Source organism: Streptomyces sp. NBC_01241, assembly GCF_041435435.1.
Taxonomy (GTDB): Bacteria; Actinomycetota; Actinomycetes; order Streptomycetales; family Streptomycetaceae; genus Streptomyces.
Genome location: NZ_CP108494.1, coordinates 7174650 through 7284530 on the forward strand (window position 1 = coordinate 7174650; position 109881 = coordinate 7284530).

113 protein-coding genes and 17 pseudogenes (2 of these 130 running past the window's edge) are annotated in these 109881 nt (G+C 68.6%); 65 read left to right on the forward strand and 65 right to left on the reverse strand.

From position 1 onward, the window contains the following. Positions 1–51: the final stretch of an IS110 family transposase gene (locus OG306_RS32405; protein ID WP_371665947.1), read on the forward strand. 1290 nt of this gene lie to the left of the window's left edge; the window shows 51 of its 1341 coding nt (coding positions 1291–1341); its start codon lies beyond the left edge, outside the window; the stop codon is at positions 49–51. A 90-nt stretch (positions 52–141) separates the two neighbouring features. Here OG306_RS32405 and OG306_RS32410 read toward each other — a convergent pair whose 3' ends face one another. Next, entirely contained in the window at positions 142–687 is a 546-nt protein-coding gene (locus tag OG306_RS32410; protein ID WP_266749748.1) for a transposase family protein, read from the reverse strand. 179 nt (positions 688–866) lie between these two features. Here OG306_RS32410 and OG306_RS32415 point away from each other — a divergent pair, with 179 nt between their 5' ends. From OG306_RS32415 to OG306_RS32430, 4 genes are all read left to right on the forward strand, one after another. Then, positions 867–1325 carry a hypothetical protein gene (locus OG306_RS32415; protein ID WP_323183984.1) on the forward strand — a complete coding sequence of 153 codons (459 nt, stop codon included), beginning with the start codon at positions 867–869 and terminating at the stop codon, positions 1323–1325. A gap of 49 nt (positions 1326–1374) precedes the next feature. Next, positions 1375–1677 (forward strand): transposase, encoded by a 303-nt coding sequence (locus tag OG306_RS32420; RefSeq protein ID WP_266749749.1) that lies wholly within the window; start codon positions 1375–1377, stop codon positions 1675–1677. A 582-nt stretch (positions 1678–2259) separates the two neighbouring features. After that, the gene (gene ltrA, locus OG306_RS32425; RefSeq protein ID WP_327259585.1) at positions 2260–3687 is read left to right on the forward strand and encodes a group II intron reverse transcriptase/maturase; all 1428 of its coding nucleotides are present in this window, start codon (positions 2260–2262) and stop codon (positions 3685–3687) included. 171 nt (positions 3688–3858) lie between these two features. Further along, entirely contained in the window at positions 3859–4758 is a 900-nt protein-coding gene (locus OG306_RS32430) for an IS3 family transposase (protein WP_266749754.1), read from the forward strand. Between the two features lie 152 nt (positions 4759–4910). Here the strand turns inward: OG306_RS32430 and map (OG306_RS32435) are convergent, their stop codons facing one another. Continuing rightward, the gene (map, locus tag OG306_RS32435) at positions 4911–5693 is read right to left on the reverse strand and encodes a type I methionyl aminopeptidase (protein ID WP_371665948.1); all 783 of its coding nucleotides are present in this window, start codon (positions 5691–5693) and stop codon (positions 4911–4913) included. 64 nt (positions 5694–5757) lie between these two features. Between map (OG306_RS32435) and OG306_RS32440 the strand changes: the two genes are divergently transcribed. Continuing rightward, entirely contained in the window at positions 5758–6063 is a 306-nt protein-coding gene (locus OG306_RS32440; RefSeq protein WP_266749758.1) for a helix-turn-helix domain-containing protein, read from the forward strand. Between the two features lie 8 nt (positions 6064–6071). Here the strand turns inward: OG306_RS32440 and OG306_RS32445 are convergent, their stop codons facing one another. Next, entirely contained in the window at positions 6072–6710 is a 639-nt protein-coding gene (locus OG306_RS32445; RefSeq protein WP_353962467.1) for a hypothetical protein, read from the reverse strand. Beyond that, a complete protein-coding gene (locus OG306_RS32450) occupies positions 6671–6928 on the reverse strand; it encodes an HAD family hydrolase (protein ID WP_353962451.1) in 258 nt (85 codons plus the stop codon). Before OG306_RS32450 ends, OG306_RS32445 begins: the two co-directional genes overlap by 40 nt. Before the next feature lie 1345 nt (positions 6929–8273). On the opposite strand from OG306_RS32450, the gene OG306_RS32455 reads away from it, so the two are divergent. From OG306_RS32455 to OG306_RS32475, 5 genes are all read left to right on the forward strand, one after another. Continuing rightward, positions 8274–8447: a CsbD family protein gene (locus tag OG306_RS32455; RefSeq protein WP_266749759.1), complete on the forward strand. Its 174-nt coding sequence runs from the start codon at positions 8274–8276 to the stop codon at positions 8445–8447. Between the two features lie 311 nt (positions 8448–8758). After that, positions 8759–9034 (forward strand): DUF5133 domain-containing protein, encoded by a 276-nt coding sequence (locus OG306_RS32460; protein WP_266749760.1) that lies wholly within the window; start codon positions 8759–8761, stop codon positions 9032–9034. Between the two features lie 79 nt (positions 9035–9113). Continuing rightward, positions 9114–10079: an LLM class F420-dependent oxidoreductase gene (locus OG306_RS32465; RefSeq protein WP_266749762.1), complete on the forward strand. Its 966-nt coding sequence runs from the start codon at positions 9114–9116 to the stop codon at positions 10077–10079. Positions 10080–10094: 15 nt separating this feature from the next. Then, positions 10095–10757 carry a HemK2/MTQ2 family protein methyltransferase gene (locus OG306_RS32470; RefSeq protein ID WP_266749764.1) on the forward strand — a complete coding sequence of 221 codons (663 nt, stop codon included), beginning with the start codon at positions 10095–10097 and terminating at the stop codon, positions 10755–10757. A gap of 58 nt (positions 10758–10815) precedes the next feature. Beyond that, positions 10816–11001: a CDGSH iron-sulfur domain-containing protein gene (locus OG306_RS32475; RefSeq protein ID WP_266749766.1), complete on the forward strand. Its 186-nt coding sequence runs from the start codon at positions 10816–10818 to the stop codon at positions 10999–11001. Here OG306_RS32475 and OG306_RS32480 read toward each other — a convergent pair. The 11 genes and pseudogenes from OG306_RS32480 to OG306_RS32530 all read right to left on the reverse strand — a co-directional run bounded on the left by OG306_RS32480 (position 10981) and on the right by OG306_RS32530 (position 17278). After that, complete coding sequence (locus OG306_RS32480; protein ID WP_371666289.1) at positions 10981–11979, reverse strand: iron-containing redox enzyme family protein; 999 nt, start codon at positions 11977–11979, stop codon at positions 10981–10983. The genes OG306_RS32475 and OG306_RS32480 overlap by 21 nt on opposite strands. Positions 11980–12418: 439 nt before the next feature. Then, complete coding sequence (locus OG306_RS32485; protein ID WP_266749769.1) at positions 12419–12592, reverse strand: CsbD family protein; 174 nt, start codon at positions 12590–12592, stop codon at positions 12419–12421. 16 nt (positions 12593–12608) lie between these two features. Further along, a complete protein-coding gene (locus OG306_RS32490; protein WP_266749771.1) occupies positions 12609–13016 on the reverse strand; it encodes a gas vesicle protein K in 408 nt (135 codons plus the stop codon). Further along, positions 13006–13254, reverse strand: a complete 249-nt coding sequence (locus OG306_RS32495; protein WP_266749772.1) for a gas vesicle protein — start codon at positions 13252–13254, stop codon at positions 13006–13008. The genes OG306_RS32490 and OG306_RS32495 overlap by 11 nt, the downstream gene beginning before the upstream one ends. Then, positions 13251–14065 (reverse strand): annotated as a pseudogene (locus OG306_RS32500) (GvpL/GvpF family gas vesicle protein). Before OG306_RS32500 ends, OG306_RS32495 begins: the two are co-directional and overlap by 4 nt. Next, positions 14062–14508 (reverse strand): gas vesicle protein, encoded by a 447-nt coding sequence (locus tag OG306_RS32505; RefSeq protein ID WP_266749773.1) that lies wholly within the window; start codon positions 14506–14508, stop codon positions 14062–14064. Before OG306_RS32505 ends, OG306_RS32500 begins: the two are co-directional and overlap by 4 nt. 82 nt (positions 14509–14590) lie before the next feature. Beyond that, positions 14591–14842, reverse strand: a complete 252-nt coding sequence (locus tag OG306_RS32510; protein ID WP_266749775.1) for a gas vesicle protein GvpG — start codon at positions 14840–14842, stop codon at positions 14591–14593. A gap of 9 nt (positions 14843–14851) precedes the next feature. Beyond that, the gene (locus tag OG306_RS32515; protein ID WP_371665949.1) at positions 14852–15565 is read right to left on the reverse strand and encodes a GvpL/GvpF family gas vesicle protein; all 714 of its coding nucleotides are present in this window, start codon (positions 15563–15565) and stop codon (positions 14852–14854) included. Positions 15566–15568: 3 nt separating this feature from the next. Further along, positions 15569–16033 (reverse strand): gas vesicle structural protein GvpA, encoded by a 465-nt coding sequence (locus OG306_RS32520; RefSeq protein WP_266749778.1) that lies wholly within the window; start codon positions 16031–16033, stop codon positions 15569–15571. Positions 16034–16120: 87 nt separating this feature from the next. Then, the gene (locus OG306_RS32525; protein ID WP_266749780.1) at positions 16121–16516 is read right to left on the reverse strand and encodes a gas vesicle protein; all 396 of its coding nucleotides are present in this window, start codon (positions 16514–16516) and stop codon (positions 16121–16123) included. Positions 16517–16888: 372 nt separating this feature from the next. Further along, positions 16889–17278 carry a VOC family protein gene (locus OG306_RS32530; protein ID WP_266749781.1) on the reverse strand — a complete coding sequence of 130 codons (390 nt, stop codon included), beginning with the start codon at positions 17276–17278 and terminating at the stop codon, positions 16889–16891. Positions 17279–17436: 158 nt separating this feature from the next. Here OG306_RS32530 and OG306_RS32535 point away from each other — a divergent pair. Both OG306_RS32535 and OG306_RS32540 read left to right on the forward strand, forming a co-directional pair. Continuing rightward, positions 17437–17645 (forward strand): annotated as a pseudogene (locus OG306_RS32535) (LysR family transcriptional regulator); the annotation flags it as partial. Positions 17646–17983: 338 nt separating this feature from the next. Then, complete coding sequence (locus OG306_RS32540) at positions 17984–18226, forward strand: hypothetical protein (protein WP_266749782.1); 243 nt, start codon at positions 17984–17986, stop codon at positions 18224–18226. Positions 18227–18302: 76 nt separating this feature from the next. Here OG306_RS32540 and OG306_RS32545 read toward each other — a convergent pair whose 3' ends face one another. The 3 genes and pseudogenes from OG306_RS32545 to OG306_RS32555 all read right to left on the reverse strand — a co-directional run bounded on the left by OG306_RS32545 (position 18303) and on the right by OG306_RS32555 (position 20422). Then, positions 18303–19337 (reverse strand): SRPBCC family protein, encoded by a 1035-nt coding sequence (locus OG306_RS32545; RefSeq protein WP_371665950.1) that lies wholly within the window; start codon positions 19335–19337, stop codon positions 18303–18305. A 6-nt stretch (positions 19338–19343) separates the two neighbouring features. After that, entirely contained in the window at positions 19344–20159 is an 816-nt protein-coding gene (locus tag OG306_RS32550) for a histone protein (RefSeq protein WP_371665951.1), read from the reverse strand. A gap of 7 nt (positions 20160–20166) precedes the next feature. After that, positions 20167–20422, reverse strand: a pseudogene (locus OG306_RS32555) (gas vesicle protein GvpG). A gap of 514 nt (positions 20423–20936) precedes the next feature. On the opposite strand from OG306_RS32555, the pseudogene OG306_RS40960 reads away from it, so the two are divergent. After that, positions 20937–21142: pseudogene (locus OG306_RS40960) on the forward strand (IS30 family transposase); the annotation flags it as partial. A 113-nt stretch (positions 21143–21255) separates the two neighbouring features. Here OG306_RS40960 and OG306_RS32560 read toward each other — a convergent pair. Together OG306_RS32560 and OG306_RS32565 are read right to left on the reverse strand one after the other, a co-directional pair. Beyond that, the gene (locus OG306_RS32560; protein ID WP_371665952.1) at positions 21256–21702 is read right to left on the reverse strand and encodes an SRPBCC family protein; all 447 of its coding nucleotides are present in this window, start codon (positions 21700–21702) and stop codon (positions 21256–21258) included. Positions 21703–21859: 157 nt separating this feature from the next. Then, on the reverse strand, positions 21860–22015 hold the full coding sequence (locus OG306_RS32565) for a DUF6131 family protein (protein WP_327349227.1): 156 nt from the start codon (positions 22013–22015) through the stop codon (positions 21860–21862). A gap of 191 nt (positions 22016–22206) precedes the next feature. On the opposite strand from OG306_RS32565, the pseudogene OG306_RS32570 reads away from it, so the two are divergent. Further along, a pseudogene (locus OG306_RS32570) lies at positions 22207–22338 on the forward strand (transposase); the annotation flags it as partial. Next, positions 22334–22508, forward strand: a pseudogene (locus OG306_RS32575) (IS256 family transposase); the annotation flags it as partial. The pseudogenes OG306_RS32570 and OG306_RS32575, both read left to right, overlap by 5 nt. Positions 22509–22958: 450 nt before the next feature. Here the strand turns inward: OG306_RS32575 and amaP are convergent. From amaP to OG306_RS32600, 5 genes are all read right to left on the reverse strand, one after another. Further along, the gene (gene amaP, locus OG306_RS32580; RefSeq protein ID WP_266749789.1) at positions 22959–23555 is read right to left on the reverse strand and encodes an alkaline shock response membrane anchor protein AmaP; all 597 of its coding nucleotides are present in this window, start codon (positions 23553–23555) and stop codon (positions 22959–22961) included. Between the two features lie 8 nt (positions 23556–23563). Then, a complete protein-coding gene (locus OG306_RS32585) occupies positions 23564–24247 on the reverse strand; it encodes a DUF6286 domain-containing protein (RefSeq protein WP_266904931.1) in 684 nt (227 codons plus the stop codon). Then, positions 24244–24444 (reverse strand): hypothetical protein, encoded by a 201-nt coding sequence (locus OG306_RS32590; protein WP_323183988.1) that lies wholly within the window; start codon positions 24442–24444, stop codon positions 24244–24246. Before OG306_RS32590 ends, OG306_RS32585 begins: the two co-directional genes overlap by 4 nt. Positions 24445–24686: 242 nt before the next feature. Further along, a complete protein-coding gene (locus OG306_RS32595; protein ID WP_327349226.1) occupies positions 24687–24914 on the reverse strand; it encodes a hypothetical protein in 228 nt (75 codons plus the stop codon). Positions 24915–24952: 38 nt separating this feature from the next. Then, positions 24953–25384 carry an Asp23/Gls24 family envelope stress response protein gene (locus OG306_RS32600; RefSeq protein ID WP_266749795.1) on the reverse strand — a complete coding sequence of 144 codons (432 nt, stop codon included), beginning with the start codon at positions 25382–25384 and terminating at the stop codon, positions 24953–24955. Between the two features lie 181 nt (positions 25385–25565). On the opposite strand from OG306_RS32600, the gene OG306_RS32605 reads away from it, so the two are divergent. Both OG306_RS32605 and OG306_RS40965 read left to right on the forward strand, forming a co-directional pair. Beyond that, the gene (locus OG306_RS32605; RefSeq protein WP_266749796.1) at positions 25566–26357 is read left to right on the forward strand and encodes a hypothetical protein; all 792 of its coding nucleotides are present in this window, start codon (positions 25566–25568) and stop codon (positions 26355–26357) included. Between the two features lie 60 nt (positions 26358–26417). Beyond that, positions 26418–26606, forward strand: a pseudogene (locus OG306_RS40965) (helix-turn-helix domain-containing protein); the annotation flags it as partial. A gap of 185 nt (positions 26607–26791) precedes the next feature. Here the strand turns inward: OG306_RS40965 and OG306_RS32610 are convergent. Continuing rightward, positions 26792–27022 (reverse strand): annotated as a pseudogene (locus tag OG306_RS32610) (DUF317 domain-containing protein); the annotation flags it as partial. A 148-nt stretch (positions 27023–27170) separates the two neighbouring features. Here OG306_RS32610 and OG306_RS32615 point away from each other — a divergent pair. Then, entirely contained in the window at positions 27171–27713 is a 543-nt protein-coding gene (locus OG306_RS32615; RefSeq protein ID WP_266749797.1) for a hypothetical protein, read from the forward strand. A gap of 33 nt (positions 27714–27746) precedes the next feature. Here OG306_RS32615 and OG306_RS32620 read toward each other — a convergent pair whose 3' ends face one another. From OG306_RS32620 to OG306_RS32635, 4 genes are all read right to left on the reverse strand, one after another. After that, a complete protein-coding gene (locus OG306_RS32620) occupies positions 27747–27920 on the reverse strand; it encodes a CsbD family protein (RefSeq protein ID WP_266749799.1) in 174 nt (57 codons plus the stop codon). A gap of 63 nt (positions 27921–27983) precedes the next feature. Continuing rightward, on the reverse strand, positions 27984–28466 hold the full coding sequence (locus OG306_RS32625; protein WP_266749801.1) for a hypothetical protein: 483 nt from the start codon (positions 28464–28466) through the stop codon (positions 27984–27986). A gap of 80 nt (positions 28467–28546) precedes the next feature. Then, positions 28547–29032, reverse strand: a complete 486-nt coding sequence (locus OG306_RS32630; RefSeq protein WP_371665953.1) for a hypothetical protein — start codon at positions 29030–29032, stop codon at positions 28547–28549. A gap of 184 nt (positions 29033–29216) precedes the next feature. Then, a complete protein-coding gene (locus OG306_RS32635) occupies positions 29217–29372 on the reverse strand; it encodes a DUF6131 family protein (protein ID WP_266749804.1) in 156 nt (51 codons plus the stop codon). 604 nt (positions 29373–29976) lie between these two features. Here OG306_RS32635 and OG306_RS32640 point away from each other — a divergent pair. Continuing rightward, the gene (locus OG306_RS32640) at positions 29977–30189 is read left to right on the forward strand and encodes a hypothetical protein (protein ID WP_266749806.1); all 213 of its coding nucleotides are present in this window, start codon (positions 29977–29979) and stop codon (positions 30187–30189) included. Positions 30190–30431: 242 nt separating this feature from the next. On the opposite strand, the gene OG306_RS32645 is transcribed toward OG306_RS32640, so the two are convergent. After that, positions 30432–30887 (reverse strand): hypothetical protein, encoded by a 456-nt coding sequence (locus OG306_RS32645; protein WP_266749807.1) that lies wholly within the window; start codon positions 30885–30887, stop codon positions 30432–30434. 2 nt (positions 30888–30889) lie between these two features. Between OG306_RS32645 and OG306_RS32650 the strand changes: the two genes are divergently transcribed. Continuing rightward, complete coding sequence (locus tag OG306_RS32650) at positions 30890–31099, forward strand: hypothetical protein (RefSeq protein ID WP_266749808.1); 210 nt, start codon at positions 30890–30892, stop codon at positions 31097–31099. A 598-nt stretch (positions 31100–31697) separates the two neighbouring features. Then, positions 31698–31853, forward strand: a complete 156-nt coding sequence (locus OG306_RS32655; RefSeq protein WP_266749810.1) for a DUF6131 family protein — start codon at positions 31698–31700, stop codon at positions 31851–31853. Positions 31854–32387: 534 nt separating this feature from the next. Here OG306_RS32655 and OG306_RS32660 read toward each other — a convergent pair. Together OG306_RS32660 and OG306_RS32665 are read right to left on the reverse strand one after the other, a co-directional pair. After that, positions 32388–33472: pseudogene (locus OG306_RS32660) on the reverse strand (integrase core domain-containing protein). A 181-nt stretch (positions 33473–33653) separates the two neighbouring features. Continuing rightward, positions 33654–33776 carry a hypothetical protein gene (locus OG306_RS32665; protein WP_266904929.1) on the reverse strand — a complete coding sequence of 41 codons (123 nt, stop codon included), beginning with the start codon at positions 33774–33776 and terminating at the stop codon, positions 33654–33656. A gap of 237 nt (positions 33777–34013) precedes the next feature. On the opposite strand from OG306_RS32665, the gene OG306_RS32670 reads away from it, so the two are divergent. The 4 genes from OG306_RS32670 to OG306_RS32685 are packed head-to-tail and all read left to right on the forward strand — an operon-like array spanning position 34014 to position 38008. After that, a complete protein-coding gene (locus OG306_RS32670) occupies positions 34014–35240 on the forward strand; it encodes a tyrosine-type recombinase/integrase (RefSeq protein ID WP_266749811.1) in 1227 nt (408 codons plus the stop codon). After that, positions 35219–36511 carry a 4-carboxymuconolactone decarboxylase gene (gene pcaC / locus OG306_RS32675; protein ID WP_266749812.1) on the forward strand — a complete coding sequence of 431 codons (1293 nt, stop codon included), beginning with the start codon at positions 35219–35221 and terminating at the stop codon, positions 36509–36511. The genes OG306_RS32670 and pcaC overlap by 22 nt, the downstream gene beginning before the upstream one ends. A gap of 12 nt (positions 36512–36523) precedes the next feature. Then, the gene (locus OG306_RS32680; RefSeq protein ID WP_266749813.1) at positions 36524–37180 is read left to right on the forward strand and encodes an MBL fold metallo-hydrolase; all 657 of its coding nucleotides are present in this window, start codon (positions 36524–36526) and stop codon (positions 37178–37180) included. A gap of 48 nt (positions 37181–37228) precedes the next feature. Further along, entirely contained in the window at positions 37229–38008 is a 780-nt protein-coding gene (locus OG306_RS32685) for an exodeoxyribonuclease III (RefSeq protein WP_266749815.1), read from the forward strand. Positions 38009–38127: 119 nt separating this feature from the next. On the opposite strand, the gene OG306_RS32690 is transcribed toward OG306_RS32685, so the two are convergent. Together OG306_RS32690 and OG306_RS32695 are read right to left on the reverse strand one after the other, a co-directional pair. Further along, positions 38128–39324, reverse strand: coding sequence for a Cmx/CmrA family chloramphenicol efflux MFS transporter (locus OG306_RS32690; protein ID WP_266749817.1), 1197 nt, complete (start codon positions 39322–39324; stop codon positions 38128–38130). A 575-nt stretch (positions 39325–39899) separates the two neighbouring features. Then, positions 39900–40556 carry a hypothetical protein gene (locus OG306_RS32695; protein WP_266904923.1) on the reverse strand — a complete coding sequence of 219 codons (657 nt, stop codon included), beginning with the start codon at positions 40554–40556 and terminating at the stop codon, positions 39900–39902. A 263-nt stretch (positions 40557–40819) separates the two neighbouring features. Here OG306_RS32695 and OG306_RS32700 point away from each other — a divergent pair, with 263 nt between their 5' ends. The 5 genes from OG306_RS32700 to OG306_RS32720 all read left to right on the forward strand — a co-directional run bounded on the left by OG306_RS32700 (position 40820) and on the right by OG306_RS32720 (position 43065). Next, entirely contained in the window at positions 40820–41146 is a 327-nt protein-coding gene (locus OG306_RS32700; RefSeq protein ID WP_266749821.1) for a hypothetical protein, read from the forward strand. Beyond that, positions 41146–41889, forward strand: a complete 744-nt coding sequence (locus OG306_RS32705) for a hypothetical protein (protein ID WP_266749822.1) — start codon at positions 41146–41148, stop codon at positions 41887–41889. Before OG306_RS32700 ends, OG306_RS32705 begins: the two co-directional genes overlap by 1 nt. Before the next feature lie 39 nt (positions 41890–41928). Next, positions 41929–42111 (forward strand): hypothetical protein, encoded by a 183-nt coding sequence (locus tag OG306_RS32710; protein WP_266749823.1) that lies wholly within the window; start codon positions 41929–41931, stop codon positions 42109–42111. Between the two features lie 134 nt (positions 42112–42245). Continuing rightward, on the forward strand, positions 42246–42908 hold the full coding sequence (locus OG306_RS32715; RefSeq protein ID WP_266749825.1) for a collagen-like protein: 663 nt from the start codon (positions 42246–42248) through the stop codon (positions 42906–42908). Beyond that, on the forward strand, positions 42901–43065 hold the full coding sequence (locus OG306_RS32720; protein ID WP_266749826.1) for a hypothetical protein: 165 nt from the start codon (positions 42901–42903) through the stop codon (positions 43063–43065). The genes OG306_RS32715 and OG306_RS32720 overlap by 8 nt, the downstream gene beginning before the upstream one ends. 72 nt (positions 43066–43137) lie before the next feature. Here OG306_RS32720 and OG306_RS32725 read toward each other — a convergent pair whose 3' ends face one another. Both OG306_RS32725 and OG306_RS32730 read right to left on the reverse strand, forming a co-directional pair. Further along, a complete protein-coding gene (locus tag OG306_RS32725; protein ID WP_266749827.1) occupies positions 43138–43737 on the reverse strand; it encodes a hypothetical protein in 600 nt (199 codons plus the stop codon). Positions 43738–43793: 56 nt separating this feature from the next. Then, a complete protein-coding gene (locus OG306_RS32730; RefSeq protein ID WP_266749829.1) occupies positions 43794–44039 on the reverse strand; it encodes a hypothetical protein in 246 nt (81 codons plus the stop codon). Positions 44040–44058: 19 nt separating this feature from the next. Between OG306_RS32730 and OG306_RS32735 the strand changes: the two genes are divergently transcribed. Next, positions 44059–44568 (forward strand): recombinase family protein, encoded by a 510-nt coding sequence (locus OG306_RS32735; protein ID WP_266749831.1) that lies wholly within the window; start codon positions 44059–44061, stop codon positions 44566–44568. A gap of 25 nt (positions 44569–44593) precedes the next feature. Here the strand turns inward: OG306_RS32735 and OG306_RS32740 are convergent, their stop codons facing one another. The 9 genes from OG306_RS32740 to OG306_RS32780 form a co-directional block, all read right to left on the reverse strand. Beyond that, the gene (locus tag OG306_RS32740) at positions 44594–44803 is read right to left on the reverse strand and encodes a hypothetical protein (RefSeq protein ID WP_266749832.1); all 210 of its coding nucleotides are present in this window, start codon (positions 44801–44803) and stop codon (positions 44594–44596) included. Positions 44804–44829: 26 nt separating this feature from the next. Next, the gene (locus OG306_RS32745; protein ID WP_266749834.1) at positions 44830–45186 is read right to left on the reverse strand and encodes a DUF6233 domain-containing protein; all 357 of its coding nucleotides are present in this window, start codon (positions 45184–45186) and stop codon (positions 44830–44832) included. A 460-nt stretch (positions 45187–45646) separates the two neighbouring features. After that, positions 45647–45823, reverse strand: coding sequence for a hypothetical protein (locus tag OG306_RS32750; protein ID WP_266749836.1), 177 nt, complete (start codon positions 45821–45823; stop codon positions 45647–45649). A gap of 455 nt (positions 45824–46278) precedes the next feature. Continuing rightward, positions 46279–46680: a hypothetical protein gene (locus tag OG306_RS32755; protein ID WP_266749840.1), complete on the reverse strand. Its 402-nt coding sequence runs from the start codon at positions 46678–46680 to the stop codon at positions 46279–46281. A gap of 196 nt (positions 46681–46876) precedes the next feature. Then, complete coding sequence (locus OG306_RS32760; protein WP_266904919.1) at positions 46877–47083, reverse strand: hypothetical protein; 207 nt, start codon at positions 47081–47083, stop codon at positions 46877–46879. 77 nt (positions 47084–47160) lie between these two features. After that, positions 47161–47334: a hypothetical protein gene (locus tag OG306_RS32765; protein WP_266749841.1), complete on the reverse strand. Its 174-nt coding sequence runs from the start codon at positions 47332–47334 to the stop codon at positions 47161–47163. A gap of 9 nt (positions 47335–47343) precedes the next feature. After that, on the reverse strand, positions 47344–47892 hold the full coding sequence (locus OG306_RS32770) for a flavoprotein (RefSeq protein ID WP_371665954.1): 549 nt from the start codon (positions 47890–47892) through the stop codon (positions 47344–47346). Beyond that, a complete protein-coding gene (locus OG306_RS32775; protein ID WP_266904917.1) occupies positions 47889–49100 on the reverse strand; it encodes a helix-turn-helix domain-containing protein in 1212 nt (403 codons plus the stop codon). Before OG306_RS32775 ends, OG306_RS32770 begins: the two co-directional genes overlap by 4 nt. Positions 49101–49636: 536 nt before the next feature. Further along, positions 49637–49870, reverse strand: coding sequence for a helix-turn-helix domain-containing protein (locus tag OG306_RS32780; protein ID WP_266749848.1), 234 nt, complete (start codon positions 49868–49870; stop codon positions 49637–49639). Positions 49871–50336: 466 nt separating this feature from the next. Between OG306_RS32780 and OG306_RS32785 the strand changes: the two genes are divergently transcribed. From OG306_RS32785 to OG306_RS32805, 5 genes are all read left to right on the forward strand, one after another. After that, on the forward strand, positions 50337–50777 hold the full coding sequence (locus OG306_RS32785; RefSeq protein WP_266749849.1) for a DUF6278 family protein: 441 nt from the start codon (positions 50337–50339) through the stop codon (positions 50775–50777). 123 nt (positions 50778–50900) lie between these two features. Then, complete coding sequence (locus tag OG306_RS32790) at positions 50901–51644, forward strand: amino acid ABC transporter ATP-binding protein (RefSeq protein WP_266749851.1); 744 nt, start codon at positions 50901–50903, stop codon at positions 51642–51644. A gap of 13 nt (positions 51645–51657) precedes the next feature. Beyond that, positions 51658–52569, forward strand: a complete 912-nt coding sequence (locus tag OG306_RS32795; protein WP_266749852.1) for a glutamate ABC transporter substrate-binding protein — start codon at positions 51658–51660, stop codon at positions 52567–52569. Positions 52570–52586: 17 nt separating this feature from the next. After that, positions 52587–53231 carry an amino acid ABC transporter permease gene (locus tag OG306_RS32800; RefSeq protein ID WP_266749854.1) on the forward strand — a complete coding sequence of 215 codons (645 nt, stop codon included), beginning with the start codon at positions 52587–52589 and terminating at the stop codon, positions 53229–53231. Then, complete coding sequence (locus OG306_RS32805) at positions 53228–54085, forward strand: amino acid ABC transporter permease (RefSeq protein ID WP_371665955.1); 858 nt, start codon at positions 53228–53230, stop codon at positions 54083–54085. The genes OG306_RS32800 and OG306_RS32805 overlap by 4 nt, the downstream gene beginning before the upstream one ends. 59 nt (positions 54086–54144) lie before the next feature. Here OG306_RS32805 and OG306_RS32810 read toward each other — a convergent pair. Both OG306_RS32810 and OG306_RS32815 read right to left on the reverse strand, forming a co-directional pair. Continuing rightward, a pseudogene (locus OG306_RS32810) lies at positions 54145–54389 on the reverse strand (acyl esterase); the annotation flags it as partial. A gap of 81 nt (positions 54390–54470) precedes the next feature. After that, positions 54471–55685 carry a L,D-transpeptidase gene (locus tag OG306_RS32815; protein ID WP_371665956.1) on the reverse strand — a complete coding sequence of 405 codons (1215 nt, stop codon included), beginning with the start codon at positions 55683–55685 and terminating at the stop codon, positions 54471–54473. 224 nt (positions 55686–55909) lie between these two features. Here OG306_RS32815 and OG306_RS32820 point away from each other — a divergent pair. From OG306_RS32820 to OG306_RS32830, 3 genes and pseudogenes are all read left to right on the forward strand, one after another. After that, a pseudogene (locus OG306_RS32820) lies at positions 55910–57069 on the forward strand (lipid II:glycine glycyltransferase FemX). Then, complete coding sequence (gene murJ, locus OG306_RS32825; RefSeq protein WP_327258560.1) at positions 57066–58730, forward strand: murein biosynthesis integral membrane protein MurJ; 1665 nt, start codon at positions 57066–57068, stop codon at positions 58728–58730. Before OG306_RS32820 ends, murJ begins: the two are co-directional and overlap by 4 nt. Before the next feature lie 66 nt (positions 58731–58796). After that, positions 58797–59515: pseudogene (locus OG306_RS32830) on the forward strand (response regulator transcription factor). Between the two features lie 42 nt (positions 59516–59557). On the opposite strand, the gene OG306_RS32835 reads toward OG306_RS32830, so the two are convergent. Then, positions 59558–60301 (reverse strand): hypothetical protein, encoded by a 744-nt coding sequence (locus OG306_RS32835; RefSeq protein WP_266749859.1) that lies wholly within the window; start codon positions 60299–60301, stop codon positions 59558–59560. 108 nt (positions 60302–60409) lie between these two features. Between OG306_RS32835 and ggt the strand changes: the two genes are divergently transcribed. Beyond that, positions 60410–62218 carry a gamma-glutamyltransferase gene (ggt, locus tag OG306_RS32840; protein ID WP_371665957.1) on the forward strand — a complete coding sequence of 603 codons (1809 nt, stop codon included), beginning with the start codon at positions 60410–60412 and terminating at the stop codon, positions 62216–62218. A gap of 36 nt (positions 62219–62254) precedes the next feature. Here ggt and map (OG306_RS32845) read toward each other — a convergent pair whose 3' ends face one another. Then, positions 62255–63022, reverse strand: a complete 768-nt coding sequence (gene map, locus OG306_RS32845; protein ID WP_266749862.1) for a type I methionyl aminopeptidase — start codon at positions 63020–63022, stop codon at positions 62255–62257. A gap of 41 nt (positions 63023–63063) precedes the next feature. Between map (OG306_RS32845) and OG306_RS32850 the strand changes: the two genes are divergently transcribed. Further along, positions 63064–63333: a helix-turn-helix domain-containing protein gene (locus tag OG306_RS32850; RefSeq protein ID WP_266749864.1), complete on the forward strand. Its 270-nt coding sequence runs from the start codon at positions 63064–63066 to the stop codon at positions 63331–63333. Between the two features lie 76 nt (positions 63334–63409). Here the strand turns inward: OG306_RS32850 and OG306_RS32855 are convergent, their stop codons facing one another. After that, the gene (locus OG306_RS32855) at positions 63410–64054 is read right to left on the reverse strand and encodes an NAD(P)-dependent oxidoreductase (RefSeq protein WP_371665958.1); all 645 of its coding nucleotides are present in this window, start codon (positions 64052–64054) and stop codon (positions 63410–63412) included. 93 nt (positions 64055–64147) lie between these two features. Between OG306_RS32855 and OG306_RS32860 the strand changes: the two genes are divergently transcribed. Next, entirely contained in the window at positions 64148–64543 is a 396-nt protein-coding gene (locus OG306_RS32860; protein ID WP_266749867.1) for a winged helix-turn-helix transcriptional regulator, read from the forward strand. A gap of 46 nt (positions 64544–64589) precedes the next feature. On the opposite strand, the pseudogene OG306_RS32865 reads toward OG306_RS32860, so the two are convergent. Then, a pseudogene (locus tag OG306_RS32865) lies at positions 64590–64886 on the reverse strand (Rieske 2Fe-2S domain-containing protein); the annotation flags it as partial. Between the two features lie 144 nt (positions 64887–65030). Continuing rightward, complete coding sequence (locus tag OG306_RS32870) at positions 65031–66299, reverse strand: aminotransferase class I/II-fold pyridoxal phosphate-dependent enzyme (RefSeq protein WP_266904909.1); 1269 nt, start codon at positions 66297–66299, stop codon at positions 65031–65033. 270 nt (positions 66300–66569) lie between these two features. Here OG306_RS32870 and OG306_RS32875 point away from each other — a divergent pair, with 270 nt between their 5' ends. The 4 genes and pseudogenes from OG306_RS32875 to hydA all read left to right on the forward strand — a co-directional run bounded on the left by OG306_RS32875 (position 66570) and on the right by hydA (position 71134). Further along, a complete protein-coding gene (locus OG306_RS32875) occupies positions 66570–67412 on the forward strand; it encodes a nitrilase-related carbon-nitrogen hydrolase (RefSeq protein WP_266749869.1) in 843 nt (280 codons plus the stop codon). Beyond that, entirely contained in the window at positions 67409–68692 is a 1284-nt protein-coding gene (locus OG306_RS32880; protein WP_266749871.1) for an aspartate aminotransferase family protein, read from the forward strand. Before OG306_RS32875 ends, OG306_RS32880 begins: the two co-directional genes overlap by 4 nt. Positions 68693–69082: 390 nt before the next feature. Then, positions 69083–69555, forward strand: a pseudogene (locus tag OG306_RS32885) (amidohydrolase family protein); the annotation flags it as partial. A gap of 187 nt (positions 69556–69742) precedes the next feature. Continuing rightward, positions 69743–71134, forward strand: a complete 1392-nt coding sequence (gene hydA / locus OG306_RS32890) for a dihydropyrimidinase (RefSeq protein WP_266904905.1) — start codon at positions 69743–69745, stop codon at positions 71132–71134. Positions 71135–71606: 472 nt separating this feature from the next. Here the strand turns inward: hydA and OG306_RS32895 are convergent, their stop codons facing one another. After that, positions 71607–72818, reverse strand: coding sequence for a Dyp-type peroxidase (locus tag OG306_RS32895; RefSeq protein WP_371665959.1), 1212 nt, complete (start codon positions 72816–72818; stop codon positions 71607–71609). A gap of 54 nt (positions 72819–72872) precedes the next feature. Between OG306_RS32895 and OG306_RS32900 the strand changes: the two genes are divergently transcribed. Beyond that, complete coding sequence (locus tag OG306_RS32900; RefSeq protein WP_266749874.1) at positions 72873–74213, forward strand: right-handed parallel beta-helix repeat-containing protein; 1341 nt, start codon at positions 72873–72875, stop codon at positions 74211–74213. Between the two features lie 107 nt (positions 74214–74320). On the opposite strand, the gene OG306_RS32905 is transcribed toward OG306_RS32900, so the two are convergent. Continuing rightward, entirely contained in the window at positions 74321–75151 is an 831-nt protein-coding gene (locus tag OG306_RS32905; protein WP_266749876.1) for a hypothetical protein, read from the reverse strand. A gap of 117 nt (positions 75152–75268) precedes the next feature. Next, entirely contained in the window at positions 75269–77950 is a 2682-nt protein-coding gene (locus tag OG306_RS32910) for an SdrD B-like domain-containing protein (protein WP_266749878.1), read from the reverse strand. 394 nt (positions 77951–78344) lie between these two features. On the opposite strand from OG306_RS32910, the gene OG306_RS32915 reads away from it, so the two are divergent. Together OG306_RS32915 and OG306_RS32920 are read left to right on the forward strand one after the other, a co-directional pair. After that, a complete protein-coding gene (locus OG306_RS32915; RefSeq protein WP_266904901.1) occupies positions 78345–78635 on the forward strand; it encodes a transposase in 291 nt (96 codons plus the stop codon). Positions 78636–78802: 167 nt separating this feature from the next. Then, entirely contained in the window at positions 78803–79684 is an 882-nt protein-coding gene (locus OG306_RS32920) for an endonuclease/exonuclease/phosphatase family protein (RefSeq protein WP_266749880.1), read from the forward strand. A 420-nt stretch (positions 79685–80104) separates the two neighbouring features. Here OG306_RS32920 and OG306_RS32925 read toward each other — a convergent pair whose 3' ends face one another. From OG306_RS32925 to OG306_RS32930, 3 genes and pseudogenes are all read right to left on the reverse strand, one after another. Further along, a complete protein-coding gene (locus OG306_RS32925) occupies positions 80105–80620 on the reverse strand; it encodes a hypothetical protein (protein ID WP_266749882.1) in 516 nt (171 codons plus the stop codon). An 18-nt stretch (positions 80621–80638) separates the two neighbouring features. Then, the gene (locus OG306_RS40970) at positions 80639–80851 is read right to left on the reverse strand and encodes a NucA/NucB deoxyribonuclease domain-containing protein (protein ID WP_432762253.1); all 213 of its coding nucleotides are present in this window, start codon (positions 80849–80851) and stop codon (positions 80639–80641) included. Further along, positions 80828–81187 (reverse strand): annotated as a pseudogene (locus OG306_RS32930) (ISAzo13-like element transposase-related protein); the annotation flags it as partial. The pseudogene OG306_RS32930 and the gene OG306_RS40970, both read right to left, overlap by 24 nt. 566 nt (positions 81188–81753) lie before the next feature. On the opposite strand from OG306_RS32930, the pseudogene OG306_RS32935 reads away from it, so the two are divergent. The 9 genes and pseudogenes from OG306_RS32935 to fxsT form a co-directional block, all read left to right on the forward strand. Continuing rightward, positions 81754–82125, forward strand: a pseudogene (locus tag OG306_RS32935) (amidohydrolase family protein); the annotation flags it as partial. 10 nt (positions 82126–82135) lie between these two features. After that, on the forward strand, positions 82136–83137 hold the full coding sequence (locus OG306_RS32940; protein ID WP_327258557.1) for a TIGR03842 family LLM class F420-dependent oxidoreductase: 1002 nt from the start codon (positions 82136–82138) through the stop codon (positions 83135–83137). Between the two features lie 103 nt (positions 83138–83240). Then, a pseudogene (locus OG306_RS40975) lies at positions 83241–83435 on the forward strand (nitrate reductase); the annotation flags it as partial. A 288-nt stretch (positions 83436–83723) separates the two neighbouring features. Next, the gene (locus tag OG306_RS32945) at positions 83724–85271 is read left to right on the forward strand and encodes an NCS1 family nucleobase:cation symporter-1 (protein ID WP_266749884.1); all 1548 of its coding nucleotides are present in this window, start codon (positions 83724–83726) and stop codon (positions 85269–85271) included. A 939-nt stretch (positions 85272–86210) separates the two neighbouring features. Then, a complete protein-coding gene (locus OG306_RS32950; protein ID WP_371665960.1) occupies positions 86211–86516 on the forward strand; it encodes a hypothetical protein in 306 nt (101 codons plus the stop codon). Between the two features lie 99 nt (positions 86517–86615). After that, positions 86616–87911, forward strand: coding sequence for an alpha/beta fold hydrolase (locus OG306_RS32955; protein ID WP_266904897.1), 1296 nt, complete (start codon positions 86616–86618; stop codon positions 87909–87911). Between the two features lie 68 nt (positions 87912–87979). After that, positions 87980–89581 (forward strand): effector-associated domain 2-containing protein, encoded by a 1602-nt coding sequence (locus OG306_RS32960; protein ID WP_266749889.1) that lies wholly within the window; start codon positions 87980–87982, stop codon positions 89579–89581. Continuing rightward, positions 89578–90621 (forward strand): AAA family ATPase, encoded by a 1044-nt coding sequence (locus tag OG306_RS32965; RefSeq protein ID WP_266749890.1) that lies wholly within the window; start codon positions 89578–89580, stop codon positions 90619–90621. Before OG306_RS32960 ends, OG306_RS32965 begins: the two co-directional genes overlap by 4 nt. 56 nt (positions 90622–90677) lie before the next feature. Further along, the gene (gene fxsT, locus OG306_RS32970) at positions 90678–95045 is read left to right on the forward strand and encodes an FxSxx-COOH system tetratricopeptide repeat protein (RefSeq protein WP_266749892.1); all 4368 of its coding nucleotides are present in this window, start codon (positions 90678–90680) and stop codon (positions 95043–95045) included. On the opposite strand, the gene OG306_RS32975 is transcribed toward fxsT, so the two are convergent. Both OG306_RS32975 and OG306_RS32980 read right to left on the reverse strand, forming a co-directional pair. Then, on the reverse strand, positions 95042–96931 hold the full coding sequence (locus OG306_RS32975; protein WP_266749893.1) for an HEXXH motif domain-containing protein: 1890 nt from the start codon (positions 96929–96931) through the stop codon (positions 95042–95044). The two genes, fxsT and OG306_RS32975, sit on opposite strands and share 4 nt — an antisense overlap. Positions 96932–97297: 366 nt before the next feature. Next, on the reverse strand, positions 97298–98365 hold the full coding sequence (locus OG306_RS32980; protein WP_266749895.1) for an effector-associated domain 2-containing protein: 1068 nt from the start codon (positions 98363–98365) through the stop codon (positions 97298–97300). Between the two features lie 313 nt (positions 98366–98678). On the opposite strand from OG306_RS32980, the gene OG306_RS32985 reads away from it, so the two are divergent. Beyond that, positions 98679–100082 (forward strand): NCS1 family nucleobase:cation symporter-1, encoded by a 1404-nt coding sequence (locus OG306_RS32985; RefSeq protein WP_266904893.1) that lies wholly within the window; start codon positions 98679–98681, stop codon positions 100080–100082. Here OG306_RS32985 and OG306_RS32990 read toward each other — a convergent pair. Next, positions 100045–100821, reverse strand: a complete 777-nt coding sequence (locus OG306_RS32990; protein ID WP_266904891.1) for a hypothetical protein — start codon at positions 100819–100821, stop codon at positions 100045–100047. The genes OG306_RS32985 and OG306_RS32990 overlap by 38 nt on opposite strands. A gap of 208 nt (positions 100822–101029) precedes the next feature. Here OG306_RS32990 and OG306_RS32995 point away from each other — a divergent pair, with 208 nt between their 5' ends. Both OG306_RS32995 and OG306_RS33000 read left to right on the forward strand, forming a co-directional pair. Then, entirely contained in the window at positions 101030–101383 is a 354-nt protein-coding gene (locus tag OG306_RS32995; protein WP_266907562.1) for a hypothetical protein, read from the forward strand. A gap of 173 nt (positions 101384–101556) precedes the next feature. Next, the gene (locus OG306_RS33000) at positions 101557–103032 is read left to right on the forward strand and encodes an amidase (RefSeq protein WP_266749899.1); all 1476 of its coding nucleotides are present in this window, start codon (positions 101557–101559) and stop codon (positions 103030–103032) included. Here OG306_RS33000 and OG306_RS33005 read toward each other — a convergent pair. Beyond that, the gene (locus tag OG306_RS33005; RefSeq protein ID WP_371665961.1) at positions 103010–103819 is read right to left on the reverse strand and encodes a class I SAM-dependent methyltransferase; all 810 of its coding nucleotides are present in this window, start codon (positions 103817–103819) and stop codon (positions 103010–103012) included. The two genes, OG306_RS33000 and OG306_RS33005, sit on opposite strands and share 23 nt — an antisense overlap. Further along, positions 103816–104799 (reverse strand): carboxymuconolactone decarboxylase family protein, encoded by a 984-nt coding sequence (locus tag OG306_RS33010; RefSeq protein ID WP_266749902.1) that lies wholly within the window; start codon positions 104797–104799, stop codon positions 103816–103818. The genes OG306_RS33005 and OG306_RS33010 overlap by 4 nt, the downstream gene beginning before the upstream one ends. 168 nt (positions 104800–104967) lie before the next feature. Here OG306_RS33010 and OG306_RS33015 point away from each other — a divergent pair, with 168 nt between their 5' ends. The 3 genes from OG306_RS33015 to OG306_RS33025 all read left to right on the forward strand — a co-directional run bounded on the left by OG306_RS33015 (position 104968) and on the right by OG306_RS33025 (position 109420). Then, positions 104968–106116 carry a sensor histidine kinase gene (locus tag OG306_RS33015; RefSeq protein ID WP_266749904.1) on the forward strand — a complete coding sequence of 383 codons (1149 nt, stop codon included), beginning with the start codon at positions 104968–104970 and terminating at the stop codon, positions 106114–106116. Beyond that, positions 106113–106802: a response regulator gene (locus OG306_RS33020; protein ID WP_266749905.1), complete on the forward strand. Its 690-nt coding sequence runs from the start codon at positions 106113–106115 to the stop codon at positions 106800–106802. The genes OG306_RS33015 and OG306_RS33020 overlap by 4 nt, the downstream gene beginning before the upstream one ends. Positions 106803–106909: 107 nt before the next feature. After that, positions 106910–109420, forward strand: coding sequence for a SpoIIE family protein phosphatase (locus OG306_RS33025; RefSeq protein WP_266752566.1), 2511 nt, complete (start codon positions 106910–106912; stop codon positions 109418–109420). A 42-nt stretch (positions 109421–109462) separates the two neighbouring features. Here the strand turns inward: OG306_RS33025 and OG306_RS33030 are convergent, their stop codons facing one another. Next, positions 109463–109881, reverse strand: partial view of a lipoate--protein ligase family protein gene (locus OG306_RS33030; RefSeq protein ID WP_266752568.1) — the end only. Its footprint extends 637 nt past the window's final position; the window shows 419 of its 1056 coding nt (coding positions 638–1056); its start codon lies beyond the right edge, outside the window — the gene reads right to left on this strand; it ends in the stop codon at positions 109463–109465.

Consider the following 109881-nt stretch of genomic DNA (forward strand, 5'->3'; position numbering starts at 1 on the left):
CAGCTCGCCGCCCTCGGCCACGACGTCACCCTCGCCCTGGCAACCGCCTGACCGAACCCGCCGAAGCCCCCGCAAGCAGCCCCTCGACGCCACCGACCAGGGGCTACCTCGCCGCACCCGTCTCACCGTGGAGTTTTCCGGTCAGGACAGTGGAGTAGGTCTGGCCGCGGCGGATCGCGAAGTCGTCCACGCCCAGCACGCGCGGCGTGCCGAACGCGGATCGGGCAGTGCCATAACCCTGCGTAATAAGGTCATTCTTCCCGCGCCGAAGCCCAGCTGGGCAGCCAGCCGGGCGCCGGCCCGCCCGGCCAGCGCGAGCCCCACTCGCTCCAGGGCGTGATTGAGCCGAATGGTGAACCGTGCGTACGGGGCGGCCAACCGGGAGAACGGCTCGGCGAACGTCCGACGCGGACAGTCCGCCACTCCGCAGATGAAACGCCGGACCGCCAACCGGATCACGAAGCCCTGGTCGACAAGCGGAAGATCCTTCAACTTGCGCTGATAACGGTCGTGCACTCGGTCCGAGAAGCGGCCGCAGTCCGGACACTCCGCCCCGGCCGCCCGGCCTCTCGCGACCACCTCGACCGTGCCGAACGCGGCAGTCACCGCCTCGACATCCACGTCGTCGATCCCGTCGAACACGAGCGAGTCCCAGAACGATGCATCGGTCTGCATGACCAGCACCATGACCGTCCGCAGCCGACCACGGCAGAGGCGACCAACCATTTGACGGAGCGTCATTTCCGCTGCCAGATGACAAGGCGTACGCGGTCTCACACGACCCCGCCCCTCACAATCGAACACCGAGGTGACGCTCCGCGACTGCTCCCGGCGCACAGCACGCAGAAGCCGGCCGTGAGCTACTTATGACCCGAGGCATCGACTCCGCCATGGCACGCTTCGCCGGAACACACGCCGCCTGGACCGCTGAGGAGGCCGGGATGGAAGACCTCCTGGTCAGCCTGGCCGACAAGATCTGGAAGAACAAACGGGTCACCGAACTCGAAGACCTTGTCGTCGCCAGGCTCGCGGTGGCGAGCGGAAGGACGGTCTGGGAGGAGTTCCTCGACCTGGACAGCGTGCTCGCGCGTATCGGTGACCAGGCTGATGAACGTCTCGCCTTCCAGATGTCCTACCCCACAGTCGGGAACGGCCGTCGACTGCCTAACCTCCCGGACACGCTCACGACATGGTTCGCCGAAAACGACGCGGTTTTCTGCGCGCGTGGGATCACCGCCGAACTGCGGCACTCCCCAGAAGACGGCCGACTCAAGAACAGCGCATCGCTGACTGTCGAGGCCCGGAACCGGGGCATCCAGATCTGAGTCTTCCCTCGTAGCGTAGAGACCGTGACTGCAGGGGAAGTTGGGAGTCATGGCGGAGAAGAGGCGGAAGTTCGACGCGGAGTTCCGTGAGGGGGCTGTGCGGATCGTGACCGAGACCGGGAAGCCGGTCGGGCAGGTCGCGAAGGATTTGGGGATCAACGAGACGACGCTGGCGAGCTGGGTCTCGCGGGCCCGCAGGGTCGGCGGGGCCGGGGCCGGCCAGGCGGTGGAGAGCGAGGAACTGGTCCGGTTGCGGCGGGAGAACGCCCAGCTGCGGAAGGACAACAAGGAGCTGGTCATGGAGCGTGATGTCCTCAAACGCTGCATGGGTGCGCCACGAAGTTCTGTGTGACCGAGTGGTGGTGCAAGACCACCACCGCCGGGCCGTCGCAGCGGTTCGGTAGAAGCTGGGGGCAGTCCGACCCGGGGGATGCCGGGAAGGGCGGGAAGCAGCCCCGACAACGACGGGACGCGCCGGTACTGCCAGACGGTGCGGGTCCGGCAAGCGAGGCCAGAAGGTGTACGTGAGGAACCTGCGGTTAAAGCTCCGTAAGCGTTGTACCGGCTCCAACCTGGTGGATCTGGGCCGGGATGCAGTACGCGGCTGCCCTACATGCGGGCCGCCGACTCCGGAGCCCGAGATGTCTTCGGGTCCGGGGGCCGTGCCGAAGGACTGCGGCGTAGGCACGGCGAGGCTGTCGGGGCAAAGCAGGGCACCCATCCTGGCCGATCGGCACACAGGGAACGTGGGAACCATCCTAGACCGCCCAGGCACCGTCCTTCCAGGCCGGGAGTGGGGGCAGGCCCGTCGCCGGCTGATGGTCTCGTGGTGGGGCGGAGGCCCCGTAGTAGTCCGAGCGCGCGAAAGGCGCGTACATGGCGAAGGGGGCCAGCAAGTCGGCAGTGCGGAAGCTGGAATGTCAGGAGGTCGTTGGTGAATACCGACGAGCTGGAGGACGTCGCGTATGTGGCCGAACGCCGGGTACTGAAGATCCAGGCCAAGCTGCACCGTTGGGCGGCGGAGGATCCTCTTCGCCGGTTTGATGACCTGTTCAACCTCGTCTGTGACCCGGCCTTCCTGCTTGCAGGGTGGATGCGGGTGCGGAGCAACAAGGGTGCGCGCACGGCTGGAGTGGACGGCGTGACCGCCCACTACGTTGAGGACGTGCGTGGGCTGGAGGGCTTCCTTACGGAGCTGCGGGCGGAGTTGAAGACCCGCACCTTCCGGCCCTTGCCGGTGCGGCAGCGTGGGATTCCCAAGGCTGGCGGCAAGGTCCGCTATCTGGGGATCAACACGATCCGTGACCGGGTGGTCCAGGCTTCCTTGAAACTGGTTCTGGAGCCGATCTTCGAGGCGGATTTCCTCCCGTGTTCCTACGGGTTCCGCCCCAAGCGCCGGGCTCATGACGCGATCGCCGAGAGTCACTACTTGGCCTCCCGCTCCTATGAGTGGGTGGTTGAGGGCGACATCGAGGCGTGTTTCGACAACATCGGGCATGCACCCGTCCTGCAACGGATGCGGGCCCGGGTCGGGGACAAGCGCGTGATGGATCTGGTGAAGGCGTTCCTCAAGGCCGGGATCCTCACCGAGGAGTCCGGCCTGAAGGAGTCCAGGGCCGGTGCACCGCAAGGCGGGATCTTGTCGCCCGTGATCTCCAACATCGCCCTGTCCGTGTTGGACGAGGCGATCGCGGCGGGACCGGGAGGACCAGGAGCCACCCGCAGCCGCAGGGCCCACCGGCGGGCAACGGGCAAGCCCAACTACCGGATCTGCCGGTACGCGGACGACTTTCTCGTGCTCGTCGCCGGGACCCGCGAGGATGCGATAGCCATCCGTGACTGGGTAGCTGAGGTCCTCTTCCCGATGGGCCTGCGCCTGTCACCGGAGAAGACGAAGATCACGCACATCGACGAGGGCCTGGACTTCCTCGGCTGGCGCCTCCAGCGCCACCGGAAGAAGGGCACCAACCGGCACTACGTCTACACCTACCCGTCCAAGAAGGCGCTCGCGTCGGTCAAGGACAAGGTGCGCAACGTATGCCGACAGGACACCAATCTGCCGCTGGAAGTCCTGCTGCACCGCCTCAACCGGGTGCTGCGGGGCTGGACGGCCTACTTCCGCTTCGGTGTCTCGCACGCCACCTTCCGATACCTGCGCCATTTCGTCTGGCAGCGGGTCATCAAATGGCTGCGAAGAAAGTTCCGCCGGAGCACCTGGAAGGACCTGCGCCGCCGCTACTGCGGTGGCCGCTGGTGGCCCGTCACGGACGAGGTGCGGCTGTTCGACCCCGCCAGGGTGAAGACCATCCGCTACCTCTACCGAGGGATGAAGATCCCCGCCCCGTGGCCCAGCACCGGCTGAAAAACACCGCCCAACCGGGGCTTGTGGAGCGCCCGTTGCTCGGGAACGGGCACGGCGGGTGCGGAGGGCGGCCCGGGGAAACGGGCTGGTCGCAAGGCCAGCACCGCGCCTCGGGCCGACCCTACTCATCTGGGTGAAGTAGCTGCGGCGGACCCGACGGCTGTCGTCGGGGTGATCAGCGACCAGAAGACCGAGTGCAACATTCCGTATCGCGTCTCGTGCCGTGCTCTGGGGGTGTCGGAGGCGTGGTTCTACAAGTGGCAATGGCGCCCTGACCGGCCGACGAAACGCGAGGTGAGACGGGCCGAGCTGGCGGAGAGGATCCGGTATTTCTTCGACCGGTCGGGCAGGACGTACGGCTCGCCGAGGATCACGCTGGATCTGTGGGAGGAGGGCTGGCAGGTGTCGCGGAACACCGTCGCCGACATCATGGCCGAGCTCGGCCTCCAGGGCCGCAGGCCGCCGCGTCGACGCAAGTCGCTGACGCGGCAGGGCAAACGGAAAGCCTCTCCTGACCTGGTGCGACGCGGGTTCGACGCCATCGCTCCGGACGTGCTGTGGTGGGGCGACATGACCGAGATCGACACCGGCGAGGGCAAGCTCTACCTTGCCTCCGTCCACGACGCGTTCTCCCGCCGGGCACTCGGTTACGCCATGGGTTCCCGGCACGACACCTCCCTGGTCAGCGCCGCACTGCAGATGGCGATCGCCACCCGGGGTGGCGAGGTGGACGGCGTGATCTTTCATTCGGACCGCGGCTCGGAATACACCAGTGCGGCGTTCCAGCAGCTCTGCGGCCGGCGGGGTGTCGTGCAGTCGATGGGGCGCGTGGGGTCGGCGCTGGACAACGCCGCCGCGGAGTCGTTCCACTCTGTGCTGAAGGTCGAGTACGTCCACCGGCACCGCTTCGACACCCGGGCCGAGGCCAGGATCAAGACCGCGACCTGGATCACCGACTTCTACAACACGAGGAGGCGCCACAGCGCCGCCGGCGGGCAGCCGCCCGTCACGTTCGAGAACACCATCCAAGAAGCACGCAACCACACCCACCATCAGGGCCAAGTTGCATAACAAGGTCTCTACGAAATCAGGGGATTGACACCGTCGGCACGCTCCGCTTCGACAAGGTGTTCTGCATGCTGGGCCTCCGGCCAGAGCAGTAACCCACGCGCGAGCAAGGAGCCCGTCCTCTGCGTGCCGTAGGGGCAGCGGGGTGGGCTCTCTTACGGCCGTGCCTGCGAGGGCAGGGTGAGGATTTCGACTCCGTCGTCGGTGATGGCGATGGTGCGCTCGCTGTGTGCGGTCCGGCAGCCCGTTGCGCTGCGCAGCGTCCAGCCGTCGGCGTCGGTGACGAGCGTGGCGGTGTCGGCCATGACCCAGGGCTCCAGGGCGAGCAGCAGGCCGGGGCGCAGCTTGTATCCGCGGCCGGGCCGTCCGGTGTTCGCGACGTGCGGGTCCTGGTGCATGGTCGAGCCGATGCCATGGCCTCCGAACTCGGTGTTGATCGGGTAGCCCGCCTCACTGAGGACCGTGCCGATGGCGTGGGAGAGGTCGCCGATGCGTGCCCCCGGCTTTGCGGCGGCGATGCCGGCGGCGAGCGCCCGTTCGGTCGTCTCGATCATCGCGACGCTCTCCGTGGGCCTGGCCTTGCCCACCAGGAAGCTGATCGCGGCGTCCGCGGCCACCCTGCCCCTGGCGACGGCCAGGTCGAGGGTCAGCAGGTCCCCGTCGGCCAGCGTGTAGTTGTGGGGCCGCCCGTGGAGCACGCCGTCGTTGACGGCCGTGCAGATGTAGTGACCGAACGGGCCGCGCCCGAAGGAAGGCGCGTAGTCGACGTAGCAGGACTGCGCTCCTGCCTCGGTGATCATCTCCTTGGCCCACTGGTCGATGTCCAGCAGGTTCGTCCCGACCGTGCTGCGCTGCTTCAGCGTGTGCAGGATGTCTCCGACCAGGGTGCCGGTGCCCCTCGCCCGCTCAAGCTGCGCGGAGTTCAGGATCTCAATCATGGGGGCCTCTCACGTACGTCCAATAACTATCCCGGTCTAACTGTACCGGTATTAGAATGGGGGCATGGTCAGGTTGCCGCTCACCCTCGCCGAGGTAGAACGCGGACAGCGCCTCGGCGCCGTGCTCCGCCGAGCCCGGGGCTGCCGCTCGATGCTCGACGTGGCACTCGCTTCGCACATTTCGCCGGAGACTCTTCGGAAGATCGAATCCGGCCGTGTGGCCACCCCCGCCTTCCCGACCATCGCAGCGATCGCCGACACCCTGGGCCTGTCTCTCGACGCGGTCTGGGCCGAGATCAGCCAGCCGGAGCGCACCATCGAGGATCAGTCGGTGCTGTCTGTCGCACGGCATGCATCGCTGGTTTCGTAGGGCCGCGCTCAGAGGGGCAGCGGGCGCGGCGGGCGCACCAAGTGGTGCAGTAAGTGCGGGGTCGTCGGGTGAAGGCGGGTACGGGCTGGGTGCACACGGCGGGCTCGAAGACCTGCGCCGCGACGTTCAGGAGGTGCTGTCGCTGCTGCGCACCACAGCGCCGGTAGCGGTCGGCGGCGCGGCGGGGGCGCCGGACCGTGTGGTGGCTGGTGTCGGCGACGGCGACGGCATCGCACCGGGATGGCTTGTAGCGCACGCCGCGCAGGGCCAGTGGAATCAGGCCCACGATGATCAGCGCGTTGAAGATGATCGCCGAGGTGGGCTGTGCAGGGCCATGATGTTGAGGTGCTGCAGGCCCGGTAGACCGAGGCGAACATGGCCGGGATGATCGCGAAGTATTTCGCGACATCGTTGGCGATGGAGAAGGTGGTCAGCGCGCCGCGGGTGATGAGCAGCTGCTTGCCGATCTCGACGATCTCGATCAGTTTGGTGGGGTTGGAGTCCAGGTCGACCATGTTCCCGGCCTCCTTGGCGGCCGAGGTTCCGGTGTTCATGGCCACGCCCACATCGGCCTGGGCCAGGGCGGGCGCGTCGCCGGTCATCGCGATCAGCTTGCCACCGACCTGCTCCCGCCTGATGAGGGCCATCTCATCCTCGGGCGTGGCCTCGGCGAGGAAGTCGTCGACCCCGCCTCCTGCGCGATGGCCCGGGCCATCAGGGGGTTGTCACCCGTGACCATGACGGTTTTGATGCCCATGAGGCGCAAGTCCTCGAACCGCTCTCTGATCCCGTGCTTGACCACGTCCTTCAGCTGGGCGACCTCCAGGACCCGGGCGGGCTCACCGGAGTGGTGGACCGCCACCACAAGCGGGGTACCGCCTGTGGAGGAGATCTCCTGCCTCCGGCCAGCTCACCGAGCACAGTGCGGAGTAGGCCGCAGCCGCCACTGTGTTGTTCCTCCGCCCATGCGCTGAGCAGGCATAAGAGGCTTCGGAGAGAACGCCGTCCGCACTCAGTACCGAGGCCAGACACGGCCGACACTCCGACGCCGTCTCCCGCCTTGAGCTTCGAGAGCAACCGGGGAGACGGACCGTTTCGCAGGACGGTACGGTCAGCACCAGTCAGGGAGACAGCATTCAGGTCGACCACGCGCTGCTATGGTCGCCGCTGTCCTGTACGACGCGGTGGTGCTGTTCGACGGAGGCGTTTCACCGACGATCCGGTCCGGAGGTTCGTCCGCGACGCGTGCGGCACCGCAAGCCCATCGTTGGTTGCCGGTGGAGGCATCGGCCGCCCTGGGCGATCTCCTGCACGCTGGGGTCACCGACCCGGATGCGGCGGGAGGCGAACCCGCCGCTCGGTACGGAGTGGTGACCGCGGCCAACGGCGACGACGCTTCCAGATGCGTTCGCCGTAGCGATTGCCGACGGCAGCTTGAGCGGACACAGTCAGCGCACCGGGCGAAATTCGGGGCACGGTGGAAGCATGGTGGGGGGAGGACGCGTTCGACGCCCGTGACGAAGACCGACGCATGCAGTCGTTGATGCGCAGCTCCTTCAAAGCGCGGCGCCCTGCTCTCGCTGCCGCACTGGGGCATCCCCGCCACCGTGCAGGACGAAGGGGCGAGCAGCCAGGAGCATCACCGGTGTTCTTGCCACAGTGCATCCCTCGGCCGCGCTGCGGGCGAGGGGCGCACCGTCGTGGCCAAGTGAGGGCCTCGTGTCCGATTTTCAGATGGCTGCCCAGTTCCTTTGCTGACGGTCTCTATCCCCGCGTGCGATGCCGACTACGGCGCCAGGACCCTGCCCCGTTGCCACGGACCGTTTTCGAGCGACCTCGCTCAACTTACGGTTGGTCCGCTGGGGTGGTGCGAAGCAGCGACGCGAGAAAGGACGAGAACAATGACCACAGAACCTTCCCCCGAGGGTCCCGGGCCAGTCCCCAGTCGGCCGGATCCGGTGCCACACGACCCGCAGCCGCCGTCCGAACCAGGTCCCGGCGAACCCGAGCCCCAGCCGGACGCGGAGCCGTCCCCGGCGCCGGGTCCCGGTTCCCGCCCGGTCTCCGAGCCGCCCGACTGACCGGAGAGTGTCGCTCCCGCGGCCCTTCTTTCCGGTTGCTCGTGAGCGCGACACCTCACCGATTGCGGCCTCAGAGTGATCGACGCAAGGTGGATACGTCAGCCCCCGACAGTGAAGGACGGAATCGTCATGGGTAAGGCAAAGGCGAAGGCCAAGCAGGTCAAGGGCAAGCTGAAGGAAACCGTCGGCGATGCCATGGACGACAAGGGCATGCAGGCAGAGGGCCGTGGCGAGCAAATGACGGGCAAGGCCCAGGAGACCGCGGCAAAGGCGGCTGAGCGGCTGAAGAAGTCCGGACAGTAGGACCTGCGTTGTGGGCCGCGAACCCGGGGCGACCGCATCCGGGTTTCACGGCCGCCGGGGCCCGGCCTGGTGTCGGCCGCGCGGCTGGCACCAGGCGTCAGGTTTCGTTGCTCGGTGAAAGTTCGCTGACGTTCGGCGAATGCGAGCGCCGGGTGATTGCAACGCCGGGTCGCCGAGGCTGATTGCCCCCGGTGTTCATCCTTCCTCCCGTTGAGGCAAGCGCCGCCGCATCGACTCGGGGTTACCTACTTGCGCGGAGTGGTGTTGTCGCCCTCACGCGCGTGCGCCGCCACTCAGCCTAAGGAGCCGCGATGTTGCTCCCGGACAAGTCCCTGGTCGATTCGCTGCTGCGGCGCTATCGCGCGTGGGAGGTCGTCGTCCTGGCAGAGCCGCACGATCTGGCTAGCCGCCGGCACCTTGAGGATGTCGCGTACACCTTGTGTGTGCTCATGGGGCAGCGCACCACCCGTGATGCGATTACAGAAGCCGAGTTCTACCTCGGGTGGGCCCGATCGGTGGTGCCGGCTGCCGATGTGATGACGCGGGACGGCGGAAAACAGTCTCGTGTTTTCTCGGGCCCGAGGTGAGCGGCCTCGTCAGATGACCCGTGTGCCCCGGAGCCGGACAGCTCGTGTTCGGAGCCGAAGGCTCGGCAAGGAGTGTTCCATGGTGCTGGTCGGATACACGATGATGACCGAGCAGGCCGGTCCGCGTGAGCTCGTCGAGCACGCGGTGGGCGCCGAACGCGCCGGCTTCGACTTCTCCGTCACTTCGGACCACTTCTTTCCGTGGCTGGACTCCCAGGGGCACGCCCCGTACGCATGGAGCGTGCTCGGCGCGGCCGCACAGGCCACGTCGAGGATCCCGTTGATGACGTACGTGACATGCCCGACCGTGCGATACCACCCTGCGGTGGTCGCTCAGAAGGCCGCGACGATGCAGCTGCTCTCCCAGGGGCGGTTCCGACTCGGTCTCGGCTCCGGCGAGAACCTCAACGAGCATGTGGTGGGCGCTGGCTGGCCCGCCGCCCACGTTCGTTTGGAGATGCTGGAAGAGGCCGTGGAAGTGATTCGAGCGCTCTTCGGTGGCCGTGATGTGAGCCATCACGGCACACATTTCGACGTGGAGAATGCCAAGCTCTGGGACCTGCCGGACGAGCTGCCTGAGATCGGGATCGCGGTGTCGGGGGAGCGATCGTGCGAGATCGCCGGCCGGCTCGGCGATCTCGTCATTGCCACCGAGCCCAAGAGCGACCTGCTGGGCGCTTTCGACCGGCACGGCGGTATGGGAAAGCCGCGGGTCGGCCAGCTGCCCGTCTGCTACGACACAGACCGCGATGCGGCGGTCGCACGGGCGCACGACCAGTTCCGCTGGTCGGTCGGCAGCTGGAAGGTCAACGCAGAACTGCCCGGGCCGGCCGGATTCGCCGGGGCCTCCCAGTTCGTACGCCCGGACGACATCGCGGATTCCATCCCGTGCGGTGACGACCTCGGCACCTTTGTCGAGGCAGTGCGTCCCTACGCCGAGGCGGGCTTCACGGAGGTCGCCCTGGTCCAGGTCGGAGGTGACCATCAGCGGCCCTTCCTCGACTGGGCGGAGAAGGCCCTGCTGCCCGCCCTTCACGATCTCTGAGAGCAGGTCGCGGCAGTGAAGTTTCTCCAGCCTCCGGGTGTCTACGCGCCACAGGAAGACACAGCCATGCTGATATCCGCTCTGCGGCGCGAACGTCTGTCACCCGGAGCGGAGGCACTCGACGTGGGTACCGGTACCGGCGCGGTGGCGATCGCCGCCGCCCGCCACGGCGCTGCCCACGTGATCGCCATCGACACGTCGGCCGCGGCGGTGCTCACAACACGACTGAACGCGCTGCTGTCCGGGCACACGCGGGCCATCCGGGCCAGCCGCGGCGACCTGACGGAGCCCGTGACCGGCCTGAGGTTCGACCTGGTGCTGGCGAACCCGCCGTACGTACCGTCCGCGAACATCCGCATGCCCCGTCACGGTACTGCTCGCGCCTGGGAGGCGGGGATCGACGGCCGGGCGGTGATCGACCGGCTCTGCGCGAAGGTCCCCGCTCTGCTGCGCCCGGGGGGCGTGCTGCTCGCGGTCCACTCCGCGCTGAGCGGCCCAGCGATCACCGTAGCGCGGCTGGCTGAAGCCGGACTGGACGTCACCGTGACCGACCGCCGGCTCGTTCCCTTCGGGCCTGTCCTGCGCGAACGGGCCGACTGGCTGGAGATGCAGGGCCTGATCGAGCCCGGCCAGGAGAAAGAGGAACTGGTGGTGATCCGTGCAGAACAGCCGTACTGAACCGGAGACCACACCTCGGGCAGCTGCACGGCGCGTCATGCAGGAGCCGGGCGGACCCATGCTCGTGGAAGGGCCCGTTGAAGTGGTCCAGGAGGACGGCACCCTTGCCCGCTCGGACCGTCCGGTTGTCGCACTGTGTACCTGCCGGCGGAGCCGCATCTTCCCTTGGTGCGACACGAGCCACCGCGGCCGGAAGAAGCCGAAGAAAGCCCCATCGCCGGTCTCAGAGCGGCACACGGAGTGATGACTCGCCGTGCCGCCAGGCGCCGAGCAACTGCTCCCCGAACCGGTCCTCCAACCATCCGGTGGCCGCGATACCGAAAGTGACGTCTGGTGCCAGATCCGGCTCCTCCTGGAGCAGACCGGCGACGACCTCATGCCGCATGAGTTGCTCATGCACGGCGTCGGCCTCCACATGCTCCGCATAGAAGTGGACCGCCGCAGACCCGGCACCGACTCGCTCCAACGCCTCAGCGAGGCGCCTGGACCCCGGTGATGAGGTGATCTCCACTGAGGCGAAGTGACCGACCAGCGCACCACGGTGTGAGCGGTGGAGTCCAAAGAGCGACATGAGGTTGACGGTCGCGAGCATCTGCCGCGAGCCAGCGTCGAGGTAGCGCCCGTACGAGGTGTCCAACTGGAGGTCCGCCATCAGATTGGCGAACAACTGCGCGTGGACCTGTTCCGCTCGTCCCGTACCGAATTCGTCGTACTCCACAGTGGCCATTCCTGCCTTGGCCCGGCCCGTCAGGCGCGGGAGCACCCACACGTGCGGATCGGCCTCCTTGAGGTGGTAAAGCGAGCGGTGGGCGGCGTACTCGCGCAGATGCCACAGCTCGCCCTCGTCCCGCAGGAAGTACGACACGCCATCGGCGTCCACCGGCTCCAGAACGAGTTCGTCCAGCGCGCTGCCGACATCCTTAGCCACCGGCACGTCAGCGCGCAGAACCGCCAAGAACTCCCGCTCCAGCTCGGCACGCACCCTGAGCAGTTCCGGATCCCACTCCCAGGCACCGTCCACACCGTCGAAGCCGCGGTAGTGCAACTCATAGCAGACGTACAGGGCGAGCTGGAGGTCGTCGCCGTACGGGTCGCCACCCGCCACCAGGGACGTGTCCGGCAGCCTGCGCCGACCCGGTTCCCGGCCGAGCGCCTCGATCAGGGCGGCAGACACCTCGCCCCGGGTTTCCGGGAGCTGCACGGTGCTTCCCTTCCTTGGTATTCGTCTCCATCGCCCTTGCGACGAGGCTCCCAGCTCCGCGTTCCGTCTCGTCCACATCGGAATCAGGCTCGCTCACAACCAGGATTTCCGTATCGAGTAGGGCGGAGAGCTTCGCCAGGGCTTTGGACTCGGAGTAGCCCACAACGAAGACTCTGGCGGTCGTGTGATTTCCCGTACCCGTCGGCGTTTGGAGGAACGGGCGGTCAGTTATTACGGAGACGTTCACCAGGCACATTTTAACGGCCCGTCGCATATCCGGTTCACCCGGACATGCATGAAGTGAGCGCACACAAACGCCCTGTTCAGCGCCTCGTACACCGAGCGCGCACTGCCCCGCCGCCAGTTGGGTCGATTTGCAGCGAGCCGGCACTGGGTGCTCTGGACGCCAGCCCCCCTTATTCGGAGTGCGGCGGCGGGGCCGTCACTGCATGTCCTTCTTTCAGTGCTTGAAGGTGTCCTTGCCCTTCTCCACTGCCTGCTTCACTTTGCCCTTCATCTTTTGGGCCCTCCCCTTTCCCTCCAGGCTTTCGTTGCCCACGACCTTCCCGGCCGTTTCCTTGGTTTTCCCCTCCGCTATTTTGCCGATGTTCTTGGACTTCTTTCCGATACCCATGTCGTGCTCCCTGGGATCATTCGGGTGGTGGCAGCAGCGTTCCGAGAGGTCCGAGATCCAAATTGAGATCTTGCATGGAAAGGTCGTATCGAGCGCAGAGTTCAATCATACGACTGTGCAGAATCATCAGAGTTGCTCCCAGACGCTCCTCCTGTTCCTCAGTGAGGTCTCCTGCGTCGACCCGCTGAAGGGCCTGGCGTTCCATGAGCTGTCGCAGCAGCTCGACGAGTGTGAGTACGAGTTTGATCAGGTCCCGTTCCACCGTGTCCGGGTCGGTAGTGATCCGGTGGGCCGGCCTTCGCACCTCCGCGCCGCCCCGGGGCAGGATGTCCTGCGGCACTGCGGGCAGCATGCGGAAGGCGCGGGCGGCGGCATCGGCGACCTCGGCGAGGCGGTTTCCGGACGGACGGTCCTCACCGGTCATGGTCGACTCCTACGGGTGCTGAAATGGCATGCCACGGGGAAGGATTCTGTTCGCTGATGGAGACGATCAGCGCGCGCAGCGATATGCGTACGAGGTCGATATCGGCGATGGAGAGCACGACGTCACCGGTGAGGACCACGCCTCCGCTGAGCAACCGGTCCAGCAGGTCGATCAGTGCGATCTGCCGTTGCGGCAGCGGCTCCTCCGGCGTGGCCTCCGGCCTGCTCGCCGCCCTCACGGCGTGGCCCTCTTCAGCGGTTCGGCTTCGGCAAGGGTGGCGAAGGAGTACGGGGCCCACGGCCCGGTGACTTCGACGCGTACCCCGGGTAGTCCTTCTGCGGCCTGCATGACATCGGCGCGGAAGTCTTCGGCCTGTTGCAGCGACACAAGGTAGGCGTCGTTGATGACGTTCTCTCCCGGCCCGCGGGCGAGTTCGCCTTGCTGCGGCCGGTGCTGGACGCGATCAACCGCATAAGCGCGGGCGGCGGCCTCGACCCGCTCGGCTGCCTGTTCGGCGCCCGATAGGCGTCTTCGCGGGCGTGTCGCTGTGCTCTTCGCTGGCTGAGGTAGGCCCGCCCGGGGCTCAGACCCGCATCTGTGGGTGGGTCTGCTGGCCTCTCGGTCTCAGCGGCCGCTTCGACATAGATCTTGACGCCCCACTCCACCTGCGCTGCCAGGTCCTTCAGTCTGCCGGCAAACGCCTCGTGGCGGGCCCGAAGCATGAGTCGCACCCGCTCGTCGTCGAGGTATACCGTCGCCAGACGAAGCGGCAGGACGGCGGTGCGGGCGGCCAACGCCTCAATCACACGGTGATGGGCGCGGGCGACGGACTCCAGCCAGTCCAAGTCCTCAAGATGCGCTCGCAGCGCGGCTTCCTGGAAGTCACGCTCGGATACCGGGCTCACGGCGACCACCACATCGTCGCTGTGTCCTACACGCACGAGATGCACCGGCGCCTCCGCCACTCCAGGGAGCCCGGGCAGAGCTTCCTCCAGCGATCCGTCGGCGTCCCGTGCTACGGCGTACGCATAGGCGATGGCCTCGGTCATGGCTTGTCCCGCTTCTCGCTGCGGGGGCTGGAACCTGCCCGTTCGGTGCGTGAAGTGCGGCGGCGAGCCGCAGCGCGGCTCTCCTCGTCCTCGGTCGGTGGCAGCTCACGGTCCTCGCGCAGCGCCGTGATTTCAGCCTGCAGCCGTTTGTTCTCCTCGGCGAGTGAGCGGTATCCGTCGTTCGCGCGTGACGACAGTGAGGGATCGTGCTCCCACCAGTCAATGCCCATTTCCTTCGCTTTGTCCACCGAAGCGACCAGAAGGCGCAGCTTGATGGTAAGCAACTCGATGTCCAGGAGGTTGATCTGGATATCGCCTGCGATGACGATGCCTTTGTCCAGGACGCGCTCCAGGATGTCGGCGAGATTGGCCGAGGAGCCCTGGCCGTACGGGGCGGACCTGGACGGGAGGTCGCCCAGCCTCCTGGCGACGGGTTCGGTCACGGCCGCTGCACCTCAATTCGCTGGTGTCCCCGAGCTTCGACGGGAGCGCGTGGCAATGCGCCCGTTCCACCGGCTGCCGCGATCAGGCACCGGTGCCCTGGACATGGGCCCTGATCTCGTCCAGCCGGTCCAGCAGTGCGTCCTCGCGCCGGTCGAAGGTTTCCTCGTCGATGTCTCCCGCCACGAGCGCTCGCTCGAGTGCGGCGAGTTCCCGTTCGACGGGTGCCGGGTCGTAGTACTCGTTCTCCGCGGCCTCGACGACGCGCTCCATGACCCAGGCCACGCCGCGCACCGGCGCCAGCGGAAGCGTCGCGAGTTGAGTCAGCAGTCCCATGAGGACTCCTTAGACGAAGCTGTAGGCGGGCAGCGGGCCGACCAGCCGCAGGTCGAAGTCCTCGCCCAGTTTCTTGGCGATGTCCTGTTCCGCGCCGAGGAAGGTCTTCTCGTTGTCCCGCTCCACAAGGAAGGACACATTCAGGAAGTCGTTCCCGGTCGGCTGCGACGAGCGTTCTTCCCGCGCGAGTCCGCGCAGCGCATCGAGGACTGCGACGGCGAGCCGATCCTGCCGCGCTTGCACTTCCTGGGAGACCAGCTCCCCGAGGGCGAGCGGCAGTTCCGGGCTGCTGCGGCTGCTTCTGATCTCCTCGTTGAGTTCGCGCGCCTCGTCGGACTCCTGAAGGATTTGGCGCAACAGCGCATCCTCGTCCTGGGTGGCCTTCAGGTGGTATTCCACGCAGCCCTCCAGCGCCCGCAAGCGTTCGCTGAAATTATCCGTACCGTCCTCCAGGACCGCTCGTACAGCGTCGTCGTCCACGGTGGTGAAGCCGAACTGCAGCGGCAAAACGGTGCCGTCGGCCATCAGCTGTTCCTGGACGGCCTGGTGCGCGCTGAGGTCTCGGCGTTTGGGACGCAGTTCCTCGGGCGCGTCGCTGACGACCGCGGACAGCATTTCGGTGCGCACCGTGCGGAGGGTCGCAGGCGGATCCCCCACCCCGTGGAGGCTGTCCAAGCGCTGAGGATGGGTGGCCAAGACAATGGAATGCACGTATACGGCCATGGTTCACTCCTCGCGGCGTCGGGCGGCAGGACGACGCCGCGGCCGCTCCCGCCTCTCCTCGGGCTCCTTGCGCCTCTTTTCTGACTGCTCGGCCTCCTCGTCGTCATGTCCTCCCGTCAGGGCATCGGTCAGCACGTCAGCGGCCCCACTCAGAGCACCCTTGGCTTTCCCATGCGCACCGCCCTCGGTCACCTCGCCGACCAGGTCGGTCAGCTGAGACGGAGCCTTGCGACCCTCCTCCAAGTCGAGGCGGTTGCAGGCCTCCGCGAAGCGCAGGTAGGTATCCACGCTCGCCACGACGATGCGGGCATCGATCTTGAGAATCTCGATGCCCACCAAGGACACACGTACAAAGACATCGATCACCAGGCCGCGGTCCAGAATCAGCTCGAGGATGTCGTAAAGGTTCCCCGACCTTCCCCCGCCAGCCCTGGAAATGGTTCCTCCGCCCTGCGGCACCATAGTCATGGTGCCTCCTTTCAGCAGCTCACACGCGGCTCCGGACGAGGCCGTTTCCGTTCGTCCGGCAAGCGGTGCAGCAGTGGTGTTCCGGCCCTAGCCACGCGGGTCGATCTGGCCTCGGGTGTAGCGGCGGGTGCGCTCGTACGCCAGCAGTTCGCCTTCCTCGTCCAGCGTCACCCGGTAACTCGCCATCACGCTGGTAGTACCGGGGATACGTTCCAGCTCCAAAACTTCCACGTCCGCCTGCCAGCCGCCCTCCGTCGGCTTCACCGCCGAGACGGACTCGGGTGCTCGCCCCAAAAGCTCCTGGAGCTGCTCAGCCGCATACCGCATGGCCCGCGGGGCCGAAACCCGACGGGCCGCACGCTTCGTTTCGCTCGTGCGGCTGCTGGCCCGTCCGGTGCTGGTATTCCTGGCGGTCTTCTTGACGGGCTTCTTGCTGGACGGACGCCGGACGCGCCCTGTCTCGTCCTCTTCGCCTACGGCCATGTTCCCGCTCCGGAATCGGAGACGACATGATGCCCGCGTCACCTTCACAAGACGCCGTTCCATGATATACGGCCTGGGCTGACCGCATCTCGGAGCTCGCACATTGCTTCAGCGCCGGGCACAGCCTCCTAACCGCGTGCCGTAGCCCCCCAGTGGCTGCATAGCACCATCACTGCCGCATAAGAAGCGCTGTGAGTGGTGGGGTGGTGGGCACTGTCGGCGTGCTTTGAACCGTGACCCCCTATCGGTCGATGAAAAGTGACCCCTTCCGTGATCAAGTGGCTGCCCGCGCCGGTGACCTCGCCGTCGAGCTCGAACGCCGCCTCTACCTCGTCACGATCGAGGGTGTCCGATGGGTTGCCGTGGGGATCCTCAGGCGTCCTGCAGGTACCAGCGCAGTTCCACGGTGTTGCCGTCCGGGTCCTGCACATAGAGGGAGGCCGCGGTGCCCTGGGCGCCGAAGCGCTCGCCAGGACCGTCCAGCACCGTGAAGACGTCGGAATCGATGACCTGCTGCCAGTCGAGCGGCTCGACCACCAGGCAGATGTGGTCGACGTTGGAGCCCTCCGGCCGCTCGTCGGGCGCCTCGACGAGGTCGATGATGGTGGTGGGGCTCACCCGCACGGACGGGAAGGAGACCTTGCCGGCCCGCCACTCCTCCACCCGCACCGGTTGCAGCCCCAGCGGGCCGGTGTAGAAGGCGAGCGAGCGCTCGATGTCGGCGACGTTCAGGACGAGGTGGTCGAAGGCAATCACGCGCATGGATGTCTCCGCAGGGTCGGGTCGGCCGGGGCACCGGTGGTGGTACGACGGGGCCGGCGGCTCCGGGCCTCGCCGGTCCGGGGCGGTGGCTGTTCGCTGACTGCCGTGGCCTGCCCTTGACTTCAGCATCGCCGAGCAGGCATCCATTGGTCCAACGCATGTTTGTCATCCGATCCATCGTGTTTCACGATGGATCAATGGAGATCTCCAGCAGATGCGCTACGTCCTCGCGGTAGCGGAGACCGCGAGGTTCACCCGCGCCGCCGAGCGGTGCCACGTCGTCCAGTCCGCGATCAGCCACCAAGTGGCCCGGCTGGAGAAGGAACTGAGTGCCCGGCTGTTCGAAGATACGAGGCAATCTGACCGTCGGATCGATTCGCACTGCTGCGCGGACATACGTACGTGACGTTGCTTGTGGACCTCGAAGCCCGGCGACCGATCGATGTACTGCCCGGCAGGGAATCCGCGCCAGAGCCCGCTGGCTCGCCGACCATCCTGAGGTGGAGGTCATCTGCCAGGGCCGTGGTTCCACCTAAGCCGAGGCCGCACGCGCGGCGGCACCGCAGACCGTCCAAGTCGCGGACGCCTGGCACCTGTGGAACAACCTCGGACAGTAGCTGTGGAGAAGACCGTGCCAGGACACTGCAAATGCGTTCGGTCCGCGTTCGCCGATACGGGCCCGCCTCTTCCGAAGAGGAGCCACCTTTGGCCCCGGACGGAACCAAGGACGTCAACGGCCGTCCGCGCCGCATCGTCGCCGGTATCCGCGAACGGCACCAGGCCGTGCACGAACTCCTCTCCCATGGATGCCCGTCGCGTGGAATCAGTGTCGACGATCTGCTGGTCAAGGTCACCTCCCGCCGGACGCTGCTGGACGACTTCAAGCCGTACATCTACAAGCGGTTCGCTGAGGGCTGCCACGACGCCGGCCAGCCAAATCTTCCGTGAAGTCCGCGACGGATTGGTGGTCTGCGGCCCCGAAACGGAGTAGACCCCCTGCCTGAAGTCGACGTCAGTCACGGCGTTACCTCTGTTGCCTTTGCTTCCTGGAGGGGGTTACGTCCTCTTCGTCTCCTTCTTCCCCTTCTTCTTCCTCGTCTTCGTCTTCGTCTTCGTCTTCGTCTTCGTCCTCGTCCTCGTCCTCGTAGTCTTCGTCCTCGTGCTCGTAGTCCTCGGGCCTCTTCTCGTAGTCCTCGTCCTCGGACTCCTCGCCTTGTGCGTCCTCCTGCTCGGCGGCCTCTTCTTCTTCCATGGCGTCTTCGTGGGACACGACGACTTCACCGTCCCGGATTTCACCGCGCCAGCCCTCGGGCTCTTCCTGGGCGAGGGAGACGTATCGCTGAAAGTGCTTGAAGTCGAGTCGCATTCGGCGTCCTTGGGCGCGCCACAGGTTGCCCGTCTTCTCGAAGAACCCGGACGGGTAGTACTCCACGACCAGGGCGATTCGAGTCAGGCTGGGTGCCAGCTCATGGAAGCTAACCGCACCACGGGTAGTTCCCTTGGCTCCCTCGGACGTCCAAACGATGCGGTCGTCGGGAATCTGTTCCTGGACAGTCGCTTTGAAGCTGCGCGAGGAAGGGCCGACTTTGACCTTCCAGTCACTGGACATCTCATCGCTCTTCGAGACGTCGCGAACGCCCTTCGCGAAGCTGCTGAACTGGTCGTACTGCGTCCAGTGGTCGTACGCGACACGCAGGGGCACTCCCACATCGAGCACCTCGATGATGTTCATGACCTTGCCGCCGCTCGACTTGCGTTTCCCCTTTCCGCCGCCGAACGCTTCCTTGACCTTCCCCACGACTTTGTCCTTGACGCCCTTGGTTTTCTCCCCGACGAATGCCTTCAGCGGGGAGTCGCCCTGGAGAATACGGGAGCCGATCGCGGGAAGCGATCCACTCTCGGCCACATCAGTGAGCTGCCCAGTGACATCGGTCAGTTTGTCGCCCGCTTTCTCGGCGAGTCTCTCCACCTGTGCACTGAGGAAGTTGGACGCCTCTTCGCGAAGCCGGTCCGCACCCGACATTTGTGCCGTGGGCTGGTCTGTTTCCGTCCTGGTCATGACTGGCTACCTCCGACGATCGGCGCGCTTGGACGCTGCTCGCTTCGACGACGCCGCCTTCCGGGCGGCAGACTTCTTGGCCGGAGCAGTTTTCTTCGCAGCCGTCTTCTTTGGCGGGGCCGTCTTCCGGGCGGCGGACTTCTTGGCCGGAGCAGTTTTCTTCGCAGCCGTCTTCTTTGGCGGGGCCGTCTTCCGGGCGGCGGACTTCTTGGCCGTCCGAGGCTTCTCTCCGTGGGCGGGAGCGGCCTTCTTGCGTGCCGCGCCCCCTCTGGGCTGGGCGCGACTGCGGCGCCGCTTCGGCTGCCTCTCTTCCTCCTCTTCCTCTTCCTCGTATTCCTCTTCCGGCTGTTCCTCCTCTTCCTCAGCCTGGCCCTCTTCGTACTCGGCCTCCGGCTCTTCCTCTTCCTCTTCCTCTTCCTCTTCCGGTTCCTCCTCTTCCTCGTACTCTGCGCCTCCCTCTTCCGGCTCGTACTCTTCCTTGTCCCCCTCTTCCTCTGCCTCATCCTGCTTCTCACCGAGCCGGGCCGTACGGTCGCTGAGGGCATCGGCCAGCGAACTCATGCCCCGGTCGGCGGCGGCAGCCACTGCCTTACGGCCCGCGTCGAAGACTTCCCCTTTCAGCTGCTCCTGCAGCTCGGCGAACTGGGGAATCTCTCCGAGTCTGCGCATCCCTTCGGCGGCAAGCTGTCGGGGTTCAAGGCCGAATCGTCTCCCTGCCAGATATGTCGCAATGGTCAGCGCCAGCCGGCCCTTCTTCGTCCGGCCCAGCACATAGCCGCCCACTACTGCGGCCGCGAGGGTCACCTTGGCTGTGTCATCCATGAGGGCGTCACCTTCGATCGTTCGGTGCGGGGCCGACGTGTGCAGCATGCAGCCGGTCCAGCAGCCTTTCCTCTTCCCGGTTCGAACTCCTCCGTGCTGCTATTTCTGTCTTCAAGTTCCCGGTTCAGTACAGCCGGCTGGGCACGGTGCACTCCTGGGGCGTGTAACTCGCGCTCGGCAGCATCGTTGAGTTTCTCCGCCACCCAGATCACACCGCGGACCGGTGCGTTGGGGAGCGTGAGCAGTCCCGTGATCAGTCCCATGTCAGACTCTGACCAGCCTGAACGTGAGTGCCTGCAGTGGCGACGAAGTTGCAACAGCGCAGCGGGCCCGCAAGACGCAGCTTGACGTGTGCGGTGCGCGCTTCCGAATCGCTCCGCCGCGCTTCGGGAGACATCGCTTTCGCCGCGCGGCTGTCGTCGAGGATTTCCCGCTGCGCGGCCGACGTTCTTCTGCCATGCATTCAAGTCTGGTCGGTATCGGGCGCTTCGCACCTTGAAGAGGTATGGGGCGCGCCTGCCGGGGTGGGCGGCTGCTGTGGTGATCGATGTTTTGGCGGTGTAGCGGACGACGGTGCACGAGCCCATCCTTTTCATGGCTGCGGGGTCCAGGTGCCGGTCGTACGGTCACGCTGCCGGCCGGGTGCACGAAGGGCTGTTCCACGGCTGTGGTCGCGGCGTGCGCGAGTCCATGCCGGGCAATGGCGAGACACTCCGTGTAACTGCGGCGCGGGACATTGCAGCCAGGAGCTCGTCGCCACTCGGCGGTCGAGTGCTCACCCGCTGTCTGATGCTCGTACATCTGCCGCGCGGCCACAGCGCCCTGGCCACCCGCAACGCCTCGCCGCGACCGTCCAATCCCTTCCGCCGCACCTGTGGCGTTCCCTGACCTGGGCCCAGGGCGTGGAGGTGGTGGCCGCCGGACTCAACAGCCGACCACGAAAGATGCCCGGCTGGGAAGCCCCAGCCGAGCATCTCGCTAAAGCTACTGGACTCAGTCAGCTGACCAGCAGTGTTGCGACGACCCCTCGAATCCGCCGGCCACCGGGCATCGGTGGGAAGACGAACTGTTGGGGCTGGTCCTCTCGTCCTGTCGCTCACCCCGTGTCCTGGGGCATTTCTTCGACGACTTCCGCAAGTCGCCGCAGCATGCTGCGGTGCCGGATCTGCGCAAAGGCGTCGAGAACTGTGTTGTGGAGACTCCCTCCCAGTCCGCGCAGCGGGTGCTCGTCGAGAATGACCAGGGTCTTGTCGCCCCACGGCCGGATGTCGAAGGCAATCCGTGCCGTACCCAACGTCCCTCCGTGCGCTTCGAGTTCCAGCGCGCGCGGCGCGTCGAGGCGACGGACCGTCGTGCGTCCGTGGTACTCCTTAGGCCCCACGCGCGCCGTGTATTTGATCGACGATCCGACTTCCGGCCAACGCCCTTCGCCCGGGGCGGAGTCGAAGGTCCCTACCACCCAGTCCGCGTAACGGCTCTCGTCCTCCAGAACCGCCCAGAGTACGGACGGTTCTCGGGCGATGAGCTGATGACGTACAGCCATGTGTGCTCCCATCCGGGACGCTGAATTTCCGACCCTGGTAGCGATCTGCGGGCCGCGGCATCAATATCTACATCGAGCATGCGGCACCCGAGCACACCGAGATCACGGCCGCCGCTGGACATCACATTGGCCGCACGGGGAGCCGGAACAAGCAGCCCTACCAGTAGTGCCGTCGACCGCCCACCGCATGCCCGACGGCACCCAGGATCCAAAGAACGATGCCGATCGCGACGAGCACGATACCGATGGTCCATAGGATCGATATGCTGGCCACCAGACCGATGACCAGCAGAATGACGCCGAGGACGATCATGGCGTCCTCCGTTCTCCCATGTCTTTTCAGTATGCGCCTCACACATACGCACGGCGATGCAGACCGTGCGAGGCGATCGTCCACCAGACCAGGGAAAAGGCCATGCCGCGAGGGCAAGCACATCCTGCGCTTCCGCCTGGCCGTCATCATCGCCGGTGCGCTCGGCACCATCGGCGCCGTGACGCAACCCATCAGCTTCCAACGGGACCCGCTCCAAGACGGTACTGACCGACGTCGGCCCAATGGAGATCACCGTGCCCAGGGACCGTGAAGGCGCGTTCGAGCCGAAGATCGTACGCCAGCGGCAGAAGCCTCTGCCGGGTGGTCAAGGCCCGCGGTCACTTCCTCAACGAAGGCCGCACTGAAGCGCGTCCACATGGAGATCATGTCCCTGGATCCCACCGGCAAGGGTCAAGCCCGCTGGACCATGCGTTGGAGAACTGCACTGAATGCCTTCGACATCACCTTCGACGGCCGTCTCTCAGTAGCCCGCCAGAAACCTCAACAACGTGAGCTACACCGCTCGTTTGGCTCTGGCTCACATCCGGTGGTGACGGAAAGTCACGGCGGCGACGAATAGGCCATCAATCATGAATCCGCAGGTCCGTGCACCACAGCGGTCGTTCTCCGGGGCCGACCGATCGGCCCGGCGTCTGTCCGTGAGAGTCCGGCGCGACAAGCTCAGCGCCCCCGATGCGCTGCCATCCGCTTCAAAGCATCGAGGTCAGAGCACCGGCCGCACTCTCTGCAAGGTAGAGATACCCAATACTCACGATCTGTCACCACCGGATGTGAGACAGAGCCGCTCGTTTGACAGACCCGCATGAGGGCCTTGTGCTGGTCGGTGGAGATGTCGCAATCCCTACCGAACCCAGAAGGTGCTCACTCGTTCAAGATCACCACGCCGTGCGATAACTGTCACCAACCTCCGTGTACAGGACACTTAGGTGACGCGGCGGGTGCGGTGGCGGACTTCCCGGAGTTGGACCTCCGACGGGAGGCGGTCCAGGCCTGCCGAGTCCCGTGCGTGTGCGAGCGTTTCCCGGCTCAGTTGCTCTAGAGCCCGCGCCGGTTCCGCGTGAGGCTTCAGCAACAGCCGTACTCGTGCGGCCGGAGCAGCAGGCCGACCCGTCAGCCGCACCTGAGCCCGCGAGATCCCGTCCAGGACTTGCGCCTCTTCCTCGATTGCGTCCTCCAGAGCGCGGCCGTTGAGTCGGGCCGCCGTGTCGTCTTCGCTCTCGATGAGGACCTGGCCCAGCCGGTGTCTGCGCAGTTGCGCCAGAAGCCACCACAGCAGCAGCGCGAGAAGCACGGCGAGCACCGCAATGACGGCCGGCCACCACCAGTCCTCTTCCCGCCACCGGGTGCGTCCCTCGGTGCCCAGCACCACATCGTCCGGCCCTCGGAAGGGCCACCAGCCCGGCACGTCGAACCCCCAGTGGCGCTGCAGATCCAGCCCACCCAGCAGCACGCCGCCACCCAGGGCGAACAGTGCAATGCCGAGCAGCGCCAGCAGCACCCGGTTCACTGCCTTGAGCATGGGACACCTCACCCCTTCTTCGGGCGCCGGACGCGCACGTCCAGCGTGGGCTGCTGGGCGAGACCCAAGTTCGTCACGGCTTCGCCCAACGCGGCGTTCAGGTCCGCGTGAACCTCGTTGAGATCGCGGAAATGTGCCTGTGCCCGGGCTTTGACCTTCCGACGGCCGACGTCGACCCGTGCCGATTGCACACCGGACACCCGTACGGCCCGGTCGCGCAGAAGCAGGGCGGCTGCGTGGCGGTCGAGCCCGGCGCGGACTTCCCCTGTTCTGGGGATTCTGGTGGGCTGCCGCATGGGTAGCAGTCTGCGCAGTCCCGGCGTCACCGCCAGCAGGAAAAGCCACAGGCCAAGGGCCATCGCTACGGCGGCTCCGACGGTCATCCAGATGTCATGCAGTGGTCGTGTGGCCAGTTCCTCGGCGAGACGCCGTCGCCAGCTCATCCCGGGCTGGTCTGCCCGCACCGAGACCACGTCGTACAGGAGCAGCCCAATGGCTGCGACGGACAGCAGCGCCACAATGGCTGCGGGGATCCGCCGTGCGGACCAGAAGCGGCGCGCCGACCGGCCCGATTTATGGACCGCTGCCGTCGCGCCCGTACCTGGGGGGTTGCCCGCGGACGAAGTTGGCTGTCCCGTACCGGAGGGAATGTCGCCATCGCCGGTCGGCTGCCGCCAGGTGTTCGCGCTCATCTCACTCTCTCCCGGTCTGTATGCCGCGAGTGCACCGAGTGCAGTCTCTCGACCGACACCGTGAGTCCGGACACGTCCATGCCGGCCCATGTCCTGAGCCGTTCGATGACCTCGCGGCGCACCGCAGCGCACTGAGTTCCGATGTCGGACGGATAGCCCAGCTCCATGGCGATGCGCATCCGTACTTCGCCAAGCATGGCCGGACGGCTATCGGCAGGATCGCTGTCCCGTCCTGTGTCGTTCCGCTCCGGTGCCCGCCGCACAGACGTCGTCACGTGTGGTGTGCGGCGGTCGGGCGGTACGTGGCTGGCCGACTCGGTGAACCGGCTCAGTGCCTCGCGGGCCACGTGGGAAGCGATCTTCGCAACGACTCGGTCGGAGACGGTGGTCGCACCCCGCTCCCCGCGAGGAAGGCCCGGACGACGATCGACGTCACTGGTCACTGCCGCCAGTCTCCCTGAGTCTGTGGCCGGTCATCGCGCATCCGCTGGTGGTCGTCACGGCGGCGGATGAAGTCACCCGGTTCGAGATCACCTTCCATCAAGCGCCCGGCGACAAGTCCGACGGCGCCCAGTACCAGCACGAGCAGGAAGGCCCAGAAGCCACCGAAGTATCCGGCGAAGCCCAGTGCCATTCCGGCAATCAAGCCGACCACAGCCTTGCTCATCACGCGCTCCTTCGCTCAAGCGGGCTGCTCCCCCTTGGCTACTGAACCCGCTGCCGCTGTTCCTCTTCGTCCTCCTCGTCGGGCAGCTTCACATCGCTGACCGCGATATCGACTTCCACGACTTCCAGGCCCGCCATCCGCTCCACTGCGGAGATCACGTTCTCGCGTACGTCACTGGCCACGTCCGTGATGGAGACGCCGTAGTCGACGACGATCTCCAGATCGATGGCCGCCTGCACCTCTCCCACCTCGACGCTGACCCCGCGCGTGACGGATTTGCCACTACCGGCGCCGGGCATCCGCTCCCGCATGGATCCCATCGAGCGGGCGAATCCACTGCCCAGGGCATGGACGCCGGGCACATCGCGTGCCGCCATTCCGGCGATCTTCTCTACCACCACGTCGGCGATGGTCGTCCGACCGCGAGAGCCGGGCGCACCGCCGTGCTTTCCGTCGGTGTTCTCAGTCATCGGGCTATTCCTCCCTGAAGGAGATCACCTAAGCACTCTTTGATCGGATTATATTCGTTTTAGTGGGTTTTATCAGAGGCGCGAACCGTGAGACGGGGTGGTCCAACGAGTGGTACGAAGTGCCCCTGTCCAGAGCCCCTGCGGAGTGGGGGCGCAGTGCGGGAGGGGGAGAACCGCGGCCATGGAAGAGGGTGAGAGGCCGGTGAAAACTGAGGCGTGGATGCAGGCAGTACGGCGCCAGCTCGGCCTGGGTCGGCTGCTCCCGCTCGGAGGGCCTGACGACGGGACGTGGATCACCGAGCAAGCGGCCGTCCGGGCCCTCGGGCGCACAGCCGCTGAGATTCCTGGCGTTTGGCTGGAGAGCCTGCGCATCGGACCGGTATCGCTCGGGCCCGTGTCCGAGCCGTCCGTCCGTCCGCCGGCCAGTGCGCTATCGCCTGGCCCGCTCAGGATCGAGGCCGCATTCACCGCATTCATGGGGCGGCCGCTGCCCCGGACCGCGGAGCAGTTGAGGGGCGCATTGCTCAACGTGGCCGCTGAACGGCTCGGCCTGTCCACCGTGGCAGTTGATCTGCGCGTCACGGACCTCTATGAAGGCATGGAGAGAGAAGTCAGGTCGCGGACCGCAGGGAACGCCACGGGGCCCCCGCCGGAGGCTGCAGCCGCGCGGAGCTCGCTCCCAACGACCGGAACAGGACCCATGCGGGGCCCCATTGGGGAGCTGGCCGACGTCGCGGCGGCTGTTCCGGGCGTGGCCCGCCTCACCGCCGTGCTGGGAAGCCGCCCGGTCAAAGTGGAGCGACATGACCATCCACCAGGCCGGCACATCGAGGTCCAGCTTGCGGTCGCCCCCGGGTACCATCCACTGGAAGTAGCCCGCGCCGTCCGGGCGGCGGTAGCGGACGCAGCCACCAGTGACACCTCGGGCCTGGTAACCGTCGCCGTCCTCATCGCAGAAACTGCGGCCTACTGAGGTTGGACTCGTGGTGTCGTAGGGGCTGATGGTTCTCGATCCGTGCGGTATCACCGTGACATACGAGATCCACAAGGGGGCGGGCTGACCGCTGAACGGCAGGAGTTCCGGGAGCGGTTACGGCTGGAGGCGGCCGAACGGTTCGGGCGGGGTGAGACGAACGCGGTGATCGCCACGGATCTACGGGGCAGCGTCCGGTCTGTTCAGCGATGGCGCTGGGTTTGGGTCGAGGCCGGCCCCCAGGCTCTGTGAGCAAGCGGTTGAAGAACGAGCGGTAGCGCTGGAGCGCAAGGCGCAGATCCTCGGTCGCCACCTCCTCACCGCGATGCCACTGGCCTTCGAGACCTTGCTTGTGCTCGGCGAAGGTCGTGGCCAGTGCCTGCATCGTCTCGGCGACCAGCTGGTCGGCCGCGTTGACGGCGTTCTTGGGGTCGTCGACGAATTCGCGACACCACGGCGAGGAACGGGTCGCGTGCCGGGTCCTGCGGATCCGGCGGAGCGAGGTATGCAGAGGGTCCCTGCTCGTATCCTTTGGCGAGCGCGGTCGTGAAGGCGGTGACGAACTCAGGCGTTGATGCGCCACAGACCGTCGTCCTCGCCCTCGGGTAGGAAGCCGAGCCGAGCCGTACCCGGAAGTCGGGGGCGGCCACGTAGACGTTGCCGATCATGTGGAATCAGAAATGTTAACGCTCAGGCTGTCGAGGAGGCGGAGGAGTTCTCGACATGCCCGTCTGGCCTAGGTGTATTGCCCTGTGAGGTGGTATGAGGTCAGGGACGAAAGCCACCGCGAAAGGTGACGAGGAGGTTGGTCCGATGCGCGAGAACGCGGAACAGCGCGGAGATGACGAGCGCCATGAGCGGCGTCCAGGGCTGCTGCGACGGTGGCGGGAAACTTTGGACGAGCACACCAACCCAACGCAGCGCTCCCTCCTTGCGACCTGGCTCTCCTTCGGGGCCACCTTCGGGGGCGCCCGCCTGATCACTCACGGCATCCGCAGCGGCCGACTGCCCTGGGGCAACGTCTCCACGTCGGGCGGGACCCACATGCACCATTACAACTTCGGTATCGCCACACTGGCCGGCGTCGGACTGGTCGCCGTACGGGGTGACGCACAATACGTCGGACATCCCGGCGTCGGGGCGGCCTACGGCGCCGGAACAGCGCTCATCGCCGACGAATTCGCCCTCCTCTTGGACCTGAAGGACGTCTACTGGGCCAAACAGGGCCGGATCAGCGTCGACATCTCGCTCAGTATCATCTCCGTCCTCGGCCTCTACCTCACCGCCGCCCCCTTCTGGCACGAACTGACCAAAGCCACCCGTCAGCATGCCCTGGAGCGCCACTCCTCGGCGTAGAGCCCCTGCGGGTCGGGTCGAGGGGCGCAATGGTCAGTGTTTGAAGGCGTCCTTGATCTTCGCCCCAGCCTGTTTGATGTTGCCTTTGACCTTGTCGCCGCGTCCTTCCGCTTGCAGACGCCGACTACCTGTTCCGCGGCCGGCAGCCTTTTTGGCGCCGCCTTTGACCGCTTCGGCTTTGTGCGCGATCTTCTTGGCGATACTCATGGTCGGCCGTCCTTTGTGAGTGATCTGCCAGTGCATCGGGAGGGTGGCCAGTCAGCGGTTTGGTCAGGTGCTGAGCAAGCGGTTGAAGAACGAGCGGTAGCGCTGGAGCGCAAGGCGCAGATCCTCGGTCGCCACCTCCTCACCGCGATGCCACTGGCCTTCGAGACCTCGCTTGTGCTCGGCGAAGGTCGTGGCCAGTGCCTGCATCGTCTCGGCGACCAGCTGGTCGGCCGCGTTGACGGCGTTCTTGGGGTCGTCGACGAATTCGCCCTGGATCTTCTGCCACCTGGCGCGGAATACCTCCTGCTCATTCCCGAGCAGGGGTTCGTTCTCCTTGGCCAGTTCTTCTTCGCGGCGTTCACTGACGGATGCCCGGCCGCCGCTTTCCTCCCGGCCCTCCCGGTCGGTGGTCGTGGCCTCCCCGGGGTACTCCGGTGGGGCGTCAGCCAAGCCCGGCGCCTCATCTCCGGGGTCCTGCCGGGCACCGGTCAGGTCCTCCGTGGACGGAACGCCCTCGTTCGGCTGGGGTGTGTCTTGGTTGCGCATCTCTTCACTTCCGTCCGTCACGTGTTGCGGCCGGGCGTCGACTGGGCCGACTCGTCATTCTCAAGTCACTGGCTGCGGGCTCACTCCTGGCTCTCGCGTGGCCGGTCGCCGTTGTGGAGCAGTTCGTCGAACAGCTCGCGGTAGTGCACCATCGCGCCGCGCAGCTCCTCCGTGGTCGCCTGATGGCGGCTGCTGCGGTCGTTGACCTCGTGGGCGGCGCGGTAGTGCTCCAGCGTGCGCCCGTGTTGGACCGACAGGTCCTTCAGCTGCTGCTCGTACCCCTTGGTCGGGTACCCGCGTTCGCTCATGAGCGTGGTTACGAGCCGGTCCGCCTGGTGGACCGCGTCGTCGGGCCGGTCGACGAACGTCTCCTGCACCCGGGTCCAGTCCTGGGTGTAGCGGTCGCGGACAGGTGCGGGTAGTGGCTTGATGTCCAGCGCGTCGTGGCGTTCCTCGCGCTCGCGCAGCTCACGCTCGCCCGCCCGGCGACCGTGCTTGGCTTCCACGGCCCGCTCGTACTCCGGGCCGAATTGCTCCCGCAGCTTCCGGCGGCGCATGGTAACCATCCACGCTGCCACCGTGCACAAGAGAAGCACCAGCACGACGGCAATGATGATCACGACAATAGGGGACATTGGGTCCTCCGCTCGTTAGCCGAGTGAGCCCCCGTGCAATGCGGCCGCCGCCCCTGCCCACGCCTCAAAGAGGGCGGTTCACCCGCCCACGCTGTACAGCGGGGCGCGGTTGCGTCTACCAGTAATGCCGTCGTCCGCCGACCGCGTGGCCCAGGTGTCCCAGCAGGAACAGGATGGCCCCGATCACGATCAGGATGATCCCGACAGTCCACAGGATGGTGATCTTGGCCAAGAACGCCACAATCAGCAGAACGACTCCGATGACGATCACGGTTTCCTCCGATCACGCATGAACCCCAGCGCTAATCGTCCTCTCTGCCTGCCTCACTGACAAATTGATCAGCAAGGTCAGCCAGGGCCCGCCGTACCGCAGGCCGGACGCGTGCTCACCTGCGCGGCCGCAGTTCCCCCGGCTCCACCACGACGCCCTGGCGCCACCGGGTCCCACGACGAGCGCGCCCTTCCCGGGGGAGTGGCACGGACGTGGACCGGAAGACTGCCCGCACCGGCGATGTCGACCCTACTGAATGCGAGGGTGACCCCGGCTGGACTGCTTGTGCAGGGTTGGAAGCTGCCGGACCCGACGACTACGCGTCCCGCCCTGGCGCCTGGTGAAAGGCGACGTCGGCCCAGGCGCCCAGAGCGGGGCGGGGCGGCATATCGAGTGTGACGGCGATGATGCGGCCTTGGGCCAACCGTGACAGCTGAGGGCGAGCGGTGCAGTGTCGACGCGCCCTGCTGTCGGCTGAACGAGCCACCTCTCACGAGCAGGCGCTGAGCCTGATCGCCGAGGACGCCGCCGTGGCCTGCCAGATGTGCCGCCCCGACACCGCCGTCGGCATGCTGTGGCTAGTGGACCGTCGCACGCTGGTTTCATGCGCTCCGCACCGATAGTCGTGCACCAGCCGTCCCCGTCCGGAGGCCGCCGGGTTACCGCTTACGGCCACGTCCTCGGCCTCGCCCACGATGATCACGACCTGATTGAGTTCCTCCGCCGTGCCGGTCTCCCGGACCCGGAGACTCTGATCGACGATTCCCAGATGGTGGAGTGGCGGGGCAGCCGTGCCCACCAATGGGACGCGGCCTGACCTTCGCCCCCTCAGAAACCGAGGAGTCTGCCGGTGTGCGCCTTCCAGCCTTTCGGTGGTCCAGCTCCCGGGCCGCTCGCTGAGCCTCGTCGATCAAATACGGTCGGGAGTGCTGCCTGACGGGTCGACACCTGAGGCTCTCCGATTGAGTGGCGCGGATGCGCATCATCCCGCGTCAGTAGTCGCCTGAGTCCATGTCCGTCCGCAACTGGTGCACCGTACGGCGGGGGCTGCCCCGGCACCTACGTGGAGGTCGAGGGGCCGTCGCAGATTGGGCAGAGCTCAGCGAGGCGTACCTGCCCGTCGCCGATGTCGAGGGCTCGCTCGATCGCGCGGGCGGACACTGCGACGACGTCGATCTGGCGCTGCTCCTCGTCGGTGAGGGGGCGGCATGGGCCACGGATTCCTTGGGCGGGGGCGAGGAGCCAGAGCGCGGAGAGCGGCGCGGTGCGCTGGCCGGTGTACCGCCAGCGACGCGGGTTTCTGGACTGGCGGAGCGCCAACTGGTTGCGGCGGGTGTCGTCGGCGGCCTTACGGCGGGCGCGCAGATCTGTCGGCCAGGAGCGGCGCGGCGGAGCGGGGGTGATCGGAGCGTGTTGGACGCCGGCCGCGGTCCGGTCGGCGAGGCCGCCGCACGCTCGCGCGGGGCAGGCGCCCCGCCAGCTGGACGCGCTGGTCCTCGCCGACCTGACCGGCACCAGTGAGAAAAGACCCCGACCTCGACGCCGAGACAGTGGACGGCGACGCCTCGGAAGAGGACGAAGACAGTGTGGAGTCGATGCTCTCCGGCATCAAGTCCCATCGGGGCAACGCCAGCCTCAACTCGCTGATGGACGAGCTGGGGGCAGGTCCTCGCCCGCCGGGCAACGCCGCCCGGCGTTGGCTGCCGTCGTCCGACCCGAGCTGCTGACCGGCGCCGGGGATCCCTACCCCGGCCTCACGCTGGAGCATCTGGGGAGCCCTCCTGCTCCCCAAGCCCCTGCAACAGCGTCCGAACCCGCCGCACGCCGACCACGGTCATCCGTGACGCGAAGAATACTCACAAGGGCGCTGCGGCCCGGGGAGATCGAGCACGCGGTACGCACGCAGAACGGCGATGACGTCAGCGAGGTCGCCGTGGGGCGCCTGGAGGCCGAGGGCCAACTGGTCAATCGTGCTCAAACCCTCGCAGCCGAGCGCCACCCCGTGCGGATGTCACGGCGATCGAGGAGCTCCTGGCCTCCCTCATCACCGGTCCTGGCAACGGCCCCTGAACCGGTAGGGCCAGCACCGCCGCGCATGCAGTCTTGCGGTTCCCGTTCGTGCCACTCCCGCGCGAAGGGCGCGCTCGACGTGGTACCTGGCGGGCCGGGGCGAGGCGGAGACAGGGGAACTGCGGCTGTCCATGTGAGCACCGTCCGGCCTGCGGTACGGCGTGCCCTTGCTTGACCCTGGTCAATTGTTGTAGCTGAGGCCGGTGGAGAGGACAATTGAGAAGAGGCAGGACTTATGCGTGATCGGAGGAAACCGTGATCGTCATCGGAGTCGTTCTGCTGCTTGTGGCGTTCTTGGCCGAGATCACCATTCTGTGGACGGTCGGGATCATTCTGATCGTGATCGGAGCGATCCTGTTCCTGCCGGGCCGCCTGGGCCATGCGGTCGGCGGACGACGGCATTACTGGTAGAAGCAGCAGTACCCCGCTGTGTACCGACCCTTTTGAGGCGAACGGCAGGAGCGCGAGTCGCGGGCAACAGCCTGCGGCTAGATGCAAGCAACTTGCTTGGTACGCCCAGTTTCGGACCTGTGCGCGGGGGCCGCCGCCATGCACGGGGCTCACTCGGCTCGCGAGCGGAGGACCCAATGTCCGCTATTGTCCTCATCGTTGCCGTCGTGATGGTGCTTCTCTTGCGCACGGTGGCAGCGTGGATGGTCACGATGCGCCGCCGGAAGCTGCGGGAGCGATTCGGCCCGGAGCAGCCCGGAGCACGAGCGGGTCGTGGAGGCCAAGGACGGCCGCCGGGCGGGCGAGCGTGAGCTGCGCGAGTGCGAGGCATGCCACGACGCGCTGGACATCAAGCCACTGCCCCGCAGCGGTCCGGGACCGCTACACCCAGGACTGGACCCGGGTGCAGGAGAAGTTCGTCGACCGGCCCGACGACGCGGCTTGCTCATACGACCGCTGACTGGCCTGTGGGGCTCGAAAAGTCGTCGCTGCAGGTCACGCGGCGTATCGATACTCGTTGATGATGCCGCCGAGGACCCTGGTGCGGAGCAGGCTTCGGTCGTCGAGGTCGTGCACGATTGCGGGCTGTTCGGTCGCGCTGGGCGGTAGCTGTTGCCGGGATTGGTGCGGCCGGTGTCCGTTGTAGTGGTCCTGGTAGTCAGTCAGGACCTTCCTGGCGTGGCTCTCGCCCCGGATCAGGACGTGGTCGAGGGCCTCGCGGCGGATGGTGCCGATCACGCGTTCGCAATGCGCGTTCATGCGCGGTGCCCGGGGCGCGCTGAGCAGCACCTCCGTGTCCTCGGCGGTGAAGACGGCATCGAAGGCGTCGGTGTACCTGGCTGTCGCGGTCGCGTAGCAGGAACCGGGGCCCGGCGCCCCGCTCGCCGAGGTCGGCAGCGATGTTCCGGGCCTGTTGTACCGCCCACTGCGCGGTGGGTGCGCGGTCACGCCGGTGATGTGCAGTCTCCGGGTGCCGTGCTCGATGAACGCCATCGCGTACAGGCGCTTGCCCCAGGCCGTGTCGATAGGGAAGAAGTCCGCGGCAAGGATCCCCTGAGCCCGCGCCGTGAGGAAGTCGCGCCAGGTGGGGCCGGAGCGGCGCGGGGCCGGGTCGATGCCTGCTGCGTGCAGGATCTCCCAGACCGTGGAGGCCGCGATGGGGTGCCGGGTCGGGCCAGTTCGCCCTGGATGCGGCGGTGGCCCCAGCGGGGATTTTCATCGGCCAGGCGCAGCACGAGACTCTTGAGTGCGGCCGTCGTCGGCGGCCGTCCGGTGCGGGAGCCGCGGGCGGAGTAGTCCCACTTCCTGGCGATCAGTTTGCGGTGCCAGGCCGGCAAAGTGCCGGGGGTGACGGGGAAGACGGCGGTCCAGCGGTCACGCGGTATCAGCGAGCTGAGGGCGGCGAGCCAGAATCGGTCGGCCGGCTCATAGCGCACCCTGCCCTTCACATGCCTGCGCAGGATGGCATTCTCGTGCCGCAGCACCAGCAGTTCGGCATCCTTGGCGGTGTCTCGGCGCAGTAGGACCGCGGGGACGGACAACAGCGCGCGGGCGGTGCGGTAGAGCAGGGACGCGATCACCAGGGCAGCATGACAAGTCCTTACCGACGCCCCTGGAGGCGGGTGCTGACCAGCCGCGATGACTTTACGAGCCCCCACAAGCAGTCCCCCCGCCCCGCGCTGATCCCTGCGCTTCAGCGAAGCGAACACCTCGGCCACGAACTCGCCACACACCGGCCGAGCGGACGCCCTTCTTCAGGATTCAGGTGTCGTCGATGGTCAGCACCGCTCCGCAGTCTCCGATCTGCCTCATCAATTGGCGCAACTGCACACGCGTGGTCTGCGCGCTGACCGCTATCGCGTGGTCGCCCTCACTGACCGGCACACCCCCCCCCAACAGCGGTGGTCAGCGCAGGAAGGGACGGTGTTGTGGCGGATGTCCCGTCCGTCGGCGTGCGGAATATAGGCCAAGAGTGCCGGTTAGCCAAACCGGTGATGGTGACGACCATGGGACTTGCTCGCGTTCGGCAGTCTGCGGCCGCCCTGCTGCGGACCCAGCGCTGGAATGCGGCGATGTCCATGCCTGCGTGGGCGGTTCCACGCCCTCAAGGAGAGTGAAGTCGTGTCTGTTCCGATCAAGAAGCTTCCCCCTAATGCGAAGGGGCAGATCCGGTACCGGTTTGTGGTCGATGTGGGAACTCACTCCTCGACTGGGAAGCGGCAGCAGGTGACCCGCACCTTCGGCACGCTGAGGGAAGCGAAGGCCGAGTATGCGCGCATCACGAACCGTCGCTACGAGACGGCGTCCGTGCCGTTCGAAGCGCGGACGCTGGACGAGTGGCTCGATCAGTGGCTCGCAAAGAAGGCGGAGGACCTGGAGGTGAGCACCGTCTACAGCTACACCATGACCCTGGGCCGGCTTCGGGGAAGACTCGGGCACATCCGGCTTCAGGAACTCACTGAGGATGACGTCGAGGCATGGATGAAGTGGGCGCTGCGGGAGGGACGGGTTCGAGGTGGCAAGGCGGGCACCGGTCTCGGGGTGGCCTCGGTCGAGATGTCGCTGGCGCGGCTGAGAGAGGCGCTCGACCGGGCGGTGACGCGGCGCCTCGTCGAGGTGAACGTCGCCCGGGAGGTGACGATCCCCCGGAACCTTCGGAAAGCGGAACGGCGGACGAAAGCGATGCTCCCGCCCTGGAACCTCGCGGAGGTACGCGCCTTCGTGTGCGCGGTCAAGGACGACCGACTGTGCGCCGCTTTCCTTCTGTCCCTGATGGGACTGCGGCCGGCGGAGATCTGCGGGATGCGCTGGGCCGACGTCGATCTGGGAAGGGCCACCCTGGCTGTCACCCGGACCCGGACGCTGATGGGCAACCGGTTCGTGGTCGAAAAGGATGCGAAGTCGCTTGCTGGTGAGCGGCAGCTTCCCCTGCCCGATCTGGTGGGGGAGGCCCTCGCCGGCTTCAAGGCCACGCAGATCGCCGAGAAGCTCGCGGCGGGGGAGAGGTACGAGGACAACGGGTACGTGCTCGTAGATCGACTCGGCAGGGCACTCAACGGGCGGCAGCTGCGTGAGCGGGCGTACCAGGTCATGGCCGAGAACGCGCTGCGCCGGGTCCGTTTGTACGACGCCCGCGCGAGCTGTTTCACCTATCTGGCGAACAACGGGGTGCCGGACCATCTGCTTGCCCGCTGGGCAGGGCACACCGACGTCCGGACGACGAAGCGTTGGTATGTGAAGCCGGATGTGGAGGATCTACGGCCGGCCGCGGATACGTGGGGAGAACTGGCGAGGGCCCCCGCCCCCGCTCACGAAGAGAATGTGAGATGTGGGAGCGTGAAGGGGTGAGTGAGAAGAACGTCGAAACCCTGCAATACCGCTTTGACGGGCCGGAAGAGGCCCCGGTCCTCGTCATGGGGACCTTCCTCGGTGCTACATGGCACATGTGGGACCGGCAGATACCGGAGCTCACCCAGCACTGGCGGGTCCTGCGTTTTGACCTTCCCGGCCACGGCGGCGCCCCCGCCCACCCGGCTTCCGCCGTCACCGAACTCGCCGACCGGCTGCTGGCCACTCTCGACGGGCTCGGGGTCCAGCGCTTCGGGTACGCAGGCTGCTCCCTCGGCGGCGCGATCGGCGCCGACCTCGCGCTGCGCCACCCGCACCGGGTCGCTTCGCTCGCCCTGATCGCCGCCTCGCCCCGGTTCGGCAGCGCCGACGAATTCCGCCAGCGCGGCGTGGTCGTCCGCACCAACGGGCTGGAACCGATGGCCCGCAGCGCGCCGGAGCGCTGGTTCACCCCGGGCTTCGCCGCCGCGCAGCCCGCCATCGTCGAGTGGGCCGTCCAGATGGTCCGCACCACCGACCCCGGCTGCTACATCGCCGCCTGCGAAGCCCTCGCCGCCTTCGACATCCGCGGCGACCTCGGCCGCATCACCGTCCCGACCCTCGTCCTGGTCGGCGCCGAGGACCGGGTCACCGGGCCCGGCGACGCCCGCACCCTGGTCGCGGGCATACCGGACGCCCGGCTGGCCCTCGTCCCCGGCGCCTCCCACTTCGCCCCGGTCGAGCAGCCCGGAGCCGTCACCGATCTGCTCCTCACCCACTTCTCCATGGCCTGGCAGGACACCCTCGCCGCCATCCCCGCCCCGCCGTTCACTCCGCAACTCTCCACCCCCGTGCTGCCCGTCGCCGAGATCACCGCCGCCGCGCGGCCGGAGACCGGCACCACCGGACGCGCAGACCGGTACGAGCCCGGCATGAAGGTGCGCCGCGAGGTGCTCGGTGACGCCCATGTGGACCGCACCCTGGCCGCCTCCGACGACTTCACCGGCGACTTCCAGGAGCTCGTCACGCGCTACACCTGGGGCGAGGTGTGGACCCGGGAGGGCCTGGACCGCCGCACCCGCAGCTGCGTCACGCTCACCGCGCTGGTCGCCGCCGGCCGTCTGGAGAGCCTGGCCGCGCACGTCACGGCCGCACTGCGCAACGGCCTCACCCCGGCCGAGATCAAGGAGGTGCTGATGCAGACCGCCGTGTACTGCGGCGTGCCGGCCGCGAGCGCCGCGTTCTCGATCGCCCAGACCGTGATTCAGGAAGAAACGACGCTCCGCCCGTAGCAGGATGGGCCCATGAACGCTGCGAACCCCATGCACCTGACACTGACCAAGAAGACGCACTCCTGCATCCGTCTGGAGAAGGACGGGCGGACACTCGTCATCGACCCGGGCGCCTTCTCGGAGCAGGACGCCGCCGTCGGCGCCGACGCGATCCTGGTGACGCACGAGCACCCCGACCACTTCGACGAGGGGCGGCTGCGCGCCGGCCTGGAGGCCAACCCGGCCGCCGAGATCTGGACCCTGCGCAGCGTCGCCGACCGGCTGTCCGCGGCCTTCCCCGGCCGCGTCCACACCGTCGGGCACGGCGACACCTTCTCCGCGGCGGGCTTCGACGTACAGGTGCACGGCGAACTGCACGCGGTGATCCACCCGGACATCCCGCGGATCACCAACATCGGCTTCCTGGTGGACGGTTCGCTCTTCCACCCGGGCGACGCGCTCACCGTCCCCGACCGGCCGGTCGACACCCTGATGCTTCCGGTGATGGCCCCCTGGAACAAGATCTCCGAGGTCATCGACTACGTACGCGAGGTCAAGCCGCGCCGCGCCATCGACATCCACGACGCGCTCCTCACCGACCTGGCCCGCCCGATCTACGACAACCAGATCGGCAGTCTCGGCGGCACCGACCACGGCCGTCTGGCCCCGGGGGACTCGACCGGCCTGTGACCCCGGCCGGTCCGGCGGCTGTCAGTGGCAGCGGCTAGGTTTACGTACATGCGCATCGCCACCTGGAACGTCAATTCGATCACCGCCCGGCTCCCGAGACTGCTGGCCTGGCTGGAGAGCTCCGGCACGGATGTGCTGTGCATCCAGGAGACCAAGTGCGCCGCCGAACAGTTCCCGGCGGACGCGCTCCGCGAGCTCGGCTACGAGTCCGCGGTCCACGCCACGGGCCGGTGGAACGGGGTCGCGCTGGTCTCCCGGGCCGGCCTGTCCGACGTCGTCGAGGGCCTGCCCGGCGGCCCCGAGTACGAGGGCGCGCAGGAGCCCCGGGCGATCTCCGCGACCTGCGGTCCGGTCCGCGTCTGGTCGGTGTACGTGCCCAACGGGCGCGAGATCGAGCACCCGCACTACGCGTACAAGCTGCGCTGGTTCGAGGCCCTGCAGAAGGCCGTCGCGGCGGACGCCGCGGGCCCGCGGCCGTTCGCGGTCCTGGGCGACTTCAACGTGGCGCCGACCGATGAGGACGTCTGGGATCCGGCGCTCTTCGAGGGCGCCACCCATGTCACCCCCGCCGAGCGCGCGGCCCTCGCCGCACTGCGCCGGGAGGGGCTGTCCGACGTCATGCCGCGCCCGCTCAAGTACGACCGCCCGTACACCTTCTGGGACTACCGGGAGCTGCGCTTCCCGAAGAACAAGGGCATGCGGATCGACCTCGTCTACGGTAACGCGCCCTTCGCCGCGGCGGTCACGGACAGCTACGTGGACCGCGAGGAGCGCAAGGGCAAGGGTGCGTCCGACCATGCCCCGGTGGTCGTGGATCTCGACGTCTGACGCCTCGGGCGAGCCGTCGTTGTCAGTGGTCGCCGATACCGTGGTCGATGTCCTTATCCCGCTTGCTGGCTGCTTGCTGTGACCAGGACAGCCCCGCCCGTTCAGCGCCGGGCGGGGCTTCATCCACTCTGCTCCCGGACCGCGGGAACGCGGTCCGGGCTCCGCCGGCCGGCGGCCCGGCGCATGCCCAGCGACGCCCAGGCGGTGCCCAGCGCCAGAACCATCAGCAGCACACTCACCCACAGTGGTGAGCGGAAGCCGAATCCCGCACCGATCGCGAGTCCGCCGAACCAGGGGCCGAGCGCGCCGCCCACATTGAACGCGGATGTGGCGAACGAGCCGGACAGGGTCGGCGCGTCGGCCGCCAGCCGGAACACCCACGAGATCAGCGCCGTCCCGGTGCCGAACGCGAGCATCCCCTGGACCGCGACGAGCGCGACCGTCGCGAACGGGTTCCCCGCGCTCAGCGCGAGCCCGGTCCAGCCGACGGTGAGCGCGACCAGACCGGCCGCGGTGAATGCGCGGGGCCGTGCGTCGACGACCCGGCCGGCGACGGTGACCCCGACGAACGAGCCCAGGCCGAACAGTGCGAGCAGAACGGGCACCCAGCCGGCATCGAGTCCGGTGACCCGGGTGGCGAGCGGTTCGACGTAGGAGAACGCACAGAAGGTCGCGCCCTGCACGAGGGCGCTCGTCAGCAGCGTGAGCAGCAGTCGCGGACGGGCCAGGGCCCGCAGCTCGACGCGGGCGCGCGCCGGGGCGGCCTTCGGCCGGGTCCCCGGAATCGTCCTGGCGATCACGACGACGGCCGGTACGGAGACCAGCGCCACGGCCCAGAACGCCGACCGCCACCCCCACTGCCCACCCAGCGCCGCACCGGCGGGCACTCCGGCCACGCAGGCGATGGTGACGCCCCCGACGACCACGGACGTGGCGCGTGCCCGGGCCTCGGGCCCCACCATGGAGACCGCGGTCACCAGGGCCACGGCCCAGAAACCGGCATTCGCCAGCGCCCCGGCGACCCGCGTCGCCAGGAGCACCCCGTAGCCGGGGGTGAGTGCGCCGACGACATGGACGGCGCTGAAGACACAGAGGAAGAACAACAGGGCGCGGCGGCGCGGCCAGTTACGGCTGAAGAGCGCCATCAGCGGCGCCCCGACGACCATCCCGATCGCGAAGGCCGAGGTCAGCAGCCCGGCGGCCGGAATCGATACGTGGAGGTCGGCGGCGATGTCCGTGACCAGACCGGACAGCATGAACTCGGATGTGCCCTGGGCGAAGACGGCGAGCCCGAGTGCGTACACGGCAAAAGGCATGAAGGAACCCCATGGACGGCGTTGGATGGACCATGCAGGGGGTGTGGGCCGCGCCCGCCCGTCAGGAGGGGCGGCAACACGGCGAAACGTCCGGGGTGTTCATGGACGGGACTCGACAACTCGGCAGGCGCCGGGCCGGAGAATCTGCACGCCGGCGCATACGGGGAATGCGCAGCCCACACCTAGGTGATCCTGCGGCGGCAGCCGGGCGGAAGCGGTTCCTTCACCGGTACACGACCGGGCGGGATCGACGCGACAGCGGATCAGCCACCGGCGGACCGGTGGCTAGTCTCTGTCGGACTCGGGGCTGGACACGATCGCGAAGCTATCAGCCCGGCCGCCCTCGCCTCCACCCCTTTTCCGCCGGAGCGGTGGCGGCAGCCGGAACATCCGGACCGGGCCGCGTCCGGTTCAGCACTCGAACGACAGACCGCGCGCCCTGTGGTGCGTAACACGCCCGGGATGCGACCCTGAGTGGTATGAACATCCCTTTCACGTTCCACTTGAACGCATGAGATGAGGTCTGACCTGCAAATACCCGGTCTGCCAGACCAGAAGTGGGAGTTAAGTGGGAGTTAGCTCCATACGGCATCTCCCATGCGGTCCTGCACCGACTCCCACCGCTCCTGCAGCGTCTTCATGATGGCACGCTCCATCGGAACCGTCACGCTTGAGTACACGCCCTCAACTCCCGGCACCTCGTGACCCATGCGCGACTCCACTGCGAAACGGCTGTGCCCATCCTCATCCAGCCACGCCTTCGCTCCGTGCCGGATCAGGTACAGGCGCTTTCCCTGGAACGCAGACACCTCCGGCAGGGCCAGGCGCTCACCAGGCCGACGCGGCCCCTCGTCCTCCGTCGCTCCGTCGGCGATCGGGCGCCAGTACTTGTGGTCGAAGTTCGCCGAGCGCAAGTTGCCCCCACCGATCGACGGGAACACCCACCGGGAGTCGTGCTCCTTCAGGAGCCGCTCCAGCATCTCGTCGAGGAACGGCGGCACCACCAGGGTCCTGAAGGACTCGTACTTCGGCGGGAAGAACTGCAACCCGCCGCCCTCGTACTGGACTTGGCGCTCCACCCGGATCGCTGGCATCAGGTCCTCGCCCTTGCCGTACCGGCCCATGTCCTCGGCATAGCGCTCCGCCTCGTCGGGGTCAGCCCTCAGATCCGACCCGGGCCAAGTCGGGTAGCAGTACTCCCGGGTGAGGCCGTACAGCTCGGCCGGCCGCATGCCCGGCGTCAGGAGATGACGGCTGGCGGCGGCCCCGAGTGGACGGTTGACGTTGCCTGGGCCCCAGGGCGGTCCGGGTTCGTACTGCCGATTCGGTACGGCCGCAGGTCGGAACGGTGACCTCGAACCCCGAGCCTGTCTTCGACATGCCGGGCTGCATCTCCAGCTACACGCTCACCGAGTCTTACGAAGAAGGCAAAGGGGCCACGCAAGTGCGCGCGTATGGCGATGGTGAGGGCGCGTCGCGCCTGAAGTCGGGCCTGATGACCGCAAACGATCTGATCGCGGCCGGATACTGCCTGTGGGAGCACCGCTACACACCCGCCGACGGCCTGACCGACCCGGGACAGCTGACCGCGCACGCCCGCGAGGACCTGGCCACGATGCGCACCGGGGCAACCGTCTGGACCGTGGACGCCGTCGCATCCCAGGCCCCCCGCCTCGGCCGTGATTTCGGGCTCGGTGACAGCGTCCGCGTCGCCCGCTCGCCCCGGCACCCACAGGGCGCCTCCACCGCAGCCCGCTGCTGGGCCTGGCAACTCGACCTGGACGCAGACACGGTCTCGCCAATCTTTCTGGAGGACGACTGATGCCTCGCCACCTCGACCAGCTGCCGCCGGACATGACCACCATCTCGCGGAAGATCGCCGCGCTGCAGCGTGAGCTCCGGGCAGCGAAGAGGGCCGCGTACACCACGGTCACGAACGGGAAGACGACCTACGCCAGTGAGGGCGGCTGGGACATCGTGATGGATCCCGGCAACGACTTGCCCATCGTCTACTTCAGGGACCCGAACGGCGCCGAAATGGCCGCCCTGAATGCGACAGGCAGCCCTGGCCGTCCCGGATTCAACCTGTCCAGCGGCCCGTTCGGCGACAATGGCGCAGTCGACTGGCGGTGGGTCACCTTCGCCGGGCAGACCGAAGACGGCGCGAACAACAACTGTGTCACGGCCCGCCTCCAGACGTCGGACGTGAACCGTCGGATCGGCGGGTGGCTCTATCTGGACCCGGCATCGGTCCAGTTGGGGCTGGTCAACACCGACACCGGTGTGAACCAGATCTTCCAGATCGCCGACTCGATGAACGCGCCTGCGTCACCAGCGCGCCGCTCCTGTGGAGAAGAAGGTCACCGCCGCATCGGTAGCCGCGTACCTCGCGTCGACCGGGCTCCTCGCGGCCCTCGCTGCGGTCCAGGACGATGCCCGTCTCGTCGGCTGGCTCCCGGACGGTGCGGCGCCGTTCGTCCTCGCCCTCATCCCGACCGCGACCACGTTCGTGTCCGGGTGGGCAACCAAGCACAGCCCGCGCCGCCCGACCAGCGCCTGACGTAAGTGGAGTAGCACGTATCCGATGACCCGACTCTCGGCGAGGTGAACCGGCGGGTCGAGGTTGGGTTCGCCGACGTCAAAGAGGACCTCCAGAATCTCGCTGCTCGCCTCGACAGCCGCGTCTCCATGGAGAGATACCAACTGGAGCAGGCCGCCCGCGACAAGGAGATCAAGGACATCCTTGAGCGGATCCGGGCGATCGAAGAAGCCCGGCGTGAAGAGTAGCGTCAGCGGGAAGCTGACCAGCGGGCCGCTATCGCCCACCGTGCGGCGGATCGCCGACTCATCCTGACCGGCCTCATCGTGCCCGTGCTCCTGGTCCTGCTGCAGGTGTACCTGTCGACGAGGGGGGCTGGTTCGTGAGTACCCACGCGTCGCCCGGAAAGGCCCGGCGCCGCACTGATATCTGGTTCGCCGTGGGCGTGCTGCTGGCGGTGTTCATCCTGGGCTGGGTCGTGGTGACGATGCAGCAGATGGGCCACGACCTCCGCACCGCGAACGAGACGCGCGACGCCCTGGCTCAGCAGGTCGAGCGGCTGGGGGAGTCCCCGGTGGCCGGCCCGCCCGGCAGCCGCGGCCAGCCCGGGGCCTCCGTCGTCGGTCCACCCGGGCCACAGGGCGACCAAGGCGCTCCTGGCCCGATCGGTCCCACTGGCCCTGTGGGCCCGAGTGGCAGCCCCGGAGCGGACGGGAAGGACGGCGCTGCTGGCGTCGGCACACCAGGCCCCACGGGGGCCCCGGGTACGGACGGGCAATCTGTCGTAGGTCCGGCTGGCCCGAAGGGCGACACCGGTCCCGCCGGTCCACCGGGCACCGACGGCAAGAACGGCACGGACGGGCGCGACGGCAAGAACGGGCAGGTCTGCCCGGACGGCTACAGTCTCCAGGTGCCGCCGGATGATCCGGATGCCCTGGTATGCCGCCGTACTGGCGCCGCCAATTCGACGCCGGACCAGTCCCGCAGCCTTCTCGGCCTCGGTGCCCTGGCGGCAACCTCGATTTACAGGAGACTTGATGGCTGACATTCCGCCGCGGCAGGTGCAGCGGCGCATCGACGACAGCGCCGCCGACATGGGGACGCTCGTCGACCTCGGACTCGTCGAGGAGCAGCCGGTGCCGCAGTACGCCGGGCTGTTCATCGAGCCCGACATCCCGCCGGCCGTCGACGAACCCGAGTGACAGATGTCCCCGCTGCCCTTCTGGGCGGCGGGGACATCTTGGCGTCTGGGACGCGAGATGCCGTTGACTGGCTCACTGGATCGGCGGGTTGTCCATCTCCCGGGCTAGAACCCACACCTGGTCTCCACGTCGGCACGTTATGCGCAATCGAATAGGAATCCCGTCGTAGCGCCCCTGCCATCCCTCGGCGACCATGCCTTCCATCCAGTGGCCCGGCCTTGTGCGTTCTACAGCGAAAGGGCGGCCCCGCCCCATCTCGCGTGGCACGGGTGCCACGCGACGCCCCAACTGGTCGGCTCCATCGATGCCTGGCGCGAATCGAAACGGACCCCAAACGTGAGCATCGACGTCTGCCTGGGTAAGGCTTGGGGTCGGGTTTAACACTCGATGATCCATGTCGTCGTCGATGATCTCTAGTGCCACCGAGGTGAGGTCTCCCAAGCTGTCTGGCCCGGCGAGGTGCACTGTGATGCTTCCTCGATCACCGAACCGTCCTGTGAGGGACAGCCTGATGTCAGGTGTGAGGTCTTCGTGGCGCCGGTCGCGCTCAATAGCGGTGAGCATGCGAGCGGTCGATGAGGAGCGTTGTGCAGCCCACCATGCGCCGCCAGCGGCAATGGCGCTGAGAGCTGCTGCCGTAGTGCTGATCGTGTCGGTCCAGTCGAGAGCCATGCGACGGGAGCGTAGCCGGAGGGACAGACAACCACTCGATGGTTAGCGAAGGCCCGTCAAGGACGGATGAACAGCAGGTTCCAGCACCGCTCGAGCCCGGATCCTTCGAGCGTCCGGCTGTGGAGCTTCCAGCCGAGCGCCTCCACGCGTCCGATGGCTGCTGCCACGTCGGCGTCCCGATTGCGCGGGGAGGGCGACGGGTGGAACCGGTTCGTGAACGCGGCGTCTCCCCGCTCCCACGCTTCTGCCGCGGCCTCGTCGATGCCCTTGATGGCTATCTTCTTCAACAGCTTCCTCAACATGGCGACACCGTAAGGGTGCATGGCGGCCACGGGGTTTAGTGGCAAGCTCAGCACCGAGGAGCGGCCCACACTCATGGCCGCAGTCGAGTACGTGCGCGAAGGCGACATGCTCTGCGTGCAGGAAGTCGACCGCCTTGGTCGCACCCTCCTCGAGGGGCTGATCGTCCTCAACGACCTCTTCGAGCGAGGCATCGCCGTCAAGGTGCTCGAAGGCATCGCCGCCGGCGAGCACACAGAACGCTCCCTCATCCTCGACTTGGCCCTGGCCCTGGCTGAGGACCGCCGCCGAGACATCGTGAGGAAGACGAAGAATGGCCTCGAGGCCGCCCGCAAGCGTGGACGCGTTGGCGGGCGCAAGCCCGTCATGACCGAAGCGCTGACCGTCCAAGCGGCCGCCCTCCGGGGCCGCGGCTTCACGATTCGGCAGATTCAGCCGCATTTGCGGATCGCCGAGGGTGCGAACAAGGGGAAGAACCCCAGCATCGGGGCCATCTCCCAGGCGCTACAGGCCCACGACGCCGAGCAGTGACTAGAAGTGACGGGTCAGCTGCCGGTCACGCCGCTTCGTACCGGTGCGCCCGCCCGCCGCGCCATTCGATCCAGTGCGGGTCGTCGAGGAGGTCCCAGGCATCGTCGAGTCCGGCTCGCCGCAGGAACTCGACGAGGTCGTGGTCGTCGTGGGCGAGCCCGGAAATCTCCCCGTTGATGGTGACCCTCCGCCCACCGGTACGGGACAGGCCGTCGACGACTATCGGGGCGCTCATGTCTTCAGGGTGCGCCGCGCTGCTTCTCACGGCGCGTCGAGCACGGTGTCCGGCCGGCACACCTCGCAGGCTGTGGCCCCGTCGGCGAGCTCGGCGACGGCCCGCTCCCGACTGATGGGTCGCAGCTTCTTTCCGGCAGCCCAGCAGTCGCCGCGGTGGACCTCAGTGGTCGGCGAACCGGCGCCGGCGTCAACGATGCCCCAGTCCGGAGTGGGCGGGCGGCGCGGCGCCTTGCTCGGCTGCTCGCGGTCCCGCGGCTCCTTGCTCTGCTGCTCGCCCCGCTGCTCGACTGTGGCGATCTGCTGCTGCACCTCGGCCAGCAGCATGCCGAGGTACGTCTCCAGGGTGCGGAGGCGTGGCAGATCAGGCGGAAGGTCGTACATGAGTTCGAGTCTATTGCCGTGCCAGCATGGCAGCGCACCGCACGGAAGCCGATGAGAGGAGCCGCATGAACGACGCTGACCTGCTGCGGACTCTCGGCGTGGACCCATCGGAGCTGGATCCGGCCCCATCATGGGCACCGCGCCGGGGCGCAGGCGCCGGGCGGCTCGACGGCAGCCATCCTTGCGCGCGCTGTGGTGAGCCCGCGAGAGCGACCGGGGTCGTCGACACGCCTGGGTATGGCCGCCGGTGGCTGGACCGCTGCATGCCCTGCTTCCGCGCCACCACACCGCGCGGCGGCCCCCGCGCACCGCTGGCGGACACGCTGGCCGTGCTACGGGAGGCGGGCGTCGCCCTGACCATCGTGGCCGACGAGTCGCAGTTGCCCTGTCCATGGGTGAAACATGCGCAGCCGCCGTTGCACTTTCGTTCGGTGCAACGGCGGCTGCGTCGGCAGGGCCGTTACTGCAGCTTCCGCTCGATCCGGTTCTCGGGTACCTGCTCTGTCATCTTGTTCCGCTCGTTCTTGATGGTGTAGCTAGCCTGCTGCCCGCTGCCCTCGGCACGCTCGATCTTGCCCTGCGCCTGCTCATCCTGCTGGGTCCGGTACTCCACACGATCGCCCTGCTTGAACTGCATGGACTCTCCAAGTTGCTTGTAGGTCGGCGGGGGCTGGCCCCACGTGTTCGGCGGGGGACGCCCCTCATGGCGCCCGTGGTCATCGCTAGGCGCACTGACAGCCCACCCCCACCTCCACACCACTGCAACCAGTACGGGCCGAATGGAGGACGTCGTAGTCTGTCGCCGTGGACCGCTATCACCTGGCCCTGTCGATCGGGCCCGGCCCGTCATGCACGGCTGGTGGCCCGACCTGGCGACGGCCGAGCGGAAGTACACGCGGTGGATCGGCGAGCGCGGTGGCGTCGATGACACCCGAATCACGCTCACCAACGAGGTGGATGGTGGGCGGGTGCTGAAGTCCTGGCCAAACGCGGACCGCTGATACGGCCCGCACTGTCGACTATGGCTGTCACGCTGGCCTTGGCCCCGCTGTCAGCCCGTCGGCGGGGCTACCTGGGTTGCATAGGGCAACGTCACTCAGGACACAGCGTCTCCCGCAGCGCGGTATTCAGCTGCTTGCCCTGGGCGTCCGTGAGCGGCCGGGCGTCGTTCCCGAAGCGCTGCGCCGCGAGCCAATCCACCTTGGCGCCCCCGCCGGCGAGCGAAGAGCACTGGTTGCGCCCGGCGTCGATGGCCTTCTCCTCGTCCTCGGCGATCCGCGGGTCCACGGCCTTGATCGCGGCAAGGTACGCGGCCCGGTCGGCTCCGGTCGGCGCATCCGGGATGCCTGCCGCCTTCTCTGCGGTGCTGCTTTTGCCGGTATCGGCTGGGGCGCTGCTGCTCGGTTCTGCCTTGTTCACATCTGCCTGCTCGGTCGAGCATGCGGTCAGGGCGAGCAGCGCGGCGGCGGCGAGCAGGACAGCGGCGGGTCTCACGATGGCACTCCGAATGTAGGCGTGCAGGGTGTGACACGTGGAGCAGGCGAACGGTTGTGCAGGTGCCACCTGCTGCCCGGCTCGGTTGTCATACCGCCCCAGTACCGTGGACTCATCACATTCGCGCCTATGGCTGGGCGCAGCTACGAGACCGCCCCTCACCCGGAACAGCGCCCGGGGGAGGGGCGGACGCGCGTCAGCCGTCGCTTTCCGGCTCCGGATGCAGGACGGCCTTCTTCACGGCCATCTCCAGCTCGAACCGGGACACCCCGGCCGCTTCAGCATGTGCGGTCACGGCGGCCTGGAACTTCGCGGCCGCCTCACGCCACGGCGCCCACCCCTCCTCCGTGTACGGCTCGGCGAGGGCCTTGCGCTGCTCCTCAACGGCGGAACGTTCCAGCATGATCAGATCTCAGGGATATCGATTGCCACGGCCGGATCGTAAGCGGCGCCGCTGACAATCGACCGAAGCCGCGCAGGTCAGGCTGCCGCGACGACATCCGCCCGGACCGCGGCTTCCCACTCCACCAGCAGCCGCTGATACTCCGCCTCACCCTCCGGCGACAGCGGGCCAGCCGTCCACAGCGCGCGGATGTCCGCGTTCACCGCGGCGGGGGAGCGCACAGGGGTGGTAGGCGAAGGGGTGATCGACATGGGAACAGGCTACGGCGAGGGACTGACAACGGTGCCGACCGCGTCGAGGGCGAGATGCCACGGGAAGCCAGCAGGATTGCCTTGCTTCGGCGGATGAGACTCGTACCCGCCCGGGCCGTCGAGGAAGAGCACGCCCTGGCTGCGGAGGTCAGCGATGCTACGGGCTACGGCCAGCTGAGCGCCCTGTGCCTGATTGAAGTACGGCATTGCAACCACCGGCACGCCCATGTGTACGCCCTCGGATACCAGCCCAAGAGCCAAAGTGTCGGCGATGCCGTTGCCCCACTTGTTCAGGCTGGTGCAGCTGAGCGGGGCGACGAGCATGGCGTCGGCCTTTGGCAGCGCGTCTTTCTCCCAGGGGAGCTTGTGCCGAGACCTCACCGGGTGCCCGGTCAGCTTCTCAAGCTCGGCCATTCGCGGCTCCCACCAGGTCGCAGCGGCCGGCGTCAGGATCAGGCAGGTGTCCCAGCCGCGGGTCTGCGCCTGCCGGACACCCTCGTCGATGTACTGGGTCGGGCCGGCCGCGCAGGCGATGAGGTAGAGAACTCGCTTCGTCATGCGGGGAGTCCACATCGCGCGGCCAGGCGGCGCAAGTCCCCGCCGGGAACCGGGGTCGCTCCGACCACGTCGGCGACGAGGTCGACCGTGGACTGTCGGCCAATGACCTCTTCCGGGGCCAGCCGCGCCGCTTCGATCAGCGACTCGGCAGCGGTTTCCTTCCGCCGTGTCAAGAGCTGAGCGCGTGCCATCGTGATGAGGTGCTGCGCCTGCCGCTCCTTCGACAGCCCGTACAGCGCTTCGCCGTTCAGCCCGTCCGCGGCTTCGATCGCTGACCACCCGTCCTCGAACTTGGTGAGCACATCCACTCGGTGCAACCCGACGTTCGTCGGCCCGAACATCGTGTAGTCCTCGTCGAGGTCGGCACCCTGCTGGTCAGCTACCTCTGCAGCCTGGTCCACGTGCTCACTGGCCTGGCGCACTGCGGCCGTCGACCGGTCCACGGATGCGGCTGCGATCGCCGCGTTCAGGTACAGCATGCCGAGCGTCGACAGCCCCAGCGGCCCGCTCGCCTCCAGCTCCATGGACAGGCGCCGCGCCGCCCCTATGGCGAAGTCCACGGCCGCGCGCGGCTGCTGCTGGTACGTGAGCGACTTCGCGACCCGCCTCGACGCCGCACCGATCGCCACCGCATCACCGGAGCGTTCGGCCGCAGCCAGGGCTCGGTCGGCAACCACAGCGGCCTGCACGGCTGTTGCCGGACCGTACTTGTGAAGGAAGGACGCGGTCAGCTGCAGAACGCGCGACAGCAGGGCGTGAGCCTCGCTGGCCTCAGCGCCGGCGCGCGCGGCGGACTGCCTTGACCTGACGATCAGTGTGGGAAGGTCTCGGCCGAGCGCCCCGTAGTGGCAGGCCTGGAACGCCTCGCAGCAGTAGGTCAGCCTGCGTCGCAGCTCCGCAAGCGGCGGGGGATCCCCGTCCTCGTCGTTGCGGTACAGGACGTCAATGACGGCAAGCGCCTCGACTGGTGGCGTGGTCGCCGGGGGCGGCTCAGGAGGCCCGTCCATCAGTAGCTGCTCCAGGGGGATGCGCAGGACTTCGGCCGCGCGCACCAACACTGATAAGCGTGGGTCCTGCTGACGCTGCCCGCCCTCCAGATCCTGCACCCACCTGCGGGTTTGCCCCATCAGCCGACCGAAGTCCGCTTGTGTGAAGCCGCGCCGCTCTCGCCAGCAGGCGATGCGTCGGCCGATACGCCCAGTCTCCATGGAGCACTCCCCGAACAGGGCACGCACTTTGCGTGCCCACCCTCGTTGTACCCCGTCCTACCTTGCAGTCACAGCAGATCAACGAGAGCCGGGGACGCTATGACAGTGAGGGACTTACCGCCAGTCAGTGACCTGACGGAGCAGCAGCAGCGCGGATGGTCCTGTGTCTGGTGCAGGGCGCCTCTCACCGTCGGCGAGGACATGGACCTCGGTGAGAAGCGGGCCCGGCCTGATGGAGGCGCCGCGTACAGCTGGTTCCCGCGGGCCTGCTCGGACGCCGCCGCCTGCGCCGTTCGGGAAGCCGAGCAGACGCCATGACGGCCTTAGTTGAGGGCCCAGAATCCCGCCCCCTCCCCGACCTGCGAACACTGACGTGGGACCAGTCCGCCGGCCGCGCCTGCATCTGGTGCAAGAAGCCCCTCACTACCGGCGCGGTCAGCGCAGGGATCATCCGTGGCCAGCTCGGCGCGCACATCCTCGATACCGAGGTGTGGGCAGGGCCGTGCTGCCAGGGGAAGGCGCCATAGACGGGGCTTCTACTCACCAAGGAGCGAGGCGACGGTGGTGTCGAGAGCTGCGGCGATGCGCCATAGGCGGCTGATTCGTGCGTCGTTTTGGGCGCCTTCGATGCGCTGGATCGTGTCGCGAGAGATCTCGGCCCGGTGGGCGAGCTGCTCCTGGGTGAGGTTTTGGTGCATGCGCCGGTCGCGGATGCGGTCGCCGAGGGTGCGGCGGCGTTCGAGGATCCAGGGCGGCAGGTCGGCAGGCACTCGACAAACGCTGTGACCTGCAAGATCACACGTCAGCAGCTACTTTCCGGCATTTTTTGATCACGGATGATCGCCATATTTGCCGGTGGGTGGGCTGAAGCCTCCCTGTGGCCTCCTGGTATATGCCGCAGGACTACCAGTACTGTCGCAGATTCGAACGTTTGTTCACTCGAATAGGCAACCAACGAGAAACGATCTCCGTCGTTGGGCACATTGCCGGTCTCGGGTCGCAGTCCACACCCCCCAAGGTGCAGCGACCCGGGGCCGGTTTTGTGTCATGGTGGGCTGATGTTCGCACTTCGCCAAGTTGACGCTATGGGGGCCCAGTGGGAGTCGAGTGGGAGATGATCATGGTGAACGTGAGCGAACTGACGCTAACTGGGGCTAGCTACTCGACGCCGTCTGTGTGTGATGCCGCCCAGGCCGGGGCTGTATTCAGCGGCAACGCACCAAAGGGGAATCGATCATGAACATCCCTTTCTTGGACAACTGGCGTAAGCGTCACGACGGTACGCGAGGGGCGGGGCTCGCCGCCGCCGTCGCGGCCGATCCCGAGGGCGTGGCCGAGCTGCTTGCCGAATGCGAGCTGCTGCGTGTCCGGGCAGGGCAACGGGGGCTCGAACTCGACGACACCCCGGACTCGTTGGCGGCTCTCGACCAGTTGCCGCCGCGCTGGCGCGACGATCCCGAGGAGCTGCCCTGGCTGGGCAACGACGCGGGGCTCTACCTCGGCACGGTTCTGGTGCGCAATGTCCCTGGTGCGGTCTGGAACATCTGGCCGAGCGGGCAGCCCGTGGTGCGGCTGGCCTCGGGGCGGGAGATCGATGTGGTCGAGGCCGGGCTGGACTGGGCGATGGCGGGCAGCCCCGAGCTCTCGCAGGTGTACTCGGAATCGGCCGAGGGGTAGGACTCTCACTAAAACCAAATAAGACGCCTTATGCCCCATTTGTGCGTGTCGTAGGCGAAGTCCCTTTTCGCGCTGGATAGTTTGCGCTGACCTCGACATAGCGACAAGTGGGTGGGGCAGGGTATGGCCGTCGATCCTTTGATCGAGCTGCGGGACGTCAACAAGTTCTACGGACAGTTGCACGTACTGCGGGACATCAATCTCACCGTCGGTCGCGGGGAGGTGGTGGTGGTCATCGGCCCCTCGGGCTCCGGCAAGTCGACGCTCTGCCGGACCATCAACCGGCTTGAGACGATCGAGTCCGGGCACATCGCGATCGACGGCAGACCTCTCCCCGAGGAGGGCAAGGGGCTGGCCGAGCTCCGGGCCGAAGTGGGCATGGTCTTCCAGTCGTTCAACCTGTTCGCGCACAAGACCGTGCTGGACAACGTCTCGCTCGCCCAGCTCAAGGTCCGCAAGCGGAAGAAGGACGAGGCCGACCGGCGTTCGCGGGAGCTGCTGGAGCGGGTCGGACTCGCCTCGCAGGCCGACAAGTTCCCCGCCCAGCTCTCCGGCGGCCAGCAGCAGCGCGTGGCCATCGCCCGCGCCCTCGCCATGGACCCCAAGGCGCTCCTCTTCGACGAGCCGACCTCGGCACTCGACCCGGAAATGATCAACGAGGTGCTGGAGGTCATGCAGCAACTCGCCCGGGACGGCATGACCATGGTCGTCGTCACGCACGAGATGGGCTTCGCCCGCTCCGCCGCCAACCGCGTGATCTTCATGGCCGACGGGCGCGTCATCGAGGACCGCACTCCCGAGGCGTTCTTCACCGCCCCGGAGAGCGACCGCGCCAAGGACTTCCTGTCCAAGATCCTGAAGCACTGACGGGGGCTCCGCGTTGCGTACGAGAAAAGTTCTGGCCGCCTGCGCCGCTCTTCTGCTCGCCGTCCTCGTCGCCGGATGCGGCAAGGAGGGCAGCCCGCCAGTGAAGGGTCCGAAGCCCGAACAACTGCCCGTGTACAAGGTCGACACCGCCTTCCGGCTGCCCGGATCACCGACCTGGACGAAGGCGAAGAAGCGCGGATACCTGCGGGTCGGGGCCAAGGAGGACCAGCCCTACCTCGGAGAGAAGGACCCGGCCACCGGCGTCTACTCCGGCTTCGACATCGAGATCGCCAAGATGCTGGCGGCCTCGCTCGGCTTCGACCCGAAGACGATCCGCTTCCGGACCATCGCCTCCGCCAACCGCGAGACTGCACTGCAGAACGGCCAGATCGACTACTACGTCGGCACCTACACCATCAACGCCCTGCGCAAGAGGCTCGTCGGCTTCGCCGGGCCCTACTTCATGGCCGGGCAGTCGCTGCTCGTCCGCACCGACGAGCACGACATCAACGGACCGCAGGACCTGGACGGCAGGACGGTCTGCTCGGCGGCGGGTTCGACCCCGTACCAGCGCATCGCCGCCGACTACCCGAAGGCGATCCTGGTCTCCTACGACACGTACTCGATCTGCGTCGACAACCTGCTCACCTACCAGGTCGACGCCGTGACCACCGATGACGCGATCCTGCTGGGCTTCGCCGCGAAGGCGCCCGGGGAGATGAAGGTGGTGGGCAAGCCCTTCTCCGAGGAGCCGTACGGAATCGGTGTCCCGCGCAGCGACAACGTCTTGCGGTTCGCCCTCGACGACGCCCTGGAGGCCAACCAGAAGAACGGCAACTGGAAGAAGGCGTTCGAGGCGACACTCGGTCTGTCCGGAGCGCCCGCGCCGACCCCGCCGCCCATCGACCGCTACCCGGCGACCTGAGAGGGCGGGCATCGACCATGGACGTACTCACAGAGAACTTCTCGCTCTACGGCAAGGGCTTCCTCGGCACGGTCGAGCTGACCGTCTACTCCTCGATCCTGGCCCTGCTCCTCGGCTTCGTCATGGCCTCCTGCCGGGTGGCACCCGTCGGCTCGCTCCGGGTGCTCGGCACGGTCTGGGTCACGGTGCTGCGCAACACCCCGCTGACGCTGCTCTTCTTCGCCGTCCTGCTCGGACTGCCGCGCTTCGGACTGATTCTTCCGTTCAAGGTCTTCGCGGTCCTCGCGCTCGGCTGCTACACCTCCGCGTTCATCTGTGAGGCACTGCGCTCCGGCATCAACACGGTGCCGAGGGGGCAGGGCGAGGCGGCCCGCAGCCTCGGCATGACGTTCGGTCAGACGCTGAACAGCATCGTGCTGCCACAGGCATTCCGTACGGTGATCCCGCCGATCGGGTCGACGCTGATCGCCCTCGCCAAGAACTCGGCGATCGCCGGGGCCTTCAGCGTGACCGAGCTGCTCGGCACCTACAAGACCCTCAACGAGCTGGGCTACAGCATCATCTGGACCTTCGTCTGGATCGCCGTCGGCTACCTGATCATCACCCTGTCCATCAGTGCGCTCTTCAACGTGATGGAGAAGCGCTGGGGAGTCGCCCGATGACCACCCGCACCGCGCTCTACGACATCCCGGGCCCCGTCACCCGCAAGCGCCACCGCCTGTACGGGTTCGTGTCGACGGCCCTGATCCTCGCCCTGTTGGGCTGGATCGTCTATCTGCTCGTCGACACCGGACAGTTCGCCGGCGCCAAATGGACGCCCTTCGCATACAAGGGGATCCAGGAGCTGCTGCTGCGCGGACTGGGCAACACCCTCAAGGCATTCGCGCTCGCCGCGGTGTTCTCCCTCGTGCTCGGGGCGGTGCTCGCCGTCGGCCGGCTCTCCGACCACCAGGCCGTGCGCCGGCTCTCGACGCTTCTGGTCGAGTTCTTCCGGGCCATGCCCGTACTGGTGATGATCTTCTTCATCTTCGTGGCCCTGAAGGTGCAGCCCCTGCCCGCGCTGGTCACCGGCCTGACGCTCTACAACGGCTCGGTGCTCGCCGAGGTGTTCCGCACCGGGATCAACTCGGTGGAGCGCGGCCAGCGCGAGGCCGCGTACGCCCTCGGGATGCGCAAGACGCAGGTCACCACGTTCGTACTGGCCCCGCAGGCGGTGCGCGCCATGCTGCCGACGATCATCAGCCAGCTGGTGGTCGCGTTGAAGGACACCTCGCTCGGCTACCTGATCACCTACGAGGAATTCCTCCACGCAGGCAAGCTCATCGCGTCCAACCTCGACTACGATCTTCCCTTCATCCCCGTGGTGATGGTGATCTCGCCGATCTACATCGGGATGTGCATGCTGCTCTCCTGGTTCGCGACCTGGGTGGCCAAGCAGGAGCGGCGCAATCCGAAGACGAAGGCCGTGGAGGTCGCACCGGCCGAACCAGGAACGCTGCTGCCGGGAGTGCAGTAGCCGGGACCCGCTGCGAAGCGGCCTTTGAGGAGCAGTGCCCGTCCGGCAGCAGCCGGTGATCACTTCTCGCGCGATGCGGTGGTCCCGTACGACGGGTCCGCCGAGGGCGAGGAGAAGGTCAGCTGCGAGCCGGCCGGGCTGCGCTCGGCGTCCAGCGGGTCGAGCGTGTCGATCACCAGGGCGGGCCGGCGGCCGGCCGGGACACCACGGGCGGCGGAGAACAGCTCCGGGTCCGCGGGGGAACGGCCGGGCCCGGCGTCCGTCCGCGGAAGGTATAGGGGGCGTTACTGACCAGCGTGCCGAGAGCGGCCCTTCGTCGTGGAGATGTACGGCGGAGGGCCGCTCTTCTGCGGCGGTTGCCGCCGGCGCGACGGGGGTCAGCGGGTCACTTCAGTGCGCTCTTCGCCTGCCAGTCGAACCAGGCCACGTTCCACGCCCCGTACCCGTTGCCCTCCGCGACCGTGCCCTTGGCATCGGCGCCGGTGATCTCGAACGGGTCGCCGACCCGCACCTGCTGGTACAGCGCGCCGGCGTTGACGTCGCTCATGCCGACACAGCCCGAACTGTGGTTGGCCACCCCGAAGTAGGCGGCGTTCCACGGCGCCGCGTGGGCGTACATCCCCGACCAGGTCAGCCGCATCGACGAGTCGACCATCTTGTCGTAGGCGTCGCCGAGACCGACCGTCTCGGAGCGCATGTTGATCGTGCCCTCCTTGGCCATCAGCGCGGCCGTGCCGCGCCAGGACGCCTTCTCGCCGCCCGGGGTGCCGGCGGACATGGGCACGTCCATGACGGTCTTCCCGTCCCGCTTCAGCGCCAGCCGGTGACGGTCGAGGTCGACCTTCACCACCTGGTTGGTGCCGATGGTGAAGGTGGTCCGGTAGTCGCGGACGAACCAGCCGCCGGACGGGCCGGAGTCGATGCCGTTGAGGTCGGCGTCGAGCGTGACCTTCGTACCGGACTTCCAGTACTCCTTGGGGCGCCAGTCGACGCGGTCCCTGCCGGAGTAGTCCTGCAGCCAGCCCCAGGAGCCCTCGGTGTTGTTCGAGGTGGAGACCTTCAGGGCCTTCTCGACCGCGGCCCGGTCCTTCACCGGGTTGTCGAAGACGATCGACAAGGGCTGGGCGATGCCGACCGTGGTGTTCTTGCCGGGCGCCAGTGTCAGCTTGTTGACCTTGTCGGCCCCGGCGGTGGTGAAGCGGGCCTTGTCGCTGCCGCCCTCGGTGTCCTTCGCCTCGACGCCGTACGTGGTGCCGGGTGCGGCGGGCCGGTCCGACGTCCAGGTCCTGCCGTCGGCGGATATTCGGCCGGTGAGCGCGTCCCCCTCGGCTGCGCTCACCGTGACCGCCTTCAGCTTTCCGGCACCGAGGGTCACCTTCACCGGCTTCCCGGGGGTGGCACGGGTGCCCTGGAGGTTCACCGAGATCTTGGTGTCGTGCGCCGGTGCGACCCCGGCCGCCCCCTTGTCCGAGCCCGACGCCGAGGCGCCGGAACAGGCGGTGAGCGTGGCGCCGAGCACCGCGGTACCGGCGATCAGGGTGAGCCGGACCGGGCGGACGAGCGGGGCGGTACGGCGTATGCGCCGAGGTGCGGAGAACAACGGAAATACCTCCAAGGCCTTGCTTCTCACCAGTGGAGAGGCATGCACCCGACGACAGGTTCCACAAATCAACCAAAAGCCGGGAAATCCTCTGTGTGACATGGGTCGCAGCGCAACGGTCATCATTCGGTCACATGCGCCGCTCGGCTTCGTCATGGACCGCCGTGAGCATCCCGTGCAGCCCTCGGAACCGACAGCGGGGCGGACCAGGGAGGGCCACGAACATGTCAGCGCTGCGCGCGACCGGAGACCGCGGCCATGACCACGAGCTGCGGATACGCGGCCTGACCGCCGTCGAGCACCGGGCCTTCGTCTCCACCCGTGCGGACGCGAGCTTTCTGCAATATCCGTCCTGGGCCCCGGTGAAGGACCAATGGGCCTCCGAAATGGTCGGCCGGCACGGCGACTCCGGCGAACTGACCGGAGCCGCGCCGGTGCTCTGCCGGCAATTCCCCGGTACCCACAAGTACTTCGCGTATCTGCCACGAGGTCCGGTCGCCGACTGGGCCGATCCCGGCCTCGACCGGTGGCTGCGGCCGCCCGTGGCGCACCTGCGCAAGTCCGGAGCCTTCGCCGTACGGATCGGCCCCTCACCGGCGCACCGCCGCTGGGACACCGTCCGTCTCAAAGCCGCCACCGGCCCCGGCCGCAAGGTCGGCGACGTACTCGCGACCGAGGTGGATCCGCTCGGTACGGCCGTCGCCGATCGGCTCCGGACCCGCGGCCGGCGCCGTTGCGGCGGCGACGGGGGAGAGGACGCCGACGCGCAGCCGCGCTACGTCTTCCAAGTGCCGCTCGCCGGACGGACCCCCGACGAGCTATGGTCGGGGCTCAACCAGGAGTGGCGCCGCAATGTCCGCAGAAGGCCGGGGTGCGGATCGTCATCGGCGGCGCGGCCGAACTCCCTGAATTCCACCTTCTGCTGCGGATCACCGAGGAGCGCGACGGCTTCCGGCTCGGCCGCTCCCTCGCCTATTTCCAGCAGCAGTACGCCGTACTCAACGCCGAGCACCCCGGCCGGATGAGGCTCTACCTCGCCGTCCACCAGGGCGAGATCCTGGCCGCCCACACCGTGATCAGCACCGGTCGGCGGGTCTGGTACCGGACCGGTGCCTCCGCCGACCACCGGCGCGAGGTCCGGCCCAGCAATGCGCTGCAGTGGAAGATGATGCTCGACGCCCATGGGCTCGGTGCCGATATGCACGACATGCGCGGGGTAACCTCCACCCTTGACCCCGACGACCGCCCCTTCGGGTTGCTGCGCTGGAAGCTCGGCACAGGTGGTCAGGTCATCGAGACCCTCGGAGAGTGGGAGACATCGGTGGGCGGAGCCGCCAACAACACCTTGTACCGGGCATTCCAGGTATATCTGGCCCGCCGATGACGGCCACCGAGGAGACCCCCGCGAAGGCCGCAGGGCGCACGTCCGGCTCGGTGCTGCGCAGCGGCGCGGTCATGGCGTCCGGCTCCATCGTCTCCCGGGCGACCGGCTTCGTACGCTCGGCCGTCGTCGTCGCCGCGCTCGGCACCGGACTCCAGGCGGACGGGTACACCGTCGCCAACACCGTGCCCAACATCCTCTACACGCTGCTCATCGGCGGTGGGCTCAACGCCGTCTTCGTCCCGGAACTCGTACGGGCCGCCAGGAACCACGCCGACGGCGGAGCCGCGTACACCGACCGGCTGCTCACCCTCTGCACGATCGGGCTCCTCGCCCTCACCGCGATCACGGTCGTCGGCGCACCGTGGATCGTCTCGGTCTACGCCCCCGACTACCACGGCGCACAGGCCGAACTCACCATCGCCCTGGCCCGCTACTGTCTGCCGCAGATCCTCTTCTACGGACTGTTCACGCTGCTCGGCCAAGTGCTCAACGCCCGCGACCGGTTCGGCGCGATGATGTGGACCCCCGTCCTCAACAACGTGGTGATCATCGCGGTGTTCGGGATCTATCTGGCCGTCGCGGCAGGCTCCGACGGGACGTTGACCCCGGCGCAGGCCCAGTGGCTCGGCTGGGGGACCACCGCCGGGATCGCCGTGCAGACCCTTGCCCTGGTGCCCGCACTGCGCGCCGCGAAGTTCCGCTGGCGGCCGCGGTTCGACTGGCGGGGCAGCGGACTCACCCGGCCGCTGCGCGCGGCCGGCTGGCTCGTCATGCTCGTGCTGACCAACCAGATCGCCTACTGGGTGGTCACCCGGCTCTCCACCGCCACCGGTCAGCACGCCGTCGAACAGCATGTGCCGGGCGGTGTGGGCTACACCGCGTACAGCTACGCCTATCAGCTGTGGGTGGTGCCGCACGGCATCGTGACCGTCTCGCTCGTCACCGCGCTGATGCCCCGGATGAGCCGGGCGGCGGCCGACGACGACCTGGCGGGGGTGCGACGCGATGTCTCGTACGCCCTGCGTACCTCGGCCGCGGTCGTGGTGCCCGCGGTGGCCGTGCTGTTCGCGCTGGCACCGTGGGTGATCGGGGCCGTGTACGGATACGGGCGCACGGGCGGCGCGGACATCACGGTGATGGCGGGGATGATGATGGCGTTCGCGCCCGGACTGATCGCCTACTCCGGGCAGTACGTGCTCTCCCGCGCGTTCTACGCGATGAGCGACACCCGCACCCCGTTCCTCCTCAACCTGGTGATTGCCGCGCTCAACGCCGGGCTCTGCGTCGCCGCGTATCTGCTGCTGCCGGTCCGCTGGGCCGTGACGGGGATGGCCGGGGCGTACTCCGTAGCGCTGTTCGTGGGCTTCGGCGTCACCGCGTACGTGCTGCACCGCAGGATCTCCGGCAGCGGCGCCGCCCGGCCCGCACTGCTGCGGTCGCCCGGCTTGTGGGCGCAGGTCCGGCTGGTGGTGGCGAGTGTGCCCGCCGGGCTGCTGGGGTACCTGGCCGCCCGCGCCTGCTCCGGGTACGGGGACTTCGCAGCGGTGGGGGCGGGGGCCGTCGTCCTCCTGCTCACGGTGGCGCTGCTGGCCCGGCCGCTCCGGCTGCGGGAGATCAGCGCCGTGATCGCGGCGGGCCGGGGGCGGCTGCGGCGGGCGTGAGCCGGCCGGCCCCAGGGCCCGCTCACCGGTTCGAATCCATTCCTTGATCGCTGGGATACTGCTGCCATGCCTCGCGTGTTGCTGATCGAAGACGACCCGTCCGTACGCGAAGGGGTCGAGCTGGGCCTGCGACGGCGCGGGCACGAGCTGCGGGGCGTCGAGACCGGTGAGGAGGGGCTGGCCGCGCTGGGCGAGTTCCGGCCCGATCTGGTGCTGCTCGATCTGATGCTCCCCGGAGTGAACGGGTGCAGATCTGCCGCCGCATACGGGAGACCAGCCAGCTGCCGATCATCATGCTCACCGCGCGCGGCGACGACTTCGACGTGGTCGTCGGGCTGGAGGCCGGCGCCGACGACTACATCGTCAAGCCCGCCCGTACCGAAGTGATCGAGGCCAGGATCCGGGCCGTCCTGCGCAGGCTCGCCGAGCCCGCGGGGCGCACCGTCGCACGGGCGTTTGCCCTGCCGGTGGAAGGCGACTCCTCGGGTCCGGGGCACGTGTGGCGTGGCTCCGACAAGGCGGTCGCCATGCTCTTCGGCGGGCCCACCCAGGCCGAGGCCGAGGCGGGCCTCCGTACCGAACTTCCGCACATTCGAGCCGTGTTGAGGCTGGCTCTGTGGCCGGACGGTGTGTCGGTCCGGGTGAACACCGCCGTCACGGAACTCTCCGAGGTCGCCCGGCAGCAGCTGATCTGCACGGCCGCGCAGGCCCGCACCACGGACCGGAGAGCGGCGGTGAAGGTGACCGGCACCGACGGTGTCATCGGGCCGGCCCACTCCGTCTGACGAACGTCCGGCCCCGTGGCATGTTTCGTGGGGGTGCGGGGATCAGCCCGTCGCCCGGTGCGAGTTGCGCGGTGCCGGTACGGGGGTCTGCGCGGACCGTGTCACATCGGCGACGAGTTCCACCACATCGGGTCCGTATGCCTGCGAGTTGACCACCTTCAGCAGCAGGCAGAAGGTGCTGTTGCCGTGCTTGCGGGACAGCTTCTCGTAGTTGCGGGCCAGATATCGGGAGGCCGCCTGGTTGGTGATCGCCCGCTGTCCACAGAACAGGAAGACCGGACGGGCATCCTGACTGACCGTCAATCTTGCCAGCAGCACGTATTCGGCGAGGCCCTTCTCCGCCCGGTAGCGTTCCGAACCGATCTGGAAGGCGCCCCGGTCCGGACCGGGCTCCGGATCGGTGTTGATCCGCACACCGGGCAGCAGGGAATGCAGATGGGCGGCCATCCGCCGGTTGGAGCCCGGTCCGCCGACACAGAATTCGGTGCGCTCGCCGAAGCCCTGCTGCGCGATGTCGTGGGACAGGATCTGCGCGTGTGCCGAACAGTCCTTGATCAGCGCCGAGAGCTCGAGGAGGGCGAAGACGTCGTACCGATGGACGGCGCCGTCGCCGCCTGCGTCGCGGTTGACGACGAGCAGGCACTCGGAATTGTCCGGCAATCCGAAGAACGCCTGCTTGCGGCGGAGCTTGCGGCGCCAGAGGTAGGTGCGGGCGATCCAGCCCAGCGCGGCGCTGATGCCGGCGGCTATCACGCCCAGCACGATGTTGCGTACGTCGTCAGTCATGGGCGGGCATGTTAGCGGGCGAGATCGGCCCCGGGTTCACGAGTGGTCCTGACGGGGCGGGGCGTGCGGCGTTACCCTGCGGCGGACAATCCTTCACTGGAGGTGCGCATGCGACGTCCCGTCGCGCGGTATGTGTCGTTGCCGGTCGTTCTCGCAGCTGTCGTCACGATGGGGGCGGCGGCCCCGTCCTCGTCCGCACCACCGTCCCAGCCACCGCCCAAGTCGCCGGTGGCGGTGGGGTACGGAGGGGCGGTCTCCAGCGTAGACGCGGATGCGTCGGCCGCCGGCATCGAGGTGCTCCGCAAGGGCGGCAACGCGGTGGACGCGGCGGTGGCGACCGCGGCGGCGCTCGGCGTGACCGAGCCCTACTCCTCGGGTCTCGGGGGTGGCGGCTATTTCGTCCACTACGACGCCAGGACGCACACCGTGGAAACGATCGACGGCCGCGAGACCGCACCGCGCAGTGCGGACTCCTCGCTGTTCCTGGAGAACGGCAAGCCGCTCGCCTTCGACGACGCCGTCACCAGCGGACTCGGCGTGGGCACCCCCGGTACCCCGGCCACCTGGGCGACCGCGCTCGACGCCTGGGGCAGCAAATCGCTGCGGCAGGTGCTGAAACCGGCCGAACGGCTCGCCAAGGACGGCTTCGTCGTCGACAGCACGTTCCGCTCGCAGACCGAGGGCAATCAGGCCAGGTTCGCCGACTTCCCGGCGAGCCGGAAGCTCTTCCTGCCGGGCGGCCAACTGCCCGTGGTCGGCTCGGTGTTCAAGAACCCCGATCTGGCGCGTACGTACGAACAGGTCGGCCGCGAGGGCATCGACGTGCTGTACAAGGGCGAGTTGGCCGACGATGTCGTGCGGACCGTACGCAACCCGCCAGTGGACCCGAAGGCCGGCCGGGTCGTACGGCCCGGCGACCTCACGGCCAAGGACCTGCGGTCCTACCGGGTGCTGCGGCAGGCGCCGACGAAGGTCGGCTACCGCGGCCTCGACGTGTACGGCATGGCGCCGTCCTCGTCCGGCGGCACGAGCGTCGGTGAGGCGCTCAACATCCTTGAGTCCACCGACCTTTCGAAGCTGAGCGAGGCGCAGTACCTGCACCGCTACATCGAGGCGAGCCGGATAGCGTTCGCGGACCGCGGGCGGTGGGTCGGCGACCCGGCGTTCGAGGACGTACCGACGCGGGGGCTGCTCAGCCAGCGGTTCGCCGACTCGCGGGAGTGCCTGATCAAGGACGACGCGGTGCTGACGAGCCCGCTGGCGCCGGGAGATCCCAGCCACCCGGCCGACTGCGGGACCGGTGGCACGGCCGTCCCGACGACGTACGAGGGGGAGAACACCACCCATCTGACGACCGCCGACAAGTGGGGCAACGTCGTCGCGTACACCCTCACGATCGAGCAGACGGGCGGCAGCGGCATCACCGTGCCGGGGCGCGGCTATCTGCTCAACAACGAGCTGACGGACTTCTCGTTCGCGCCCGCCAACCCGGCGGTCCACGACCCGAACCTGCCCGGTCCGGGCAAGCGTCCGCGCTCGTCCATCTCGCCGACGATCGTGCTGAAGCACGGCGAGCCGGTGCTGGCCCTCGGGTCGCCGGGCGGTGCCACGATCATCACGACCGTACTGCAGTCGCTCATCGGCACGGTCGACCGCAGGCTGCCCCTGGTCGACGCCATCGCGGCGCCGCGCGCCAGCCAGCGCAACTCGGCGACCACGGAACTCGAACCGGGACTGTGGAACAGCCCGGTGCGGGCACAACTGGAGTCGCTGGGGCATGCCTTCAAGCTGAACCCGGAGATCGGTGCGGCGACGGGGGTGCAGCGGCTGCCGGACGGACGGTGGCTGGCGGCCGCCGAGAAGGTGCGCCGGGGCGGGGGCTCCGCGATGGTCGTGAAGCCGAGCGACCGTCCCTGATGCTCGGAACAACTAGGCGTGCGGGAGCCGGGGTGATCACAGCGCGGTCAGGATCCGCGGACCGTCGTCGGTGATCGCCACCGTGTGCTCGGCGTGCGCGGCCCGGCTGCCGTCGGACGTGCGCAGTGTCCAGCCGTCCCGGTCCGGATGGAACGCGTCGTTGCCGCTGCCGATCAGCATCGGCTCGATCGCCAGCACCATTCCGTGCCGCAACGGCATGCCGCGACCCGGCCGCCCCTCGTTGGGGACGGCCGGGTCCTCGTGCATCGACCGGCCTACGCCGTGGCCGCCGAACCCCTCCGGAATGCCGTAACCGGCCCGGCGGCACACCGTGCCGATCGCATGCGCGATGTCACCGATCCGATTCCCGACGACCGCCGCCGCGATTCCCGCCTCCAGCGCCGCGAACGCCGTGTCGATCAGCCGGGTGTCCGCCGGCCGGGCGCGCCCGACGGTGAAACTGATCGCCGAATCGCCCGCCCAGCCGCCGAGCGTCGCGCCCGCGTCGATGCTCACCAGGTCGCCGTCGCGCAGCCGCTGGTCGGTGGGGATGCCGTGCACGATCGCGTCATTGACCGATGCGCAGATCACGGCGGGGAACGGAGTGGGGGCGAAATGCGGCCGGTAGTTCAGGAACGGCGACCCGGCGCCCGCCTCGCGGAGAACCTCACGGGCCACCTCGTCGAGTTCGCGCAACGAGACGCCGACTGCCGCCGCTTCCCGTACGGCCGTCAGCAACTGCGCCACGATCCGGCCGGTCTCGCGCATCGCTTCGATGGATGTGTCTGTCTTGAGTTGCACCATGCCAATTACTATACCGGTCTGGGCGGTATTAGAATGACGGCATGGTACGAACGCCCCTCACCCCGGAAGAGCGCCGCCGCGGCGAACGGCTCGGAGCGCTGCTCCGCGAGGCGCGCGGCGGGCGCAGCATGGTCGAGATCGCGGCGAGCGCCGGAATCTCCGCCGAGACGCTCCGCAAGATCGAGACGGGCCGGGCCCCGACCCCCGCGTTCTTCACCGTCGCGGCGCTGGCCGGGGCGCTCGGACTCTCGATGGACGAACTGCTCACGCGCTGCGCCCCGGAGCCGGATGCGGTGCCGCTGGCCGGGTAGGGGCGCGTGTTCCGCGCGGAGGCCGGGGCGACCGCCCCGGGTTCAGTGTGGGCCTGCGCGACCGACCGCCGCGGGCTCAGTCGGCGACGGCAAGCTGGATCCGCCGGTGGCGCGGGTTGTCGATCTCGTCCAGCAGCGCGACCGCCAGATCGGGATGCGAGATGTGCCCGGTGCCGTCGAGCAGGGTGCCCTGTGCGCTCCGATAGGTGCCGGTGCGCGGCCCGGCCGCGTCCAGGTCCATCGGCGGTACCACCATGAGCCAGTCGAGCTGGCCGCCCGCCGAGACGAGCGTGTCGAACTCGGCGGCGTGCCCCTGCGAGAAGACCCGGTACGGCTCCGGGAAGTCCGGCGCGTCCATCACCCGTACACCCGGTGCGGTCTCCAGCGTCGAGGCGATCCCGAGCGTCACCAGGCGCCGCACCCCAGCCGCCTCCAGACCCGCGACGAGGGCCTTCGCCGCAGCGACGAAGAACTCCTCGGACGGGACGTCCAGGCGCGCAGACGCGTTGATCGCGGCGTCGTGCCCGGCCGCGACGGCGGCCACCGAGCCGGGATCGGTGGCGTCGCCGGGTACGATGTCGACCCCCGCGCCGGCCAGGCCCGGGTGACGGTCCGGGTCGCGGACGACGGCGGTCACGGTGTGCGCGCGGCGGACGGCCTCGGCCACCGCGGCCCGCCCGACCTGGCCGCCCGCACCGAAGACGACGATCCTGCTGCTCATGGGAACTCCCCGCTCTCGTACGGCATCTGCCGCAATGAACGGTAGGACGGGACCCCCTGGTTACTGCAAAGGTACTGGGCTAATTTCGGAAGGATGAGAGAGCCGTTGCCCGCCGACATGTTCGCCGACCCCGGCTGTCTGAGCCGCATCCAGCCGTTCCGGTTCGCCGGCAAGTGGTCCGCCATGGTGCTGCGCTGTCTGGCCGGCGGGCCGCGCCGCTTCGGCGAGTTGCGGGTGCCGATGCACTTCGTGACCCCGAAGGTCCTCACGGAGACGCTGCGGGCCCTGGAGCGCGATGGCCTCCTCACCCGTACCGTCCATGACGAACGGCCGCCACGGGTGGAGTACGAACTGACCCCGCTCGGCCGCTCGCTCCTCGGCCCGCTCGACACCGCCTGCGACTGGACCCGGCAGCACCTGCCCGAACTGCTCCGGGCCCGCGAGGAGTACCGGCCCGACCGACCCGCTACCGCCCGTGAAGAGGCGTAGGGGCTCCGTTCGGGTCGGCGGGCTCCGAGGCGCGGCCGTGCACCGCTCAGGGCACTCCCGCACCGTCGCTCCGCTCGCTCCGGCCGGCCCGCGCTCCGTCCTGGTCCTGAGGCGGCGGGTAGAACCGCCGGGCCCAGCGCCGGAACGGGTCGATCGGACCGTCACCGGGCGCGAGCCGGGGCGGCTGCTGGTACTGCTTGTGGTTCCGGACCGGAAAGTCGGCGGCGGTGAATTCGCAACTCGACCGGAAGATGGCGCCATTCAGCAGCCGGGCGGCGGTTCGGCTCAACACCCGTGCGAGCGGGGCCGGCATCCGGGCCGGTTCCGCGAACGCGACGCGGCTGCGCCGTATCCCGTCCGAACGCACGTGCCGTCGGGGCCGAACGCGAAGCAGTGGAAGGGGCAGAGATCGTCTCCGTCGGCCTTCGCCGGACTGCCAGGGCAGGCGGCCGGCCCACCGGCCTCGACGCGAACTGCACGTACGTCCCTACCGGGCCTGCTGCTCGTATCCCACGAGACGGACGCAGACGGCGAGTCCCTCGATCGCCTGCTCCAGCTCCGCGAGTCCCGGGTAGCTGGGCGCGATCCGGATGACCGCGTCGCGCGGGTCGTCGCCGTACGGGTGGGTCGCGCCGGCCGGGGTCAGCACGATGCCCGCCTCGCCGGCACGGCGGACGACCTCCGCGGCGCAGCCGTCCGGCACTTCGAGGGTCACGAAGTAGCCGCCCCGGGGGGAGGTCCAGGTCGCCAGCCCGGTCCCGCCGAGCTCGGCCTCCAGGATCCGGGCCACCGCCTCGAACTTGGGCTGCAGCAGGGCGCGCTGGCGCTCCATGTGGGCCCGCACCCCGTCGGCGTCCCGCAGGAACAGCACGTGCCGGAGCTGGTTGACCTTGTCGGGGCCTATCGACCGCTTGGCGTTGTTGCCGAGCAGCCACTGCACGTTCGCGGGCGACGAGCCGAAGAACGCGACACCGGCCCCCGCCGCGGTGATCTTCGAGGTGGAGCCGAACACGAAGGCCCGGTCCGGATTCCCGGCCCCGGCGCAGGCGGCGAGCAGGTCGGCGATCTCGACGGGCTCGTCGGTGAGGTGGTGAGCGGCGTAGGCGTTGTCCCAGAAGATCCGGAAGTCGGGTGCTGCGGTGCTCATCGTGGCGAGCCGCGCCACGGTCGCGTCGCTGTAGCAGACGCCGTCCGGGTTGCTGTACTTCGGTACGCACCAGATGCCCTTGATCGCCGGGTCCTCGGCGACGAGCCGCTCCACGGTCTCCATGTCCGGGCCCTCGGGAGTCATCGGCACCGGGATCATGTCGATCCCGAACCGCTCGCAGAGCGCGAAGTGCCGGTCGTAACCGGGCACCGGACACAGGAACGCGATCCGCTCCTGCTCCACCCAGCGCGACGTGGCGCCCGGCACCACGCTCAGCAGTGCGTGCACCAGGCAGTCGTGCATCAGCTCAAGGCTGGAGTTCCCGGCCGCGAGCAGCTGCCCGACCGGCACCTGGAGCACCCCGGCGAATATCTCCCGGAGCTCCGGCAGCCCCTGCAGCCCGCCGTAGTTGCGTATGTCCGTTCCGTCGGCGGCGGTGTGCCGTCCACCGGGCAGGCTCAGCAGCTCCTCGGAGAGGTCGAGCTGCTGCGGTGCCGGCTTGCCCCTGGTGAGGTCGAGCGAGAGCCCGAGTCCCGCGAGGTCCCGGTAGTCCTGACGGGCCCGCTCGAGGCGCCCGGTCAGGGTGTCGGGGCTCAGCTCGGTGGTCATGGTGGTTCCTCTCACAGGTGCCGTGCAGACGGGGTGGTGCCTGCCGAGAATACAAACCGGCGCGCGGGACCGGTCCGGGAGCAGGTCACCGTGCGGCCTCGGGCGGCGCGCGCATGTGGACCGCACGGGTGTGAAACATGATCGACTCCGCCGGTTCACGGCGATGGTCTTGCCCCGCTGTGTGACGGGGCTTACGTTCTCCTCTACGCACGTGTCTACGGGCGTAGAAACGCGTAGAGGCTCTCTGACGCCGCGTCGAAGGAGCAGCTCATGTCCCAAGTCGTACGCGCCGCACTCGTCCAGGCGACCTGGACCGGCGACACCGAATCCATGATCGCCAAGCACGAGGAGCATGCGCGCGAGGCCGCCCGCCGGGGCGCGAAGATCATCGGCTTCCAGGAGGTGTTCAACGCCCCCTACTTCTGCCAGGTACAGGAACCCGAGCACTACCGCTGGGCCGAGGCCGTCCCGGACGGGCCCACCGTCCGGCGGATGCAGGAACTCGCCCGCGAGACCGGCATGGTGATCGTCGTGCCGGTCTTCGAGATCGAGCAGTCCGGCTTCTACTACAACACCGCCGCCGTCATCGATGCCGACGGCTCCTATCTCGGCAAGTACCGCAAGCACCACATTCCCCAGGTCAAGGGCTTCTGGGAGAAGTACTACTTCAAGCCCGGGAACGTCGGCTGGCCGGTCTTCGACACCGCCGTCGGCAAAGTCGGCGTCTACATCTGCTATGACCGGCACTTTCCGGAGGGATGGCGTCAACTCGGGCTCAATGGAGCCCAGTTGGTGTACAACCCGTCTGCCACCTCGCGCGGCCTGTCCAGCTACCTCTGGCAGCTGGAACAGCCCGCTTCCGCCGTCGCCAACGAGTACTTCGTCGCCGCGATCAACCGCGTCGGCCAGGAGGAGTACGGCGACAACGACTTCTACGGAACCAGCTACTTCGTCGACCCGCGCGGCCAGTTCGTCGGCGAGGTCGCCAGCGACAAGGAAGAGGAACTAGTCGTCCGCGACCTCGACTTCGGCCTCATCGACGAGGTCCGTCAGCAGTGGGCGTTCTACCGGGACCGCCGGCCCGACGCGTACGAAGGACTGGTGGAGCCGTGAGCAGCCTGCACGAACGCCATCTGGCCGTCAGCCCCAACTGGCTGGCGCTCTACTACAAACACCCGCTGGAGATCACCCACGGCGAGGGCCGCCACGTCTGGGACGCCGACGGCAGGCGCTACCTGGACTTCTTCGGCGGCATCCTCACCACCATGACCGCGCACGCACTGCCCGAGGTGACCAAGGCGGTCAGCGAGCAGGCCGGGCGGATCATCCACTCCTCCACGCTCTACCTCAACCGGCCGATGGTCGAGCTGGCCGAACGCATCGCCACGCTCTCCGGCATTCCGGACGCCCGGGTCTTCTTCACCACCTCCGGCACCGAGGCCAACGACACGGCCCTGCTCCTCGCCACCGCGTACCGCAGGTCCAACCAGATCCTCGCGATGCGCAACAGCTACCACGGCAGATCCTTCTCCGCGGTCTCCATCACCGGCAACAACGCGTGGTCGCCCACGAGTCTGTCGCCGCTGCAGACGCTGTACGTGCACGGCGGCGTCCGCACCCGGGGACCGTACGCGCACCTCGGCGACACCGACTTCATTGCGGCCTGCGTCGCCGATCTGGAGGACCTGCTCGGCCACATCCGCGAGCCCGCCGCCCTGATCGCGGAACCCATCCAGGGCGTCGGCGGGTTCACCTCACCGCCCGACGGTCTGTACGCGGCCTTCCGCCGGGTCCTCGACCGCCATGGCATCCTGTGGATCTCCGACGAGGTGCAGACCGGCTGGGGCCGCTCCGGGGAACACTTCTGGGGCTGGCAGGCACACGGCGAGAACGGGCCGCCGGACATCCTCACCTTCGCCAAGGGCATCGGCAACGGCATGTCGATCGGCGGTGTCGTGGCCCGCGCCGACGTCATGAACTGCCTCGACGCCAACTCCATTTCGACCTTCGGCGGCTCCCCGGTCACCATGGCGGCCGGCCTCGCCAACCTCTCGTACCTCCTCGAACACGATCTGCAGGGCAACGCCCGGCGCGTCGGCGGGCTGCTGACCGAGCGGCTGCGTGCGGTCGGCGCGGCTTCCGCGTGTGTGCGGGAGGTGCGCGGCCGGGGCCTGATGATCGGCATCGAGCTGGTGAAGCCCGGCACCGACGAGGCGGACCCGCAGGCGGCCGCCGCCGTGCTCGAAGCGGCCCGGGAGGGCGGCCTGCTCATCGGGAAGGGCGGCGGTCACAACACCAGCGTGCTGCGGATCGCGCCACCGCTCTCCCTGACCATCCCGGAGGCGGAGGAGGGCGCGGCGATCCTGGCCGAGGCCCTGCGGTCGGTGGGATGAGAAGCGCCGGCTGAGCGACGGAGGTGCGGGCGACGGAGGTGTGGGCGACGGCCGGTGTACGTGACTGTGCCGCCCGCCGCCGTCGCGTTCCCCGTGCTCACCCCCGCACGAGCCGCGCCCGTACCGGAGGCGACCCTCGCCGAGTGACCCGTACGAGGTCCGGTGCTCCCGGACGGTACGTATACGCCGCGTCGCGGCGCCGTTCCCCGCCCGGGAACGGCGCCGCGACGCGTCGTGCTGTGGGCCGGTGGAGTGCCGGACGGGGGGAACCGAAACGTCTTCAGCGGTTAGCCGCAGCGGTATTGCCACAGTGGGTAGCTCACTTCTACGTTCTTCACACGCACTTCGTCTACGTGCGTAGACCCGTTCCGCCACCGTGAGGAGGGGTACATGACCCGCACCGTCATCCACGGTGGCCTCGTCATCACCGCGTCCGACGAAATGCATGCCGACGTACTCATCGAGGGCGGTCGCATCGCCGCCCTCGCGGCAGCCGACACCGACGCGGCCGAGAGCTGGAGCGCCGACCGGCGGATCGACGCCACCGGCAAATACGTCATCCCGGGCGGTGTCGACGCGCATACGCACATGGAGATGCCGTTCGGCGGCACCTACGCCTCCGACACCTTCGAGACCGGTACGCGGGCCGCGGCCCGGGGCGGCACCACCACGATCGTCGACTTCGCCATCCAGTCCGTGGGCCACGCGGTCCGCGAAGGGCTCGACGCCTGGTACGCGAAGGCCGACGGCAACTGCGCCATCGACTACGCCTTCCACATGATCCTTTCCGACGTGAACGAGTCCTCGCTCAAGGAGAGGACCTTCTCGTATCGGAGGGAGTCACCTCCTTCAAGGGTTTCATTGGCTCGGGTGACCAGGAATGTTCAGTACTCGTAGGCATCTGACCTGCAGGGACGCGGAGATCTCGAACGGCCGGCGGGGCGGAGTCGCCTATCTGTCCCGCCGGTAGATCCTCATCGGGGCGCACCGGGCGGGCAAGAACGGTTCAAGAGCGAACGCCGTTGATCCGACGCGAATGGAGCAGAAGCTATGGCACGCACTCTCATCACGGGCGGACTGGTGATCACGGCCTCCGACGAGTTGCACGTCGATGTGCTCGTCGACGGCAGCCGCGTCGTGGCCATGGCCACCCATGACAGTCATGGGTGGACGGCCGACCATGTCATCGACGCTGCCGGGAAGTACGTGATTCCGGGTGGGGTCGATGGTCACACGCATATGGAGATGCCGTTCGGTGGCACGTTCGCTTCCGATACTTTCGAGACCGGTACCCGGGCTGCGGCGTGGGGCGGCACGACAACCATCATCGACTTTGCGATCCAGTCCAAGGGCGGGTCCCTAAGTGAAGGGCTCGATGCCTGGCATGAAAAGGCGAATGGAAAGTGTGCGATCGACTACGCGTTCCACATGATTATGTCCGATGTGAACGAGTCCTCGCTCAGAGAGATGGACGGGCTCGTCTCGGCCGGCGTCACATCATTCAAACTTTTCACCGCGTACCCGGGGGTCTTCCTCTCTGACGATGGTCAGATCCTTCGAGCCATGCAGCGCGCCGGCTCGAACGGTGGGCTGGTAATGACGCATGCGGAGAACGGTCTCGCGATCGACGTGCTCGTAGAGCAGGCGCTGGCACGTGGTGAGAGGGACCCGCGTTATCACGGCGAAGTCCGAAAGGCGCTCCTTGAAGCGGAGGCGACGCACCGGGTGATCAAGCTCAGCCAAGTTGCGGGTTCTCCCCTCTACGTGGTGCATGTGTCAGCTCAGGAGGCCGTTGCTGAATTGGCGAGAGCTCGGGACGAGGGGCTACCTGTGTTCGGCGAGACGTGTCCGCAGTACCTCTTCCTGTCGACCGACAACCTCGCTGAGCCTGAATTCGAAGGCGCGAAGTACGTTTGCTCCACGCCGCTGCGCCCGAAGGAGCACCAGGAAGCTTTGTGGCGTGGGTTGCGGACGAATGATCTGCAGGTGGTGTCCACGGACCATTGCCCGTTTTGCTTTAAGGGGCAGAAGGAGATGGGGCGGGGAGACTTCTCGAAGATCCCGAATGGCATGCCGGGTGTCGAGAACCGCATGGATCTGTTGCACCAGGCCGTTGTTGACGGGCATATCAGCCGACGTCGCTGGATCGAGATTGCCTGTGCTGCGCCTGCTCGTATGTTTGGCCTGTATCCGAAGAAGGGCACGATCGCTCCGGGAGCGGACGCCGACATCGTCATCTACGACCCGACTGCCGAGCAGATCATTTCCGCAGAGACGCATCACATGAATGTCGACTACTCGGCTTACGAGGGCAAGCGTGTAATGGGGCGGGTTGAGACCGTGCTGTCGCGCGGGGTTCCAGTGATCGACAACCGTGCGTACGTGGGGAAGGCCGGGCACGGATCCTACTTGCCGCGAGGTATTTGCCAGTACACGAACTGAATCGGCAGGGTCCGGTGATCGCTGGTCCTCCATCCCGCCCCGGTATGCCTGATGGATGGTCCCCCCGTTCGCGGGCACCCGCCGCATGTTGTTGGGCACGGGCGATAGTCGAGTCCACCGGGACGTCCCAGGTGATCAGTCCCTCGGCGTCGGCCTGGGCCTGCAGTTGCTCGAATATGCGATGTCGGGTGCCGTCCCGCTGCCAACGCCGGAACAGGCCGCAGACCGTCTCCCGCGGGCCGTACCGCTCGGGCACGTCCCGCCAGGGAGCGCCAGCGTATGCCGTCTATCAACTGTCGCTCGGTGTGCACCGGTGGCCGTCCAGGCTTCCTTCCGATCGGGAGCAGTGGCTCCGGCTTCGCCCACTGCGCATTCGTCAGATCGCGCCTCCCCATGAAGTGGATCTCGACACGTCGAGATCCACTTCTGAAACGCATCTCAGTTCGGTGGGGAGGAGGGAGCGAGGCGGACTTCATGTCCAGAGCTGTTCGCCGAGAGTCCCGGCGGGTGCGGTGCCGGGCAGGACGTAGGCCACGGCCGAGGCCCGGTGTTGGAGGAAGGGGGTGAGGGCGTCGCGGGCGGCCAGACGGTCCTGGACGCGGGTGAACCGGGCAGGGTCGCGCATGAAGGCGCAGAAGAGAAGGCCGCGGTCGGTCGGGCCGTCGTCGTAGCTGTAGCTGCGGCGGAGCATACGTGCGCCGCCGTCGAAGCGGGGGCTGGCAAGACGCACGTGGGCGGTGGCCGGGATGACGTAGGAACCGTCGGGGTTCTTGGCGTAGATGTCCGGCTCGTCATGCTCGGCGGTGCCGCTGAGGGGGACGCCGTCGCGGGCGCGGCGGCCGATCACCCGGTCGTGCTCGCCCTCGGGGAGGGCCGCGAAGCCGGTGACGTCCATGCGGATCCTGCGGTAGACCAGAACGGTGCCGTTCTGGTGGGCTCCGGGTGGGCCCCAGACCCACTGCTCGGCCGCCGCGTGATCGGGGTTGGCGATGCCGTCCTTGGAGCCGAACAGGTTGCGAGGGGTGGTGCCCGGGGTCGTGGGGGGCAGGAAGCCGGACTGGGTCCAGCGTGGTACGGCGCCGGCGGCGTGCGCGGCCGTGTCGACGAGTTCGGCAACGATGGTGAGCGTCCAGCGGTCGGCTGCGCACAGTTGGACCAAAAGATCGCCGTTGCTGCGGTGCGGGTCGAGACGGTCGCCGGGGAAGGACGGCAACTCACCGAAGGAAGCGGGGACGTTGAGGCCGAGTCGGGCGGCGAGGGCGGGGCCGATGCCGACCAGGGAGGTGAGCCGGGTTGTGCCGCCGCTCTGGAGTCGCGGATCCGGCGGGGCGTCGGAGGCCGCGGCGGCGAGCGTGCGGGTCAGCGCGCCGAGGACGCCTCGCAGGGTCTTCCGGTCGGTGGCGGCGGAGGCCTTCGGGAGGTCGAAGGAGAGCAGGTGCGTCACCGGTTGCTGGGGCGCCGTGACGCCCGCCTGCCGGGCGCCGTGGAAGAGGATCGCGGTCTCGGCCGAGGGGGCGCCGGTGGTGGCACGGCCGGCTGTCCGATCGTCCCTCACCAGTTCGTCGGCCGCCGCGCCGATCCCGGCGGCGAGCACCGCCCCGCCGGCGAGCAGTGCTCGACGCCGCCCGAAACGGGTTGCCGCGGGTCGGGATGAATCCTGCGCATTTCCCTGTTCGGTGGGCATACGCCTATTGGAGACGATAAAACAACTGCCATGCAAATCCTGTCTGCAGAAGGCATGTTGGCACGTACGGCGGTTTCGGTGGCGGTGTTCCGGGCGGCGCTGCGTCTGTCGGTGCTGGTTGTCTCGGCCGCCATGGCGGCCACCGGGTGCTCCGGTACGGGGTCGACGTCCGCCGATGCGCGGCATCCGGCAGGGAGCGTGTTGCGCGTTCCGCAGGACTTCCGCTCGGTGCAGCAGGCGGTGGACGTCGCTCGTGAGGGTGAGACGGTGCTGGTCGGCCCGGGCGTGTACCGGGAGAGCGTGCGCGTCACCAAGTCCCGCGTGGTGCTGCGCGGAACGGACCGCAACGCGGTGGTCTTCGACGGCGGTGTGCGGCTGGCCAACGGCATCACCGTGACCGGCGCCGGCTCGGTGGTCGAGAACCTCACCGTGCACGGCTACCTCGCCAACGGTGTGCTGTTCACCGGTGTCACCGACGAGCGGTTGCAGCAGCGCGGCGCCGGCGGCTCCGCCTACGACCCGCTGGACACCACCCGCTTCCCTGCCGTCCAGGGCTTCCGCGCGACCCGGGTGACGGCGTACAACAACGGCCTGTACGGCATCTACGCCTTTGACGCGCGCGACGGGGTGATCGAGGACTCCTACGCCTCCGGGCACGCCGACTCCGGCATCTACGTCGGCCAGTGCAAGCCCTGCGACACCGTCGTCCGCGGCAACACCGTGGAGCGCAACGCGGTCGGCATCGAACTGACCAATGCCTCGGACGGCCTGTCGGTGCTGGGCAACCGCGTCGCCCACAACCGGGTCGGTGTCACGGTCAACTCCAATGATCTGGAGGCCCTCGCCCCGCAGCACGGCGCGGTGATCGCGGGCAACGTGGTCGCCGACAACAACGCCGCCGACACGCCCGAGCAGGCGGACGGAGGCTTCGGCATCGGCATCGGCATCGGCGGTGGCACCGGGAACCGCGTCCAGCGCAATCTGGTCCGGGGCAACCGGGCGGCCGGGGTGGTCGTCACCGACCCGGCGGGGCATCCGGCGAGCGGCAATCGCGTCGAGGGCAACCGCGCCACTGGCAACGGCACCGACCTCGTGCTGGCCTCGGCCGATCCCAGCAACTGTTTCGCGGACAACCGTCCCGCCATCCAGAGCCCGGACGGCCTGGAGGGCCGCGCGGGCTGCGGCACCCGTCGGGGCGCGCTGCCCAGCGGCCGGACGGCGGTGGTGCAGGCGCCGCCCGGCGTCCCGTTCAGCCAGGTGCCGGCCCCGCCCGCCCAGCCGTCCATGCCGGACCCAACGGCCCCGGGCAGCCCGGCGACCAACCTGCCGGGGGCCGTCGACGCGGCCGCGTACCCGCTCCCGAAGGAGGCGGACGCCGTGCCGCGCTCGCGCTGAGCACGGTGCTCCGGTGGACTCGGCCCCCGTTCACCATGACGCCCTGGAGGGTGAGTTGAGGAGGGTCGTCGGCAATCGCGGAAGCCGGGGCGCATGGCACGGAGATGTCAACCGGTGCCCCAGGGCGTCCCGGGGAGCTTCGCGCGGCCGTCGCGTCCGGAGAACTCCACGGTGGTCGGGGTCCCCAGGCCCGATATCCGCATCGTCACCCGCCGCAGGCCGCCGTCGCCGTCGATCCAGTACGTCAGCGGCGACCGTCCGCCGTCGGGCCCCGCACTGGGCGTGGCGCCCTGGGCGCGCGGCCCGGCGAACCGGTCGTAGTTGCGGTCGTCGATGCGATCACGCTCCAGCCAGCGAGCCCCGGACTGTGCGAGCAACAGCGGGTTGTCGGGGCGGTCCGCACCGAGCTCGATCAGCAACTGGAGCCCGGCGTCCAGGGGATCGGTCGTGTAGGAGCGCGCGGACCAGCCCGAGCGCGGGATGTGCTCGGCCTGCTGCCAGGGCGGGCTGTTGTCGCCCTCCGGTGCGGGGGCGAGGCCGAGGCCGCCGGTGTCCCAGACGATCAGGCCGTGGTCGAGCTGCCCAGCGACGGGCCCGGCAGATCCGGAGACCTCGGTGGAACCGGTGACCTGGTAACTCCCCACGGCCCGATGGGTTCGGTAGTCCACGACCCCCCTGACCCGCACCACCACTCCGCCGCCCTCGGTGGCGGTGAGGGTCACCGCCACGGGACTGGCCTGGTACAGATTCAGCCGCGACAGCGCCAACCTGGACGCCTCCTCCGTCGTCACCGGCCGCTCCGTGGCGGTGTCGTCGGAGAAGGTCCGGTAGGCGGCCAGGCCGCCCGCTGCGACACCGCACGCCGTGATCGCGATCAGTGTTCTCAACCAGAGGGCCCGACGCGGCGTACGGCCGTCGGTCTTTCTCTTCCGAGCCATGCGGTCGCCTTCTCTCGTCGGTCGGTCACACAGGAGGGCGGGTTCGCGAACCGCTGGTCCGCGAACCCGCCCAGTCCGGCCCAGTGGGTCACCGGTGCCGGTCGCCCCGCTTCGGGGCTAGTGGTGCTGTGCCCTTCGCCTGCGCATCAGTACGACCAGAGCCCCGCCGAGGGCGGTAAGCACGGCGCAGCCGGCCAGGGCCAGCAAAACCGCCTGGCTCATGCCGGTGGACGCCAGGCCCGAGTTGGACGCGTGGCCTGGTGCACCCGGTACACCCGGTGCGCCTGGAGCCCCCGGCGAACCCGGTGTGCCCGGTGTGCTGGGTGTGTCCGGTGCCGGCGTCGTCGGTGTCGGTGTCGGTGTCGGCGTCGGCGTCGGCGTCGGAGTGGGGCCGGGCAGCCGCTGGTTGACCGCTGTCACCGAGACCCCCTCGTCGAGGTTGTCGGAGGTCAGCACCAGCGGCCCGAACACCGTCACGTCGGGTACGGCGTACCCTTCGGGCGGGCTGACCTCCTGCCAGTAGTACGTCCCCGGCGCGCCGGCGCCCTGGCAGATGCCGTCGGTCCCCGTCAGGCAGGGCTTGTCGACCGGCGTGTCCGGCTCCGTCCCGGTGTCCTGCAAGCCGTCGGAACCATTCGTCTCCTTCCACAGCTGGAACTTCGCCGTCGCCAGCGGCTTGCCGTCCTGGTCGTGCTTGACCAGACGCAGCGCGCCTTCCTGTTGCCGGAAGCCGAAGTCGTAGGTGTGGTCATTCTCCCCGGGCCCGCCGGTGGTCAGCGCCCGCTCCGGGAACGTCGCGTCGCGCGGGACGATTCCCTTGGAGTCGATGAAGTGGTTGTCGCCGACATCCGCGTCCGTAGGCACCCACTGGTGGAGCGGGCCGCCCTTGGCGTAGTCGGCCGGTTTGTCGAGGCGGATGGTGTACTTGGTCCTCGGCTTCAGGCCGTCGGTGACATTGGAGTCGTCGAAGTAGTACTCGCCGCGCGCCGTCGTCTCGGTCGTGCCCACGAGCTTGCCCGACTCGTCATACAGGTTGACGGTCGCGCCCACGACCGGCCGCTGGCCCGGGTTCTGGATGCCCTTGCGCTCGGGGTCGTACCAGACCCGGTTGCCGATCTGCAGCGGAGCCTGGTCGCAGAGCACCTCCAGGTCACCCATCGAGGCGCCCTTGCCGAACGGGGCCACGGTCCCGGGCGGGTTGAGGCGCAGGCCGCCCTTCGGGTCCTGCTTGCCGTCGCGCTGGACGAAGGAGGTGCCGTACCCGAAGGCGGTGCTGTTGGGGTCGAAGCCGGAGGTCGCGATGGTGTTCTCGACCTTGGAGAGCGCCATGCCCGCGAAGGCCGCGTTGTGATGGGAGCCCATCCGGCTGTTGTCGAAGAAGCGCGTTCCCCGGGGGGAAAGCCCGCAGCCGTTGTTGGTGTCCATCACGTACACCCCGCCCGCCAGGCATGCCTTGTCCAGGTCACCGCCTGACAGGACGTTGGCGGGTGTGTCGGGCGTGGGACCGGCCGGGGCGCGGTCGCCGAAGCGGTCGCGGAAGGCCAGCAGCATGGAGCCGTCGGCCTCGAAACCGATCTCGCCCAACTCCGGTTCTGGTTGGGCCAGATAGCTCTGGCAGGCCTGTCCGTTCTGGGAGGCCGGGAAGGTGTTGGTCCAGGGGAACCAGCCCGCGCCGTCGCATGGGCCACTGCCAACGGTGGACTGACGCGGGTAGTCCAGCGGCTGATCCAGCACCGCCTCGCGGAACGCTCCGGTGGCGAGGTCGAAGGGCATGACCACCGCGCGCAGGTCCGAGAGCTTCCCCGTGGACTCGCCGGAGCACACGCCGCCGAGGTAGCCGACGCCGTCCTGCAGGCCGAGGCCGAAGGGGCGCCAGTCCCCGGCCGCCGGACAACCCGGGTCCGGGATGGCGTAGACGGCCTTCGGCGCCGAAGCGGTCGCCGTCGTGGCGTCGTAGCGGTAGAGCTTGCGGTTGTTGAGGTTGACGACGAACAGGTCCTTGCCGTCATCAGTGATCTTGATGCCGCCCAGGCTCTCCTTGCCCGGTACGACAAGGAAGGCGTCATCGGTACCCGACCCGTGCGCCGTCGTCCCTGCGCCCGGGACGACGGTGAACAGTGTGGTTTTCTTCTGCGTGAGGTCGGTCACGTAGATCCCCCCTGCGCCACCCGGACCGTAGCCCGTGGAGCGCTTGGCCACCGCCGAGGAGAACACCCGCTTGTCGACCTTGTTCCACGCGATGCCGAACAGCGTGCCGGTATCGGCGTTGGTGGCGATGTCCGTGACGTTGACGTCGACGCCGTCCTGGCCGCGTGCGTCGTACGGGAAGGAGACCAGCGTGCGCTGAGCCCCGCCCTCGCGCGCGGCGGGCTGACAGGTCGTCATCAGGGGTGCGTTCTTCTGGCAGTAGTCACCCGGACTCCACAGCCCGGTGGTGTACGCCACGTTCTTCCCGCCGGAGAGGTCGACGAACTCCTCATTGCTGCTCAACTGGTTGGGTGCACCGTCCAGTCCCTGGCGCGAGGCGAAGGCCGGGTACAGCACACCCGGTTTCGGATTCACCACCTGCACCCGGTACTTGCCGTTGGTGGTCTCGCCCGCCGCCGGAGTCAGCGTCACGGTGCCGTCGGCCGCCGTCACCCCCTCGATGCCCGCCCCGGCGTCGTCGGTGAGGGTCACCTTGACGCCCGCGATGCCCGGTTCCAGCGCGGGCGTCCAGACGCCGCTGGTGTCCACGGCCCGGATCACCCGGACCGTCACCGACCCGTCGTCCGCCTGCGAGTACGCCGCAGGCGCCATGGCTAACGAGCCGCTACCGATTCCCAAGGCGAGCGCGACCACGCAGCCAACGGTGCGGCGACCGAGCACGCCCGGACGTCGCCGACGCGGCTCGGGCGCGGCTTCCTTCGCTTGTTCATTAGTGGATGTCATCCCCTGCTCTCAGCGTTCAGAAGGGCCTGATGCCCTGCTCGTGAGGGAGTACGTAGAGATGCGGAGAACCGCCTTGCCAGCGATCTTAGAAGGGTTTTAGGCAAGATCGTGGCGGAATGGCGAACTCGTCCTCCGCCAAACGCTCGCGTAACGGCCTCTGAGTTTGCTCTGTCGGGGATCTTGGTGTTTCCCGGTGCGCGAGCGTGATCGGCGGGCATGCTCGTGGCTGTTTCGTTGACCGATACAGCTGCCGCGGTGTCCGTTGTCGCTCCGTCCCCGTTCGGGTGAGCGGGTCCCGTCTCTGACCGCGCAGATCGCACGGGCGAGCAATCCGGCCGGTACGACGGCGATGTGGGTCAGAGACCGGATGGACGGGCTGTGGTGCGACGAGGACTTCGCGGGCTGGTACCCGCGCGACGGGCGTCCCGGACTCTCGCCCGCCCAACTGGCCACCGTCTGCGTGCTGCAGTTCCTGCTCGGCCTGCCGGACCGGCAGGCAGCGGAGGCGGTCCGCTGCCGGGTTGAGGTTGTGAAGGCGTACACCAAGCCATGAGCGCCAGCGCCCACCGCCACAGCCTCGCCCTCGGCCCTCCCCCGCCTTCGGCTCACAGAAGGCACGCATCATCCACACGCTGGCCGCACAAGTGACGGAATGACAAGATCACGTGGCACGGTGCCCGAAGGCGCCGTCACTCCGTCCTCCAGGGAGTTCCCCACGTGATGAAGAAGATATGGCCGGTCGTCCTTGGCGCCCTGCTCCTCCTCGGCGTCGCCGCACCGCCCAGCCAGGCCGCCGAGCCAAAGAACCTCCAGGTCATGTCGTGGAACATGTGCGGAAGCCAACGCGACTCCTGGGGCTGCGCGGGTACTGGCACCCCCGACCAGAAGACGGACGTGGTCACCTATCACGTGCAGCACGACTACGTGCAGGCCGTTTTGCTGCAGGAGATCTGCGAGGACGACCTCACCCTGCTCATGGGCAAACTCGGCTCCGGGTGGAGCAAGAGCTTCGCGCCGTACCAGTGGGGCCAGGAGGGCGTGAAGTGGAACAGTCGGTGCGGCAACGACGGGGCAGGCAACCGCGCCGACCGCATCGGCACTGCCATCGTGATCAAGGCGGGCATGAAGGACGCGAAGCAGTACCCGATCACGGAACCCTGGATCGGGCAGCAGCAGCCCTTCCACTGCGCCACGGCGACCTACTGGGACGTCACTCTCTGCGCGGTCCACAACTCCCTGCGCGAGGCCAACCCGGAGCACCCCGACTGGGACTACCGCGACGACCAGCTGAAGGACATCCAGAACGTCGTCACGCAGTTCCCCCGCGTGGTCTTCGGCGGGGACTTCAACTCCCTGCCCCCGGACTGGCCGGGCAACACCACCGCCTGGATCTGGCCGGCCGACCTGTACTCCAAGGGCCCCGGCACCCCGGGCTTCCAGGAGTGCGACCAGCAGAACGCGGCACGTACCGGTCGCGCCACCCACGACGGCGGCTGGAAACTCGACTACCTCTTCAGCAGCGAACCGCGCCGCTGGTGCGGGCTGGGCGACAGCGCCTACTCGGACCATCACGTGCTCATCGAGAGCGTGGCCGTGCAGTGATCGCGCCCGGTGGGCCCCTGGTGCACAGGGGCCCACCGGGGCCTCGACCGTGCCCCCCTGGCCTTCTTCACGCCTCACGCGAGAGGCTGCCGACTGCCGCTCTCCTGTATACCAAGGAGCGGCTGGACGCCTCCGAACCCAAATCAGCCGGCTGTTCACCGCGGGCGCGGCCGGCACTGCACCGTGCTGCTGGTCTTGCTGGCCGGGCCGATGAAGGCCCGCCTGTCGTTCGCCGGGTGCACGCTCGGGACACTGGTCGTCCACGGCTCCCTGCCACCGAGGTCAGCCTGGCCGGGATGGTCTGGAGCTCAGCCGTGGCTTCCTGCTGCATATCTCGGCGTAGCGTGGGGCCCGGTTGTCTCTGGCCTTGGTCTTTCAGCTACGGGTCCGCCGCCTTGTGGCGGCGGACCCGTTGTTCTTCTAGAGCCGGCGCCATTCGTCACCGACCTGGTCGGTCTGGCGGATGATCTGTTCTTCGTCCGCGGGAGCGGGCCACACCTGAAGCAGGTACACCTCGACCGGGTCGTCGTCCGGGCCGAGACCGTCCTTGGCGCGTCCCTCGTCGCGGCCCCGGGCGTGGACACGCACGCGGTAGCTTCCCGGTCCGTTGGGGGCAAGGTCGGGCAGGTCCTCGGCTTCGCCGTCCTCCCAGGAGGTGACAAGAGCCGAGCCGGTGGTGGAGATGAACGACGTCTCCACCATCTCGTCCCAGTCACCGTCGTGGAGCGGTGGCTCGGACGGGTGCGTGGTGACGGTGACCTCGGCCGGTCCGACGGTCAGTCCGGTCAGGATGCCGGCCCCGTCCTCCTCGACGGCGATCAGCCCGTTGCCGGCGTCCGCGAGGTCCGGTGCCTGGTCGGTACCGAGGTCCGGGTCGACGATGTAGAACCGACGGGCATACACCCATACACGGGTGGTCCCGCGTTCCTCCGGCATACCGGTGTCTCCTCGGCGTCAGGAGATGGCGATCCAGAAGGCGTCGCCGTTGAGGATCCTATTGTCCTTGTACGCCTTGAGCAGGTACGTGGATCCACCGGCGGTGCTGTTCTGCTTCTCGTTGATCATCCTGCGGCTGAAGACACCCGTCGCTCCGCCTTCCTCGGTCGACGCGCAGGGGGACTCGTCGCAGCTCTTGCCCGTCGGGCTCCACTGCGAAGTTCCGGGCAGAAAATGACAGACCGTCACCTCAAGGTCGGTCGCGTGCGCGAAGTCGGCCAGCACCTTCCTCCAGGCGCGGACCCGGTAGCCGTTGGGGCCGCCGGCGTCAGCGGTGATCAGCGGCCGGGTCGCGCCGGGGTAGTGGTGCCGCCCCTCACCGTGCCACCAGCGGCGCAGGGTGGCGACCGCGAACGCGGCGGTATCCCCGTCACAGCCCACCGACACCCAGCCGGCATCGGCATGCAGGTCGTAGATCCCGTACGGGACCGCCTTCTGCGCATCCTTCTCAGGAAATTCGTGCGCACGCACCTGCACTGGCTGCCCGGCGCGGTGCCACTCGGTCCCCTCCGCCACACCCGGATCCTACGACCCCAACCACCCCATCAAATCGAGGAGTTATTGATCGACGGCTCCCTGGTGTAGAGGACCTCTTCCCAAGGCCCAAAAAGCAGTCCAGGATTGTCCCTCCGCGACTCGCGTTCGAGGCGTCGTTGCACAAGGTTCGGCACGGCCTGATGTGGAAGGATCTCCCGCAGCACGTCGCCCAAGGGCAGCGCCCCCAGGGCCTCTACCCGTGCGCTTGAGTACCTGAACACCGGAGTTTGGGAGAGGGCGGTATGCGCACTGGGCGTCTACGACGGCACCCCGGTTCCACCTTCGTACGGGCTGCCGGACCCCCACATCACCGGAACCTTCGATCCGCGCCTCAGCGGTCCCGCGAGACGCGAGGCAGTCGGCGAGGACCTCACTACGCGGGAGGGTGCACCCCACCACGTTTCAAGGTGTTCATGGCGTGCCCCGATGTCTTCTACAGCGACGACGGCCGGATCCTGCGCGCCATGCAACGGGCCTCCCACAACGGCGGCCTGATTACGCGGCATGCGGAGAACGGCATCGCCAAGCGGCGACTGATGCCCGGCGCGGAGAGCCGGATGGATCTTCTCCATCAGGCGGTCGTGGACGGTCACATCTCGCGCCGCCGCTGGATCGAGATCGCCTGCGCCTCCCCGGCCCGGATGTTCGGCCTCTACCCGAAGAAGGGCACCATCGCCCCGGACGCCGACGCCGACATCGTCATCTACGACCCGGCGGCCGAACAGACCATTTCCGCCGAGACTCCTCACATGAACGTCGACGACTCGGCGTACGAAGGCAAGCGGGTCACCGGCCAGGTCGACACCGTGGTCTCGCGTGGTGAAGCCGTCGTCGACGGACGGAAGTTCACCGGTCGAGCCGGTCACGGCATGTACACCCCGCGCGCCACCTGCCAGTACCTGGACTAGGAGCACCGTCATGGAATTCGGACTTGTCCTCCAGACCGACCCGCCCGCCTCGGCCGTCGTCGGCCTGATGCGCCGCGCCGAACGCAACGGCTTCCGCCACGGCTGGACCTTCGACTCGGCGGTGCTCTGGCAGGAGCCGTTCGTCATCTACAGCCAGATCCTCGAACACACCGAACACCTCGTCGTCGGCCCCATGGTCACCAACCCGTCCACCCGCACCTGGGAGGTCACCGCCTCCACCTTCGCCACCCTCAACGACATGTTCGGCAACCGCACCGTCTGCGGCATCGGCCGGGGCGACTCGGCGATGCGCGTCGCCGGACGCAAACCCAACACCCTGGCCCGCCTCGGCGAGGCCATCGACGTCATCCGCGACCTCGCCGAGGGGCGGGAGGCGACCGTCGACGGGCAGCCGGTCCAGATCCCCTGGGTGAAGAACGGCAGACTGCCGGTCTGGATGGCCGCGTACGGCCCGAAGGCGCTCGCCCTCGCCGGACAGAAGGCCGACGGCTTCATCCTCCAGCTCGCCGACCCGTTCCTCACCGAGTGGATGATCAAGGCCGTACGGGACGCGGCGGTACAGGCGGGCCGCGACCCGGACTCCGTGACCATCTGCGTTGCCGCCCCCGCCTATGTGAGCGACGACCTCGACCACGCCCGCGAGCAGTGCCGCTGGTTCGGCGGCATGGTCGGCAACCATGTCGCGGACCTGGTCTCCCGGTACGGCGAGCACTCCGGACTCGTCCCCGAGGCCCTGACCGCGTACATCGCCGGACGGTCCGGCTACGACTACAGCCACCACGGCCGGGCCGGAAACCCCGACACGGCCTTCGTGCCGGACGAGATCGTCGACCGGTTCTGCCTGCTGGGCCCCGCCGAGGCACACATCGAGAAGCTCCGGGCGCTGCGCGAACTGGGCGTCGACCAGTTCGCCGTCTACAACATGCACGACGCGCGCGAGGCGACGATCGATGCCTACGGCTCGCAGATCATTCCCGCGCTGACGACGTGACAGCCTGACCGCCAGGCCTGTCCGTCCCGCGGTTGTCCTCACCCCACGCACCCCCACGCACCGCCCCGCACGGCACCGCTCCCATGCGAAGGGGCCAGCCGCCATGACATCGACCGTCCCACCCACACCACCCCTGCCACCCGTCCCACCGCAGGACGGGATATCCGACGCGTCGGGCCGCATCGAACTCGCCCCCGGCGTCGTCCCCACCGACAACCGTTTCGTCAACGAGGACCTGCTGCCCGTCCCGCTGGAGCGGCGCCGCTGGACGACGTACAACTTCGCCGCGCTCTGTATCGCGCAAGAGAAAACACGAACATGGGCGCGGGGCGCTGACCTGCGGGTTCGTGGGGGTGCTCGTCAGGCGGGAGGTGCAGGGTCCGGTTCATCCGGGTTCGACCTGTTGCCGTGTGCTGCTGCTGTTGCGTCTGGCTGAGCCGGTGCCTGCGGCCTTGGCTCCTTTTCCGCGAGCAGCACCAGGGGCTGACTGTCGTCCCGCTCCGTCGTACGACCCCGAGGGCCCGGTGTCGAGCTCTCGGGGAGGTCACGTTCCCCCGCACGAGACTCCGCGAACCGAGGTGGCTTCATGTCCTCCAGCGCACCGTCGATACCCGAGACGTCCACGATCCAGCAGACCTATCCCGATGGCCGCGTCGCCCTCGCCGAGGGGGTCGTCCTGGACGACGCCCGGTTCGCCAACGACGACCTGGCGCCGGTGCCCGTCGAGAGGCGTACGTGGAGTGTTTACAACTATTTGAGTCTTTGGGTGGGAATGGCTCATAACATCCCGTCCTGGACCCTGGCCTCCGGTCTGGTCGCGCTCGGCATGGACTGGAAGCAGGCGGTCCTCACCATCGCGCTGGCCAACCTCATCGTGCTGGTGCCGATGCTGCTCACGGGGCATGCGGGGACGAAGTACGGGATTCCGTTCCCGGTGTTCGCGCGGGCGTCATTCGGGATGCGGGGTGCGAATCTGCCGGCGCTGATTCGGGCGGCGGTGGCGTGTGCCTGGTTCGGTATCCAGACCTGGATCGGCGGCGAGGGGATCTTCCTGCTGGCCGGGAAGCTCTTCGGCAGCGGTTGGCAGACCGCTGGTCAGGTCGCCGGGCAGCCGTGGACACTGTGGCTGTCGTTCGGTCTGTTCTGGGCGCTGGAGATCGCGGTGATCGCGCGGGGCATGGAGACCCTGCGGCGGTTCGAGAACTGGGCCGCGCCGTTCGTGATCGTGGGCGCGCTGGCGTTGCTGGTGTGGATCGCGGTGAAGGCGGGTGGGTTCGGTCCGTTGCTGTCGCAGCCGTCGGTGCTGGGGTGGGGAAGCGGTTTCTGGAAGGTGTTCTTCCCGGCCCTGATGGGCATGATCGGGTTCTGGTCCACGCTGTCGCTCAACATTCCGGACTTCACCCGTTTCGGCGGCAGCCAGCGCGCCCAGATGCGTGGTCAGGCCCTGGGTCTGCCCACCACCATGACGCTGTTCGCGCTGCTCTCGGTGCTGGTCACCTCGGGCTCGCAGGCGGTCTACGGCGTCCCGATCTGGGACCCGATCGCGCTCGCCGCGAAGATGGACAGCGTCGCGGGCACCCTCTTCGCCCTGCTTGTGGTCCTGGTCGCCACCCTGTCGGTGAACATCGCGGCCAACGTCGTCAGCCCGGCCTACGACCTCGCCAACCTGGTCCCACGCTTCATCAACTTCCGTACCGGCGCGCTGATCACGGGCGTGGTGGGGATCGCCATCATGCCGTGGAAGCTGATCGCCAACCCGCACGTCTACATCTTCACCTGGCTGGGCTTCGTCGGCGGCCTGCTCGGCACCGTCGCGGGCATCCTGATCGCCGACTACTGGATCGTCCGCCGCACCCAACTCGCCCTGGACGAGCTGTACAGCCCTGCCGGCCGCTACTGGTACACGGGTGGCTGGAACCTGCGCGCTGTCCTGGCCCTCCTCGTCGGCGGCGTCCTCGCCATCGGCGGCTCCTACTCCACTATCGACGCCAAGGGCACCGCACAGGGCCCCTTCCCCACCGACGGTCTCATCCCCGTCCTCAAACCCCTCGCCGACTACGGCTGGGCCGTCGGCCTCGCCTCCTCCCTCCTCCTCTACACCCTCCTCAACCTTGGCGAACGCACCAGGCGCTGAGAGCCCGAAACCCCGCGGCCGCCCCCGCCTCGCGGCGCCTCGCCGCGAGGCGGGGGCGTGCACGCCATCCGCAGGGCGAAGACGCCAGACCTCCTGTGAGCCGGCCTTGCTGCTGTGACGCCGGGGTAGGAAGCCTGTATCCAGCGTACGGCCCGACTCGTCTCCGCCACCTGCGGCTTTGCCTTGGAAAGAGCCGCTGACCTGCGTCGGAGGTCCTCACCGATCTTTCGGGGGCTTGCCCCGCCAGGTAGCGAAAAGTCCCTCGGAAGTCCCTCAGACAGCGCTGGAAGTCCCTGAAAAGTCCCAGGAGCGGAGGGGCGGAAGACGTCTCCGGGCTGGTTTGGATCCCATGGGACAGGCCGCTGTTTCTCCAGGCTCGCGGCTCTGTAACTGCCGTGGGCATGGTGGACTCGTAATGTGTAGGTCTCGGGCTCGAATCCCGAGGTGGTTCCATGGGAAACCGCAGGTTAGGCCTCGCTTGCCAACTGCCAACTGCCAACTGCCAACTGCCAACTGCCGACGTTGACCGCGTCCGGAGGCGGGCTCAGTTCTTGGCGGGCGGGGCAGGGAGGGCTTCGGCGGCGTAGGGGCGAGACCGAGCAGGCCGGGCCAGCGGGGCGACCTGACGAGAGAGACGGTCTTTTCCATGGCTTTCGATCACCTCGGTCGGTCTTAGAATCAGACACTCCCTCCTCGGGGTGCTGGCGATGAGCAGCGAGTACGGCACGGGGGCCATCCGCGCCCCCCTGACAGCGGTGCCGGGCCGCGCCCGCGTCCTCGCCGCCAAGGCCGCTGTCGTCGCCGGGCCGTCCTGGCGGCCGGCTCACTCGCGACCCTCGGCTCACTGCTCGCTGGCCGCCGCCTCCTCCCCGGCAACGGCTTCAGTGCTGGGTCGCTCTCCCTCGCCGAAGCCCGACGCTGCGCGCCACCGCGGGCACAGTGCTCTACATCGCCCTGCTCGCCCTGGGGGTGGCGGCGCTCGTACGGGACATGGCGGGGGCGATCACGGCCGTACTCGGCCAGTTCTACGCCTCTCCCGTCGTCACGATGATGGTCGTCGACGAGCAGTGGTGGGAGCACCTCCAGGAGCTGGCCCCCGCCTCGGCGGGACTGGCCGTCCAGGCCACGCGGAACCTGGACGCCCTGCCGATCGGCCCCTGGCCGGGCCCTCTGTGTCCTGCGGCCGCCTGGGCGGCGGCGGCGCCGCTGGCGGGCGCGGCGGTCTTCAGGCTGCGCGACGCGTGACCTGACAGGCGCGTCGACCGTGCTGCACGCCGTCACGAGCCCCGTTAGTATCACCAAGTGACCCGCGTTGCGGGCTAGTTCGAACGGGGGGCCAGGAAGATGGTCACGGTTTTATTCGTACACGGTACGGGCGTACGAGAGCCGTCCTACACCCAGGCGCTGGAGGGGATACGGAACGGCCTGGCCCGCGTCCGCCCCGACGTACGTGTCGAACCCTGCGACTGGGGCTCCTCACTCGGCTCGTACCTGAGGGCGGGCGGCGTATCGATACCCGGATACCCGGAGTACCTGGCAACGGCCGAGGAGGCAGGAGCCGAAACAGCGGAATACGGGGTGGTGGCAGCCGGGCCGTACCCGCTGCCCTCCGACGGCTTCGAGGGCGGCAGCGAAACGGACGAGGACCGGCTGCGCTGGGCGATGCTGTACGCCGACCCGTTCGCCGAGCTCGGCGTCTACGCCATGTCGGGGAAGCCGTCCGGTTCCGGGGCCCCCGCCCTCTTCACCCCGGGCGTGATCTCCAGTGGCGACCAGCTCCTGGGAGTGCTGTCCCGGTTGGGGGCGTCCGACGCGGTGCGTGACGCGTGGCGGGCCTTCGTGTCCAGCCCCTCAGTAACCGAGGGGGTCGCCGCCCTGCTGGCCGCCCAGGAATTGCGCCAGGCCGTCGTTGCCGCGCCCGCCGAGGGCGACGCCCTTCCCCGGCTGGCTGCCCGTGCTCTGACCGCCTGGGCGATGGCGCAGTCGCCCAGGGAGGCCGGCACGTTTCCGGTCCCGGAGCGGGGCGATCTCGTGGACCTTCTCACGAACGAACTCGGTGGCGACGCCAAGGGACTGAACGACGTCCTGGTCTCCGCCCTCGGATACTCGGCACGGCTCTTCGAGCGTTCGTTCGGCTCTCGGGTGCTGGTGGCCCGGCGAGCCCGGCTCAGCAATCGCTCGGTGGGCTTCTTCGGTGACGTACTCAGCTATCTGACACGTGGTCAGGCAGTACGTGACCACGTGGCCGACACGATTCGGGCCCTTCCCGACCGGGGGCCCGTGGTCCTGCTCGGGCACAGCCTGGGCGGGATCATCGCTTTCGACCTGCTGGCGACCCAGGCCTCGAACCCTGTCGCGGACATGCTGGTGACAGTAGGTTCGCAAGCGCCGCTGCTGTACGAACTGGACGCGCTGCCGTCCCTTCCCTACGGCACCGGACTGCCCGGCGCGTTCCCCCGCTGGCTCAACGTCCATGACCGCCGCGACCTGCTTTCCTACGTCGCAGCCGAGGCCTTCGGAAATGACCCGCGCATCACCGATGTGGCGGTGGACAACCGCCAGCCGGTATCCGCGGCCCACAGCTCGTATTGGGCCAACGCGCATCTCTACCGGGTCCTGGCCGATGCACTTCCCGGCTGATCGGGGAGCCCTTACCCTGGGCTCCCACCTCGATTCGAACACACGTCACGGTGCAAGAGAGGACGCGCGTGGCCACGGGAGGATTCGATGCCGTACAACACCGGGTCCTGCGTGCGGTGATCAAAGCGCTGGAGGACCCGGCGGGACGGCTCATCAACGACAGCAGCCGGGACCTGTGGCGTCAGATGATCCACCAGCACATTCCTGGCCTGACGCCTGCGAGCTTCACCGTGACACGTCAGGAATTCGTCAGCATCGTGTACAGCTGCGCCACGTTGGACGACGGTATGGACCTCCTGGTGGAGGCCACGTGCCTGGTCACGCCCGCGCTGGAGCCGGCGCTGCTCCTCCTGCTGTCGCAGTGGAAGGCGCGGCTGGCGTTCCCGGGGCCCGACTGGGAGCCACTGCGCCGTGTGCTGGATGTTCCGGTGGCCGATTTTGACGCCCTGGTGGACCGGGCCACCGACGGTCTGGCACGCCTGCCCGAGAACTGCGCCACGCCCTGGGAGGCATTTCTCCATCTTGCCGACCACAACGGGCGCCCCGGCGAGCTGATGCCCGCCATGGCCTTCCTGGAACACCTGTCACTCTGTCCCGAAGTGGCCTCGGGAGTAGGCGAGTTACGTACGTGGAACGACCACTTTGCCGAGCTGTGGAACATGTCGGCGCCGCTGGCCGAACTGCGGGCCGGCCTCAGGGACGGCACCGACCACCGGATCGCCGGTTCCCCTGACGTCCCGCACGCCGGTCGCGGTGGCCCGGCCAGGCCGCTGATCAGGATCTACGTCAAGGTGGAGCCGGACCGTACGCCCCACAGCGGAGCGGGCAGGCGGCGGATGGGCAGGGCACAGCGCTACTACGTCTCCGCCTGTGTCAGATATCCGGATTCGAACGCACTCCAACGAGATCCTCACACCGAGCCGCTGGAATCAGTGACCAGATCTCAACTACCCTACGAGATAGCAAAGTTACTCACTCACATGACGCAGTTGAGCCACTCCCGCGCGGACAACGCCGCCTTGGAGATCTTTCTTCCGGCGGAGCTGCTCACCGAGCCCGTGGAGTGGTGGGACCGTGATCCCTCGCTGGGCTTTCCCAACGCTTTGCTGAGCCGATACCGGGAGATCATGCTGCACAGCCTGGAGCGCGTACAGCGTCCCACCTTCCACAACGCGTGGCGCGCCCGCTGGGCGCACTGGCGGACCGGCGGCGGCCAGGGCCAGATGTACGAATGCGCTCCCGAGGGGCTGACGGACGCCGAGCACCTGGCCCTGCTGGACGCGAAGATCGGGCGGGACGACGACGTGGTCGGCATGGTGCTCAGCAGGCCGCCGCACCGCGAGAGCGAATTGGGCCTGCGCGAGCTGAGTCTCGCCCTGGACCTCGGAGTGCCCATAGTCGTCTACCACCGGGCGGATCCCGCGTCAGCGGTGTTCCGGAGCATTATTCGTGAAAGCTTGGCCAATGAGGGGCTGGCACACCTTCCCGAAAGTGCGCAACAGTGGAAGTCCGACGTTGCCGTCCGTGCCACGGTCGCAGACGAGTCAAGTGCTGTTCGGGAGCAAGACGTTGACGCGATCCGTTCGATGAGCATGATCTGGGACGACCCCGAGCATCTTCTTGAGGGCGGGCAGAACGCTCCCGCCACCTTTGTAGGGGGGACCGAGTGAACGCGGCGGACAACAACGACGGCCGGCTCTACCGGGGCACCGGAGACCCATTACCGGACGAGGCGTACGAGAAACGCACCTGGCCCAAGGGGCCGCCCTGGCGCACCTTCCGCAGCACGGCGACCATGCCTCAGCCACCGGACGACGACGAGGCCGACCGCCGGCTCGGTCCGCCCGGGCGTCGGCGCGTCCCTCGCGCCGAGGAGCTTCGCCTGGTCAACGCCGCGCTCCTGCTCCGCAGGCCCCTGTTGGTCACCGGCCGGCCAGGAGTGGGAAAATCGGGCCTCGCCTACCGGATCGCCCGGGAGCTGCGGCTCGGACGTGTGTTGCACTGGCCCGTCACCAGCCGGACGACGCTGACCTCCGGTCTGTACGAGTACGACGCCATCGGACGCGCGCAGGCCACCCAGGACGCCGCCGAAAGCACCGGACGGCCCAGCATCGGCAACTACGTCCAGCTGGGGCCGCTGGGCACGGGAATGCTCCCCTACCGGCTGCCGCGAGTGGTCCTCATCGACGAGATCGACAAGTGCGACGCCGATCTGCCCAATGACCTTCTGACCCTGTTCGAGGACGCCTGGTTCGAAGTACCACCCCTTGTACGGGTGAAGCAGACGGAATCAACGACCACCGTCCATACGGCTGATCCCGGCCACAGCGCGGTGGTCGAAAACGGAGTGGTCAGGGCTCACGTCTTCCCCGTCGTCGTCATGACCTCGAATGGTGAACGCGAGTTCCCCGAAGCGTTTATGCGGCGCTGTCTGCGGCTCAACATTCCGGACCCCGACGCGGAGACATTGGGAGACCTCGTCTCCGGACATTTCGGAGATCTCCTCGGCGACAGCCAGGACGCGCTGATCCGTGATTTTCTCCGACGGAGCTCCCGGATGGGCGGGCTGGCCGCCGATCAGCTGCTGAATGCCGCGCATTTGGCGACATCGGGCCTCTACCAGCGGGACGGAAGCGACGCCAACGAGTGGCAATCGGTCCTCGCCGCTATTTGGCACCCGCTGGGCGGTGAAGGGGCGGATTCGGGGTGATCGGGGAATCTTCGAGGGCCGGAGGCACTGGTGCGCAGCACCGCCGCGACGGTCCGATGAGCCCGCCTGACGGCGGACCGCTGCCTCTCACCGGTCTGTACCCATGGGAAGTGGCCGACTCGTTATGGCTGGCGGCGAACCATCCTGGGTTGGCCACCGACGAGGACCTGGCGGACACCGGTCGTGAGGACGCCGAGCCATCGGAGCCTGCGCCCGCGCAGCAGGACGACGACCGGGTGACCGAGCCGGAGCAGCCGGATCGGGACGAGGAGCCGCAGCCGGAACAGCAGCGGCCTCCGGGGCCCGAACCGCTGCCGCCTTCCGCACGGGACGACGGACCGCCACCCGTCGCCGGGCCGGGTACGAGGCACACCCTCGCGCCGACGGCCGAACTGCCCGCGGCCTCGCAGCTGCGGACCGCCGTCGGCCCCGGCGCAGGTGACCGCCCCCCGCGCGACCGTCTGAGCCTCGGTCGTGCGCTGCGTCCGCTGCGCTCCTTCGTCGCCTCCGCCCACTCCGACGTCCTGGACGAGTCGGCGACGGCGGAACGGATCGCAGTCGCCCCGCATCTGCCACCGGTGCTCACGCCCGAGCCGGAGCGGCAACGGAGCGCGGTCCTGGTGGTCGACAGTGCCCCGCACATGACCATGTGGCGGCCGGCAGTGAAGCACTTCCGGACGATGCTGAGCCGGTACGGCGGGATGCGCGACGTGAAGATGATGACGCTCGACACCGCTGATGCCGCGCGTGCGCTGCTGCGCGGCCACGGGCAGGCGTCGCACCCGCAGCCGCCGCGCGGCCTCGTCGACCCGACGGCGCGGCAGATCGTTTTCCTGGTGACGGACGGGGTCGCGCCCGCCTGGCGTTCCGGGGCCGCGCAGCGACTGGCCGCCCTCTGGGGGAGGTTCCAGCCCGTGGTGGTGCTCCAGCTGCTGCCACAGCGCCTGTGGCCCAGCACAGGACTCTTTCCCGTACGGGTGAGACTCCGTGCCCAAGGGCCCTGGTCGGTCAATGCGCAGGTGCACTGGGAGCCCGCCGAGCCGCTTGCCGCATCGCTCCCGCGCGATCCCTCCGATCAGGTCGTCCTCGTCCCGGTGCTGGAACTGGGCGCCGAGTGGCTCGGTCCGTGGGCCCGGTTCGTCGCGGGAACCACGCCGCGCTGGGCGGATATGGCGGCGATCCTCACCAGTACCCGGCCGCTGCCGTCTCCCGCGCCGTCACCCGTTCAGGGGCTGACCGCCGCCGAATTGGTTGCGCGGTTCCGCACCAGGGCTTCGGCGGAGGCGTTCGCGCTGGCCACGCGCCTGGCTGCGGTACAGCTGGACCTGGAAACCATGTCCGAGGTGAAGCGGCAGGTCATGCCGCGCGCCTCGCGAGCGCATCTGGCAGAGCTGCTGATCAGCCCATTGGTCGATCCGCTGCCCGGGTGTGACGGGGAATCCTACGTATTCGTTGACGGTGCCCGCGAGGAATTACTCGCTGCAGGCAGCAGAACGGCCACTGCAAGAGCACTGAAAAAGGCGGCAGAGTTTTTGGCCCCGCGCAATGAAGCGGCGCGTGAGTTCCTCGGCTACTTACATGGTTCCAAAGAGTCGCCGCATAGTGAGGAAGCGCTCACGACAGTCGAGTCGACCACGGAGAACCTTCGCTTCCGGCAGGCCGAACATGCGGCGCTGCAGGCGATTTCCGGAAACCATCTCCACCGCGCCCGGCGTCTTGGCGAGCACATCGGGGCCGGCCCGCCGACCACTGCGAACACGCCCGGATCCGAGGCCCGGCGCAACGCTTCGCGGCCTTCTCCCGATGAGACACTCCCCGACGACACCGACAGTACGATCCCCACCCCTGGAGGCCCACAAGTGAGTACGGTCCGCCCCTCGGTAGAGAGCCCGGCCCCGGCACCCCCGGCCGGAGGCGGTGCACGACCGCCCATGCCCGCCGTCTGGGGCAACATGCCGCCGAGGAACCTCGTATTCACCGGACGCGAAGAATTGCTGATCAACCTGGAACGCGGTCTGCAGGACGGCCCCACCGCGGTGCTCCCGCATGCACTGCACGGAATGGGCGGTGTCGGGAAGTCGCAACTCGCACTCGAATACGTATACCGGCACGCCGCCGAATACGAAGTGGTCTGCTGGATCCCGGCAGAACGGCCCACACAAATTCAGCAGGCGTTTGTCGAACTGGCCCGACGACTCCACCTTCCGGTGAGCAGTGAGGCGATTACCGCAGTGCCGGCCGTCCTGGAGGCGCTGCGCATCGGAAGCCCGTACGGTAAATGGCTTCTGGTGTTCGATAATGCCGAAAGTCCGGCGGCGGTGCAGGAATACTTCCCGAGCGCGCCTGCGGGCGGACCGGTAGGCTCCGTAATCGTGACATCGCGTAATCCCCAGTGGAACACCTTGGCCCACCCGTTGGAAGTCGATGTGTTCGAGCGGGAAGAAAGCATCCAGCTGCTCCGGCGGCGCAACCCCGATCTGTCCACCGAGGACGCGGACATGCTCGCCGAGGTCCTCGGCGACCTGCCGCTCGCGGTGGAGCAGGCATCGGCGTGGCGCGCCGAGACCGGCATGCCTCCGGCTGAATATCTGAGGGTGTTCGAAGAAAAGAGCGCTGAGCTGATGGCTGTGTCCCCGCCGACTCAGTACGAGAAGACCGTCGCCACCGCGTGGAACGTCTCCCTCGACCACGTCGAAGGGAAGAACGCCGGGGCCATCCAACTCCTGGAACTCTGCGCCTATTTCGCGCCGGAACCAGTCTCCAGGCAGTTCTTCACCAACGCGGTTTCCGAGCCGATCGCCCCGGAGCTGGACCGGATCTTCACCGACCCGATCCGGCTCAGCCGGGCCATCCGCGAGATCAGCCGCTACTCCCTGGCGAAGATCGACCACCGTACCAACTCGATCCAGATGCACCGGCTGGTCCAGGCGGTGCTCGAAGCGCGCATGGCGGAGGAGCAACGCCGTACATTCCGGCACGGGGCGCACCTGCTCCTCGCGGCGAACGCCCCCAGCGACCCGCGTGCCCCGCAGAACTGGACGCGTTTCGGTGAGCTCTACCCGCATGTCATCGCCTCCCAGGCGTCGCTTTCGCCCAACCGCAATGTGCGCCAGATGGTCTACAACGTCGCGGAATACCTCTTCTACTGGGGCGATCACGAGGCGGCGTTGGACTTCTCCAGCGAGACGTACGAGAACTGGTGCCGGCTCTTCGGCGAGGACGACCAGCAGACGTTGATCCTGGGTCGGCATGTGCGTTACATCATGTGGACGATGGGCCGCTATCCGCAGGCCGCGGCCCTGGGGGAGCGCATGCTCGCCACGCTGGAGGAGGCCGGCCCGGATCTCGAGGAGGAGTACCTGCGCGTCAAGGGCCAGGTGTCCGGTGACCGCAGAGCGCGCGGGGACTTCCGAGGCGCGCTGGAGTTCGACGAGGAGGTCTACGCGCGGGCCGTCAGGTCGTACGGCGACGAGGATCCCGAGACCCTGCTCCATGCCCACAACCTCGCGGTGACCCGGCGCGGCAACGGCCTCTTCCGCGAAGCGCGGGACCTGGACGAGGCGAGCTGGCGCACCAAGGTGCAGATGTTCGGCGCGGACGCGCCCACCACTCTCAACTCGGAGGTCTCACTTACCCTGGACAAGCAGGAACTCGGGGAGTACGCCGCGTCGGAGAAGGCCTGCGAGGACGCGGTCGACACTTTCCGCGGTACGTTCGGCGACCTCCACCCGTCCGCACTGCGGGCGGTGGCGAGGCTCGGGGTGGCGCAGCGCAAGGCGGGCCATCACGAGGCTGCACAGGCCAGCACGGAGATGGCCCGGACCGCGCTCATCGACCGGTACGGCGAGCGCAGCCCCGACGGCCTGCAGGCTTCGCTCAACCTCTCCATCGACCTGCGGCAGAACGGGAAGCTCCAGGAGGCTCTGAAGCTGGGGGAGCGAACCCGGGCGTTGTACGCGGAGGTATTCGGCAAGGACCATCCGCACACCGCCGCGGCCGATGCCAATCTCGCCGTCACGCTGCGGCTGCTCGACCGGGTGGACGAGGCGCGGAAGTTGAACGAGTCGGCACTGACCCGTTTCCGGGCACCACTCGGCGACGCACACCCGCACACATTGATCTGCGCGATCAACCTGGCCAACGATCTCTTCGCCCAGGGAGATGCTGCCGCGGCTCTGGAACTCGACCGGAAGACGACGGCAGCGCTGATCGAGAAGTTCGGCGAATCCCACCCCACTGTGCTCGTGCTGCGTGGCAATACCGCGTCGGACCTGAGGGCGCTGGGCCGTACCGGGGAGGCGGAGGAACTGCACCGGAGTGCTGTGGACGCGATCAACGAGCAGTTGGGACCGGATCACCGGGCCAGTGCTGACACGCTGGCCTGGCGCCGGGCCAATTGCGACGTCGACCCCATGCCGATCTAACAGATGCCGGGCGGACCGGCATCGCCCTGGCCGAGCCAACTGGCCAGGACGATCGGGTCCGGCGTCCGCTGTGACATCCGCCGGGCGGCACCGTGAACGCCCGCGACCATTTCAGGCACCGCCGTCAGGGCCTTGACGGCCTCCGGAGCACGGCCGGCGTCCGCCAGGGCCAGCCCCAGACCCGTCCATGCCCCGGGGCCGGCGGATGCGCTCTGGATGTCCTGTGAGTAGAGGCGCCGCGCAGCGGCGAACTCGGCGCAGGCCCAGAGGACATCGGCCGGCCCGGCCCCGGCGACCCCGAGCACGTGGTCACCCTGGCTGCCGCGCATTTTGTCGAGTGCCGCCGGGTCGGCGAGGCCGACGCGCACCAGCATGGCGCGGGCATCGAGGTGCCGCGCCCCGGATTCCCGGATCTCCGGGTGCGGACGCGGTGGCAGCGCGGGCGGTTGCTTCCGGCCCGCACACCAGGCGGCCGCCAGTCGCCCCACGTCGTCCGGATGAGGCCGCACATGGGCCAGCCTCCACGTCGCCCGGTGATCGGCGGCCATCCGGCGGGCCATCGTCACCTCGGGGCCTTCACCGGTCCGGTCGTGCAGCCGGACGACGGCCCCGAGCAGGTCCTGTAAGGCGTCACGTCCCAGCGCGGTCAGCGCGGGGTCGGTGGCCAGGTCCGGCAAGACGTCGGCCAGCTGGCCGAGCCACAGGGCACTTTCGAAGCGGGCGAGGCTGCTGACGTGTCCGGTGAGCTGCACGGCGCAAGCACCCCAGAACCGCGCTACCGCCGTGAAGGCGTAGGCGCCCTGCAGCATTCCCCCGAGCGGTCGGGGGTCATCGCGCCAGGGAGCGTAGTAGAGCCGCTGCGCCGCGCCCGGGGGAGCCGGCTCGTGGAGCGGGTACAGGTGCATCAGCGCGCTGAGCTTGCTGTGCTGGAGTTCGTGCACCAGCGTGGCCGCGCAGAGGGGCGCCGTATCCGGCATGGACGATGCCAGTCCGCCGACGCCGTGCCCGCTGCTGACGCTGCGTACCCGGAACCGTTCGTGGGCCGGCATCGGCTGGAGGGAGCGCAGCAACCCGGCGGCCGCGTCGGCCGTCGGCGGATCCATGGTGGTCAACAGCCCGTACGCGTCCTGCAGCAGTCTGCTCCAGGAGTCGTACGCGCTCTGCGTCAACCGCTTGGCTGCACCGTCCGGCGGCGGGGCGAGCCGGTGGTGGCCGAGGTCGTCCAGCGTGATCCGGCGGGAAGCGCCTGCGCCGAGAGCCGCCCGACGCTGGGGCAGCCAGCCACGCGCCGGGTGCTCCGGGCCGGAGGACAGACGCAGATGTCCGTATGCGCCGATGAGGGTGAGCCGGCCGCACACCGATCGGACCTCTGCCACGGTCCAGGTGTTCCGCTGCCGGTGCACCGAGGGCAGCCGAGCCAGTCCCATCGTGGGCAGCCAGACACTCTCCTGGAGGGCAGGGACGGGAAAGCTGAAGGTGAGGCCCGCCCGTGCCGCGGCCACGGCGGCCAGGGTGTGCAGATGTCCTGCCTCTGCCCACAAAGGGGTCTCGGCACGGCGGGCGGAGCGCAGCCGGGTCAACAGCCGGGTCAGCCACAGCCCGGTTTCCGGAAGGAGGAGCAATTCCTCTACCGCTGCCGGATTCTGGCGCTGTGCCGCGGCGAGCAGGTCCCAGGCCCGCTGGGCGGCAGGGAGCCGGCCGGTCACCCCGGCCAGAGGGCTGAGAGCATCCATCAGCAGATCGAACAACAGCAGGCGGTGGCTGTACTCGGCTCGCGACAGCGCAGCGAGCGTGGCGGGACTGCCGTCGCCGCACGCGAGTTCACGGAATTGCTGGGGTGTCAGTGAATGCCGCGACTCCGCTTCGTGCAGTGAGTCAGGGCGCATACGCTCCCTCTGCCTTGGCACCGGATCGGGACGGACCGGGGGGATGTCAGTCGGTCCAGCTGTTCTCCCCGCCGGGGGACAGGCTTCTGGCCGACCGCCCGACTTCCTCCAGCAGCCGCTTCTTGGCGGCCGCTCTGTCGTCGCTCGATCGAGCGCGCAACGCCTCCAGGGACGTGCCAGTGAGATCAGGCAGATCCGATATGGCGGCGCTTTTCGGTTTTACCACTGCCGTGAGACCTCCCCCGAGTCAGTGCGATGCGATGTTCGATCCGCACTTACATGATGTCCTATGCATGCGCTGCTGGAAACATGCTCAACCGGTCAGCCTGCGCCATCACAGGCTTGAAGTGGCTGAATCGCGAAGCGTCAATTCGCGTCGAGATGAGGCGGAGTAAACCACTCCGGATAACTCCGGAAGACCTCCAGGAGGTCGTCGAGCGCAGTCGTACCAGGATCAACCAGGGACACCGCCGACCACAAGTGCGTCAATCCGTCACCAAATGTCAGACAGGTTTCGACGAGATCCAGGATCTCCAGGAGCATTACCCCTGATCTGGCGACACTTCCCGCTATCTCATCAGGAAGCAAGCCAATGACCTGGCTACGCGACTCCGGCTGCCGCATCACCCCCACCGCGGCCAGTGCGTCGCGCAGACGACGTTTGTCGGACAGATCGAGTCTCCGCCCCGGAATCTTCCGCCTCACGGCGGTCCGCCCGGCCTCCCCGTCCCCTTCGAACCAGAGAGAGGTGGTAGTCCCGAACCGGCTGCGCAGCGCTTCGGCCAGTGGCCGGGGGGACCGCCGCCAGTCGGGGTGCTCGCGCAGCATCCGCAGAGCCTCGGCACTGAACACACCCGAGCGCATTCCATTGCGCGTCGCCTCACCGGGACCACAGGCGAACAGCACGTACTGATCGGCCTGCTGACGTGGAGTCGAACGCGGTATGGGGTCGGGCCGCAGGGCCCCAGCCGTCGTCGCCGGGTCAGCGTACGTCTGGCAGGCGTCGAACAGCCAGAGCTGACGCGGATGTCCCGGTGCGCCGTCCGACCGGTACATAGCAAGCACCGCTTCGACGTCCAGACCACGCAGATCCCGGTGGACCGCATCCGCAAAAAGCAGTCGGCGGCTGCGATCGGCGTCGATGAGGCCATGCCCGGACCAGGCGACGAACAGCCAGTCAGTCCGCTCGTCCGCCAGCTCCCGGGTCAGCACCTGGTGCACGGTGTTCCGGTCGGCCGGGCGGTACGGCAGACCGAAGCCGTCGGCGAGTTCGCGGTTGCGCTCGAGTGGAGAGAGCAACAGGGTCAGCGACTCGTCCCTCACTCCGAGCTCCCGCAGCCAGCGCGCGTACCCCAGCGCGTCGTGCACCGGCCCGTCGAGGTTCCAGACCGACCCCGCCTCGTAAGACTCCACCCCGACCACGAGCGCCCGCATCTACATCTCCCGTCGCCTTATCCACAGCCATTGTGGGCCAACAGCAGGCCCCGGGGCGGCAGTCGGGACTCGGTCCGCGCAGTACGCGTCCCGCGCCGGGAGCTCGCCCGCCGTGAGGAAGGTGGTGACCCGGTGGCCGCCGCAGGCGTTGCCGTCGCCGAGGTCGTCATCCAGCCGAGGCCGCTCGATCGACGTCCGGGGCACGGCGGCTCCACGAAGTCCCACTCGACATAGGTCAGTTCATGGCGGCGTATCACCCGATCATGATCCACCAGCCGAGATCACATTGACGACAGACTCCAGCGGTGGTCAGGTGGCGGACTCAGTCCTGTGGGTCGGCATGGCCCACAACATCCCGTCCTGGCTGCTCGCCTCCGGCCTTGTGGCGCTCGGCATGGACTGGAAACAGGCCGTCCTCACCATCGCGCTCGCCAACCTGATCGTGCTCGGCCCGATGCTCCTCACCGGGCACGCCGGACCCAAGTACGGCATCCCCTTCCCCGTTCTGGCCCGCGCCTCCTTCGGGCTGCGCGGCGCCAACCTGCCCGCGCTGATCCGGGCCGCGGTGGCCTGCGCATGGTTCGGCATCCAGACCTGGATCGGCGGCGTCGGCATCTTCACCCTGCTCGGGAAGATCTTCGGCGGCTGGGCGAAGGCGGCCGAGATCGGCGGGCAGCCGTGGACGCTCTGGCTCTGCTTCATTCTCTTCTGGGCGCTCGAACTCGCCATCATCTACCGGGGGATGGACGCCCTGCGCCGGTTCGAGAACTGGGCGGCCCCGTTCGTCATCGTCGGCGCCGTGGTGCTGCTGGTCTGGGTCGCCGTCAAGGCCGGCGGCTTCGGCCCGCTGCTCGACCAGCCCTCGAAGCTCGGCTGGGGCAAGGAGTTCTGGCCGGTCTTCTTCCCCTCCCTGATGGGCATGATCGCCTTCTGGGCCACGCTCTCCCTCAACATCCCCGACTTCACCCGCTTCGGAGCCGGCCAACGTGCCCAGATCCGGGGCCAGTTGTTCGGCCTTCCCACCACGATGACGCTCTTCGCCCTGCTCTCCGTCCTGGTCACCTCCGGCTCGCAGGCCGTGTACGGGGAGGCGATCTGGGACCCGGTCCAACTCGTCGCCCGGACCGACAACGTCTTCGGGCTGCTCTACGCCCTGGTCACGGTGCTGGTCGCGACGGTCTCCGTGAACATCGCGGCGAACGTCGTGTCACCCGCGTACGACCTGGCGAACCTCGCCCCCAAGCTCATCAATTTCCGTACGGGCGCCCTGATCACGGGTGTCGTCGGCGTGCTCATCATGCCGTGGAAGCTCACCGAGACCCCCGAGTTGTACATCTTCACCTGGCTCGGCCTGGTCGGCGGACTGCTCGGTACGGTCGCGGGCATCCTGATTGCCGACTACTGGATCGTCCGCCGCACCGTGCTCGACCTGGCGGACCTCTACCGCCCCGGCGGCCGCTACTGGTACGCCAACGGCTGGAACTGGCGGGCGGTTGTCGCGTTCGCCGTCGGCGGAGTCCTGGCGATCGGCGGCTCCCACTCGGCCCCCGGCGCCGGCCCGTTCCCGGCCGACGGCCTGATCCCGTTCCTGAAGCCGCTCGCGGACTACGGCTGGGCGGTCGGACTGGCCTCGTCGCTGGTGTTGTACGCGGTGCTGAGCGGGCGCTCCGTCTCCGGCGTCACAGCGGCGCGGTCCGACGGGTCAGCAGCGCGTTGATGTCGTACGTCTGATCCGGCGGCGGCGTGGCCGTGGGCACCGGCTTGTCGAAGGCCGAGAGGCCCACGACCGCGTTCGCCCCGCCGCCCCGGACCGTGATCCTCAGCGGGTACGGCTTGCCGGTGGCCGCGACGTACACCGTCTGCGTCCTGCCGTCCCTGAGCCTGGTCACCGGCACCACGGGAGCCCCGTCGAGCGTGGTCCTGCGGCCCTTGTTCAGCGTGCCCCGGCCGTTGTCCGCGTGATCGCCGACCAGCTTCCGGAAGGTGTTCAGATCGCATGCGTGCGTCACGCCGCCCAGCCTCGGATCGGTGGCCGAGGCCTTCATGTAGCGCCCGTTGAGGATCGCGGCGAAGGCCGCGCCGCCGTCCGGCACCTGGCTCTTCCAGAAGGCCGCGTCCGGCTTGACCCAGACGTCGTTGCCGCGCTTCACGACCCGGACCGATCCCTGGCTGCTGCCGAGGTCCACCGAACCGGTGCAGTCGCCGTTCCGGTCGAGGGTGAGATCCAGGGCCGTCGAGGGGCTGCCCCTGCCGAGTGTGCCGCGCGTGCTGACGTGCAAGGAGTGGGCGCTCAGGAGCGCGTCGCGCGAGCGGTCGGCGATCTGCTGGGCGGAGAGCTTGTCGATGCCGTTGTCCGCCCGGGCCACACCGCCGCCTATGACACCGCCGCTCGTGAGCCCCAGCACGAGGACCGCCGCCCAGGCGGCCTGGCGTGTGCCGATGAGTTGGCCGGTCACGGCGCCTCCCTCGAAGGGCCCGTCGGGCCTGTTCAGGTGTGCGATCCGATCCTTTTGAGCGTACGCCGGGCAGGTGCGGGTCGCGCGACGGCGAATCACCCGCCGAGCGTATACACACGGTGATGTTTTGCCTCGTTTTGTGTCATGGGTGGCGGGGGACGGTTGCCGACGCACCGAGTTCGTCACCGACGAGGAGGCACAGGAAGACATGAAGCTGTCGATGGGGAGCGTGTCCAGGACTGTGCTCCGTGGCGTCGTCGTCGCAGGGGCGGCCACGGCGCTCGCGGTACCCGCGACCGTGGCCACCGCCGTGACACCCGGAGCGACGCCGCCCGGTCTGTCCTGCGAGACCGGAAAGCACGAGATCGACGACTACACGGGCTACGCGCTGTGCCGCAACGACGGAAGCACGGCCCGGACCTTCTGGGTGCATCTGGTCTGCGGCTGGTCCCCGGACGTGGACGGTGAACACGTCACTCTCAATCCGGGGCAGTCCGGTCAGTCCACCGCGCACTGTGCGGGTCTCGGGACCGGGATCGGCGAGATCAGCGTCCAGCCGTAGGCGGTGGGCGGTGGAGGGGCGGGTGGTGTCCTCCTCCGCTCGACCCTCTCTGCGCTCAGCCTTCCTCCGAACGGTTGAGCGGACCGCCCATGACTCGTTACCCTCCGGTAAGTTCGTTCGGGCGTATAGGTGCGGGCGTGCGCACCTGCCGAGGCGAGGAAGGCGGGCAGCCCATGTCCTCTACGGAAGCCGTCGACATCACCGAACCGGCCGGCCCGACCGGACTGGCCGACAGCGCACGGGAGCTGGCCGAAGGCCGTACTACCTCGACCGAGCAGGTGGCCGAGGCCCTGCGCCGCATCGAGGCGAGCCAGGGCACCCTGAATGCCTTCCGGCACCTGCGCACCGAGGCCGCGCTCGCCGAGGCCGCCGAGGCCGACCGCAGGCTCGCCGCGGGGGAGCGGCTGCCCCTGCTCGGCGTGCCGGTCGCCGTCAAGGACGACACCGATGTCCTCGGCATGCCGACCTACTTCGGCTGCGACGGCGATCTGCCCGCCGCCACCGCCGACAGCGAGGCCGTACGCAGGCTGCGGGCCGCCGGGGCCGTGATCGTCGGGAAGACCAACTCCTGCGAGCTGGGTCAGTGGCCGTTCACCGAGGGCCCCGCCTTCGGCGCCACCCGCAACCCCTGGAACACCGGACACACCCCGGGCGGCTCGTCCGGCGGGTCCGCGGCCGCCGTCGCCGCCGGGCTCGTACCCGCCGCGCTCGGTTCGGACGGCGCCGGGTCCGTACGGATCCCGGCGGCCTGGACCCATCTCGTCGGCATCAAACCGCAGCGCGGCCGGATCTCCGTCCATCCGCAGAGCGACGCCTTCCAGGGCCTGACCGTCAACGGACCGCTGGCCAGGACCGTCGCCGACGCCGCCCTGCTGCTCGACGCCGTCGCCGGCCCCCACCCCGACGACCCGCACCGCCCGCCCCCCGTCGCGGCCTCGGCCGCCGCCCGCCGCGATCCGGGCAGACTGCGCATCGCCCTCGCCTGGCGCCCCCCGCTCACCCTCACCGGCTCCGCACCCCACCCCGAAGTGCGGCGCGCCGTCACCGCACTGGCCGAGGCCCTCGCCCGCCTGGGCCATGACGTCGAGGAGGCCAGGCCCCGCTACGGGCTGATCGGCCTCGGCTTCGTCCCCCGCGCCACCGCCGGGATCGCCGAACTCGCCGCCCGCCACCCCGACCCCGCCCTCCTCGACCCGCGCACCCGCAGCGCCCTGCGCACCGGCACGCGGCTCGGCGGCCGGGTGGTGCGCGCGGCCAGGGAGCGGGAGGTCCGCCAGCACCGCAGGATCGGCGCGTTCTTCCGTACCTCCCGGGCCGGCGCCGGCTACGACGTGCTGCTCACCCCCACGACCGCCCTGCCACCGCCCCCGATCGGCCGGTTCGACGGACTGAGCGCCTGGCGCACCGATGTGGCGATGACCGAGGCCTGCCCGTACGCCTGGCCCTGGAACGTGCTGGGCTGGCCCGGCATCAACGTACCGGCCGGGTTCACCGCCGACGGGCTGCCCGTCGGCGCCCAGCTGCTCGGCCCCTCCCGCAGCGAGGAACGGCTGATCTCCCTCGCCGCCCAGCTGGAGGCCGACCGCCGCTGGTACGAGCACCGGCCGCCCGTCCAGGGTCTCTTGGTCAGCCCGGGCGACGGGCGCTGACCACCCACACCCCCGCCCGCAGCAGCACACCGTCCGGGGTCTCGTGCGACAGCAGCACCTCCGTCATCGCGGCCCGGGTCTCCGCGGAGACGGCCGGCCCCGGCGTCCGGGACACGAAGAACTCCACCACGTCCGCCGCGTCCCGGCCCCAGCGGGTGGCCGCGTCCACGGCGACCGCGGAGATCTCCGTGAACCCGGCCGCGCCCAGCACGTCGTGGAGGCGCTCCGGATCGGAGAGGGAGGCCATCGCCGTCGCCACCGCGCTCTCCGAGGTGTGGTCCCGGCCCAGCAGCGAGGCCAGCAGGCCCAGCACCTTGCTCTCCCCGCTGTCGGCCCGCGGGGGCTGCGGGCAGATGAAGGCCAGTCTGCCGCCGGGCCGCAGCGCGCCGGCGATATGCGTGAAGGCGGCGATGTGGTCCGCGAAGAACATCACACCGCCCCGGCTGATCGCCACGTCGTAGCCGCCCGGCTCGAACGGATGCGTCTGCGCGTCCCCCGACTCGTAGGAAACGGACGGGTATTGCGCTGCCGGGGTGAGGGACCGGGCCCGCTCCAGGAGCGGCGCCGAGATGTCCACGCCGGTGACCCGTCCCCGCGGCGCGCGCCGCGCGGCCGTCCGGGTCGTGTGGCCGCTGCCGCAGCCGATGTCGAGAACCCGGTCGGCCGCAGCGATCGCCGCAGCGTCGAACAGTGGCGCGTCGAACCCCGCCAGCATGGCGTTGTAGCGGTCCGGATGGTCGGCCCAGTGCCGGCCGATCGGCCCGTTCCAGGTGTCGGTGGCGGTCATGCGTGCTCCTTCGTCGTGGTGGTGAGGACGGCCTCGACGCGCTCGACGGCGCAGATCGCACCGAACGCGATCAGATGGACCAGGCAGTGGTCGGTGCGCGGCGGTACCCGCCAGGCGGCCACGTCGTCATCGGTGATCCGGTACGGCGCACGGGCCGCGAGCAGCGCCAGCCGGGCGCCCGGCAGCGCGTCCCGGTCCGGCAGCCGCGCGCCGTGCAGCGGCAGGGGAGTCACACCGTCCCAGGCCGCCACCGACTCCCGTACGAGAGTGAGTTCCTCGTCGCTCAGCAGTCCCGCGCCGAGCCGTGCCGCCGTACGCAGCGCGCCGAACGCCGTACCGATCGCCGTGCCCGCCGCCCACCGCGGTGGCTCGCCCTCCGTTTCGAGCAGCGCCAGACTCTCCCCGGGCGTCAGCTCACGGCGCACGGTGCCGGCCAGGGAACGGCCCGCCACGGTCCGTACGAGGCGGTACTTCTGCGCGCCGCCGGGCAGCGCGTTCTCGGTCAGCAGCGACGACACGATCCGGTTGATGAAGTGGAAGGCGAGCGCCGTCCCGATGTGCTCGGCGGCCTGCTCGGCCGGGAACGGCCGCGCGGTGCTCATGTCCTGCCCCCAGGCGAGCAGTTGACGGTGCCAGGGGTCCTTCGGTTGTTCGCCGCGCGCGAGCGTCTCGGCCAGCCGGTGGTCGCCGGTGGCGTGCAGCAGCATGATGTGCGCGTCCACGCAGAACGGACAGCGGTTGGCGAGGGAGACCCCGGCGGCCACCACCTCCTTGTCCGTGCGCGGCGCCCGCCCGGCCAGCAGGGACTCCCGCAGCACGGCCCAGGTACCGGCCAGCAGGGGTGGCGCGGCGGACAGGACGACGAAGACCCGGGCACGGTCGATGCCGAAATCGGTGCCCAGTTGGGCGTACACGTCGGCGACCGTGCCGGTCGCCGACTTCGGAGGTACGGGTGAGGTGTAACGGAAAGGTCCGGTCATGGCGAAGATGCTCGCCCGCCCACCCGCCCCAGGTCGTCGTACCCCCGGAGACAGTCGCGGCTGATCCCGCGCGATCCACCGACGCCGTGACTACTCCCCCCGGAGTAGTCACGCACCCGTCCCCGGGGGTGATGCCGCCACGGCCGTACGGAAGCTAGGGTGCCGCACATGCGGGGGGACAAGAAGGACACCGATCGGCGGACTCGCCTGCTGGACACGGCACTTGCCGTCGTCATCGCCGTGGCGGTCACCGCCGCGGCCGTCGTCGCCTCGGCGCCCGACGTCCTCGACCTGCTGCTCGTCGCGGCCGGCGCACTCGTACTCGCCGGGCACCGCGTCGCCCCGCGCGCGGTCCTCGCCGTCACCACGCTCTGCATGCTCGGCTACGTGGTTCACGCGCACCCGGGAAGCTGGGCGGCGTTTCCCGTACTGGCCGCCGTGCACGCCGCCGCCCGCGGCGGACACCGCGCCTGGGGCGTCGCCGCGGGCGCCCTCTTCCTCGCCGGTTACTTCACGGTTCTCGCCATCGGCGCACCGGGCATTCGGGAGACCGTCGAACGGTCCCTGCTGCTGCTCGGCTGGTTCCTCTGCGCGGGCGTCACCGGACTGATCGACAAGAACTGGCAGGCGTATCTGCGCCAGACCGAACAGCGGGCTCTGGACGCCGAACGCAGCCGGGACGAGGCCGCGCTGCGCCGGGCGGGGGAGGAGCGGCTGCGGATCGCCCGTGAGCTGCACGACTCGCTCACCCACTCCATCTCGATCGTCAAGCTCCAGGCGGGAGTCGCCGTGCACCTCGCCCGTAAACGGGGCACCGGGGTGGAGCCCGCGCTGCTCGCCATCCAGGAGGCGAGCGGCGAGGCGATGCGCGAACTGCGGGCGACGCTGGAAGTGCTCCGGACCGATGTCGTCGAACCCGGCACCGGCCTCGACCGCATCGACGAGCTGGCCGAGCGGGCCCGCACCGCGGGCATCGTGCTCGACGTCACGGTCAGCGGCGACGAACGTCCTCTGCCTCCGGCCGTCGACCGGGCCGCGTACCGCATCGTGCAGGAGGCCCTCACCAATGTCGCCCGGCACGCCGGCCGCGCCACCACGACCGTCCGCCTCACCTACACCGAACGGGCCCTGACCGTGCGCGTCGACGACCAGGGACCCCGCACCGCGCATGACACCGTCACCGCGGGCACCGGACTCACCGGCATGCGTGAACGCGTCACGGCACTCGGCGGCGTCCTCGAAGCCGCCCCCCGGCCGGCCGGCGGCTTCTCCGTGTGCGCGGAGCTCCCCCTCCAGACCACCGGAACCCTCGGATGACCGAATCGGACGCGCCGCCGGTCCGGGTGCTGATCGTCGACGACCAGGCGCTGATGCGGGCTGGATTCCGGGCGCTGCTCGACGCGGAGGACGGCATCGAGGTGATCGGCGAGGCCGCCGACGGCCGCCACGGCCTGGAGCTCGCCCGGCTGCACACCCCGGACGTCGCCCTCGTCGACGTACAGATGCCGGTGATGGGTGGCATCGAGACCACCCGCGAGATCGCCGCCGACCCCCGGCTGGCCGCCGTCCACGTCGTGATCCTCACCAATTACGGCCTCGACGAGTACGTCTTCGACGCGCTGCGCGCCGGAGCCGCCGGGTTCCTCCTGAAGGACACCGAACCGGCCGAGCTCCTCCGTGCGATCCGCGTAGCGGCCGGCGGTGACGCGCTGCTCTCGCCCGCCATCACCCGCCGGTTGATCGGCGAATTCGTCGCGAGACCACCCGACCGGACCACCGCCCCCGGTTTCGAGAACCTCACCCGCCGGGAACGCGAAGTCAGCGCACTGGCGGCCCGCGGTCTCACCAACGAGGAGATCGCCGCACACATGGTGATCAGCCCGTTCACCGCGAAGACCCACATCAGCCGCGCCATGACGAAGCTGGGCGCCCGCGACCGGGCGCAGCTCGTCGTCTTCGCGTACGAATCGGGCCTCGTCACACCCCGCGAACCCCGCCCCTGACCCCGCATCGCGGCAGCCCGGCCCCCGAACCACGGCCGCGGACGTTCGCACCCGGGCGCCGTAGGCAGGATCATGGAACCGAACGGAGTGGATGGGTGGTGACCAGTATGGCGTCCGCAGGCCCGCAGTCGGCGCCCGGAGCCGAACCGTCGCAGCCCAGCAGCCCTCAGCACTCCTTCGACGCGGCGAACGACGCGACCGCGGTGGTCGCCGGGACCGGAACGGTCATCGGCTGGACGCACAGCGCGCAGGAACTGCTCGGCTACGGCGCGGCGGAGGTGGTCGGGCGCCCCGCCGGCTTCCTCCTCGCCATGCCCGGGGATCCGGCACGGGTGGCGGGCATCGCCGAACGCTGCCGCACGGGCGTGGGATGGAGCGGTGTCGCCACCGTGCGGCGGCGCGACGGGCAGCGGATCGAAGTGGATCTGCGGGTCTCGGCCGCGTTCCACCTGGACGGCAACGAGTGCTTCCTGGTCTCCGGGCGTGAACGGAGGCCGGAGTGGGCCGTCGGGCAGTCCGTGGTCGACGCCTTCCTGACCAGCTCACCGATCGGGATCGCGGTGCTGGACCCGCAGCTGCGCTACGTCTGGCTGAACGACACCCTGGAACGCATCGGCGGCGTCCCGCGGGCACAGAGGGTGGGCCGCGGACTGGCCGAAGTGCTCCCGGGAATGGCGGCCGACGCCCTGGAGACCCAGATGCGGCGGGTGCTGGACACCGGGGTCCCCGTCATCGACTACGAGTACAGGGGCTGGAGCTGGGCCGATCCGCACCGGGAGCGCGCCTACTCCACGTCGTTCTTCCCCCTGGTCGAAGGCGATGGCACCGTCACCGGCCTCTGCTACATGGTCCTGGACGTCACCGACCGGTGGAAGGCTCAGCAGCGCCTGGCCCTGGCCAATGACGCCGGAGCGAGCATCGGCTCCACCCTGGACGTGCTGCGCACCGCTCAGGAGCTGGCCGACTTCGCGGTGCCGCGGTTCGCCGACTTCGTCGTCGTCGACCTTTTGGAGCCGGTCGCCAGCCCGGAGGAGCCCGGCCGGTGGCCTCTCGGCCCGTGGCCTGCCGGTACATGGCCTGCCGGCGCGCCGGCCCGGCCGATGCTGCGCCGCGCGGGAATGAGTTCGGTCCGGGAGGGCTGCCCGGAGGCGATCCACCGGGTCGGGGACCTGGTGGACTCCGTTCCCCCGTCCCACGACGTCCGGTTCCTCAGAGAGGGCGAACCCCTCCTGGTCCCGGTCCTCGACTCCGTCAGGCGGCTGTGGGACGTCGAGCAGCCCGCCAGGGCGGCGACCATCCGCGAGTTCGGTTTCCACTCACTCATCGCCGTACCCATGCGGGCCCGGGACACGATGCTCGGCCTGACCACCTTCATACGATCGGTGAACCTGGTCCCTTTCGAACCCGACGACGTCCTGCCGGCCCGCGAAGTGGTGGCACGGGCGGCGGTGTGCGTGGACAACGCCCGCCGCTACACCCGCGAGCACGCCGCGGCGCTGACCCTCCAGCGCAGTCTGCTCCCGCACACACTGCCCGGAGGGATGGCCCTGGACGTGGCGTCCTCGTACCTCCCGGCGGACGCCAAGGACGGAGTCGGGGGCGACTGGTTCGATGTGATCCCGCTGTCCGGCGCCCGGGTCGCCCTGGTCGTCGGCGATGTCGTCGGCCACGGCATCAGCGCCGCCGCGACCATGGGCAGGCTCCGCACCGCCGTGCACACCCTCGCCGACATGGACCTTCCCCCCGACGAACTGCTGGCCCACCTCGACGACCTCGTCCTCCGGCTGGGCGACGAGGAACCCGACGGCGAGGCGAGCGGCACGACCGTGCTCGGCGCCACCTGCCTGTACGCGGTCTACGACCCGGTCACCCAGCTCTGCACGATGGCCCGCGCCGGCCATCCGCCCCCCGTCGTCGTCTTCCCGGACGGGCGTGTCAGCTTTCCCGAACTGCCCGCAGGGCCCCCGCTCGGCCTGGGCGGGATGCCCTTCGAGACGGCGGAGCTCACGCTGCCGGAAGGCAGCCTGATCGGCCTCTACACCAACGGCCTCATCGAAGGCAGGGACCGGGACGTCGATCTCGGCATGACTCGCCTCGGCGCCGCCCTGTCGCAGTGCGGACTCTCCCTCGACGCACTGTGCGCGACGGTCGTCGACCAGCTGCTCCCCGTACCGCAGCCCGACGACGTCGCCCTGCTGCTCGCCCGTACGCACGAGCTGAGCGCCGACCACGTCGTCTCCTGGGAGGTGCCCTCCGACCCGGCCGCCGTCGCGGGCGTCCGGACCCGCACGGCACGCGTGCTGAGGACCTGGGGCCTGGAGGAGCTGGAGATGACGACCGAGCTGATCGTCAGCGAACTGGTCACCAACGCGGTGCGCTACGCCGTCGGCCCGATCAGGCTGCGGCTGCTGCGCCAGTCCGTCCTGATCTGCGAGGTCTCCGACGCCAGCAGCACCTCTCCCCGGCTGCGGCACGCCAGGACGACCGACGAGGGCGGTCGCGGCCTCTTCCTCGTCGCCCAGCTGACCCGCCGCTGGGGCACCCGCTACACACCCGAAGGCAAGATCATCTGGACCGAGCAGGAACTTCCGGGGACGATGACGCGACGACCCCTATGACCCTCCCGATGGGCCGTCCGCAGCCAGGAATCCGGCGCTCGGTCACGGCACCCGGGCTGTCCACTCCGCGGTGCCGAACTTCGTACGTACGAGGTCCTCGGCCCGGGCCATCTCCTTGTCCGTCACCTTGCCCTGCGTGAGGCCGTGCCGGGTGCGGAAGGATTCGATCATCCGCTCGATGACGGCCTCGCGCGCCAGCCCGGTCTGACGGCGCAACGGATCGACGCGCTTCTTCGCGCTCTTGGTGCCCTTGTCGGAGAGCTTCTCCTTGCCGATGCGGAGCACCTCCAGCATCTTGTCGGCGTCGATGTCGTACGACATCGTCACGTGGTGCAGAACGGCACCCTCCCCGCCGACCACGCGCTTCTGAGCCGCTCCCGCGATCTTCCCCGCGTCCGTGGCGATGTCGTTGAGCGGCTGGTACCAGGCCTTGATGCCCATGTCGGCGAGGGCACCGAGCA

What these genes read in the sequence shown, in the direction of transcription:
- OG306_RS32410 (WP_266749748.1), bottom strand. Translation starts at nt 687, where the DNA reads ATGGTGCTGGTCATGCAGACCGATGCATCGTTCTGGGACTCGCTCGTG.
- OG306_RS32415 (WP_323183984.1), top strand. Translation starts at nt 867, where the DNA reads ATGACCCGAGGCATCGACTCCGCCATGGCACGCTTCGCCGGAACACAC.
- OG306_RS32420 (WP_266749749.1), top strand. Translation starts at nt 1,375, where the DNA reads ATGGCGGAGAAGAGGCGGAAGTTCGACGCGGAGTTCCGTGAGGGGGCT.
- map (WP_371665948.1), bottom strand. Translation starts at nt 5,693, where the DNA reads ATGATTGAGATCCTGAACTCCGCGCAGCTTGAGCGGGCGAGGGGCACC.
- OG306_RS32440 (WP_266749758.1), top strand. Translation starts at nt 5,758, where the DNA reads ATGGTCAGGTTGCCGCTCACCCTCGCCGAGGTAGAACGCGGACAGCGC.
- OG306_RS32445 (WP_353962467.1), bottom strand. Translation starts at nt 6,710, where the DNA reads ATGGCCCTCATCAGGCGGGAGCAGGTCGGTGGCAAGCTGATCGCGATG.
- OG306_RS32455 (WP_266749759.1), top strand. Translation starts at nt 8,274, where the DNA reads ATGGGTAAGGCAAAGGCGAAGGCCAAGCAGGTCAAGGGCAAGCTGAAG.
- OG306_RS32460 (WP_266749760.1), top strand. Translation starts at nt 8,759, where the DNA reads ATGTTGCTCCCGGACAAGTCCCTGGTCGATTCGCTGCTGCGGCGCTAT.
- OG306_RS32465 (WP_266749762.1), top strand. Translation starts at nt 9,114, where the DNA reads ATGGTGCTGGTCGGATACACGATGATGACCGAGCAGGCCGGTCCGCGT.
- OG306_RS32475 (WP_266749766.1), top strand. Translation starts at nt 10,816, where the DNA reads ATGCTCGTGGAAGGGCCCGTTGAAGTGGTCCAGGAGGACGGCACCCTT.
- OG306_RS32485 (WP_266749769.1), bottom strand. Translation starts at nt 12,592, where the DNA reads ATGGGTATCGGAAAGAAGTCCAAGAACATCGGCAAAATAGCGGAGGGG.
- OG306_RS32490 (WP_266749771.1), bottom strand. Translation starts at nt 13,016, where the DNA reads ATGACCGGTGAGGACCGTCCGTCCGGAAACCGCCTCGCCGAGGTCGCC.
- OG306_RS32510 (WP_266749775.1), bottom strand. Translation starts at nt 14,842, where the DNA reads ATGGGACTGCTGACTCAACTCGCGACGCTTCCGCTGGCGCCGGTGCGC.
- OG306_RS32515 (WP_371665949.1), bottom strand. Translation starts at nt 15,565, where the DNA reads ATGGCCGTATACGTGCATTCCATTGTCTTGGCCACCCATCCTCAGCGC.
- OG306_RS32520 (WP_266749778.1), bottom strand. Translation starts at nt 16,033, where the DNA reads ATGACTATGGTGCCGCAGGGCGGAGGAACCATTTCCAGGGCTGGCGGG.
- OG306_RS32525 (WP_266749780.1), bottom strand. Translation starts at nt 16,516, where the DNA reads ATGGCCGTAGGCGAAGAGGACGAGACAGGGCGCGTCCGGCGTCCGTCC.
- OG306_RS32530 (WP_266749781.1), bottom strand. Translation starts at nt 17,278, where the DNA reads ATGCGCGTGATTGCCTTCGACCACCTCGTCCTGAACGTCGCCGACATC.
- OG306_RS32545 (WP_371665950.1), bottom strand. Translation starts at nt 19,337, where the DNA reads ATGACCAGGACGGAAACAGACCAGCCCACGGCACAAATGTCGGGTGCG.
- OG306_RS32550 (WP_371665951.1), bottom strand. Translation starts at nt 20,159, where the DNA reads ATGGATGACACAGCCAAGGTGACCCTCGCGGCCGCAGTAGTGGGCGGC.
- OG306_RS32560 (WP_371665952.1), bottom strand. Translation starts at nt 21,702, where the DNA reads ATGGCTGTACGTCATCAGCTCATCGCCCGAGAACCGTCCGTACTCTGG.
- OG306_RS32565 (WP_327349227.1), bottom strand. Translation starts at nt 22,015, where the DNA reads ATGATCGTCCTCGGCGTCATTCTGCTGGTCATCGGTCTGGTGGCCAGC.
- amaP (WP_266749789.1), bottom strand. Translation starts at nt 23,555, where the DNA reads ATGCTCAAGGCAGTGAACCGGGTGCTGCTGGCGCTGCTCGGCATTGCA.
- OG306_RS32585 (WP_266904931.1), bottom strand. Translation starts at nt 24,247, where the DNA reads ATGAGCGCGAACACCTGGCGGCAGCCGACCGGCGATGGCGACATTCCC.
- OG306_RS32590 (WP_323183988.1), bottom strand. Translation starts at nt 24,444, where the DNA reads ATGCTTGGCGAAGTACGGATGCGCATCGCCATGGAGCTGGGCTATCCG.
- OG306_RS32595 (WP_327349226.1), bottom strand. Translation starts at nt 24,914, where the DNA reads ATGAGCAAGGCTGTGGTCGGCTTGATTGCCGGAATGGCACTGGGCTTC.
- OG306_RS32600 (WP_266749795.1), bottom strand. Translation starts at nt 25,384, where the DNA reads ATGACTGAGAACACCGACGGAAAGCACGGCGGTGCGCCCGGCTCTCGC.
- OG306_RS32605 (WP_266749796.1), top strand. Translation starts at nt 25,566, where the DNA reads ATGGAAGAGGGTGAGAGGCCGGTGAAAACTGAGGCGTGGATGCAGGCA.
- OG306_RS32615 (WP_266749797.1), top strand. Translation starts at nt 27,171, where the DNA reads ATGCGCGAGAACGCGGAACAGCGCGGAGATGACGAGCGCCATGAGCGG.
- OG306_RS32620 (WP_266749799.1), bottom strand. Translation starts at nt 27,920, where the DNA reads ATGAGTATCGCCAAGAAGATCGCGCACAAAGCCGAAGCGGTCAAAGGC.
- OG306_RS32625 (WP_266749801.1), bottom strand. Translation starts at nt 28,466, where the DNA reads ATGCGCAACCAAGACACACCCCAGCCGAACGAGGGCGTTCCGTCCACG.
- OG306_RS32630 (WP_371665953.1), bottom strand. Translation starts at nt 29,032, where the DNA reads ATGGTTACCATGCGCCGCCGGAAGCTGCGGGAGCAATTCGGCCCGGAG.
- OG306_RS32640 (WP_266749806.1), top strand. Translation starts at nt 29,977, where the DNA reads ATGCGCTCCGCACCGATAGTCGTGCACCAGCCGTCCCCGTCCGGAGGC.
- pcaC (WP_266749812.1), top strand. Translation starts at nt 35,219, where the DNA reads ATGTGGGAGCGTGAAGGGGTGAGTGAGAAGAACGTCGAAACCCTGCAA.
- OG306_RS32680 (WP_266749813.1), top strand. Translation starts at nt 36,524, where the DNA reads ATGAACGCTGCGAACCCCATGCACCTGACACTGACCAAGAAGACGCAC.
- OG306_RS32685 (WP_266749815.1), top strand. Translation starts at nt 37,229, where the DNA reads ATGCGCATCGCCACCTGGAACGTCAATTCGATCACCGCCCGGCTCCCG.
- OG306_RS32690 (WP_266749817.1), bottom strand. Translation starts at nt 39,324, where the DNA reads ATGCCTTTTGCCGTGTACGCACTCGGGCTCGCCGTCTTCGCCCAGGGC.
- OG306_RS32695 (WP_266904923.1), bottom strand. Translation starts at nt 40,556, where the DNA reads ATGCGGCCGGCCGAGCTGTACGGCCTCACCCGGGAGTACTGCTACCCG.
- OG306_RS32700 (WP_266749821.1), top strand. Translation starts at nt 40,820, where the DNA reads ATGACCGCAAACGATCTGATCGCGGCCGGATACTGCCTGTGGGAGCAC.
- OG306_RS32705 (WP_266749822.1), top strand. Translation starts at nt 41,146, where the DNA reads ATGCCTCGCCACCTCGACCAGCTGCCGCCGGACATGACCACCATCTCG.
- OG306_RS32720 (WP_266749826.1), top strand. Translation starts at nt 42,901, where the DNA reads ATGGCTGACATTCCGCCGCGGCAGGTGCAGCGGCGCATCGACGACAGC.
- OG306_RS32725 (WP_266749827.1), bottom strand. Translation starts at nt 43,737, where the DNA reads ATGGCTCTCGACTGGACCGACACGATCAGCACTACGGCAGCAGCTCTC.
- OG306_RS32730 (WP_266749829.1), bottom strand. Translation starts at nt 44,039, where the DNA reads ATGTTGAGGAAGCTGTTGAAGAAGATAGCCATCAAGGGCATCGACGAG.
- OG306_RS32735 (WP_266749831.1), top strand. Translation starts at nt 44,059, where the DNA reads ATGGCGGCCACGGGGTTTAGTGGCAAGCTCAGCACCGAGGAGCGGCCC.
- OG306_RS32740 (WP_266749832.1), bottom strand. Translation starts at nt 44,803, where the DNA reads ATGAGCGCCCCGATAGTCGTCGACGGCCTGTCCCGTACCGGTGGGCGG.
- OG306_RS32745 (WP_266749834.1), bottom strand. Translation starts at nt 45,186, where the DNA reads ATGTACGACCTTCCGCCTGATCTGCCACGCCTCCGCACCCTGGAGACG.
- OG306_RS32750 (WP_266749836.1), bottom strand. Translation starts at nt 45,823, where the DNA reads ATGCAGTTCAAGCAGGGCGATCGTGTGGAGTACCGGACCCAGCAGGAT.
- OG306_RS32760 (WP_266904919.1), bottom strand. Translation starts at nt 47,083, where the DNA reads ATGCTGGAACGTTCCGCCGTTGAGGAGCAGCGCAAGGCCCTCGCCGAG.
- OG306_RS32765 (WP_266749841.1), bottom strand. Translation starts at nt 47,334, where the DNA reads ATGTCGATCACCCCTTCGCCTACCACCCCTGTGCGCTCCCCCGCCGCG.
- OG306_RS32770 (WP_371665954.1), bottom strand. Translation starts at nt 47,892, where the DNA reads ATGACGAAGCGAGTTCTCTACCTCATCGCCTGCGCGGCCGGCCCGACC.
- OG306_RS32775 (WP_266904917.1), bottom strand. Translation starts at nt 49,100, where the DNA reads ATGGAGACTGGGCGTATCGGCCGACGCATCGCCTGCTGGCGAGAGCGG.
- OG306_RS32785 (WP_266749849.1), top strand. Translation starts at nt 50,337, where the DNA reads ATGAACATCCCTTTCTTGGACAACTGGCGTAAGCGTCACGACGGTACG.
- OG306_RS32790 (WP_266749851.1), top strand. Translation starts at nt 50,901, where the DNA reads ATGGCCGTCGATCCTTTGATCGAGCTGCGGGACGTCAACAAGTTCTAC.
- OG306_RS32800 (WP_266749854.1), top strand. Translation starts at nt 52,587, where the DNA reads ATGGACGTACTCACAGAGAACTTCTCGCTCTACGGCAAGGGCTTCCTC.
- OG306_RS32805 (WP_371665955.1), top strand. Translation starts at nt 53,228, where the DNA reads ATGACCACCCGCACCGCGCTCTACGACATCCCGGGCCCCGTCACCCGC.
- murJ (WP_327258560.1), top strand. Translation starts at nt 57,066, where the DNA reads ATGACGGCCACCGAGGAGACCCCCGCGAAGGCCGCAGGGCGCACGTCC.
- OG306_RS32835 (WP_266749859.1), bottom strand. Translation starts at nt 60,301, where the DNA reads ATGACTGACGACGTACGCAACATCGTGCTGGGCGTGATAGCCGCCGGC.
- ggt (WP_371665957.1), top strand. Translation starts at nt 60,410, where the DNA reads ATGCGACGTCCCGTCGCGCGGTATGTGTCGTTGCCGGTCGTTCTCGCA.
- map (WP_266749862.1), bottom strand. Translation starts at nt 63,022, where the DNA reads ATGGTGCAACTCAAGACAGACACATCCATCGAAGCGATGCGCGAGACC.
- OG306_RS32850 (WP_266749864.1), top strand. Translation starts at nt 63,064, where the DNA reads ATGGTACGAACGCCCCTCACCCCGGAAGAGCGCCGCCGCGGCGAACGG.
- OG306_RS32855 (WP_371665958.1), bottom strand. Translation starts at nt 64,054, where the DNA reads ATGAGCAGCAGGATCGTCGTCTTCGGTGCGGGCGGCCAGGTCGGGCGG.
- OG306_RS32860 (WP_266749867.1), top strand. Translation starts at nt 64,148, where the DNA reads ATGAGAGAGCCGTTGCCCGCCGACATGTTCGCCGACCCCGGCTGTCTG.
- OG306_RS32870 (WP_266904909.1), bottom strand. Translation starts at nt 66,299, where the DNA reads ATGACCACCGAGCTGAGCCCCGACACCCTGACCGGGCGCCTCGAGCGG.
- OG306_RS32875 (WP_266749869.1), top strand. Translation starts at nt 66,570, where the DNA reads ATGTCCCAAGTCGTACGCGCCGCACTCGTCCAGGCGACCTGGACCGGC.
- hydA (WP_266904905.1), top strand. Translation starts at nt 69,743, where the DNA reads ATGGCACGCACTCTCATCACGGGCGGACTGGTGATCACGGCCTCCGAC.
- OG306_RS32895 (WP_371665959.1), bottom strand. Translation starts at nt 72,818, where the DNA reads ATGCCCACCGAACAGGGAAATGCGCAGGATTCATCCCGACCCGCGGCA.
- OG306_RS32900 (WP_266749874.1), top strand. Translation starts at nt 72,873, where the DNA reads ATGTTGGCACGTACGGCGGTTTCGGTGGCGGTGTTCCGGGCGGCGCTG.
- OG306_RS32905 (WP_266749876.1), bottom strand. Translation starts at nt 75,151, where the DNA reads ATGGCTCGGAAGAGAAAGACCGACGGCCGTACGCCGCGTCGGGCCCTC.
- OG306_RS32910 (WP_266749878.1), bottom strand. Translation starts at nt 77,950, where the DNA reads ATGGCGCCTGCGGCGTACTCGCAGGCGGACGACGGGTCGGTGACGGTC.
- OG306_RS32920 (WP_266749880.1), top strand. Translation starts at nt 78,803, where the DNA reads ATGAAGAAGATATGGCCGGTCGTCCTTGGCGCCCTGCTCCTCCTCGGC.
- OG306_RS32925 (WP_266749882.1), bottom strand. Translation starts at nt 80,620, where the DNA reads ATGCCGGAGGAACGCGGGACCACCCGTGTATGGGTGTATGCCCGTCGG.
- OG306_RS32940 (WP_327258557.1), top strand. Translation starts at nt 82,136, where the DNA reads ATGGAATTCGGACTTGTCCTCCAGACCGACCCGCCCGCCTCGGCCGTC.
- OG306_RS32945 (WP_266749884.1), top strand. Translation starts at nt 83,724, where the DNA reads ATGTCCTCCAGCGCACCGTCGATACCCGAGACGTCCACGATCCAGCAG.
- OG306_RS32955 (WP_266904897.1), top strand. Translation starts at nt 86,616, where the DNA reads ATGGTCACGGTTTTATTCGTACACGGTACGGGCGTACGAGAGCCGTCC.
- fxsT (WP_266749892.1), top strand. Translation starts at nt 90,678, where the DNA reads ATGAGCCCGCCTGACGGCGGACCGCTGCCTCTCACCGGTCTGTACCCA.
- OG306_RS32975 (WP_266749893.1), bottom strand. Translation starts at nt 96,931, where the DNA reads ATGCGCCCTGACTCACTGCACGAAGCGGAGTCGCGGCATTCACTGACA.
- OG306_RS32980 (WP_266749895.1), bottom strand. Translation starts at nt 98,365, where the DNA reads ATGCGGGCGCTCGTGGTCGGGGTGGAGTCTTACGAGGCGGGGTCGGTC.
- OG306_RS32995 (WP_266907562.1), top strand. Translation starts at nt 101,030, where the DNA reads ATGAAGCTGTCGATGGGGAGCGTGTCCAGGACTGTGCTCCGTGGCGTC.
- OG306_RS33000 (WP_266749899.1), top strand. Translation starts at nt 101,557, where the DNA reads ATGTCCTCTACGGAAGCCGTCGACATCACCGAACCGGCCGGCCCGACC.
- OG306_RS33005 (WP_371665961.1), bottom strand. Translation starts at nt 103,819, where the DNA reads ATGACCGCCACCGACACCTGGAACGGGCCGATCGGCCGGCACTGGGCC.
- OG306_RS33010 (WP_266749902.1), bottom strand. Translation starts at nt 104,799, where the DNA reads ATGACCGGACCTTTCCGTTACACCTCACCCGTACCTCCGAAGTCGGCG.
- OG306_RS33015 (WP_266749904.1), top strand. Translation starts at nt 104,968, where the DNA reads ATGCGGGGGGACAAGAAGGACACCGATCGGCGGACTCGCCTGCTGGAC.
- OG306_RS33020 (WP_266749905.1), top strand. Translation starts at nt 106,113, where the DNA reads ATGACCGAATCGGACGCGCCGCCGGTCCGGGTGCTGATCGTCGACGAC.
- OG306_RS33025 (WP_266752566.1), top strand. Translation starts at nt 106,910, where the DNA reads ATGGCGTCCGCAGGCCCGCAGTCGGCGCCCGGAGCCGAACCGTCGCAG.